Genomic DNA, 113,273 nt, shown 5'->3' with positions numbered 1-113,273 from the left:
TGGCCAGGCCCAGCCCGGTACCTGCGCGGGCGCCCTGGCTGTGCGGGTTGGCCTGGATGAACGGGTTGAACAGGCGCTGCAGGTCGTCGGGGTGGATGCCGATGCCACTGTCGCGCACCTCCAGCTCCAGTACGGCTGGTGTGCTGGTTCCGTCATCCAGCAGCCTGACGCAGATGCGCACCTGACCGTGCTCGGTGAACTTGATGGCATTGCTCACCAGGTTGGACAGCACCTGCTTGAAGCGCAGCGGGTCAAGCAGGACATGGCAGCGTGCGGCCGGGGCGATCTGCACCTCCAGGGCCAGGCCTTTCTGCCGCGCCTGGCCATCGAAAATGCGCGCCACCGATTCGACCAGCGCCGCCAGGTCGACCACCTCCGGGGCCAGGGACAAGTGCCCGGACTCGATGCGCACGATGTCGAGAATGTCACCGATCAGGCCTAGCAGGTCTTTGGCCGAATGGTGTGCCAGTTCCAGCGCGCTGCGGTCCACCCGGCCCTGGTCGGCGCGCTTGACCGCCAGTTCCAGCATGCCGATGACGGCATTCATCGGGGTGCGGATTTCGTGGCTGATGGTCGCCAGGAACGTGCTCTTGGCCCGGTTGGCATCGTCGGCCTGCTGCTTGGCCTGGCGCAGCTCCAGGACCAGTTGGCGGCGTTCGCTGATGTCGATCCAGCCGCCGATGATGCCCTGCACCTCACCCAGGGAGTCGCGGTACGGCAGGATCCAGTGGTAGATGGTCAGGTCCCGGCCCTTGATCCGTAATGGACGGTCCTTGATCAGTGGTGAACCCGCCGCCATGACTTTCTGGTAATCCGCCTGGATCTGCCGAGCCTGCTCGGAATCGGCAAACAGGCTGTCCTTGAGTTTTTTGCCGATCACCTGATCGGAGCGGGCCTGCACGGCTTCAAGGTAGCTGTAGTTGCAACTTTTCAGGCAACCCTCGCGGTCGCGCACATACATGGGGTGGGGCGTACCGTTGAGCAGGGCGCGCATGAATGCCAACTGGTCGTTCAGCGCGCGTTCGGCGCGCTGGCGCTGGCGAATCTGCAGGCGCAGGCGGGCATTCCAGAGCAGGGCAAGCAACAAAAGCACGGCCGTGGCCAGCACCACCTGCAGGGCAAGGCGGCTGTAGCCTTTTGTGTTGTCATCCTCATGCCTGCCAAAGCCACGCCAGCGGTTGTTGATTACCCCCAGCTCCTCCGGTGAGATGCTCAGCAAGGCCTTGTCGAGGATCGACAACAGCGCCGGTGACGGGGCAATGGTGGCCATGGCGAAATTGGCGGGTTCGCTGCCGACCGAGGTGCGGATGACCAGTTCGGGGTTGCTGGCCAAGGCGTGATTGGCGTCGATCAGGGTGGTGATCACCGCATCGACAGCCCCGCTGTTGAGCAACGCCATGGAGTAGAACGCGCTTTCGGTCTCGACCCAGCTTATCTTTGGGTAGTCCCGGGACAGCATGGCGTTCATGGTGCTGTAGCGGGTAATGGCGATACGATGCCCCTGCAACTGCTCCAGTGAACTCAATGCATTGTTGTCCTTGTGGTTGACCAGCACATAGGCGCTTTCGAGATAGGGGCGGCTGATTTGCAGGTCGTCCCCTGCTTTGCCGGCGCTGGCCAGTGCGGCGATGACATCGGCCCGGCCATCCTTGAGGCGGGCGACCATGTCGGCAATGCCACTGGCGCGCTGCACTTCGAAACGCAACCCGGTGCGCAGGCGAATGAGGTCCAGCAGGTCGGCGGTGATGCCTCGGAAATGCCCCGAATCATCGAAGTAGGACAGTGGGGCAGCCGCGTCATCGGCTGCCACGCGCATCACGGGGTGCTTCTCCAGCCACTGCTGCTCGGCCGCGCTCAATTGCAGTTGGCGATCGCTCAGTAACAGGTCGCTGCCGGCGCTCCAGCGCTTGAAGATACTGGAGCGAATGGCCGGGCTTTGCCTGTCCAGGATGGTGTTTACCAGGTCCAGCAGCACGGTATCTTGCTGACGCAAGGCAAAACCGAAGCCGATGGCCTCGTGTTTGCCGAAGTTGGCCATGCGCAGGCGGGGCAGATGACCACGGTTGAGCTGGTAGTGCGTGGAGATGGTATCGCCGATGAACACGTCGGCCTGCCCGAACGCGACAGCATTCAGTGCCTGGCTGGAAGAACCGAAGGCCAGCAGCTCGGCCTTGGGGTAGGCGGTGAGTACTTCCTGTCTGGGCAAATAGTGGTAGAGCATGCCCAGGCGCATGCCGGCAAGGTCCGTGTCCAGTGCCCGGTTTTCGTCTTCACGCGTTACCAGTACAGGTTGGTCGACGGCATAGGGGCGTGACAGTGCCAGGCCGTCACTGGCCGCTTCGTAGCCATTGGCGCTGCCCAGCAGGTCGATATCACCGTGCCTGAGCGCCTCCACCGCCGCCTGCCGGCTGGAGAAACGCAGCACCCTCACTGGCAACTGCAAGGCCTTGCCGATCAGGTTTGCATACTCGGCGGTCAGGCCCTGGTAGTCGTTGCCGCCACCGGTGATATCGAACGGTGGATAGTCGGGTGCCGACGTGCCCAGCACCAGTTCCTGCCGGCCTTCGAGCCATTGCCGTTGTTCGGGCGTGAGCACGGGCTGGACGGGGCGGGCCGATGAGCGCGCCAGCAACGTAAAGGACGCGGCTTCGCGATGGCCAGCCTGCGTCGCGCCGCTGAGCAGCAGCAAGACGAGCAGCAGGCGATTGATAACTCGGGCCATGACCACGTTCAGACCAGCGCGTTGCGCTTGGCCATCTCGATCAGATCGACCAGCGTATTGACTTGCAGTTTGTGCATGAGGCGCTTCTTGTAGGTACTGACAGTCTTGCTGCTGAGGAACATGCCCTTGGCAATTTCCTTGTTGCTGCGGCCTTGGGCGAAAAGTTGAAGCACCATCAGTTCTCGGTCATTTACCTGGCGGAAAAGTTGCAGGTCGCTGTCGGTCGTCTGGTTGTTTTTTATTGCCTGGCTGGGGAAGTAGTTATACCCGGCCAGTACGGCCTTGATTGCACTGAGCAGTTCACTCAAGTCTTCCTGTTTGCAGACATAACCTGCTGCGCCCGAGTGCATGCAACGTACGGCAAACAATGCCGGGGACTGTGCGGTCAATACCAGAACCTTCAAGGGCAGGGCCATGCTCTGAAAGCGGGCCAGCACCTCCAGGCCGTCTAGCTTGGGGATGCTGATGTCGAGAATGACCAGGTCGGGGTTGCTCTCGCGGATCATCTGCATGGCGTCTACGCCGTTGTCCGACTCGCCGACAATCTTGTAATTCTGGTTTTCCAGCAGCATACGGACGGCCAGGCGAATCACCGGATGGTCGTCAACGATAAATATGGAGTGCATGTTCAACTTCCCTGCGGTCGATTGAGGGTGACAGTGGGCACCTTATCGCAGTTGGAAGTCCTCAGGCGTGCGAGGAATGGCTGTTAGGCCTATATGGGAAACGGCTTACAAGATAAAACAAAATGGGCTACGGAATAGGTGTGCTTAACTCGCTGTCAAAGCGATTTTGGTAACTTTTCATTAGTTTTTATTCGTGCCGTTTAGTGTGGCCCCCGTTGGTGTAGGAAGTTTCCTGCAAGCGTGGTGCAGCGCCTGGCCGAGCCTGCGCTGCACCGACGCGTTTCAGGTCGGGCTGGAGCGCCCGGTCATCTCCCGGGCCATTTCGCTGGCATAGCTGTCGGTCATGCCGGCGATGAAGTCGATCATGCGCAGGAAGGCGCTGTGCAACGAGGCATGCGGGTCTGGCGCATTGTTGCCGATCAGGTCCAGCACCCTGCGACTCTTGAACGATGGCGTACGTCCACCGTGCTGCTCGAGGGCCGCACCGCAGAACGTGTTCAGCAGAATCTCCAGGGTGGTGTAGGCGCCGATTTCGTGCAGGGTCTTGCGTTTGTCCTGGAAGATCTTGTTGCGCGCCATGTCCTTGGCTTGCAGTACACAGCGTTGGGCTGGGCCATGCATGTGTTCCACCAGGTCGCCCGGCAGTTGCCCGGCCAGCAACGCCTGCTGCTGCTCGACGAATGCGTGGGCGGCGGCGTTGGTCAGGTGCTCGATGGCCTTGCCGCGCAGGATGGCCAGTTTGCGCCGACGAGAATCGCGTGGGCCGAGCTGGCGGTAGGTTTCTGGCAGGTCTTCGCCGACCAGGTCGAGCAACAGCGCCTCGACTTCTGTGTATTGCAGCAGCTCCATTTCCAGGCCGTCTTCCAGGTCGATCAGCGCGTAGCAGATGTCATCGGCAGCCTCCATCAGATACACCAGCGGGTGGCGCGCCCAGCGCTGGTGTTCCAGCTGCGGCAGGCCGAGTTTGCGGGCGATCTGTTCGAGCAGGGGCAGTTCGCTCTGATAGCTGCCGAACTTGTGCTTCTTGTAGCCCAGGGCGTCGGCGTGGCGGGCGCTCCACGGGTACTTGAGGTAGGTGCCGAGGGTCGCATAGGTCAGCCGGGTCCCCCCATCGAACTGGTGGTATTCCAGTTGGGTGAGCACGCGAAAGCCCTGGGCATTGCCTTCGAAGTTGAGAAAGTCGGCCCGTTCGTCATCGCTCATGTCGTCCAGCCAGCCACGCCCGGCCGCCTGCTGGAACCAGTGGCGAATGGCGTCTTCGCCGGAGTGGCCGAATGGCGGGTTGCCGATGTCGTGGGCCAGGCAGGCTGACTGCACGATCATCCCCAGGTCACTGGGGGCGCACCAGTCCGGCAGGTTGTCGCGCAGGGTCTCGCCGACGCGCATCCCCAGCGAGCGGCCGACGCAGCTGACTTCCAGCGAATGAGTCAGGCGCGTATGGATATGGTCGTTGCTCGACACCGGGTGCACCTGGGTCTTGCGGCCGAGGCGGCGGAAGGCACCGGAGAAAATGATGCGGTCGTGGTCTTTGTGGAAGGGGCTGCGCCCGAGTTCATCGGCGCTGTACAGGGCTTTGCCCAGCCGTTCGCGGGTAAGCAAGGTGTGCCAGTCCAAGGCGCGGTCTCCTGTCGTTCGAAGGCAGCAGCATACCCTGCAGGAAGCGCATTGTGCTGCGAAGAAGAGGCCAGCCCCACGATGCATTCGTATCGATGGAACGGGCCTCTTCGCAGCACAAGGCTGCTTCTGCCGGGGCGAACCCTGGTCAGGGGCGGCGGCTGCCTTGCAGGTAGAGGCGTACCAGTGGCAACAGGGTGCTGCCCAACCGTATCAGGCGTGTCAGGTTGCCGCTGCGTACGCCTTTGCCGGTGAGAAATCCCAGCGCCACCACGGCACCGATGCCCCACAGTGGCGCATGCTTGATACCCAGGCCTTCATGTAGCGAGCTACCCATACCGCGCACGCGGCGCAGCGGTTCAAGCAACTGACCGGACTCATGACGGATTTCCTGGCGGTGCATTTCCATGCGCAGGCGCAGCAGCGCCTTGCGCAGTTCGCGCGGGTTACGCGTGTTTGGCAGTTCTGGCAGGCTCATGGCAACAGGCGCTCCCTGTCCTTGGCAAGTTCGTCGAGGGTGGCGCCGAAGGGCGATGATTCGTCGAACACCGCCGCCTTCAGGCGCACGCCGCAGTACAGTGCAGCAATGCCATAGAACACGCACAGACCGATGATACCGGCCAGTCGATAGCTGTCCCACAGCAGCACCAGCAGCAGCCCGGACAGCGCGGTCAGCAGCAGCAGGGCGAACACCAGCGCCAGGCCGGCGAACAGCAGCAGGCTCAAGGTACGGCCCTTCTGCTCCTGCAACTCGATACCGAACAGCTCGATGTGACTGTGCAGCAGCCCCAGCATGGCCGCGCCCAGGCGCTTGCCCGAAGCGCTGGCGCCGTTGGCGTCATTCTCCATGGGTTCCCCTTAGCGCCGGTTGGCCAGCAGACCGATCAACAGGCCGACGCCGGCGGCGATGCCGATTGCCCGCCACGGGTTTTCCTGCACGTACTGCTCGGCGCTGCCAAGCGCTGCCTGACCGCGTTCACGTACCGAGTCCTGGGTCAGTTGCAGGGTTTCGCGGGCCTGGGCCAGGCGCTCGTGAATCTGCTCGCGCAATTCGTCGGCCTGGTCGCCGGCCAGGTTGGCGGTGTCGGCCAGCAGCTTCTCGGTGTCGCGCACCAAGGCCTGGAAGTCAGCCATCAATATCTCTTGTGCATTCTTTGCCGATTTGCTGGCCATGGGTCTCTCCCTGTCGATGAGTGTTGGTACTTCGAGTGACAGCACGCATGGAAGGTTCAAGTGCGGCTGCTGGTATGGGCCTTGCTATGTTTTTGCCACGTTGCGGAGCGCCTGTGACCGGTTATGCGCCGATTCAGGGCGCCCGCGCAGCGGATACCGATAAACCTTAACCCAATCCACGACAAACCCAAGAAAAAACCACGCAGGCTTCACCCCGCTCACCTGAACAGGGTAGGGGCTGGCACCGATTCGGTGCAGGGATGCAGGTTCTTGAACTGTCCTGGTGCCTTTTTCAGCAGGTCTGCCTATTTCATGGAAAACATGCACAGCGCTATGGACTCTCTGGTCCACGGTTCCAACACCCTGTTCATTCTCATGGGCGCCATTCTGGTGCTGGCCATGCATGCCGGCTTCGCGTTCCTTGAAGTGGGCACGGTGCGCCACAAGAACCAGGTCAACGCCTTGTCGAAGATCCTCAGCGACTTCGCCATCTCGGCGCTGGTCTACTTCTTTATAGGCTACTGGATCGCCTATGGGGTCAACTTCTTCCAGCCGGCGACAACGCTGGCTGTCGACCATGGCTATGCGCTGGTCAAGTGTTTCTTCCTGCTGACCTTCGCGGCGGCGATTCCGGCGATCATCTCCGGAGGCATTGCCGAGCGGGCGCGGTTCGTGCCGCAGTTGTGCGCTACGGCGTTGATCGTGGCGTTCGTCTATCCGTTCTTCGAGGGTGTGGTGTGGAACGGTAATCTGGGCCTACAGGCTTGGCTGCAGGCACGCTTCGGCGCACCGTTCCACGACTTTGCCGGGTCTGTGGTGGTACACGCCATGGGGGGCTGGCTGGCGCTGGCGGCGGTGCTGCTGCTGGGGGCGCGCCGTGGGCGTTACCGCGATGGGCGTTTGGTGGCTTTTGCGCCATCGAGCATTCCCTTTCTGGCGCTGGGCTCGTGGATCCTCATCATCGGCTGGTTCGGCTTCAACGTCATGAGTGCCCAGACCTTGCAGGGCGTCAGCGGCCTGGTGGCGATCAACTCGCTGATGGCCATGGTGGGTGGCACCCTGTCAGCGTTGCTGGCCGGGCGCAACGACCCGGGCTTTCTGCATAACGGCCCGCTGGCCGGGCTGGTGGCGATTTGCGCAGGTTCCGATCTGATGCACCCGGTGGGTGCGCTCGCCACCGGCCTGGTGGCGGGGGCGCTGTTTGTCTGGACCTTCACCGCCGCGCAAAATCGCTGGAAAATCGACGACGTTCTGGGTGTGTGGCCGTTGCATGGTCTGTGTGGCGTGTGGGGTGGCATCGCCTGTGGCGTGTTCGGCCAGGTGGCGTTGGGTGGCATGGGCGGTGTCAGCCTGGTCAGCCAGTTGCTGGGCAGCCTGATGGGCGTGCTGGTGGCCTTGGCCGGTGGCTTTGCCGTGTACGGAGCAATTCGTGCGCTGCATGGCCTGCGCTTGAGCCATGAGCAGGAGTTCCAGGGCGCGGACCTGTCGCTGCACCGGATCGGTGCTACCAGCCAGGATTGAGCCAGGTCAGGTGCAGGGTGGGCGTGGCGCGCCTAGAATAGGCTTCTGTGTATGCCAACCCGGGACCTGCCACATGCTGCCTGAATGTCAACTGTTCGGCACCCTCGGCTGCCACCTCTGCGAAGTGGCCGAGGCTGTGTTGATGCCTCTCGTCGATCATGGCCTGCTGGTAGAGCTGGTCGACATCGCCGAGAGCGAGCCTTTGTTCGAGCGTTATGGCCTGATCATTCCGGTGCTGCGGCGCTGTGACAACGGCGCCGAGTTGCACTGGCCGTTCGATACCGAACAAGTGGTGGCCTTTCTTGGGCAATGATGGCTGCAGAGGAGTTGCAACCCTGCTCCATGATCTGTGAAGCGAGCTGATGATCCGGTGGAGGCGCACCGTCGCCGGTAACCTTCTCCATCATCGGAATAGCTCGCCATGTTGATCACTCCACATTTCACCCTCGATGAAATGACCGTTTCCCAGCTCGCCGCCCGCGACGGGTTCGATAATGCACCGCCCCTCGAAGCCAGGGCCAACCTGCAATTACTGTGTGGTGCGCTGGAACAGGTACGTGCGTTGTTCGACGCGCCCATCATCATCAGCAGCGGGTATCGCAGTGAAAGGGTCAATCGGTTGATCGGTGGCGCCTCCGATAGCCAGCACGTGCAAGGGCTGGCGGCGGACTTCACGGTGATCGAGGTCAGCCCGCGCGAGACCGTCCGGCGAATCAGCGAAAGTGTGGTGCCCTTCGATCAGCTGATCCTGGAATTCGACAGATGGGTGCATCTGTCGGTGACGCGCGGCACGCCACGCAGGCAGGTGCTGACCCTGCGCAAAGGCAGCGGCTACCTGGCGGGGTTGCAATGAAGCGCATTGACGGCAGCAAGGGGATGTTCGTATGCTGTATATAAATACAGTATCGAGGTGAAGCCATGCTCAATGTCGAGCAACTCAAGTACAGCGTCAACCGCATGCCCGTGGATCGGGTGGCTGACGCCGTTCTGGAACTGCGCCTCGAAGGCCTGGTGACGGGCGACTGCACGCCGTTCGGCAAAGTCCACTTCAATACCTGCTTCGCCGAGATCGAGGCCTTGTTCCAGCGGGCCGGTTATCACCGAGGGCTGGATGTGGTGGGCTATGAGGGGTTGCTCTATGCACTCTACGACCCTGGCCGCTGGGAGCCGGTGCAAGTACTGCGCTGGCTGAAGGATCGCTGCGAGGCGATGGCCCAGGCTGGTTGAGGGGGCGGGCTTGGGCGATAATGCGCGGCCATGAACGTCTCGAGCCCAGCCATGACCACGCCTTTCGACCCCGCCCGCCAGCAAGCCAGTACGGTGTGCCTGCCACCTGGTAACTGGGTCACGGTGCTCGATTGCTTGTGTGATCATTTCAAGGCTATCGACCGCGCCCAGTGGCTTGACCGCTTTGCCCGTGGCCGGGTGCTGGATGCCGAGGGGCAGGCAGTTGCCGCCGACCTGCCTTACAAGCGTGGCATGCGTTTGCATTATTTCCGCGAAGTGCCGAACGAACGGCCGATCCCGGTGCAGGAGGTGGTGCTGCATGTGGACGAGCACCTGGTGGTGGCCGATAAACCGCATTTCCTGCCGGTGACGCCGACCGGTGAATACGTCGAGCAGACCTTGTTGCGCCGCCTGATCCGGCGCCTGGACAACCCGCACCTGGTGCCGTTGCACCGCATTGACCGGCACACCGCCGGGCTTGTGCTGTTTTCCGCCAACCCGCACAGCCGCAGCGCCTACCAGCGGCTGTTCCCCGAGCGGCGTATCGACAAGCGTTACCAGGCCATTGCCGCTGCCATGCCACAGCATGCCTTTCCGCTGGTGCACAAAAGCCGCCTGGTGCATGGCGAGCCATTTTTCCGCATGCATGAGGTGGAGGGTGAGGCCAACAGTGAAACCCTGGCCGAGGTGCTGGAGAAGAACGGTGAGCGATGGCGCTATGGGCTGTCGCCCGTGACCGGCAAGACCCATCAGTTGCGTGTGCACATGGCGGCTTTGGGGGCAGGGATCAGCAATGACCCGTTCTATCCGCAATTGCTCAACGAAGAGGATGACTACCAGCGGCCGCTGAAACTGCTGGCGCAGAGCCTGCGTTTCGAGGACCCGCTGAGTGGCGAAGAGCGCTACTTCGAGAGCCGCTTGCGGTTGGACTGGTAACACAGCAAGCGGACTTGCCTGCTAAAGGGGCGGGCCTGCTGGCCAATCTCCACCCGCCGTTCACCGTTGCTGCTGCTACCGTATTCGCGGGTAAACCCGCTCCTACATGGACCGGGGGTGGACGCGCATCAGTGGTTCGACACAGGCATCGACGGCCCGGCACAGCATCGGTGGTTCGGCACAGCCGTTGTAATCGATGGACTCGCCCCCGCCGAGGCATCACAGTGCCACGGTGGTGTTCGAAGAAGCCAACGGCAGCGAGGGCGAGACCATGAAAAAGCATAGTTCGAAACACGATTCCCTGTCTTCCACTGATGTGGAGCTTTGCACAACCATCTGCGTAGACCTGGCCAAACAGGTCTTCCAATTAGCAGGCGAGGACGCTACTGGTCGGGTGATCTACGAAGATCGCATCAAATCCCGCCAAGCGTTCCACGATTTCCTGCTCAGGCTGCCAACGACCGTGGCCGTCTTGATGGAGTGCGGTCCAGGTGCACAAGCCTGGGCCAGACTGCTGCAGGCCAAAGGTAATCCGGTTCGCATCCTGCCGGCGCAACGTGTCGCCGAACATCGCAGCGGTGCTAAGAACGATCGTAACGACTGCTATGCCATTTTGCGTGCCGGTCGCGATACGAGCATCGCTTCGATACCGATCAAGAGCACCACAGCACTGGCTATTCAAGCGCTGCACCGTATCCGGCGCGGTAACATCAAGCGACATACCGCGCTGGGTAATCAGATCCGTGGTTTGCTACTCGAGCATGGCGTATCCATGCCCCAGGGCGATGCCGCGATCAATAAGCATGTGCCTCAGGCGCTTGAGGATGCTTCCTTGCCTCTACCCGACCTGTTGCGCGAGTTGCTCGATGAGTTGCTGATGGACTGGTTGTCTCTAGGTGAACGCATAACGGCGCTGAGCCGCCGGCTCGAAGCGACTGCCCAAGAGGATAAAGTCGCTCAGCGACTGATCACCATTCGCGGCGTCGGCCCTATCATTGCCACGGCGATCGTGGCGAAACAGACCGACCCCAGCCGCTTCGCCAGTGGCCGAATGTATTCCGCCTTCTTCGGTATCGTGCCCGATCAGCACAGCAGCGGAAACAAAATCAGATTGGGCAAGATGAGCAAGCGCGGTGACGGCTACATACGCAGCCTGATGATCCAGGGCGCGCATGCTGTCTTGAGTCAGTTAAGGCCTGATTCCGATCAGCCAGATGATCGCCGCCTCTTGCGCTGGCTATCCCGCCTTGGGCGCAAGGAGGCGGCGATCAGGCTGGCTAATCGAAATCTGCGGATTATCTGGGCCCTGTTACAGAGCGATCAGGTTTACCAACGCAAACCGAACGAAAAACCGGAGGCGGCTATGAGCCTCTGACCAACCGGGTAATGCCACCGGGGCGCTAGGCGCTCCAACCCCTGCTAGTGAACATTGACCCTAGGTAAGACCGTCGCAGACCGATGCCTCCGCTCCTACAGGCCTGATAGTGGCCTCAATGTAAACGGCACACTGCGAGCTCACCACGATGTTGGCCAGAAGCAAAAAGCTTCCTCGAACAGGCCTGATACATAGATGCAACCGGGTTCCTATGTTCAAAAAAGCAGCTAGACAGTGTGGGCGAGTCCATACATAGGAGCGGGTTTACCCGCGAACACCGGCAGAGCCGGTGCCATCCCCAGCGGAAGTCTCGAGCTTCAGCGGTTGAAGCGCTCCACCAGCGAATACTGGCTGCCCGCCGTGCTGGTCAGTTCTTCGCTCAGCAGTGCCGAGTGCTGCGCCTGTTCGGCGGTCTGGTCGGCCAGTTCGGCAATGGTGCTGATGTTGCGGCTGATCTCGTCAGCCACTGCGGTCTGCTCCTCGGTTGCAGCAGCAATCTGGGTGGCCATGTCGGTGATATTGGCCACCGCTTCGCTGATGCCTACCAGCGCTTCGTCGGCCTGCATTACCCGATCGACGCCTTCCTGTGCCTGGCGGTGGCCGGTTTCCATGGTCAGCACTGCGTTGCTGGCGGTCTGTTGCAGCTTGGCGATCAGGCCGTGGATCTGCCCGGTGGATTCGGCGGTGCGCTGGGCCAACTGTCGCACCTCATCAGCCACCACGGCAAAGCCACGGCCCATTTCACCGGCGCGCGCCGCTTCAATGGCTGCGTTCAGCGCCAGCAGGTTGGTCTGGTCGGCGATGCCCTTGATCACGTCGACCACGCCCCCAATCTCGTCGCTGTCTTTGGCCAGTTGCGTAACCGTCTGGCCGGTCTCGCCCACTGCCGCCGACAGGCGCTCGATGGCCTCGCGGGTTTCTCCGGCAATCTGCCGGCCCTGGCTGGTCAGGCGGTTGGCTTCCTGGGTGGCATCGGCGGTGCGCTGTACATGGTTGGCCACTTCCTGAGTGGTGGCGGCCATCTGGTTTACCGCGGCGGCGACTTGCTCGGTCTCCACCCGCTGGCGCTCCAGCCCCGAAGAGCTCTTGTGCGCCAAGGCATCGGACTGTCGTGCCTGTTCGCTCAGGTGTTCGGCACTGTCTTGTAGGCGCGTCAGGCAGGTTTTCATGCGTGCGTCCTGGCTGAGCATGGCCATTTCCAGGCGCGCCTGCACGCCACGGCTGTCGGTGAACATCTGCGCGATCAGTGGGTCGGAAGTGGTTTGCTCGGCCAGGCGCAGCAGGCGCTTGAGGCCGCGCTGCTGCCAGCTCAGGCCAAGCAGGCCCAGCGGTACCGAAAGCCCTGCGGCCAAGGCAAAGCCCCAGGAATGACCCAGCCAGTTGCCGATCAGGAAGCCCACCTGGCTGATCAGGATGAACGGTAGCCAGTCCTGCAGCACTGGCAGCCACTTGTCGCGACGCGGTACCGGCGGCTTGCCCTGGTTGATGCGCTGGTACAGGGCCTCGGCGCGGCGGATCTGTTCGGCGGTGGGCTTGACCCGCACCGACTCGAAGCCGACAACCTGGTTGTTATCGAAAATGGGGGTGACATAGGCGTTGACCCAGTAATGGTCGCCGGACTTGCAGCGGTTCTTGACGATACCCATCCACGGCTGGCCCTGCTTGAGGGTTTGCCACATATGGGCAAACACGGCAGGCGGTACGTCGGGGTGGCGCACCAGGTTGTGCGGTGCGCCCGTCAGCTCCTCGCGGGTGAAACCACTGATTTCGATAAAGGCATCGTTGCAGTAGGTGATCACACCCTTGGCGTTGGTAGTGGAGATCAACCGCTGCTGGGCTGGGAAAGTCCGTTCTCTCTGGGTAATTGGCTGGTTGTTACGCATGGGTGATAGTCCGCAGGGCTTTCGACAGGTATCGGCAAGCGGCTGGTTTTATTGAATGGATATTTGATTCATTGATTGCAGAGATCGAGCGCCGCCCCCGCGGCGCTCGGTTTCAAGAACGGAACGAATCTTCGGCCAGACTCAACTGGCGATCATCTGGCGCAACACATAATGCAGAATCCCCCCCGCCTTGAAGTATTCCACCTCGTTCAGGGTATCAATCCGGCATAGCACCTCGATCTGTTCCTGTTGGCCATCCTCGCGGGTAATGCGCAAGGGCAGGCTCATGCCAGGGTGAATATGCGCGCCGTCCAGCCCCAGTACATCGATCTGCTCCTTGCCGGTCAGCCCCAGCTGTTTGCGGTTGTGCCCAGCCTTGAATTGCAGCGGCAATACGCCCATGCCCACCAGGTTGGAGCGGTGAATACGCTCGAAGCTTTCTGCCAGCACGGCCTTGACCCCCAGCAGGTTGGTACCCTTGGCTGCCCAGTCGCGGCTCGAACCGGTGCCGTACTCCTGGCCGGCAATCACCAGCAGCGGGGTGCCTTCCTGCTGGTAACGCATGGCCGCGTCGTAGATCGACAGCTTCTCGCCAGTGGGCACATGCAACGTGTTGCCGCCTTCTTCGCCTGCCAGCATTTCGTTGCGGATACGGATGTTGGCGAAGGTGCCGCGCATCATCACTTCATGGTTGCCACGCCGCGAACCGTAGGAGTTGAAGTCGCGTGGCTCCACACCCTGTTCCCGCAGGTAGCGCCCGGCCGGGCTGTCGGTCTTGATGTTGCCGGCGGGGGAAATGTGGTCGGTGGTCACTGAATCGCCCAGCAGCGCCAGCACCCGTGCGCCGTGAATATTGGCAATTTGTGGCGGCGGCCCGCCGATGCCGTCGAAGAACGGTGGGTGCTGGATGTAGGTGGAGTCAGCCTGCCACACGTAAGTGGCGGCCTGTGGCACCTCGATGGCCTGCCATTGCGCATCACCGGCAAACACTTCGGCGTACTCCTTGTGGAACATCGCCGTATCGACCTTGGCCACGGCCTCGGCAATTTCCTGCTGACTCGGCCAGATATCCCGCAGGTAGACCGGTTGGCCGTCCTTGCCTGACCCCAGCGGGTCGCGCGTCAGGTCCAGGCGCACGCTGCCGGCCAGGGCGTAGGCCACCACCAGCGGGGGCGAGGCCAGCCAGTTGGTCTTGACCAGTGGGTGCACGCGGCCCTCGAAGTTGCGGTTGCCCGATAGCACCGAGGCCACGGTGAGGTCGGCGCTGCCAATGGCTTTTTCGATCGCCTCGTCCAGCGGGCCGGAGTTGCCGATGCAGGTGGTGCAGCCATAGCCGACCAGATCAAAACCCAGTTGGTCGAGGTAAGGCGTGAGCCCGGCTGCCTTGAAGTAGTCGGTGACGACTTTGGAGCCCGGCGCCAGCGAACTCTTGACCCAAGGTTTGCGTTGCAGGCCCTTTTCCAGTGCTTTTTTCGCCACCAGCCCGGCAGCCATCATCACACTGGGGTTGGACGTGTTGGTGCATGAGGTGATCGCGGCAATCACCACGGCCCCATCGCGCAGGGTGTGGGTCTGGCCCTGATGGCTGTAGTCGACTGCGCCGGTCTGGTCGGCGTTGCCCACTGCCACACCGCCGCCACCTTCGCTTTCCAGGCGGCCAACTTCTTTGGCCAGCGGTTTGGGCTGCAGCTCGATGAAGTGGTCGAAGGCTTGGCTGACCTGGCCCAGCGCTACGCGGTCCTGCGGCCGTTTGGGCCCGGCCAGGCTGGCTTCGACGTCGTCCATGTCCAGGGCCAGCGTGTCGCTGAATGACGGCTCCTGGCCGGGCAGGCGCCACATGCCCTGTGCCTTGCAGTACTGCTCGACCAGTTGCACGGTCGCTTCGGGGCGGCCCGAGAGGCGCAGATAGTCCAGGGTGACTTGGTCGACCGGGAAGAAACCACAGGTGGCGCCGTATTCCGGTGCCATGTTGGCGATGGTTGCGCGGTCGGCCAGGGGCAACTCGGCCAGGCCGTCCCCGTAGAACTCGACGAACTTGCCCACCACGCCTTTCTTGCGCAGCATCTGCGTCACGGTCAGCACCAGGTCAGTGGCAGTGATGCCCTCCCGCAGCTTGCCGGTCAGCTTGAAGCCGATCACTTCGGGGATCAGCATCGATACCGGCTGGCCGAGCATGGCCGCTTCCGCTTCGATGCCGCCGACACCCCAGCCGAGTACGCCCAGGCCGTTGATCATGGTGGTGTGCGAGTCTGTGCCCACCAAGGTATCGGGGAAGGCATAGGTGCGGCCGTCGGCCTCACGGGTCCACACCGTGCGGCCCAGGTATTCCAGGTTGACCTGGTGGCAAATGCCGGTGCCCGGGGGGACCACGCGGAAATTGTCGAAGGCGCTCTGGCCCCATCGCAGAAAGGCATAGCGCTCACCATTGCGTTGCATTTCGATGTCGACGTTTTCGGCGAAGGCCTGTGGCGTGCCGTAGCGGTCGACCATTACCGAGTGGTCGATCACCAGGTCGACCGGTGACAGCGGGTTGATCCGTTGCGGGTCGCCGCCAGCCTTGGCCATGGCGGCGCGCATGGCCGCCAGGTCGACCACGGCGGGCACGCCGGTGAAGTCCTGCATCAACACCCGCGCCGGGCGGTACTGGATCTCGCGGTCGGAGCGCCGTTCGCCAAGCCATTGGGCAATGGCGCGCAAGTCGTCGCCGGTGACGGTCGCGCCATCCTCCCAGCGCAGCAGATTTTCCAGCAGCACTTTCAGCGACATGGGCAGGCGCTGCAGGTCACCCAGCTGGCGGGCGGCCTCGGTGAGGCTGAAGTAGTGGTAGGTCTTGTCGCCGACCTTGAGGGGCTTGAGGGTGTTCAGGCTATCGAGCGAGGGCATTGCCAACTCCTTCTGCACCGGTGCCCGGCAAATATTCACGGTTTGCCGGCAGCACCGCTCTGTATCGGTCCGCACGGCACGGACCTGGCTGAATGGTCAGGTTAGACCGGTTTACGCTACCTGACCTTTTTCTGGACCGGCGGGGCGTGTCGCAGGTTCCGAACTTCCTTTATCATCGCCGCCCTGCCGGCGCCTGTGGTGCGCCAGCCGTAGTGGAGTGAGAGATGAATACCCTGTTCATGCATTGCCGGCCCGGTTTCGAGGGCGAGGTTTGCGCCGAAATCAGCGAACATGCCGCCCGCCTGGGTGTTGCTGGCTATGCCAAAGGCAAGCCGCAAAGTGCCAGTGCCGAGTTTGTCTGTAGCGAGGAGGGCGGTGCCGAGCGCTTGATGGGGGAACTGCGTTTCAACCAGCTGATTTTCCCGCGGCAGTGGGCACGTGGCGGTTACGTCGAACTGCCGGAAAGTGACCGCATCAGCGTACTGCTGGCGCAGTTGGCTGACTTCCCGGTGTTCGGTAGCCTTTGGCTGGAGGTGCTGGACAGCAACGAAGGCAAGGAATTGTCTACCTTCTGCCGAAAGTTCGAAGTGCCGTTGCGCAAGGCCCTGGAGAAGGCCGGCCGCCTGGTCGACGACCCTGGCCGTCCACGCTTGCTGCTGACCTTCATCAGCGGCCGGCGGGTATTTGTCGGCGTTGCATCGGCCAGCAACAGCGCCTTGTGGCCCATGGGCATCCCGCGCCTGAAGTTCCCTCGTGAGGCACCTAGCCGCTCGACACTCAAGCTGGAAGAGGCCTGGCACCAGTTCATCCCGCGTGAGCAGTGGGAGCAGCGCCTGGGTGATGACATGACCGGCGTCGACCTGGGAGCCTCGCCGGGTGGCTGGACCTACCAGCTGGTGCGCCGCGGTATGCTGGTGACAGCCATCGACAACGGGCCGATGGCCGAAAGCCTGATGGACACAGGCCTGGTCCAGCACTTGATGGCCGATGGTTTTACCTGGCAGCCGAAGCAGCCGGTAGACTGGATGGTGTGCGATATCGTCGAGAAGCCGGCGCGTACCACCTCGCTGATTGAAACCTGGCTGGGTGAGGGGCTGTGCCGCGAGGCGGTGGTCAACCTGAAGTTGCCGATGAAGCAGCGTTATGCCGAAGTACGGCGCCTGCTCGACCGTATGGAGGCAACATTCAAGGCACGCAAGATCAGGGTGTCGATTGCCTGCAAGCAGCTGTACCACGACCGCGAGGAAGTGACGTGCCACCTGCGGCGGCTCGACTTGAAGCCACGCTGAGGCCAGCGCGTCGTTCTGCTTCTGCTTCTGCTTCTGCGCCTGTGTCTGCTTCTGCTTTTGCTGTTGCATCTAAGCGCGCGATAGTTCAGGCGACGCAGATTGCGACTTCAGGAGGCCGAGTGCAGGGCTTGCGAAGGGAGGTGACGGGCATGGATGCCCGTCAAGCGCTGGGCCCCAGGATGGGGCCTGCAGCGCGGTCCTCCCGGGAGCAAGCCCGGAGCGAGGGGACCCCGGAGCGCAGCGCAGGGGCCGGATGATGGGAGCCGACGGTTTTTGGTTCCTTTTTGCCACGACAAAAAGGGACCCGCCGTAAGGGCGGAAAGGTGACTATGCGCCACCTTCGCGAATGAATACCTAATTGATGTGGATGCTCACATCCAAGAAGCAAGAAGCAAGAAGCAAGAAGCAAGAAGCAAGAAGCAAGAAGCAAATTCGTCTGTTTTGACTCAGCGAACCGTCCGTTTGCGATGGCGACGCTGACTCACCTTTTCGCCCTTACGGCGAGTCACTTTTTGTCAAACGCGACAAAAAGTAACCAAAAAACGCTGCGCTCCCATCATCCGGCCCCTGCGCTGCGCTCCGGGGTTCCCTCTCTCCGGCCTCGCTCCCGGGAGGACCGCGCTGCAGGCCCCATCCTGGGGCCCAGCGCTTGACGGGCATCCATGCCCGTCACCTCCCTCCGCAAGGCCTGCGTTCGGCCTCCTGAAGTCGCGAAGATCAAGATCAAGATCAAGATCAAGATCAAGATCAAGATCAAGATCAAGATCAAGATCAAGATCAAGATCAAGATCAAGATCAAGATCAAGATCGAGATCAAGAGCGCTGGGTTTGAAAGCCGTGCTTGGACCGCGTCGCGCTATGCGCGACAATAGCGATCATTTTCGGAGCCCCCCATGACCGATTTCACCCCCGACGCCATCCTCGATGCCACCGGCCTGAACTGCCCGGAACCCGTGATGATGCTGCACCAGCACGTACGCAACCTGGCCGCCGGCGGCCTGCTCAAGGTCATCGCCACCGACCCGTCGACCCGCCGCGACATCCCCAAGTTCTGCAACTTCCTCGGCCACGAGCTGCTGCAGCAGCAAGAGGACGCCGGCACTTTCCTGTACTGGATCCGCAAGAAAGCCGACTGAATCGCTCTGGAACACGCCCGGCGTTGCGCCTACACTGCGCTCCCCAGACAGGAGAGCGCCATGCTGATAGTTGCCGACGAGAACATCCCGCTGCTCGATGCCTTCTTCCAGGGTTTCGGTGAAATTCGCCGCTACCCCGGCCGAAGCCTCGATGCTGCCAGCGTCAAGGACGCCGATATCCTGCTGGTGCGCTCGGTGACCAAGGTCGACCGTCAGCTGCTCGAAGGCAGCCGTGTACGCTTTGTCGGCACCTGCACCATCGGCACTGATCACCTGGACCTGGACTACTTTGCAGAAGCTGGCATCCACTGGAGCAGCGCACCTGGCTGCAATGCCCGCGGCGTGGTCGATTACGTGCTGGGCAGCCTGCTGACCCTGGCCGAACTGGATGGCGTGGCATTGCCTGAGCGCGTGTATGGCGTAGTGGGCGCGGGTGAAGTGGGTGGCCGCCTCGTGCGGGTGCTGCATGGCCTGGGCTGGAAGGTGCTGGTGTGCGACCCGTTGCGTCAGGCCGCCGAGGGCGGCGACTACGTCAGCCTCGAAACCATCCTGCAGCAGTGCGATGTGATCAGCTTGCATACCCCGTTGCAACGCGGCGGCCAGCACCCGACCTGGCACCTGCTGGGGCAGGCGCAGCTGGCACAGTTGCGCCCGGGTGCCTGGCTGTTGAACGCCAGCCGTGGCCCGGTGGTGGACAACGTGGCCCTGCGCGAGCTGCTGCTGGACCGCGAAGACGTGCACGCGGTGCTGGATGTGTGGGAAGGGGAGCCGCAGGTCGACCTGCAGTTGGCCGACCTGTGCACCCTGGCTACGCCGCACATTGCCGGCTATAGCCTCGATGGCCGCCAGCGTGGCACGGCGCAGATCTACCAGGCGCTGTGCCGCTACCTGGGTGTGAACGAGCAGGTGCGACTGGCCGAGCTGCTGCCCAAGCCACCGCTGGCGCAGATCGAGCTGGATGCCAGCACCGACCTGGCCTGGGCCATGGCCACCCTGTGTCGCGCCGTGTATGACCCGCGCCGTGATGATGCCGATTTCCGCCGTAGCCTGAGCGATGATCCGCAGCAACAGCGGGCGGCGTTCGACCAGTTGCGCAAGCAATACCCGCCAAGGCGCGAGATCGAGGGGCTGGCCGTGCGCTTGCACGGGGAGGCGCCGCAGTTGGCGCAGTTGGTCAGTGCCTTGGGTGGGGTGTTGGTCTAAGCAAGCCTTGTCTTGATCTTGCAGGTAGGTGCGGTTGCCGGTTGGGGCGGCCAAGCCCACTGCCTGGGCAGATAAAAACCCGGCGCAAGCGCCGGGTTGCAAAGAATTCGCTGATCAACCTTTGCGTACGCGCTCGACACGGCTTTCTTCCAGGGCCTTGCAGGCCTGCTGGATCATCTGCTCGGTGATCGGCACTTCGCGCCCCTTGGCGTCGATGATCGAACCGCATACTTGCGGTTGCGGGGAGGTCTGGGGCTTCTGGTTATCACTGCCATGCTGCAAGCTCATGCACTGTCTCCTCTTCAGGTTCAAGCTCAGGGTAGCCCTGCGCCGTGACTGGCCTGTGACAGCTTCCGGGTCACGGCAGCAACAGTCCAGCAGAAACCCTGTGAAAGCTCCATAAGCTGTTTAGATCGATGCGTTATAGCAACCTTCATGCAGTCTCCCGACCGGGATGAGTGGTAGGCTGCCGCTTCCCCACCCTTTGTGGTCGTCGCCATGCCCGAATCGGTTTCCCCGCGCCAACGCCGCGCCTTGCGCCTGGCCTGGCAGTTCGTTCGCCCTTATCGCCGCCAAGTGCTGCTGGCATTGCTGGCGCTGGTGGTCACCGCTGCCATCACCCTGTCGATGGGCCAAGGTATCCGCCTGCTGGTGGATCAAGGCTTCATGACCCGCTCCGCGCACCAGCTCAATCAGACCATCGGGCTGTTCCTGCTGCTGGTGCTGGCGCTGGCGGTGGGTACCTTCAGCCGTTTCTATCTGGTGTCGTGGATTGGCGAGCGTTGTGTGGCCGATATCCGTCGTGCCGTCTTCGATCACCTGATCGGCCTGCACCCAGGTTTTTTCGAAGACAACCGCAGCTCCGAGATCCAGTCTCGGCTGACTGCGGACACCACCTTGCTGCAATCAGTGATCGGTTCATCGCTGTCGATGTTCCTGCGCAACGCGCTGATGGTCATTGGCGGTGTGGTATTGCTGTTCATCACCAACCCCAAGCTCACCAGCATCGTGGTGGTAACGCTGCCGCTGGTGTTGGCACCGATCCTGTTGTTCGGCCGTCGTGTGCGCAGCCTGTCGCGGCAGAGCCAGGACAGGGTCGCCGATGTGGGCAGCTACGTGGCTGAGACGCTGGGGCAGATCAAGACCGTGCAGGCCTACAACCACCAGGCGCACGACCGCGAACTGTTCGCCGATACGGTCGAAGCAGCGTTTACTGTTGCCCGCAAGCGGATTACACAGCGTGCCTGGCTGATTACCCTGGTGATCGTGCTGGTGTTGGGGGCGGTGGGGGTGATGCTGTGGGTCGGCGGCATGGATGTGATTGCCGGGCGTATATCCGCAGGCGAGCTGGCAGCATTCGTGTTCTACAGCCTGATCGTCGGCAGCGCCTTCGGTACCCTCAGTGAGGTGATCGGCGAGTTGCAACGGGCCGCGGGTGCCGCCGAGCGCATTGCCGAACTGTTGGCCGCGCGCAGTGCCATCCTGCCGCCCGCCGAGTCGCAGCAGCTGCCACAGCAGCGGGCCAGCGGGCGTATCGAACTGCAGCAGGTGGTGTTCGCTTACCCCTCACGGCCCACGGTGGCAGCTGTCGACGGCCTGAGCCTGACCATCGAGCCCGGGCAGACCGTCGCCCTGGTTGGCCCTTCCGGGGCAGGCAAGTCGACCCTGTTCGATTTGTTGCTGCGCTTTTACGACCCACAGCAAGGGCGCATCCTGCTCGATGGCCAGCCGGTTACCGAATTTGATCCCGACCAGCTACGCCGGCAGTTCGCTTTGGTGGCACAAAACCCCTCGCTGTTCCGTGGCACGGTGGAGGCCAACATTCGTTATGGCCGGCCCGAGGCGACCTTGGCTGAAGTCGAAGCAGCAGCCCGCGGCGCCCATGCCGACGAATTCATCCGGCAATTGCCCCAAGGCTACCAGACCCAGCTGGGGGAGGGCGGCATCGGCCTTTCCGGCGGGCAACGCCAGCGCCTGGCGATTGCCCGGGCCTTGCTGGTCGATGCGCCGATCCTGTTGCTGGACGAAGCCACCAGTGCCCTGGATGCACAAAGCGAATACTTGATCCAGCAAGCGCTGCCCAGCCTGATGGCCGGCCGTACCACGCTGGTGATCGCCCATCGCCTGGCCACGGTACAGCATGCCGAGCGCATCGCGGTCATCGACCAGGGCCGGCTGGTGGCGGTGGGCACCCACCGTCAGTTGATCGAGGACAGCCCGTTGTATGCGCGGCTGGCAGCGCTGCAGTTCACCACGGGCTAGCGTGTCGTGGCTTTGTAACATTTCTGTAGTAATTGCCTGAGAAGATTTGCCTCAACTGTTGCGTAAGTGCTCGACCTGGCTGCCATTGCGTGATGGCAGCTTTTTTTTGGCCTGCCAGTAATGAGGCTGTACAGCGGCCTCTGCCTACTCCCTCTGGTTCCGAGACCCTCGATGTTGCGTAAATCCCTCAGAGTGCAAATTCTCTCGCTGCTCGGCGGCAGTGTGCTGGCGATGCTGCTGATCGCCCTGGTGTGTTTCCAGTTCCTGTCGTCCAGCGTGCGTGGCTACGCCGAGCTGGTCGACGGGCCGCTGCGGGCCTCGCAATTGATTGACGAAGCCAACCTGCAGTTCAAGATCCAGGTGCAGGAATGGAAGAACGTGCTGTTGCGAGGGCGCCAGCCTGCGGAAATGGACAAGTACTGGCAGCAGTTCCAGGCCCGCGAAGAGCAAGTACAACAACTGCTCGGGCAATTGATCGACAACAGTGATGCCAGGCTCAAGGCGTCGCTGCAGCAATTGCGCGACAGCCACCGCCAGTTGGGCCAGGCCTATGCACAAGGCCGCCAGGCGTTCCTGGCGGCAGGCGGCGACCCGGTAGCGGGCGACCGGGCGGTCAAAGGCGTGGACCGTGCCGCCAGTGAGCAAATGAGCGAACTGGTCGAGCAACTGCGCGCCGATGCTCGCCAGCGTGCAGCCAGCATCAATGCCAGTGCCGAGCGCACGGTATGGTTGGGCCTGCTGGTGATGCTGGCTTCTGCGGTGCTGGTGGGGCTGCTCAGCCTGTGGCTGGTCAACCGTAGCCTGATCGAGCCGATCCGCCAGTTGATCGAGTACGTCGCGCAGCTCAGCCAAGGCAGCTTTGCTGCCCGGGTCGACAGCCGTCGGGAGGATGAGCTGGGGCGTCTGGCGCGGGCGGCCAACACCCTGCGTGACTTCCTTGCCGATACCGTCGGCCGGCTGCAGGACAACGCTCAGGAGCTGGAAGGTGCCAGCGGCCAGTTGCGCAGTATTGCCGGTGACATGGCCCGCGGTACTCATGACCAGTTCCAGCGTACCGACCAGGTAGCCACGGCCATGCACGAAATGTCCGCCACTGCCCAAGAGGTCGCTCGCCACGCTGCCGAGGCGGCCCGCGCGGCCGATGACGCCGACCACAGCGCCCAGGCCGGCGAGCAGGTGATGCAGCAGACCATCGACATCATCGGGCTGGTCAACCGCGAAATCGCCGGCACGGCAACGGTAATTCGCGATCTGGAGCATGACAGCACACGGATAGGCAAAGTGCTGGAAGTGATCCGCGGCATTGCTGAACAGACCAACCTGCTGGCGCTTAACGCGGCCATCGAAGCAGCCCGTGCTGGCGAAGCCGGGCGTGGTTTTGCAGTGGTCGCCGATGAAGTGCGTAGCCTGGCCCAGCGCACGGCAGCGTCGATTGCAGAAATTCACCAGATCATCGAGGCGGTACAGTCGGGGGCTGTGGAGGCGGTCAAGGCCATCGAAAGTGGCCAGCAACGTAGCCAGGAAGGGGCTGAGCAGGTCGAGCAGGCCGGGCAGATGCTGCAACGTATCACCCAGGCGGTGGAGGCGATCCGCGACATGAACCGGCAGATCGCCACAGCGGCCGAGGAGCAGACCAGCGTGGCCGAAGATATCTCGCGCAACCTGATCGAAATTACCCGGATTGCCACGGCCAACCAGGAAGCGGTGCAGCATACCGAGCAGGCGGGGCAGCGCCTGCATGGTTTGTCAGGGCAGTTGGGCGAAGTCACCTCCCGCCTGAGCGCCTGACTCGGTTTGCAGGAGTTGCAGGTGCCCATCGAGGCTGAAGCCGCGCACTGACGTATTTTTCGCACACAACAAAAAGCCCGCACATGGCGGGCTTTCTGACAAGGATTTGGTCGGAGAGACAGGATTCGAACCTGCGGCCTTCTCGTCCCGAACGAGACGCGCTACCTGGCTGCGCTACACTCCGATGAACAAAATCCTACTGCATCCCGTTTTTGCTCGCAAGCCCTTGTTGTTTAAAGGGCCATAGCCTGAACGGGGCCTTGATCAGAGCTCTTTGACGGTGCGGATCTGGTCCTTGTTCAGGCGTGTGCGCTTGCCGTCGAGTTGCTCGAATTCATAGAAGCCAGAGTCTTCATCGTAGGACGGTTTGTCGGTTGCCTGGATCTCCCGGCCATCGTTCAGGGTAATGACGGTTGGGGTCGAGCAGCCAGCAAGGGCGCCCAAACCCAAGGCAAGCAGGAAGGCGGGTAGGGTCCGTTTGATCATCGTGTTTCTCCAAGTGCGATGGTGCTAGATGACATTTAAGACGCAGGACGTTAGTGCAAGTTCACTCCAAGTGCAGCATAGCGACTAATTTGTCCCCTTGACCCAAGGCAAGGCTGAGGGGGGCAACGCTGGAAAAGGTGCGCTGTGATATAACTGCGTCCATCTCATCCTGTTGTGACGGACACCCATGAAAGCCAAGGCAGATACCCCCTTCGTGGCGCTGAACATCGCCGTGCTCACGGTCAGCGACACCCGTACCTTCGACACCGACACCTCTGGCCAGATGTTCGTCGACCGCCTGAGCGCCGCCGGTCACCGCCTTGCCGAGCGCGTGCTGCTCAAGGATGACCTGTACAAGATCCGGGCCCAGGTCGCCACATGGATCGCCGATGACAACGTGCAAGTGGTGCTCATTACGGGCGGTACCGGGTTTACTGGTCGTGACAGCACCCCCGAGGCGGTGGCCTGCCTGCTGGACAAGCAAGTAGACGGTTTTGGTGAGCTGTTCCGGCAGATTTCCGTGGCCGACATTGGCACCTCCACCGTGCAGTCGCGTGCCTTGGCCGGGCTGGCCAACGGCACGCTGGTGTGCTGCCTGCCGGGCTCCACCAACGCTGTGCGTACCGGTTGGGATGGCATCCTGGCCGAGCAGCTCGATGCCCGTCATCGCCCTTGCAACTTCGTGGCGCACCTGAAGCAGGCAGCGGCCTGTGACAGCCGTGGCTGAGGTCAGCCAGGCCCGGCCGCTGATGCCGGTGGAACAGGCGCTGGAGCAACTGCTGGCGCTGGCCGAAGCTGCACCGATCCGCGAGACCGAAAACCTGCCGCTGGCCGAAGCCGAGGGTCGCGTGCTGGCCACCGACCTGGTGGCCTCGCTCGACCTGCCGCCCTGGCCGAACAGCGCCATGGACGGTTATGCCTTGCGCCTGGCTGACTGGCAGGGCCAGCCGCTGCCGGTCAGCCAGCGTATTTTCGCCGGCCATGCGCCCCAGCCGCTGCAACCGGGTACCTGCGCGCGGATCTTCACCGGTGCGCCTGTGCCGGAGGGGGCCGACTGCGTCGAGATGCAGGAAAACACCGAAGTGCTCGAAGATGGCCGGGTGCGCTTTCTCGACGTGTTGCGCACCGAGCAGAACATACGCCCTCAAGGCCAGGAAACCCGCAGGGGCGAGCAGGTGATGAGCGCCGGCACCCGCCTTGGGCCGATCGAACTGGGCCTGGCGGCGACCTTGGGGCATGGCCGTCTGGACGTGGTGCGCAAGGTGAAAGTGGCGGTGCTGTCGACCGGCGACGAACTGGTCGAGCCAGGCCTGCCGCTCGGGCCCGGGCAGATCTACAACAGCAACCGCAGGCTGCTGGTCAGCTGGTTGCAGCGGCTGGGTTGCGAAGTGGTCGATGCCGGCATCCTGCCGGATGACCTGGCACGCACTCGCACCTGCCTGGCTGAACTGGGTGGCGTAGACCTGATTCTGTCCACCGGAGGTGTCTCGGTGGGCGAGGCCGACTACCTCGGTGCTGCCCTGCGCGAGGCTGGCGAACTGGCGTTGTGGAAGCTGGCGATCAAACCGGGCAAGCCGCTGACCTTCGGCCACTTCCAAGGCGTGCCGGTGATTGGCTTGCCGGGCAACCCCGCCTCGACCTTGGTCACCTTCGGGCTGCTGACCAGGCCCTACCTGCTGCGTCGTCAGGGTGTGATTGACGTCACGCCGTTGCGGTTCGACATGCCGGCTGGGTTTGACTGGCCCAAGCCGGGTACGCGCCGCGAATACCTGCGCGCGCGCATCGAACAGGGCCGCGTGCGCATCTACAAGAACCAGAGCTCGGGTGTGCTGCGCAGCGCTGCCTGGGCGGAGGGGCTGGTGGAAGTGCGTGAGGGCAGCACGCCAAAGCAGGGCGACAACGTACCATTCATCCCCTTCAGCGAGCTACTTGGCTGAGCGGCCCAGCCAGGCACTGGCCAGCGGCGCGGCCTCGGCCGGTGCCGCCTGGGTCAGGCGTATGTGCACATTCTCCAGTTGTTGGGCAGCCACGCTCCAGTCGTGGCGCTGGCGGGCAAACTGGCGCCCGGCATCGCTCAACTGGCTCATGCGCCAGGGTTGATTGAGCAACTGGGTGATCAGCAATGCCAGTTGGTCACTGTCGTCACTGCCCACGTAGTGCTCGCCGTTATTCACGGTGAGGCCTGAAACGCCCTTGTCGGTGGTGATCACGGGTAAGCCGGCGGCCATCGCTTCGAGGATTTTCACCTTCGAGCCACCGGCATAACGCAGGGGGGCAAAGAACAGCGCGGAACGTCGTTGCAGTTCACGCAGGTCGGGGCGGTAGCCGAACCATTCAATGCGTGGGTCGTTCCAGTGAAGCTTCCAGTTGGCCGGCATGGCATGCCCGGCGATCGCCAGACGCACTGCCGGGTTGCTCATCCACACCTTCGGCATGATGTCGTCCAGTGCCCATTCGATGGCCTCCAGATTGGCGCCATATTCGAAATTGCCGACGAACAACAGACGCTGGCTGTGCAGCGCAGGTTGCACCTGCTGGTAGAAATCACAGTCCACGCCGTTGACCACCACATTCACCGGGCGCCCGCTGATCTGCGCGATCAGCTCGGCATCGTGGGCGCTGACAGCCACCAGTTCGGTGGGCTGGCGCAGCACACGGTGCTCCCAGCGCCGGTAGCGCCAGCGGTCGAAGGCGTTGAGCGGGCGCAGCCACAGCGGCAGGCGATCGTGGCAGGCACCGCCCATTACCGACTCCAGGGTGTGCTCGCTAAGCATGAAGGGCAGCCTGCGAGCCTGCAGGGCTTTTTCGAACGGCTGGAAGCTGTAGCTGTGCTCGATCTGGATCACGTCCCAGGGTTCGTCCAGCAGTTGCTCGAACCGGTGCCGCAAGCAAGGTGCCAGGCCATTGATGATTGCCCGCATGGGGTAGTCGATGATGGGGGAAGCCAGCAGGTTGAGTGGGCTGTGCAGCGGCCTGCGGGGTAGCACGATCAGGCGTTCGAGGAGTGGCTCGAGGGCCTCGCGTGCTGCGTCGCTGAGAGGGATTTTCGACTGCACCAGCAGGGTGATCCGGTGACCGCGCTGGGCCAGTGCACGCAGCAGATGGTATTGCCGGGTCTTGTGGCCGCTGGTGGTCGGCCAAGGCAGGTAGGGCAGTGTCCAGAGAATGCGCATGACCCAAAGTCCTCGCAAAAGGCTGCAGATAGCAAAACGCGCCCGTTGACAGCAGTGGGGGAGCCACTGCCGGGCGCGTCCATGGCAATAGGGGTATTTGCTGAGCATAGCCGGGATTGCCAAGTGTGGAAAAAATGACCGGCGACGCGAGCAGTTGCAGGCGTGGCGCCGGCCCAATGTTTTTTTCAGGCCATGCAACGATCCGCGCAGGCCAGTGGTCGAGATAGGGGGTGGTCCATTTTACGGAGACGCGCACATGCAAGGGCGCAAGGCAATGCTCGTGCTGCACGGCAAGCAGGCGATGAACGAAGACGTGCGCAGCGCCGTGGGCGACCTGCGCGATAGCGGCTGGGTGCTGGATGTACGGGTTACCTGGGAGGCGGGCGACGCCCAACGGCTGGTCGCCGAGGCACTGGCGGCGGGCTACAGCCATATCGTCGCCGGTGGCGGGGACGGCACGTTGCGTGATGTGGCCGAGGCCATGGGCCTGGCCGCTACCCAGGCCAGCCTGGCCTTGTTGCCCTTGGGTACGGCCAACGATTTTGCCAAAGCCGCTGGCATCCCCTTGGAGCCGGCATCGGCGCTGGCCTTGCTGAATGTCGCGCCACAACCGATAGACCTGGGGCAGGCTGGCGATCAGCTGTTCCTCAACATGGCCACGGGTGGCTTTGGCAGCCAGGTCACCGCCAATACCTCCGAAGACCTCAAGAAAGTGCTGGGCGCTGCGGCTTACCTGTTCACCGGGTTGTCCCGCTTCAGTGAGCTACAGGCGGCTTCGGTAGAGCTACAGGGGCCAGGCTTCCATTGGCAAGGGGATTTGCTGGCGCTGGGTATCGGCAATGGCCGACAGGCTGGGGGCGGGCAGGTGCTGTGCCCCGAAGCCATGGTCAACGACGGTTTGCTTGACGTCGCTATTCTGCCTGCACCACAGGAAGTGGTGGGGGCTCTGCGGGACCTTTTGGGCGGTGACGGCCTGTTCGTTCGGGCCAGGCTGCCATGGGTCGAGATCAAGAGTTCGCAAGGGTTGGACATCAATCTCGATGGCGAGCCGTTGCAGGCTGCCAGCCTGCGCTTTCAGGCAAGGCCGGCGGCGTTGCACCTGCACCTGCCGGCCGGGTCGCCGTTGCTCAGTCATCCAGGCTGATGATTTTTTCGCGTACGGCGAACAGCACCAGGCCGGCCACGTCGTGAATCTGCAGGCGCTTCATGATTTGCGAGCGGTGAGTTTCCACGGTCTTGATCGACAGGCCCAGGCCCGCAGCGATTTCCCGGGTGGACTTGCCGCGCACGATCAGGCGCAGGATCTCAAGTTGCCGTGACGTCAGATTATGCCGTTCGCCAGCGCTCGGCTTGCCTTGTTTGGTGTGCCGCAGCGCCTGGTTGATGACGGTGTGGGCGATGGCCGGGCTGAGGTAGCGCTCACCGTGGCGTACGGCACCCAGCGCCTGTTCCAGCTCGGTGGCGCTGGTGTCCTTGAGCAGGTAGCCGTGGGCGCCGCTTTCCAGGGCCCGCATGATCAGGTCCGGGTCGGTGTGCATGGACAGGATCAGCACCTTGCAGGTACTGCCGCTGGCCCGCAGTTGGGTGAGGGCGTCCAGGCCGCTGGTCGAACGCATGGAGATGTCCAGCAAGATGATGTCGGGCGCCAGTGTGCGTACCTGGTCGAGTAACTGGTTGCCGTCGTCGGCCTCGCCGACCACGTCATAGCCGGGGATATCGCAGACCAGTGCGCGCACCCCGGCGCGGATCAGCGAGTGGTCATCTACCAGCAGTAGTCTACAGGTCATGGTTGGTAATACTCCTGGCGCGTTGCTGGGTGCGCGGGGACCACGGGAACATCGCTTCGATCTGCGTGCCTCGGCCAGGCTGACTGGTGATGTCGAGGCTGCCCTGCAGCGCGATTACCCGCTCCTGCATGCCGGCCAGGCCGCGCTGACCGGCCTCGGCCGGGTGCCGGGCAGGGGCGAAACCACGACCATCGTCCTGGATCGACAACGACAGCCCTTCAGGGGTGCGTTGCAGGCGGATGACCAGGTTGTGTGCCTGGGCGTGGCGCAGCATGTTGGTCACGGCCTCCTGGGTAATACGGAACACTGCCATGGCCACGGCTTCGTCGATGCCGCCCAGGCGCTGGTTGCACGCCAGGCTCCAGTGCACGCCGCTGGTGGCCAGGGTGCGTACCAGGTGTGCGCGCAGGCTGGCTTCCAGGCCAAGGCTGGCCAACTGCCGGGGGTTGAGCAGCGCGGAAACATCGCGCACGTTACCGAGGGTGTCATCCAGCGTGCTGCGCAGGGCGTCGCAGTGCCCCTGCAACTCGTCGGGCATGCGCCGTTGCAGCCACTGCAGTTGCAGCTTGGCAGCGGTGAGCAGTTGACCGATGTCGTCGTGCAGTTCCCGGCCCAGATGCTGGCGCTCGTCTTCTTGTACCTTGAGCATGCGCTCGGCCAGCTCGGCCGGGCGCAGGTGGATCGACCTGGCGCCCAGGCCCAGTTGTACAACAGCACCCAGCGTGGCGACCAATTGCAGCACCAGCAGGCTGGCCGGGATTGTCTGGTTGGCCAGGTACAGCGCCATGTTGGCAATCAGTGAGGCCACGCACAGCCCGACCGTTGCCCAGCGCAGCACGGCGGCGCGGGAGCAGCAATGCAAAGAAGTCTTCAAGCGTGGAAACATAGGTAGGGAGGCCACTGAAGTATTGCTGATGGAGGCCTTGCACAATGCTGCTCAGAGGCTTTGGCGCAGTACTTTCGTTGTTTTTTTGAACACGTATTCCTGCCACCGTTGTTCCGGTCGCAAGCGTTTGTGGGGGCGCATATTACCACTTTGCATTGCATCGGTCGCGGCCGGGTAGCGCGTTGAAACGCCTACTGGTCGGGCGCTTTCGGGTAGCAAAGTGCCACCCTTTAATCGCGCTGTACCCACTTGTGCTGTAACTAGCGCGGCAATGATTCAACGGCATGCACCGAAAGCCTGGTGAACTTTCAAAGTTCGACCATGGTCGGGTTTCAATAAAGTTGCTTAGTTGCACTTTGCGTCAGGTTAATGCATGCGGTTAGAGCGGTTGGGGAGGGTGCTGGTTGCCGCGTCACTGTGCGGGTGAATGCACGCGTTGCCTTCTTCATCGCAGGACGCACAGGCTGGCGCAAAGGGGGGGTGTACGACCTTGGCCAGTTCACCCAGCAGCACCAGTTGCTCACCGATGTCCAGGTTCAGTCGCCCTGTACGGCTATCGACCAGCTCCAACTGCCAGGCCAGCAAGGTCAGGCACGCCCCTATCGCGGGTAGGGCTTCACGCTGCAGGCAACCACCGTAACAGGCCGGGGCGAGCAACTGTTGCAGGGCGGTGGTGTAGTGGGCAACTTCACGCAGGCCCAGGCGCGTAGCTTGACGGGCGATAGTGTCGAGGGTGTTGTTCAGGCAACTGCAGGCATCCGGGTCATTGTCTATAAGCTCCAGATGCTGCAGGCATTCCTGTGCCTGGGTCAGCAGTACCTGGGCATCCAGCAGAAAGCCCTGCAGGGCGTCATCGAACGATAAGGCAGTGTCCATCATCAAGTCCCCGCGCGTGGGGTAGGCGCAGGGGGCGGGCACGCCGAAACGATAGCTAGCAAAAGCCTGACTCCATTCATGCAATGAGAATGGCGTCACATTAATGGCTAAAGGATATCGCGAACATCAGGTTGCACCCGATTGCCGCTAAGGGTTTCCCTGATCAAGGGCTAGGGTAGGGAACTTTTGTCGTGCCCCTGATTTGCCCCGGCGTGTCGGCAGTAAAGCATGATGGTAAAGTGATATCAATTATCCGCGCGGCATTTTCCCGCAAGGGTCAAGGTGTGCGTGAAGCCGCCGATACAGAGTAGATGATTTAACCTTTTACGACTCAAGCCTGGGGGCTTTCCAATGGCTGGCATTCTCGACACGGTAGACCAACGCACGCAACTGGTGGGTGAGAACCGCCTGGAAATTCTGATGTTTCGCCTGGCCGGTCGCCAGCTGTTCGCGATCAACGTGTTCAAGGTGCAGGAAGTACTGCAACTGCCCAAGCTGACTTTAATGCCCCAGCGCCACGCCTATGTCTGCGGTGTGGTCAACCTGCGCGGGCAGACCCTGCCGGTCATCGACCTGTCCCAGGCGATCGGTATGCGCCCACTACAGCCGGGGCCGGACAGCACCATCATCGTCACCGAATACAACCGCTCGGTGCAGGCCTTCCTGGTGGGCGGTGTCGACCGCATCGTCAACATGAACTGGGAGTCGATCATGCCGCCGCCTTCCAGTGCCGGTCGCCAGCACTACCTGACTGCCATCACCAAGGTCGATGAGAAGCTGGTGGAGGTGATCGACGTGGAAAAGGTGCTGGCCGAAATCGTGCCCTACAACGCCCGGGTTTCTGGCGACAAGCTCGCCGACCCAGTGCTGGCCCGCGCCCGCGGCCGCGAAGTGCTGCTGGTGGACGACTCCAGTGTGGCCTTGGCGCAATTGCGCGATACCTTGTCCCAGCTGGGCATGAAGCTGCATGTGGCCAGTGATGGCCTGAAGGCGCTGCGCATGCTCAAGGGCTGGGCCGACGCCGGCGAGGACGTGTGCGAAAAGCTGCTGATGGTGTTCACCGATGCAGAAATGCCGGAAATGGACGGCTATCGGCTGACCACCGAGATCCGCAGCGATGCCCGTCTGCGCCAGCTCTATGTGGTGCTGCACACCTCGCTGTCGGGCAGTTTCAACGAATCCATGGTGAAGAAGGTGGGCTGTGACAACTTCCTTTCCAAGTTCCAGCCTGATCGCCTGGTCGATGTGGTCAAGCAGCGCCTGCTGCTGGATACCACCGCTGCGTGAACGTTGTGCCGGCCAGGTATAAGCTTGGCTTTTGGCATGAAGCGAGGCAGCAGGGATGTTTCTCAGTGAGTTGTATCGATACCCGGTGAAGTCGGGGCAGGCGCAAAGCCTGAAGGCATCACCGGTGGGGTTGCTGGGGTTGCAGGGCGACCGGCGCTGGATGGTGGTCGAGGAAGAAAACGGACGCTTCCTGACCCAGCGTGCCTGGCCACAACTTGGCCAGATCGACGCGAGCGATGACGACAGCGGCCAGTTGCTGCTGCAAGCCCCTGGACAGGCGCCGTTGCGGGTGCCTGTACCGCCTGCCGATGACGCCCTGCGCGGTGTGACGATCTGGCGCGATACCCTGCGTGTGCCGGACGCTGGCGATGCCGCGGCGGCCTGGTTGAGTGAGTTGCTGGGCAAAGCCGTACGCCTGGTGCATTGCCCGGAGCAGCGTGCGCGTTACCTGCCCAATGGTTACGGCTTCAACAGTGACCGTGCGGCGTTTCCGGATGGTTTCCCCTTGCTGCTGATTGGGCAGGGTTCGCTGGACGAGCTTAACCGGCGTATTGGCCGGCCCATGTCGATGCGGCGCTTTCGGCCCAACCTGGTGGTGCAGGGTGCGGAGCCGTTTGCCGAGGATGGCTGGAAGCGGATTCGCATCGGCAGCTTGGTGTTTCGCGTGCTCAAGCCCAGTGTACGGTGCATCTTCACGACCATCGATCCAGCCACCGGGGAGCGCAGCGCTGACCGTGAGCCGATGGCTACGCTGAAGACTTTCCGCGAAAAAGAAGGCGACGTGCTGTTCGGCCAGAACCTGGCTGTGGATGGCAGTGGGTGGCTGGAGGTGGGGATGGAAGTAGAAATCCTGGAATAGGTGTGTTGCCTGTGCCGGCCTCTTCGCGGGTGAACCCGCTCCTACAACGACCGCGTAACCCTTGTAGGAGCGGGTTCACCCGCGAAGAGGCCGGTACAGGCTCAACAGCAATCACATGTCATCGAAATACCGTTCATGCCAATCCACCAATGGCTGCGGTGAATTCAGCTTCTGCCCGTAGATCACCGAATACGACAGCACGTTCTGTACATACTGGCGCGTTTCGTCGAACGGGATCGACTCCACCCACACATCGAAGCTCAGGTGCTTGGCCCCTTTGAGCCACTGTCGCACGCGCCCGGGCCCGGCGTTGTAGGCTGCCGAAGCCAGCACCCGGTTGCCGTTGAACTGGCTGTGTACCTGGCTCAGGTAGGCCGCACCCAGCTGGATGTTCTTGTCCGGGTTCAGCACTTGCGCCGGTGAGGCCAGCGGGATGCTGAACTTGCGTGCGGTTTCCTTGGCGGTGGCCGGCATCAGCTGCATCAGGCCGCTGGCGCCCACGGGTGAGCGTGCGTCCTCCATGAAGGCGCTTTCCTGGCGAGTGATGGCGAATACCCAGCTCGAATGCAGGCCGCGAACCTTGGCTTCACGCACCAGCGTGTCGCGGTGGGCCATGGGGAAGCGGATATCCAGGTCGTCCCAGTACCGGGCCTGGCTGATGGTGCGGATGGCCGGGAAGTACCAACGCAGCTCATAGCCCAGGCGTGCCTGCGCAACCATCTCGTCACGGGTGAAGTGGCGGCTGACGTGGTACCACTCACGGCGGCCGTCGACGATCTGGCCGCGGGCGTGGAATTCCAGTGCGCGCTGGATGCCGGGCGTGTTGCGAACCTTCTTGACCAGTTGTGGGCTCAGCAGCAGCGGCTTGTTGTTCAGCTGGTACGGTGTCTGTGCCCGGTCGGCGGCGAGGAAGCCATAGAAGTCACGCTCACGCGCTGCGGCCTTGTAAAGCAGCGGGACCTGCGGGTTGTTTGGCTGTGCCAGCTCCAGGCTGCGAGCCTGCCAGTACTTCCAGCGGCTGGTGCTGGCCAGGTCCTGGGGAAGGCGCTTGGTCAGCTCGTAGGCGTCCTCCCAGCGGCCCAGGCGCAGCAGCAGGCGAAGGCGCCATTCGCTGACGGTGTTGTCACGCAGCTCGGGGTCATAGCGGGTCATCAGGTCGAGCGCGCGTGGGTCGTAGCGGCGTGCGAGGGTCAGGCCGATTTCGCGGGCGATGGCCACCTTTTCGTCACGCGAGAAGTGCATGCGCTGGGCGTAATCGTCGAGCAGTGCCATGGCCCGTTCCGGGTCCTGCCGGGCCAGGCGACGAAGGCCGAGGCTGACCACGTCGGACATGGCCTCGTTGACCGGGGTAAAGCGCGACGGCTGGTTGAGCAGCTCGGGCTTCTGCGCGACGTCGATCAGCAGGCGCCCCTGCGGGCCGAGGGTGGTCAGGGTCTTGACCAGGGTGTTGGCCAGGCCGTAGTTGCGTGCCTGGGCTGCCAGCTTGGTGCGTTCCCAGCGCTTGGCCTCGGTCAGCTGGCCTTCGGCTGCCCACATGCCGAACAGCGTGTCGCAGGCGGCAGGTTGCGATTTGCCGACGTTCCACAGCTTGTCGGCGGTGGCGTAACCTTCGGCGCGCAAGCCGTGGCTGAGCTGGTATTGGCCGTTGAGGCAGTCCAGCTCGGTGAAGTTGAGCTTGGGGTCGTAGTACTTGACGAAGGTATCCCACTCGCCGCGTTCGGCCAGCCAGCGCAACCAGCGCAGTTTCATCCAGTTGGCCTGGGGCAGGTCGCCATGCTTGGCCAGGAAACCTTCGATTTCCTGGTTGCTGGCGCTTTTCAGGCGGGCGGTGAGTTCGTCGTAGGCCAGGTAGGGCGTCAGCGGGTAGTCGCTCAAGGCCTGGGCATAGCGCAGGTACGGGCCTTTGTCGCCTTTGGCCAGCGCTCGCTTGGCCTCGTCATAGTACTGGCGTTGCAGGGTCAGGTCGGTGGCCTGCGCCGCGCTGGTGGCAGCGGTAAGCAGCAGGCAGGATGCGATATGTAACAGGCGGCTGCGCATGATACGTCCGGGCAGTTGAACCATGGGAAGTGTCGGCGGAGCCAGCACTGTTGAAAGCTATTGCCTTAGCTTAGCTGTTTGCCGGCAGTGGGTGAAAGCACTGTGCTTGTATCGGGATATTAAGTTCGACCAGATGTCGCCAGGTGCCCACCGGTTGGCCTGGCGGATGCCGTCGGGGGCCAAGTCAGGTAGAATGCGCGCCCGATTTATGGAGACGAACATGACCCTGCTCAAATTCAGCGATGTGTCCCTCGCATTCGGCGCCATGCCGCTGCTGGACAAAGTGTCCTGGCAGATCGCTCGTGGCGAGCGGGTGTGCATCATCGGCCGCAACGGCACCGGCAAGTCGAGCATGCTGCGCCTGGTCAAGGGCGAGCAGAAGGGCGACGACGGTGAAATCTGGCGTGCTCCTGGCCTGAAGATCGGTGAGTTGCCACAGGAATTGCCGGTGGCCGACGAGCGCACGGTGTTCGACGTGGTAGCCGCTGGTCTGGACGGCGTGGGCGAATTGCTGGCGCAGTTCCACCACCTGAGCATGAACATCCAGGGCGATGAAGACCTGGAAAAACTCATGCACGTCCAGCACGAGCTGGAAGCCCGCGACGGCTGGCGCCTGCAGCAGGTGGTGGAAAGCACACTCAGCCGCCTGCAGCTGCCGGCCGACAAGACCCTGGCCGAGCTGTCCGGTGGCTGGCGCCGCCGCGTACTGCTGGCCCAGGCGCTGGTGTCCGAGCCCGACCTGCTGCTGCTCGACGAACCGACCAACCACCTGGACATCGGTGCCATCGCCTGGCTCGAAGAGGCCCTGCGTGGCTTCAACGGCGCGGTATTGTTCATCACCCACGACCGTTCGTTCCTGCAGAACCTGGCCACCCGTATCCTCGAACTGGACCGCGGCGGCCTGATCGACTGGAACGGTGACTACGCCAGCTTCCTGGTGCACAAGGAGGCCGCACTGGCCGCCGAAGAAACCGCCAACGCGCTGTTCGACAAGCGCCTGGCCCAGGAAGAAGTGTGGATCCGCCAGGGCATCAAGGCCCGCCGTACCCGCAACGAAGGCCGCGTGCGTGCACTGAAGGCCCTGCGTGTGGAGCGTGGCGAGCGCCGTGAACGACAGGGCAAGGCCAACATCCAGATCGAAGCCGCGGACAAATCCGGCAAGCAGGTGATGGTGCTGGAGAATGTCAGCTTCCATCACGCGGACGGCCCCCTGCTGGTCAAGGACTTTTCCATGGTCCTGCAGCGGCAGGATCGCATCGGTCTGCTGGGCGCAAACGGCACTGGCAAGACCACGTTGCTCAAGATGATGCTGGGCGACCTTGAGCCCACTGCGGGCAAAGTGGAGCGCGGTACCAAGCTTGAGGTGGCCTATTTCGACCAGATGCGCCACCAGCTCGACCTGGAGAAGACCGTGATCGACAACCTGGCCGAAGGCCGTGATTTCATCGAGATCGATGGCCAGAACCGTCACGTGCTGAGCTACCTGGGCGACTTCCTGTTCAGTCCCCAGCGTGCGCGCACGCCGGTCAAGGCGCTGTCAGGTGGTGAGCGTGCGCGGCTGCTGCTGGCCAAGCTGTTCAGCAAGCCGGCCAACCTGCTGGTGCTCGACGAACCGACCAACGACCTGGACGTGGAAACCCTCGAGCTGCTGGAAGAGGTGCTGTCCAACTACAAGGGCACCGTGCTGATGGTCAGCCACGACCGGGCCTTCCTCGACAACGTCGTGACCAGCACCCTGGTGTTCGAAGGCGAGGGCAAGGTGCGTGAGTATGTGGGCGGCTACGAGGACTGGATTCGCCAGGGCGGCTCGCCGAAGCTGCTGGGCGTGACCGAGAGCAAGGGCGGTAAGTCTGCGCTCAACAGCGCGGTGGTGGAGAAGGTCGAGGCCAAGCCTGAGCCTGTTGCGGCGCCGGTGGTGGAAGAAGCTTCGAAGAAGAAGCTCAGCTACAAGCTGCAGCGTGAGCTGGAGATGCTGCCGGGGCAGATCGATGAGCTGGAGCAGCGTATGGCTGAAGCCCAGGAAGAAGTGAATGCGGCGGGCTTCTATCAGCGGCCGATTGCAGAAACTTCGGCGGTGCTGGCGCGGATCGAGAAGCTGCAGGGCGAGCTGGATGTCTTGGTAGAGCGCTGGGCTGAGCTGGAAGGCTGATGGGCGTTAGCCTGTTCCGGCCTCTTCGCGGGTAATGCCGCACCTACAGGGGGTGCCATACCCTTGTATGTGCGGGCTTGCCCGCGAAGAGGCTGGTTCAGGTCCAGTCAATCCTTCTTCAGCAAGCGTACAGCCAGCACGTCACACGGCGCACCGTGCAGCACATCGTTGGCCGTGGAGCCCAGCAGCAACGCCAGGCCGTGACGGCCATGGCTGCCGACCACGATCAGGTCGCACTTCTGGTCCTTGGCCAACTGGTGGATTTCCTGGCGAGGCTGGCCGTAGGTCAGGTGCGAGTCGCCGCGGTTGATTTCCGGGTATTTGTTGAACAGCCGGTCCATGCGCTCCTTGGCCTGGTCGAACTGCTGCTGTTGCAGCTGCGACAGGTCCATCGGTACGTCACCGCCGAAGGCCATGGCCATCGGCTCGACGATGTGCACCAGGGATACCTTGGCTTTCGAAGGCTCTGCCAGCGCCATGGCGCGCTTGATCACCGGGTCGCATTCTTCGGTCAGGTCGACGGCGACCAACAAATGTTCGTATTGCATGAGCGGTACTCCTGACAATCGCGATAGAAGAAGTATGGTCGCTTTAGGGCGGGTCTACCGTGAAAAATGGCTAACCAGCTCATTTGCAACGCTTTATGGGAACTACTGATATGACGGTATTGCTGGTGGTGTCAATCCTTGCGCTGATTCTCAGTCCGCTTTCCTGGCTGCGCAGCTCGCGCAAGCAGAGCGAGCAGATGAAGTTGCGCCTGGAGGCGCGGCGCATGGGTTTGGCCATGCAGCTGGCGCCGCAGCAGTGGCCGCACTGGCTGGAAAAGGAGCCGCCAAGCCCTTGCCCGCAGTATCACCGAGCCCGGCGCCGTGGGCATGAGGACAGCTTCAGCTTCTGGCAGGTCAGCCCCGGGGTGTGGTGGAACCAGTGGCGCGAACCCTGCGAAGACCCACGCTTCATGGGCGCCTTGTCGCGTTTGCCGGCGAGTGTGTACAAGGTCGAGGCCGATGCGCGGATGATTGCCCTGTACTGGACCGAGCGCGGCGATACTGCTGTGTTGCAGGATGTTGCCTACGCCCTCGAAACCTTGGCTTGAGCGCCGCCCCATGCGCGACCCCTGTAGGCGCGGATTCATCTGCGAACTCTGGCAGAGCCGGTGCCGAACTCCGCGGTGCCTGCTTCGCGGGTAAACCCGCTCCTACGGGGCATCCAGGCTGGTCAATCTGTTCTGTAACGACAAAGCGGCGGCTCGGCATAACCCTGAAGGGGTGGGGTGCCAAGTCGCCGCTTTGCGTTCTGCTGCGCAGAAAAGGCCAGGCAGGCCGGGTTATTCATTCAAGCAAGTGCCAGTGTAGTCGCCTTGGCTCTTCGCGCAAGCGCAAAGCAATCAGCCGATGCTTGTGGTCAATCGCTGACATGAATGACCGGCGATCACTGTCATCATGTTTTGTACCCGGACGATAGAAAATGACTGGAAAGTCGCGTTTTCGCCGTGCTCGTGAGCATTTGACAACGCCCATCTTTTCGGAGAATGTGTGCACACCCAAATCAAACGGGCGTATGAATTGAGCGTTTGTATGTCATGACGCCAAGCCATACTTCCGACTAGCGCGCTGACGGGTGTGCCTGGGGCAAGGCAGCTTAGGCCTGCTTCTGCTGCAGCGATCGGCGTGTACAGTTCAGCTTCCATATCGTGGAGATCAGTTGATGATTTACGAAGGTAAAGCCATCACGGTTAAGGCTCTTGAAAGTGGCATCGTCGAGCTCAAGTTCGACCTCAAGGGTGAGTCCGTCAACAAGTTCAACCGCCTTACCCTGAACGAGCTGCGCCAGGCCGTCGATGCCATCCGGGCCGATGCTTCGGTCAAGGGCGTGATCGTCAGCAGTGGCAAGGACGTGTTCATCGTCGGCGCCGACATCACCGAGTTCGTCGACAACTTCAAGCTGCCTGAGGCCGAACTGGTCGCTGGCAACCTGGAAGCCAATCGCATCTTCAACGCCTTCGAAGACCTCGAAGTGCCGACCGTTGCCGCCATCAACGGCATCGCGCTGGGCGGCGGCCTGGAAATGTGCCTGGCGGCCGACTACCGGGTCATGTCCACCAGCGCCAGGATCGGCCTGCCGGAAGTCAAGCTGGGTATCTACCCGGGCTTCGGCGGTACCGTGCGCCTGCCGCGCCTGATCGGCTCGGACAACGCCATCGAGTGGATCGCCGCCGGCAAGGAAAACCGTGCCGAAGATGCCCTGAAAGTGGGGGCCGTCGACGCCGTGGTCGCCCCTGAGCTGCTGCTGGCCGGTGCCCTCGACCTGATCAAGCGTGCCATCAGTGGCGAGCTGGACTACAAGGCCAAGCGCCAGCCGAAGCTGGAAAAGCTCAAGCTCAATGCCATCGAGCAGATGATGGCCTTCGAGACTGCCAAGGGCTTCGTCGCTGGTCAGGCCGGCCCGAACTACCCGGCCCCGGTCGAAGCGATCAAGAGCATCCAGAAAGCCGCCAACTTCGGTCGCGACAAGGCCCTGGAAGTCGAAGCAGCAGGCTTTGCCAAGCTGGCCAAGACCTCGGTCGCCGAGAGCCTGATCGGCTTGTTCCTCAACGATCAGGAACTCAAGCGCAAGGCCAAGGCGCATGACGAGATCGCCCACGACGTGAAGCAGGCCGCCGTGCTCGGCGCCGGCATCATGGGCGGCGGTATCGCCTACCAGTCGGCGGTCAAAGGTACGCCGATCCTGATGAAGGACATCCGCGAGGAAGCCATTCAGCTGGGTCTGAACGAGGCCTCCAAGCTGCTTGGCAACCGAGTCGAGAAGGGCCGCCTGACCCCGGCCAAGATGGCCGAGGCCCTCAACGCCATTCGCCCGACCCTGTCCTATGGCGATTTCGCCAATGTCGACATCGTCGTCGAGGCTGTGGTCGAGAACCCGAAGGTCAAGCAAGCGGTACTGGCGGAAGTGGAAGGCCAGGTGAAGGACGATGCGATCCTCGCTTCCAACACTTCGACCATCTCCATCAACCTGCTGGCCAAGGCGCTCAAGCGCCCGGAAAACTTCGTCGGCATGCACTTCTTCAACCCGGTGCACATGATGCCGCTGGTTGAAGTGATCCGTGGCGAAAAGTCCAGTGAAGTGGCGGTCGCCACCACCGTGGCCTACGCCAAGAAAATGGGCAAGAACCCGATCGTGGTCAACGACTGCCCGGGCTTTTTGGTCAACCGCGTGCTGTTCCCTTACTTCGGCGGTTTCGCCAGGCTGGTCAGCGCCGGTGTCGATTTTGTGCGCATCGACAAGGTCATGGAAAAGTTCGGCTGGCCGATGGGCCCGGCCTACCTGATGGACGTGGTCGGCATCGACACCGGTCACCATGGCCGCGATGTGATGGCCGAAGGTTTCCCGGACCGCATGAAGGACGAGCGTCGCTCGGCCGTTGATGCGCTGTACGAGGCCAACCGCCTGGGCCAGAAGAACGGCAAGGGCTTCTACGCCTACGAAACCGACAAGCGCGGCAAACCGAAGAAGGTCTTCGATGCCGCCGTGCTCGACGTGCTCAAGCCTATCGTGTTCGAGCAGCGTGAAGTCACTGACGAAGACATCATCAACTGGATGATGGTCCCGCTGTGCCTTGAGACCGTGCGTTGCCTGGAAGACGGCATCGTCGAAACCGCCGCCGAAGCTGACATGGGCTTGGTCTACGGCATTGGTTTCCCTCCCTTCCGCGGTGGTGCGCTGCGTTACATCGACTCGATCGGTGTGGCCGAATTCGTTGCCCTGGCCGATCAGTACGCCGACCTGGGGCCGCTGTACCACCCGACCGCCAAGCTGCGTGAAATGGCCAAGAACGGCCAGCGCTTCTTCAACTGAGCGGTCAACGAGCTAGAGCGAGAGATTTGATATGAGCCTGAATCCAAGAGACGTGGTGATTGTCGACTTCGGTCGCACGCCAATGGGCCGCTCCAAGGGTGGCATGCACCGCAATACCCGCGCTGAAGACATGTCGGCGCACCTGATCAGCAAACTGCTGGAACGCAACGGCAAGGTCGACCCGAAAGAAGTCGAGGACGTGATCTGGGGCTGCGTCAACCAGACCCTGGAGCAGGGCTGGAACATCGCCCGCATGGCTTCGCTGATGACCCCGATCCCGCACACCTCTGCGGCGCAGACCGTCAGCCGCCTGTGCGGCTCGTCCATGAGCGCCCTGCACACGGCTGCCCAGGCGATCATGACCGGTAACGGTGATGTGTTCGTGGTGGGTGGCGTGGAGCACATGGGCCACGTCAGCATGATGCACGGCGTCGACCCCAACCCGCACCTGTCCTTGCATGCCGCCAAGGCTTCCGGGATGATGGGCCTGACTGCAGAAATGCTTGGCAAGATGCACGGCATCACCCGTGAGCAGCAGGACCTGTTCGGCTTGCGCTCACACCAGCTGGCCCACAAAGCCACGGTCGAAGGCAAGTTCAGGGATGAGATCATCCCGATGCAGGGCTACGACGAGAACGGCTTCCTGAAGGTGTTCGATTTCGACGAAACCATTCGCCCGGAAACCACCCTCGAAGGCCTGGCGTCGCTCAAGCCTGCGTTCAACCCGAAAGGCGGTACGGTCACGGCCGGTACCTCGTCGCAGATCACCGACGGCGCCTCGTGCATGATCGTCATGTCCGGTCAGCGTGCCATGGACCTGGGTATCCAGCCATTGGCGGTGATCCGTTCGATGGCCGTGGCCGGTGTAGACCCGGCAATCATGGGCTACGGCCCGGTGCCATCGACCCAGAAAGCCCTCAAGCGTGCGGGCTTGACCATGGCCGATATCGACTTCATCGAGCTCAACGAAGCCTTCGCTGCACAGGCCCTGCCCGTGCTGAAAGACTTGAAAGTGCTCGACAAGATGGATGAGAAGGTTAACCTGCACGGCGGCGCCATTGCTTTGGGCCACCCGTTCGGTTGCTCCGGGGCGCGGATTTCCGGCACCCTGCTCAACGTCATGAAGCAAAATGGCGGTACGCTGGGTGTTGCGACCATGTGCGTCGGCCTGGGCCAAGGTATCACCACTGTCTTCGAACGCGTCTGATCGCGTAGCGGGACAGCAGCCGGGGCCTAGTGCCCCGGTTTTGTTTTTTCAGGTTTTATTCAGGAGGTGTGCAGCATGCAGATACAACCAGGCGTATACCGGCATTACAAAGGGCCTGAGTACCGTGTCTTCAGTGTTGCGCGGCACTCCGAAACCGAAGAGTGGATGGTGTTCTACCAATGCCTGTATGGTGATTACAGCTTCTGGGTACGTCCCCTGTCGATGTTCCAGGAGTCCGTCGAATTTGACGGCGAGCAGGTGCCACGCTTTGCTTTGGTCAAGGCCGAAGAGGGGCTGCCCGGGTTGCTGGGCAAGTCGCACGCGTGATCGTCCGAGCTTGACCTCACACTTTTGCCACTATATATAGCGGTGCCGCGTCTGGCACTTGGCGCGTTTTTTATCTTCAGATTCAGGAATACTCCGATCCATGGGCAAATCGCTGGTCATTGTGGAATCCCCGGCCAAGGCCAAGACCATCAACAAGTACCTGGGCAACCAGTACGTGGTGAAGTCGAGTATCGGCCATATCCGAGACCTCCCCACCAGCGGTTCGGCCAGCGCGAGCAAAGAGCCGGCCGCCAAGCGTGGCAAGGCTGCGGGTGAGGCGCCGGCGCTTTCGCCGAAAGAGAAGGCCCGCCGCCAGCTGGTGGCGCGCATGGGCGTCGACCCCGACCATGGCTGGAAGGCCAAGTACGAGATCCTGCCTGGCAAGGAAAAGGTGATCGAAGAGCTGCGCCGCCTGGCCAAGGATGCCGACACCATCTATCTCGCAACCGACTTGGACCGCGAAGGGGAAGCCATTGCCTGGCACCTGCGCGAGGCCATCGGGGGTGACGACACCCGCTACAAGCGCGTGGTGTTCAACGAAATTACCAAGAAGGCCATTCAGGAAGCGTTCTCGCAGCCAGGCGAGCTGGACATCGACCGGGTCAACGCCCAGCAGGCGCGGCGTTTCCTCGACCGCGTGGTCGGTTACATGGTTTCGCCGCTGCTGTGGGCCAAGATTGCCCGCGGTCTGTCCGCTGGCCGTGTGCAGTCGGTAGCGGTAAAGCTTGTGGTAGAGCGCGAGCGTGAGATCCGCGCGTTCATCCCGGAAGAGTACTGGGAGATCCACGCCGACCTCGGCACTGCCAAGAACGCCAAGGTGCGTTTCGAGGTGGCGCGCGAGAAGGGCGAGGCCTTCAAGCCGCTGAACGAAGCTCAGGCCAAGGCTGCGCTGGAAAAGCTCAAGGCTTCCAGCTACAGCGTGGTCAAGCGCGAAGACCGCCCGACCAGCAGCAAGCCATCGGCACCGTTCATTACGTCCACCTTGCAGCAAGCGGCCAGTAACCGCCTGGGCTTCGGTGTGAAGAAAACCATGATGATGGCCCAGCGCTTGTACGAAGCTGGTTACATCACCTACATGCGTACCGACTCGACCAACCTGTCGGCTGACGCCCTGGATATGGCACGCAGCTACATCGAGCGGGAGTTCGGCAAGCAGTACCTGCCGGAGGCGCCACTGGTTTACGGCAGCAAGGAGGGCGCCCAGGAGGCGCACGAAGCGATTCGGCCTTCTGACGTGAATACCCACCCGACCAAGCTCAGCGGCATGGAGCGTGACGCCGAGCGCCTGTACGAGCTGATCTGGCGCCAGTTCCTGGCGTGCCAGATGCCGCCAGCGCAGTACCTGTCCACCAGCGTTACCGTCGCGGCCGGCGATTTCGAGCTGCGTGCCAAGGGCCGCATCCTCAAGTTCGACGGTTACACCCGTGTGCTGCCACAGCAGAGCAAGCCCGGCGAAGACGACGTGCTGCCAGAGATGGTGCAGGGTGAAGCACTCAAGCTGATCCAGATCGACCCGAGCCAGCACTTCACCAAGCCACCTGCACGCTTTACCGAAGCCAGCCTGGTCAAGGAAATGGAAAAGCGCGGCATTGGCCGCCCATCGACCTACGCGGCGATCATTTCCACCATCCAGGACCGTGGCTATGTGACGCTGCACAACCGCCGCTTCTACTCCGAGAAGATGGGCGACATCGTCACCGAGCGTTTGTCGGAGAGCTTCTCCAACCTGATGGACTACGGCTTTACCGCCGACATGGAAGAGAACCTCGACGACGTGGCCCAGGGCGAGCGTGACTGGAAAAACGTGCTCGACGAGTTCTACGGCGATTTCAGCAAAAAGCTGCAGACTGCCGAGTCCAGCGAAGACGGCATGCGCGCCAACCAGCCGACCATGACCAACATTCCGTGCAAGGAATGTGGTCGGCCGATGATGATTCGCACGGCCTCTACAGGTGTGTTCCTGGGTTGCTCTGGCTACAGCCTGCCGCCGAAAGAGCGCTGCAAGGCTACCGTCAACCTGGTGCCGGGCGACGAGATTGCCGCTGACGACGAGGGCGAGTCGGAATCGCGCGTGTTGCTGGGCAAGCACCGTTGCCCGATCTGCGCCACGGCGATGGACGCCTACCTGCTGGACGAGAAACACAAGCTGCACATCTGCGGTAACAACCCGGATTGCGCCGGTTACGAGATCGAAGAAGGCAACTACCGCATCAAGGGTTACGAAGGGCCGAGCCTGGAGTGCGACAAGTGCGGTAGCGAGATGCAGTTGAAGACCGGCCGTTTCGGCAAGTTCTTCGGCTGCACCAACCCAACGTGCAAGAACACCCGCAAGCTGCTCAAGAGCGGCGAGGCGGCGCCACCGAAGATGGACAAGGTGGACATGCCGGAGCTCAAGTGCGAGAAGGTCGACGATACCTACGTGCTGCGCGACGGTGCTTCCGGGTTGTTCCTGGCTGCCAGCCAGTTCCCCAAGAACCGCGAAACCCGTGCGCCGCTGGTGCTGGAGATTGTGCCGCACAAGCATGAGATCGACCCGAAGTACCACTTCCTGTGCGATGCGCCGCAGAAAGACCCGGATGGCCGCCCGGCGGTGATTCGCTACAGCCGCAAGACCAAGGAGCAGTACGTGCAGTCCGAGGTCGATGGCAAGCCGACCGGCTGGAAGGCGTTCTACGACGGCAATGCCTGGAAGGTTGAAGACAAGCGCTGATCCATCGGTGCTGTGATTTGGGGCCGCTTTGCGCCCCTTCGCGGGCTTGCCCGCTCCCACAGGTATCGCGCCGCCATTGAATGTGGCGCTGTACTGGTGGGAGCGGGCAAGCCCGCGAAGGGGCGCAAAGCGGCCCCAATCATTTATGATGCAGATATCCGCCTTGTAGCCTTATGGGAGGGCACTGAAATGGCCCAGGAACTCTACACCCGTACCAACCAGAAACTGTTCTTCGCCGGCCTCGCCCTCGAGTCCATGGCCAAGGCTGAACAAAGCCAGGCCATGAATGCCCAAGGTCTGGTCCAGGCTGAGCGCGAGTCGGCGCTGTTCCACCTGTATGGCGCTTTGTTGGGGCTGTGCCATGAGATCGGGGGCTTTTACCGCCTGCCGGTTGTCGCAACGGTGGAGCAAGCCCTGGCTGACGATGCCCTGAACGGTATCGCCATCCCGGAAGTGGCCGAGTTGCTGGAGCTGGCCCGCCAGCGGGAAACCTGGCTGGCGCAAATGCTCGGTGCTTATGCCGATTTGTTCCGACCACCGGTCGCCAGAAAAGCGCCGAAAACCGACGTTACCCAGCCCCTGATTCAAGCTGTCAATCTTGATGAGCCTGAGCATCCAGCGCTGTCGCGTGCCGAGCTGGAAAGCTGGCGCAATGACCTTAAAAGTTTGGTGAGACGTTTCCGTGACGCGTTGAGTGAGTGCTGATAGCCGCAACGGCTGGTACAATAATCGCCTTTCGCGGAGAACTGCCATTTATGTCTACGTCTTTTCTGGAAATTGTCGAGTTGCCTGACGGCCGCATCGAACTTCGTCGCGCCGAGGATGAGGGCTCTCTGGTAACCCTGGATTTCTCGGAAGACGCCAAGGTGTTCCTGCAGGGTCAGCATGTGGAAGTGGCAAAGGCCATGCTCAGTGTGGGCGTGCAGATGGCCGGTCGCCTGATGGATGGCGAGCTCGAGCGTGATGAAGGGCCGCGTGTGCTGCACTGAGTGTGCAGCAGCGTATCAGGCTATTTGAAGTGACAGGCAAAGCCTGAACATCAGCCGAGGCGGATGTTCAGGCTTTGTGCGTTTCCGGCACTGGCTGCACGTAGCAGTTGTTGGCGTGCAGTGGCATTGACGTTGCCCAGCCAGCTCACCACGGTGTGGCTGAGGCCCAGGTGCAAAGCCTCACAGGCCAGTTGCAGCGCGCTTTGATTGCTGCGGGGTTGCAGCAGCAGAATACGTTCACGGTTGAGCCCGGCATCGCGCAGCCAGGCCTGGGTCAGGCTTGGCGGTGGGGCGATCAGGGTCAGCCAGCGGGCCTCGTCCTCTTCGCTCAGTTCGCGCAGCACGGGGGCCAGCAGGCTTTGGCAGTGGCCAGGGGCGCCGCGCAGCGACAGTTCGCTGAACAGCTCGGGCTGGCTGCTCTTGCGCGCCGGTTCCCTGGCTTTCAGGCCTGGCAGCACGGGCTGGGCGAGGAATGCTTCGAACAGGGGCAACTGGGCTTGCTCGGGTGCGTGAATGAACTGCTGCATGACGCCTCCTGGATCAGCGGCGAATGACGCCGACGCTCAAGCCCTCGATCACCAGCTCCTGTTCTTTCAGGTCGACTTCGATGGGGGCGAATTCGGGGTTTTCGGCAAGCAGCCAGACTTTGCTGCCTTCGCGCTTGAAGCGCTTGACGGTGACTTCGTCACCGATGCGCGCCACAACGATCTGGCCGTTGCGGGCTTCACGGCAGGTGTGCACCGCCAGCAGGTCACCGTCGAAGATGCCGACGTCCTTCATGCTCATGCCGTGTACGCGCAGCAAATAGTCGGCTTGGGGGTGGAAGAAGGCAGGGTTGATGTTGCAGGATTGCTCGATGTGCTGTTCGGCAAGAATCGGCGCACCGGCAGCGACCCGGCCGATGATGGGCAGGCCGGCTTCTTCGGCCTTGGCTTCCAGGCCAGGGATGCGGATGCCGCGGGAAGCGCCCGGCGTCATTTCGATCGCGCCCTTGCGGGCAAGGGCCTTGAGGTGCTCCTCGGCGGCATTGGGCGACTTGAAGCCCAGCTCCTGAGCAATCTCGGCGCGGGTAGGCGGGAAGCCGTTGTCTTCCAGGCAGCGCTTGATGAACGCGAGAATTTCGGCTTGGCGTGGCGTCAGTTTCAACATGGTAAGCGCTCTGTCTTTTTGTACAGTGACTGGGATTATATACAGTGTCGGGCCCGCTGCAAGCGCCAAGCTGCAAGAAAGGGCGAAACGGCAGTCCTCCTGCGCTTTTCAGCCACCCCAGAAGCGATTTCGCGATATCCGGCGGGTGTTGCTGTCACTTCACGCTTGCAGCTTCCAGCTTGCACCTTTTAAATGGCGACCGCCCAGTCACCGAGCCTTGACAGAAGCAGGGCTGAAACGTATGTTTCAAACACCTGTTTGTCTGACGGAGTAGTCGGAGTAGTCATGGCCCAATCGGAAACCGTTGAACGCATTCTCGACGCTGCCGAGCAGCTGTTCGCGGAAAGGGGGTTCGCCGAAACCTCGTTGCGGCTGATTACCAGCAAGGCCGGGGTCAACCTGGCGGCAGTCAACTATCATTTCGGCTCCAAGAAGGCGCTGATCCAGGCCGTTTTCTCGCGTTTCCTCGGCCCATTCTGCGCCAGTCTGGAGCGTGAGCTGGAGCGCCGCCAGGCCAAGCCGGAGCACAAGCCCAGCCTCGAAGAACTGCTGGAAATGCTCGTAGAGCAGGCGCTGGCCGTGCAGCCGCGCAGCAACAACGACCTGTCGATCTTCATGCGCCTGCTGGGCCTGGCGTTCAGCCAGAGCCAGGGTCACCTGCGGCGCTATCTGGAAGACATGTACGGCAAGGTGTTCCGCCGCTACATGCTGCTGGTGAACGAGGCTGCGCCACGCATTCCGCCACTGGAACTGTTCTGGCGTGTGCACTTCATGCTGGGTGCCGCGGCCTTCAGCATGTCCGGTATCAAGGCCCTGCGGGCGATTGCCGAGACCGACTTCGGCATCAACACCTCGATCGAGCAGGTGATGCGCCTGATGGTGCCGTTCCTGGCGGCAGGCATGCGCGCTGACAGCGGTGTGACCGACGAGGCGATGGCCACTGCGCAGCTACGCCCGCGCACAAAGACCGGTTCGGCTACCGCCAAGGCCTGAAGGCTGGGCGTGGCGGGGCGCTTCCGCTAAGCTAGCGCCCATGCCCGATTTCGATCTACTTCGCATCTCCCTTGCTGACCAGTGCCTGTATGGCTTCGCCTGTGGCCAACGGCGCGTGTCTGCCGGTGTCTGCTGCCCCTCGGTGGGCCTCTCTCTGTCTTCAATGAAGGATTACCCATGACTGTCAGCCTGCAAGGCTCCCTGATGGTGGATATCGCCGGTAAATGGCTGACCGCCGAAGACCGTCAACTGCTTCGCCAGCCGGAAGTGGCTGGCCTGATCATCTTCGCCCGCAATATCGACAACCCGCGCCAGGTGCGCGAACTGTGCGCGTCCATCCGCGCCATTCGCCCTGATCTGATCCTGGCAGTGGACCAGGAAGGCGGGCGCGTACAGCGTCTGCGCCAGGGCTTTGTGCGCCTGCCAGCCATGCGTGCGCTGGCCGATAACGACAATGCCGAGTACCTGGCTGAGCAGTGCGGCTGGCTGATGGCGACCGAGGTGCTGGCGGTTGGCCTGGACCTCAGCTTCGCTCCGGTGCTCGACCTGGACCACCAGCGTAGCGCCGTGGTGGGCAGCCGCGCCTTCGAGGGTGACCCGCTGCTTGCAACGCGCTTGGCCGGCGCGTTCATCCGTGGCATGAATGCGGCGGGTATGGCTGCCTGTGGCAAGCATTTCCCGGGGCATGGCTGGGCCGAAGCCGATTCGCACGTGGCCATCCCCACTGATGAACGCAGCCTGGAACAACTGCGCCAGGCCGACCTGGTGCCGTTTACCCGCCTGAGTGGGCAGCTGGCGGCAGTGATGCCAGCGCATGTCATCTACCCGCAGGTTGACAACCAGCCCGCTGGCTTCTCGCGGCGTTGGTTGCAGGACATCCTGCGTGGCGAGCTGGGCTTTGACGGGGTGATCTTCAGTGATGACCTGTCGATGGCCGGTGCGCATGTGGTGGGCGATGCAGCCAGCCGTATCGAAGCGGCGCTGAGCGCCGGTTGTGATATGGGCCTAGTGTGCAATGACCGGGCGGCGGCGGAGCTGGCGCTGAGTGCGGCGCAGCGGTTGAAGGTCAAACCGTCGCCGCGGATTGCGCGGATGCGCGGGCAAGGTTTTGCGCGGACCGATTATCGCCAGCAGCCGCGCTGGCTGGAGGCGTTGGGGGCATTGAAGGAAGCTCAGCTGGTCGATTGACTGCGCGGGCCTGTTCGTTCCCACAAGTCGGTTTTACCCGCGAATACGGTAGCGGCGGCAACGGTGAACGGCGGGTGGAGATTGGTCGGCAGGGCCGGCCCTTTCGCGGGTAAACCCGCTCCTACACGCGGCCTGTGCCCAACCACCGACCTGTGTCCACCCCTGATCCGTCGTAGGAGCGGGTTTACCCGCGAATACGGTAGCGGCGGCAGCGGTGAACGGCAGGTGGAGATTGGCCAGCAGGCCCGGCCCATTCGCGGGTGAACCCGCTCCTACACGCGGCCTGTGCCCAACCACCGACCTGTGTCCACCCCTGATCCGTTGTAGGAGCGGGTTTACCCGCGAATACGGTAGCGGCGGCAACGGTGAGCGGCAGGTGGAGATTGGCCAGCAGGGCCGGCCCATTCGCGGGTGAACCCGCTCCTACGCTCTATCCCCCTTTGGCCTACCGCCCGCGCTTCCCGGGCAATGGCGCAAACAGGGCCTCGATTTCTTCATCGCCAAGCCGCCATTGTCCAGCCTGCCCGCCGTCCAGCAGGCTGGCTGCCAGTGCTGCCTTTTCCTGCTGCAACAACTGGATCTTCTCTTCCACCGTACCCCGGGTAATCAGCTTGAACACGAACACCGGCTTGTCCTGGCCGATGCGGTAGGCACGGTCGGTAGCCTGGTTTTCGCTGGCCGGGTTCCACCAGGGGTCGAAGTGGATCACGGTGTCCGCCGCCGTCAGGTTCAAGCCTACGCCCCCAGCCTTGAGGCTGATCAGGAACACTTCGCTTTCACCTTGCTGGAACTGCTGCACTGGCGTGCGACGGTCGCGAGTGTCGCCGGTCAGCAGGCTGTAGCGGATTTTGCGCTTCTCAAGCTCCTGCTCGATCAGCGCCAGCATCGAGGTGAACTGTGAGAACAACAACACCCGACGCCCTTCGCTGAGCAGTTCTTCGAGCATTTCCAGCAGCGCACCCAGCTTGCCCTTGTCGGCCTGGTTGCCTTTGCTTTCTACCCCCTTGACCAGGCGCAGGTCACAGCATACCTGGCGCAGCTTGAGCAACGCGTCGAGGATCACGATCTGGCTGCGTGCGGCGCCATTGCGGGCGATTTCGTCGCGGACTTTCTTGTCCATGGCCACTCGCACGGCTTCATATGTATCGCGCTGGGCATCACTGAGCTCGACCCAGTGCACCATCTCGGTCTTGGCCGGCAGTTCTGTGGCCACCTGCTCCTTGGTGCGGCGCAGCAGGAACGGCCGGATGCGGCTGGCCAGGTGGGCCATGCGCTCGCTGTCACCGTGGCGTTCGATCGGGTTGCGGTAATCCTGGTTGAAGCGCTTCAGGTCGCCCAGCCAGCCGGGCATCAGGAAGTGGAAGATCGACCACAGCTCGCCCAGGTTGTTTTCCATCGGCGTGCCGGTCAGGCACAAACGCTGCCCGGCCTGTAGCTCGCAGACGGCGAGGGCAGCCTTGCTGCTGCTGCTCTTGATGTTTTGCGCCTCGTCCAGTATCAGCACGTGCCAGGCCTGGGGGCGCAGCTGTTCGAGGTCGCGCGGCATCAGGGCGTAAGTGGTCAGGACCAGATCGTACTCATGCAGCTTGGAGAAGTGCTTGCTGCGCCCCGGCCCATGCAGTGCCAGGACGCGCAGGTCGGGGGCGAAGCGCTGGGCTTCGTCCAGCCAGTTGGGAATGAGGCTGGTCGGCATGACTGCCAGGGCTGGTGCACTCAGGCGCCCGGACTGTTTCTCCAGCAGCAGATGGGCCAAGGCCTGCAGGGTCTTGCCCAGGCCCATGTCGTCGCCGAGGATGCCGCCGGTACCCATCTCGCGCAGGGCCTGCAGCCAGTTCAGGCCTTGCTGCTGATAAGGTCGCAAGCTGGCCTGCAGCCCGATGGGCGGTTCTACCTGCAGGTCGCGGGCATCGCGCAAGCGGCGGCCCAGGTCGCGCACGTGCTCGCCACCTTCCCAGTGCAGGGGCAGGCCTTCGATTTCGTTCAGGCGCGCGGCGTCGGCACGCTCCATGCGCAGGGACGGGCCTGCCGTGTCCTCGTGCAGGTACAGCTCGCCCAGGGTGCCCATGACTGCCTTGATGCGGCCGTAGGGCAGGGCGACGCGCAAAGCCGGGGCATCGAGACGGCCGCGGTTGAGGTCGATCAGCAGATGTTCATCATCGCTGCGCCGGGCCAGTTCGCTGGGGCGTAGCAGCTCCGGGCTGCTGCGCAGCAGGTGCAACACGATCGGCAGCAGGCTGTGGCGCTGGCCATCGACCACGATGCCTAATTCCAGGTCGAACCATTCATGGCCGGGCGCTTCGTCGATGGTTGCATACCAGTCGTCCACCTCCTGCAGGTTGAAGGCGAAGTCGCGGTGAATGTCGATGTCCCAACCGGCTTCGCGCAGGCGTGGCAGGCCCTCGCGGGCAAAGCGCAGCCAGGCTTCGTCGTCAGGCAACTGGTACATTTCGCCGGCGCTGTCGGGTAGGGCCTTGCTCTGCCGTGTAGCGGGTTTGAAGCCGAAATCGCGCAGCATCTGGCGCAGCGTCTGCTCGGCTTGAGGCTGGCGGCGAATGCGCTGGCTGGTGCTGCCTGCCAGGCGGGTCAGCGGCTTTTCGTCGGTGCCGCTGGCCTGCAAACCGTCATAATCGAACGCCAATGCGGCGCGATGTTGCATCTGCCGTTGCATGCGACCGGTTTTTGGCATGTAGGCGGTGTATTCAAGGCTGCCGAGAGCAAGAAGGGGCTTTGGCTGGATGTTATCGAGCAACTGCTCCTGCACTTGCGTCGGGGTCGGCACCTTGTGGCTGAGGGCATTGAGCTTGTGGCTCAGGGGTACGACCAGGTGTTCCGGTACATCGGGTGCAATAGTCAGCTGCACGGCGACGTGCGGATCCAGGCTGTGCTCGACCTTGCCCACTTCACGGGTTGGCAGGTCCAGGTAGTAAAGCGGCAGCAGCGGGATGACGCAGCGCAGCATCGCTTCGCCGCTGTACCACCGCCCCCGGTAATTTCCGTTGTCCAGGCGTACCCAGCGAAACTCGGCGTGACGCACCGGGCCTTCATGCAGCAGGGGGAGGTCGGTATCGAAGAACATTCGGCCGGTTTCGAGGGCGCGCTGGAACAGCTCGCCACCTTCATGGCCCTTCAGTCGGTAGCCGCGATCCTGGCCGCCGCCCTGATTCAAGGCCGAGAGCAGGCGCAGAATGCGGATGTCTTCGTCTGTCACGAAGCGCGGTGGCTCGTAGAGAAAATCGTAAAGGGACTGGACGCGGCTGAAGCGGATGCCGTCCTCCGTCCGCGTGCCCTTGCGCACGAGCAGGGCGCAGCCGGCATCGTCGGTAAGCTGCAGCTGATAGCACACCATGCGCCCGCGTTTTTCTTCGGTAGCGTCGGCTTTGGGCGGGGCCTGCTCCAGGCCGCTCAACCAGTGCTGCAGTTCGGCAGACAAGGCGCCCGGGTTGGCTTGCGTGTCCTTACTGCTGGAAAATCGCTCGCTGACGCAGAAAAGGACAGCGGCGCAATGCTTGCAGTTTTGCCGTACCGGGCAATCGCAGTCACCGCGCACATGGCAGCGGCCGCCCGCTACGTGCAATTTGATGTGTTGCCGGTAGTGGTTGCTGCCGCTCCCTTGGCAACTGGCCGTTATGGTTGGCCCATGAATGCCTTCCAGTTCGGCCCTGCCTTCCTCGGCATAGCGCTCACCGCGCTGCAGGGCAGCTTTGCTGAACGATTGAATCCAGTTCGGATAGGCGTTCACCATTTCGGCGGCATCGTCCTTCATGGGCTTACTGCTCCATCATCTCCGGGTCCATCACCGGCATTTTCGGCGTGCCTGGTGGGGTCACCTTCAGCAGCACCGCCAGGTGCCCGCCGTCGAGAAAGGTCAGCTGGCCGCCCTTGACGTTGCTGTTGCTCTGCCTGAACTGCTCGCTTTGCAGCACGCTGCCGTTGCCATCCAGCTGGTTGACCCAGAAGTTGGCCTCGACGGTGATGAAGCGGCCTTCAGCGATGCTCAGGTTGCCTTCGATCGGGAAGTGCCCGAACTGTTCGGTGCCTTCGCCCAGGGCGATGCGGCTGGGTTCGCTGCCCACCTGCTGTTGCCAGGCCTTGTGCATCAGCACCGTGTAGTCGGCGGTGGCTTCCAGGCGGGTGGCTTCATCTTCCAGTGCTGGGGGGCGCTCGGCATCTTTCGCCAGGCGTGGGGCGCCAGCGCTCCAGTCTTCGGGGGCGAACGGGCTGGTGAAGGCGGGCACGCTGTTCTGCCGCACCAGAATCATTTCTACCTGATACAGGCCTTCGGCGAAGGCAGCTGGGGCGAACAGCGCCAGCAGCAGGGTCAGGCAACGGATGGCACGCATGAGTCTTCCTTAGGCAGGCTGTGGGGTCAGGCGCTCGAACAGCGCCTCCAGGGTATTGAAACGTTCGTCGGGGCGTTCCATCGGTACCAGGAAGCGGAACTGGGTGGCCCCTTCGAACTTGTAACGTTTGGGCTGACCCTGGATCAGCTTGATCAGGGTCAGTGGGTCGACCGGTGTTTCGGCTTCGAACTCAAGCTTGCCACCGTTGGGCCCTGCATCGACTTTCTTGATGCCGAGCTTTTCCGCGTGCAGCTTGAGTGACGTCAGGCGCATCAGGTTCTTGGTCGGCTCTGGCAACAAGCCGAAGCGGTCGATCATCTCCACCTGCAAGTCCTTGAGGCCTTCTTCGTCGGCAGCCGAGGCGATGCGTTTGTACAGGATCAGGCGCGCATGCACGTCAGGCAGGTAGTCCTCGGGGATCAGTGCCGGCAGGCGCAGGTTGATCTCCGGGCCGCCGCCCAGTGGTTGCTCAAGGTTCGGCTGGGTACCTTTACGGATTGCCTTGACCGCACGTTCGAGCATTTCCATGTACAGGGTGAAGCCCACCGCCTGGATCTGCCCGCTCTGGCCTTCGCCCAGCAGCTCGCCGGCACCGCGGATTTCCAGGTCGTTGGTGGCCAGCACAAAGCCTGCGCCAAGGTCTTGCGTGTTGGCGATTGCCTCCAGACGCTTTTCGGCGTCGGCGCTCACCTTCTGACGGGTAGGTGTAAGCAGGTAGGCGTAGGCCTGGTGGTGGCTACGGCCAACCCGGCCACGCAGCTGGTGCAGCTGGGCCAGGCCGAACTTGTCGGCGCGCTCGATGACGATGGTGTTGGCGCTGGGCACGTCGATACCGGTTTCGATAATGGTCGAGGCCACCAGCACGTTGAAGCGCTTGTGGTAGAAATCGCTCATCACCTGTTCCAGCTCGCGTTCGCGCATTTGCCCGTGGCCGATGCCGATGCGTGCCTCGGGCACCAGCTCGGCAAGGTCGGCGGCGCATTTTTCGATGGTTTTCACATCGTTGTGCAGGTAATACACCTGGCCACCGCGCAACAGTTCGCGCAGCAGCGCCTCCTTGACCGTGCTCTTGTTCTGTTCCATGACGAAGGTGCGCACCGACAGGCGGCGTGCTGGCGGCGTGGCGATGATCGACAGGTCGCGCATGCCCGCCACCGCCATGTTCAGCGTGCGCGGAATCGGCGTGGCGGTCAGGGTGAGGATATCGACCTCGCTGCGCAGCGCCTTCAGCTGTTCTTTCTGGCGCACGCCAAAGCGGTGCTCTTCATCGATGATGGCCAGGCCCAGGTCCTTGAAGCGCACGTCGTCCTGCAGCAGCTTGTGGGTGCCGATGAGGATGTCGATCTTGCCTTCGGCAAGGTCCGCGGCGGCGGCGGCCACTTCCTTGGCCGACTTGAAGCGGCTCATCACTTCCACGGTCACGGGCCAGTCGGCAAAGCGGTCGCGGAAGCTGTTGTAATGCTGCTGGGCAAGCAGGGTGGTGGGCACCAGCACGGCCACCTGGCGGCCACTGTGCACGGCGATGAACGCCGCGCGCATGGCCACTTCGGTCTTGCCGAAGCCCACGTCGCCACAGACCAGGCGGTCCATTGGCTTGGGTGCCAGCATGTCGGCGCGCACGGCCTCGATGGCGGCCTGCTGGTCCGGGGTCTCCTCGAACGGGAAGCCGGCGCTGAAGGTGGCGTAGTCAGCCGACGGGTCGGCAAACGCGTAGCCCTTGCGCGCGGCGCGGCGAGCATAGATGTCGAGCAGTTCGGCGGCCACGTCGCGGACCTGTTCGGCGGCCTTGCGCTTGGCTTTCTGCCAGGCCTCCGAACCCAGCCGGTGCAGCGGTGCCAGGGCGTCGTCGCTGCCGGTGTAGCGGGCGATCAGGTGCAGGTTGGCCACCGGCACATACAGCTTGGCGTTCTCGGCGTATTCCAGCGTCAGGAATTCGGCGGCCTGGCCGTCGATTTCCAGGGTGGCCAGGCCAAGGTAGCGGCCGACACCATGGTCGATGTGCACCACCGGCGCGCCTTCGCGCAGCTCGGTGAGGTTCTTGATGACCGCGTCGTTGGCGGTTTCGCCGCGCTTGTCACGGCGCCGGCGCTGCATCACCCGCTGGCCGAACAGTGGGCTTTCGGCAATCAGGGCCAGGCCTGGGTCGTCCAGCAGCAGGCCGTCGTCCAGCGGGGCGATGGTGATCGCCAGGCGCTCGGCACCGGTAATGAAGTCGTCCCAGCCTTCGACGGTATGCGGGCGCAGCTTCAGCCGTTCGAGCAGTTCCAGCAGCACTTCCCGGCGGCCCGCTGATTCGGCAGTGAAGAGCACGCGGCCGGGGAACTGGTCGAGGAAGTTGGCCAGCTCGGCCAGCGGCTGGTTGGCCTTGGCCTCGATGGCCAGGTTGGGCAGGGCGCGCGCCGGGAAGCGCTCGCGGCCCACGCCAGGCTCCAGCTCTTCGCTGCTGACCACCACCCGGGGCCACTGCTTGAGCCGGGCGAAGCAATCTTCCACCGGCAGGAACAGCTCGGCCGGCGGCAACAGCGGCCGGCTGAGGTCGCCGCGGCGGTCTTCATAACGCCCGCGCACGTCGTTCCAGAAGTGCTCGGCGGCCTGTTCCACACCGGGTAGCGAGAACACCTGGGTGTCGGTCGGCAGGTAGTCGAACAGGGTCGAGGTTTCTTCGAAGAACAGCGGCAGGTAGTACTCGATACCGGCGGGGATGATGCCGCTGGCCAGGTCCTGGAAGATTGCACTGCGGCGGAAGTCGACGTCGAAGCGCTCGCGAAAGCGTGCCTTGAAGCGGGTCACTTCTTCCTTCTGCATCGGGAATTCGCGTGCTGGCAGCAGGCGCACCGAATCCACCTTGTCGATCGAGCGCTGGGTCTCGGGGTCGAAGGTGCGCAGCGTCTCGATCTCGTTATCGAACAGGTCGATGCGGTAGGGCAGTTTGCTGCCCATCGGGAACAGGTCGATCAGCGCGCCGCGCACGGCGAACTCGCCATGCTCGTAGACGGTGTCGACACAACGATAACCGCTGGCCTCCAGGCGCAGGCGCATCTGTTCCACGTCGATGGTCTGGCCCACATCCAGCACCAGGCTGCTGCCCAGCAGAAAACGCGTGGGCGCCAGGCGGTGCAGGGCGGTGGTGATCGGCACCACGAGGATGCCGTGGCTCAGCTCCGGCAGGCGGTACAGGCTGGCGATGCGCTGGGAGATGATGTCCTGGTGCGGCGAGAACAGGTCGTAGGGCAGGGTTTCCCAGTCGGGGAACGGCAGCACGGGCAGGTCCGGGGCAAAGAAGCGCAGCTCCTGCTCCAGACGGTCGGCGGCCTGGCTGTCGGCCGTCAGCAGCAGGGTGAAGCGGCCAGCGCTGCTGGCGGCTTCGGCGATGGCAAGGCTGAGGGCGGCACCGGGCAGGTTGCCCCAGGTTTGTTTGCCGGCCGTGGCCGACATTTGCGGTAGGCGCAGAACTGACACGGGAGATTGCACTCCAAGCGTTGCGGCAAAGAGACCGATTGTACCGGTGACAGTGCCGGCTGTCAGGCTCGAAAGGGCATGAACACTGGCTTGCGTCACTGCGACAGGCACTCATTGCCGGTTCCGCGTTGGGGCGTCATAATGTAGCCCCTTTTTTCTGTCCCTACATGTGGAAGGTTCCCGTGACTCAGAAGCCCGACCAGTGTCTTGGTGAGTGGATTGATCGTGAAGCCCTGGCTGAAGCGATGATCCCGCTTATCGGTCAGCTCTACCGCAATAACAATGTGGTGAGCTCGATTTATGGCCGCAGCCTGATCAACCGTTCGGTTATCTCGATTCTCAAGGCGCACCGCTTTGCGCGCCACCGCCAAACCGACGAAACCGAACTGTCCGTCCACGAGACATTCCCCCTGCTCAAGGCCATGAGCGAGCTGAAACTGGGCGCCGCATCGGTCGACCTGGGCAAGCTGGCCAACAAGTTCAAGCAGGAAGGCAATGGCCGCACTGCCGAGCAGTTCGTCCGTGAAGAGCTGGCCGACGTGGTCGGTCAGCAGAACGCTTCGGCGCGCAAAGGCACCGACGTTGTCCTGTACGGCTTCGGTCGCATCGGCCGCCTGCTGGCGCGCATCCTGATCGAGAAGACCGGTGGTGGTGACGGCCTGCGTCTGCGTGCCATCGTCGTGCGCAAAGGCGCCGAAAACGACCTGGTCAAGCGTGCCAGCCTGCTGCGCCGTGACTCGGTGCATGGTCCGTTCGATGGCACCATCACCATCGACGAAGCCAACAACACCATCACTGCCAACGGCAACCTGATCCAGGTTATCTACGCCAAGAGCCCGAGCGAAGTCGACTACACCCAGTACGGCATCGACAATGCGCTCATCGTCGACAACACCGGCGTATGGCGTGACGCCGACGGCCTGGGCCAGCACCTGGCCTGCCCGGGTGCTGCCCGCGTGATCCTCACCGCACCTGGCAAGGGCGCGCTGAAGAACATCGTGCACGGTATCAACCACGGTGATATCACTGCCGATGACAAGATCATCTCGGCGGCCTCCTGCACCACCAACGCCATCGTGCCGGTGCTCAAGGCCATCAACGACCAGTACGGCATCGTCAACGGCCACGTCGAAACCGTTCACTCGTTCACCAACGACCAGAACCTGATCGACAACTTCCACAAGGGCAGCCGCCGTGGCCGTGCCGCGCCGCTGAACATGGTAATCACCGAAACCGGCGCCGCCACCGCTGCTGCCAAGGCACTGCCAGTGCTCAAGGGCAAGCTGACCGGCAACGCCATTCGTGTCCCGACGCCGAACGTTTCGATGGCCATCCTGAACCTGAACCTGGAAAAGGCCACCACCCGCGACGAGATCAACGAGTACCTGCGCCAGACCGCCATGCACTCGGAGCTGCACAAGCAGATCGACTACGTGGCTTCCCAGGAAGTGGTTTCGACCGACTTCGTCGGCTCGCGCCACGCCGGTGTGGTTGACGCAGAAGCGACCATCGCCAACGACAACCGCGTTGTTCTGTACGTCTGGTACGACAACGAATTCGGTTATAGCTGCCAGGTGGTTCGTGTGATGGAAGACATGGCTGGTGTGAACCCGCCAGCGTTTCCACGCTGATTCGCTTGTAAGGCAATGAAAAAACGGGAACCTTCGGGTTCCCGTTTTTTTTATTCTGAATGTGTGTTGTCAGTGCCGGCCCTTTCGCGGGTAAACCCGCTCCTACAGGATTATGGACTGCCCCTGTAGGAGTGGGTTTACCCGCGAAGAGGCCAGCACCGGCAACCGAGAAACCCTACTGTGCGCACAGCCCTACTGTTCATTCTGCTGCTACTCACCGCCTGCAACCAAGGCCCCACCCTCGAGCGCCTGGGTGGCCCGACCATGGGCAGCAGCTACAGCATCCAGTACGTCCGCGAGCCTGGTGGCCCGCTGCCGGCCCAGGTGCAGATGGCGGTGGAAACCATCCTGCACGAAATCGACCACCACTACTCGACCTACCGCGGCGATTCCATCGTAAGCCAGTTCAACCGCTTGCCTGCGGGCCAGTGCCTGGCCCTGCCGCCTGACATGCTCGCGTTGGTCAGCCTGGGCCAGCACCTTGCCGAGCAGAGCGATGGCGCTTTCGATCTAACGGTAGAGCCATTGCTCGACTTGTGGGGCTTCGGCCCTCAGGCCCGTCACGAGCAGGTACCCGAACCACAGGCACTGGCCCAGGTACGCCAGCGCGTGGGTTACCAGCACTTGCGCGTCAAAGGTCGAGCCCTGTGCAAGGATGCCCCGGTGCAGCTCGACTTCAACAGCATCGTCGCCGGCCATGCTGTCGACTTGATCGCTGCGCGCCTGCAGGCCATGGGTGTCAGCAGTTTTGTCGCCGAGGCCACTGGCGAGCTGAAGGCGGTTGGCCGCAAGCCTGACGGCAGCCCTTGGCGTATTGCCCTGGAACTGCCCCGCGAAGACCGTCAGATCGCCCGCCAGATCATCCCGGTCAATAGCCTTTCAGTATCAACCTCGGGTGACTATCGGCACTATTTCGAGCAGAATGGCCGGCGCTATTCGCACACCTTCGATGCCCGCCTCGGGCGCCCGGTCGAACATGACCTGGCTGCCGTTACGGTGCTGGACGCCTCAGCACTGCTGGCCGATGGCTATTCGACGCTGCTGCTCATCCTGGGCCCACAGCGAGGCTGGGATTTTGCCGTGGCGCATGATCTGGCTGCGGTTTTGGTGACTCGAGCAGAGGGAGGCTTCGTCTCCCGAGCTACGCCCGCGTTCGAACGGGCAGTGAAAGGCCAGTGAAAGCACAAGCAGGGATGATTGCCGCCAGGGAATGGGTGAAGCATATGTAGTGCGGGCAAAATTGGCCTACGACGCGACCAAGGGTTAATGTGCGCGGCGTTCAGGGTTGATTAGACTGCACCCGAATTTTCTCATGGCGCCCCGGCGGCATGATCGTGCCCCGCGAGCGACCGTGGCTTGCGGGCCAGTTCTGAAGGAGTACGCATGGCTGTCTACAACTACGACGTAGTGGTGCTGGGTTCCGGCCCGGCCGGTGAAGGCGCGGCAATGAACGCCGCCAAAGCAGGGCGCAAGGTAGCGATGGTCGATGACCGTCGCCAGGTCGGTGGCAACTGCACCCACTTGGGTACCATTCCGTCCAAGGCACTGCGTCACTCGGTGCGGCAGATCATGCAGTTCAACACCAACCCGATGTTTCGTGCCATCGGCGAGCCGCGCTGGTTCTCGTTCCCGGACGTGCTGAAAAGCGCCGAGAAGGTCATCGCCAAGCAGGTCGCATCGCGCACCGGCTACTATGCCCGTAACCGCGTCGACGTGTTCGTCGGCACCGGCAGCTTTGCCGACGAGCAAACCGTGGAAGTGGTGTGCCCGAATGGCGTGGTCGAGAAGCTCAACGCCAAGCACATCATCATCGCGACCGGCTCGCGCCCCTACCGCCCGGCCGACATCGACTTCCACCACCCGCGCGTGTACGACAGCGACACCATCCTCAGCCTCAGCCATACCCCGCGCAAGCTGATCGTGTACGGCGCCGGCGTGATCGGTTGCGAATACGCTTCGATCTTCAGTGGCCTGGGCGTATTGGTCGAGCTGGTTGACAACCGTGGCCAGCTGCTGAGCTTCCTCGATTCGGAAATTTCCCAGGCGCTGAGCTACCACTTCAGCAACAACAACATCACCGTGCGCCACAACGAAGAGTACGAGCGCGTCGAAGGCCTGGACAACGGGGTGATCCTGCACCTCAAGTCGGGCAAGAAGATCAAGGCCGACGCCTTGCTGTGGTGCAACGGCCGTACCGGCAACACTGACAAGCTGGGCCTGGAAAACATCGGCATCAAGGTGAACAGCCGTGGTCAGATCGAGGTCGACGAGGCCTACCGTACCACCGTGCCGAACATCTACGGTGCCGGCGACGTGATCGGCTGGCCAAGCCTGGCCAGTGCCGCCCATGACCAGGGCCGGTCGGCCGCTGGCAGCATTGTCGATAACGGCAGCTGGCGCTTCGTCAACGACGTGCCGACGGGTATCTACACCATTCCCGAGATCAGCTCGATCGGCAAGAACGAGCAGGAGCTGACCCAGGCCAAGGTGCCGTACGAAGTGGGCAAGGCCTTCTTCAAGAGCATGGCGCGTGCGCAGATCGCCGGCGAGCCGCAGGGCATGCTGAAGATCCTGTTCCACCGCGAAACCCTGGAAATCCTCGGCGTGCATTGCTTCGGCTACCAGGCTTCGGAAATCGTCCACATTGGCCAGGCGATCATGAACCAGCCAGGTGAGCAGAACAACCTGAAGTACTTCGTCAACACCACGTTCAACTACCCGACCATGGCTGAAGCCTATCGGGTAGCTGCCTATGACGGCCTGAACCGGCTTTTTTGAGCGGCTCCGACCGGTGGCCTGAGCCGGTCGGAGAGACCGATTTCAACCCTACCCGAGGGTGGTCTTGGCCAAACCGGGAAAGTCTGTAATCAGGCTGTCCACACCAAAGTCAGCCAGCCGGCGCATCAGTGCCGGCTCGTTGACCGTCCACACCGACACATGCAAACCCTGGCCCTGTGCTTTGAGCAGGCGCTCGGGGGTGCACAGCGTCCAGTTCAATGCCAGCAGTTCGCAGCCGTAGTTCTGTGCCACTTTCAGCGGGTCAAGCCAGGCGTATTCGGCCACCAGCCCGCGCTTCACGTCTGGCACCAGTTCCAGGGCGGCGCCCAGTACTTCGCGTGAACTGGAGGTGATGGTCACCTTGTCCAGCAGGCCATATTGCTGGGCCAGTTCACGGATCGCCAGGACGGTGGTGGCCGCGCGGGTGCGCGAGGCGCTTTTCACCTCCAGTTGCCAGTGTTCGAACGGGCATTTTTCGAACAGCTCTTCCAGTTTCGGGATCGGGCAGGGCTGCACATGGCCCGGGCCGCCTTTGCGGGCATCGATCTTGACCAGTTCGGCGGCCGGGTGCTCGACCACTTTGCCGCGCCGGCCCGTGGTGCGCTTGAGGGTGGGGTCGTGGATGACCATCAGTTCGTTGTCGGATGACAAGTGCAGGTCCAGCTCGCAGCGGGTCACGCCATGGGACAGGCATTGCTGAAAGCTCTTCAGGGTGTTCTCGGGTGCTTCGCCCTTGGCGCCGCGATGGCCGTAGATCAGGGTCACGTTCGTTCCTTCAAATCAGGGAAAAATTGGCTCAGGAGGCGGGGTCGTTCAGTTCCAGCTGCTGGCGCCGTTGTTGTTGCTGGCGCTGCAGGATGTATCGGGCCAGCAGTTGTCGTTGGGCGTCGGTCATGTCGATGAACTCGGTACCGACCTCGAAGCCGCCCTCCGGGCGAGGGTCGCAATGGGTAACCTTGCCGCGCAGCAGCAGGCCGTGGGCGCGCGGCATCAGCACCATTTTCACTTTCACCCGGGTACCGGGGGCAATCTGTGTGGCGTGGACGGATTCGACGCCGCCTTCGGAAATGACCACCGGCAGTGGTTCGCCGACCTCGCCAAGCAGGGTTTGCCCAACCACCGCGCTGAGCAAGTCGAGGCGCTTGTTCTGTGCCCGCAGGAACGCGGCGAGGGTGCGGTCCTTGTCGCTTAACTGGCGCAACAGGTGTTGCGACTCGAAGTCGGCCAGGTGCAGCTCGCTGAGCAGGTTGAACAGCGGCGAATCATCTTGCAACACATCTGGTTCAAGGGCTTCGGCCGCGCTAAGGGGGCTTATTTGAAGTGCGATCCGATCTTCGATGCGGTAGTATTCGCGGCGATCTTCTTCGTCTAATGTCGTCATGGCGAACCCAAGGTAGCGGCGGTGGTCCGAGTGTAAAGCCGCCGTAGGCGCCTCGCCACAAGGACGTTCCCTTTCATCCGAACAAGCCCCGACATGTTCAGACCTCTTTTCGCATTCATCGGCACGCGTTATACCCGTGCCAAACGTCGCAATCACTTCGTCTCGTTCATTTCCCTGACCTCGATGATCGGCCTCGCCCTGGGCGTGGTGGTAATGATCGTGGTGCTGTCGGTGATGAACGGTTTCGACCATGAGATGCGCACCCGCGTGTTGGGGATGATTCCTCATGCCACGCTGGAGAGCGGCCAGCCCATTGCCGACTGGCAGGCCCTTGCCCAACAAGTAAAGCAGAATCCGCAGGTGGTAGCGGTTGCGCCGTTCACCCAGATGCAGGGCCTGCTGACCCATGATGGCAAGGTGCAGAAGGTGCTGCTCAATGGCATCGACCCCGCTCGCGAGCGCGAGGTGTCGATCATCGACAACTTCGTCCTGCAAGGCCGCCTGGACCAGTTGGCGCCGGGCGAGTGGGGCATCATGATCGGCGACAAGGCGGCGGCCAAGCTGGGCGTTGCCATCGGCGACAAGCTCACCTTCGTCGCCCCCGAGGTCAGCGTGACGCCCGCCGGCATGTTCCCGCGCATGAAGCGCTTCACCGTGGTTGGCACCTTCCACGTTGGCGCGGGGGAGATCGACGGCTACCTGGGCCTGACCAACATCAGCGACCTGTCCCGCCTGCACCGCTGGAAGCCCGACCAGGTCCAGGGCCTGCGCCTGAAGTTCGACGACCTGTTCCAGGCGCCGCGCGTAGCCTGGAGCATCGCCCAGCAGCTGGGCGACCAGGAATTCTATAGCCGTGACTGGACCCGTACCCACGGCAACCTGTACCAGGCGATCCGTATGGAAAAGGCCATGATCGGCCTGCTGTTGCTGCTGATCGTGGCGGTAGCGGCGTTCAACATCATTTCCACCCTGGTGATGGTGGTCAACGACAAGCGCGGCGACATCGCCATCCTGCGCACCCTGGGCGCCACGCCCGGGCAGATCATGCTCATCTTCATGGTCCAGGGCACGGTGATCGGGGTGATTGGTACGCTGATCGGCGCCGTGGTCGGGATCTTCGCGGCACTGAACGTGAGCGCGGCGATCGCCGGCATCGAGACACTGATCGGCCACAAGTTCCTCAACGCCGACGTGTACTTCATCGATTACCTGCCGTCGCAGATCCTGGCCCAGGACGTGTACATGGTCTGTGGAGCGGCACTGGTCCTGAGTTTCTTCGCCACCCTGTATCCGGCCTGGCGTGCGGCCCGCACCCAGCCTGCAGAGGCGCTACGTTATGAGTGAGTCGCGCATGAGTGATAAAGCCGTTCTGAGTTGCCGCAACCTGGGCAAGTCCTACGACGAGGGCCCGGAGTCGGTGCAGGTGCTGTCCGGGCTCAACCTGGAACTGCGGGCCGGTGAGCGGGTGGCCATCGTTGGCAGTTCCGGCTCGGGCAAGAGTACCTTGCTCAACCTGCTGGGCGGCCTCGACCGGCCGACCCAGGGCAGCGTGTGGCTGGCTGGCGAAGAGTTGTCGGCATTGGGCGAGCGTGCCCGTGGCCTGCTACGCAACCGCGAGTTGGGCTTTGTCTACCAGTTCCACCATCTGCTGCCGGAATTCACCGCCATCGAGAACGTGTGCATGCCGCTGCTGATCGGCCGGACGCCCATCCCCGAGGCACGGGAGCGTGCCGAGGCGCTGCTCAAGCGGGTAGGCCTGGGCCACCGCTTGAACCACAAGCCGGCCGAGCTTTCCGGCGGCGAACGCCAGCGCGTGGCGATTGCCCGGGCGCTGGTCAACCGCCCCGGCCTGGTGATGCTCGACGAGCCAACCGGTAACCTCGACCACCATACCGCCCAAGGCATCCAGGAGCTGATGCAGGAGCTGTCCAGCGCTTCGCGCACGGCATTCCTGGTGGTCACCCACGACCTCAACCTGGCGCGGCAGATGGACCGTGTGCTGAAGCTCGACGATGGCCACCTGGTGGCCATCTGATCGACTGCCGGGGTGGCAGGTGCTGCCCCGTTTTCCTGTTTCCATTGGGTGATTTCGTACATGTTCAGACCCTTGCCCATCTTTATCGGCGCGCGCTACACCCGAGCCAAGCGTCGCAACCACTTCATCTCGTTCATTTCGATGACTTCGATGATCGGCCTGTCGCTGGGCGTGCTGGCGATGATCGTGGTGCTGTCGGTAATGAACGGCTTCCAGCGCGAAATGAGCTCGCGCATTCTCGGCCTGGTACCGCATGCCGCCATCCTGGGCGTGCAGCCGCTGGACGATTGGCACAAGGTGGCCGACGCAGCCATGAAGAATCCGGCGGTGATGGCGGTGGCGCCGATTACCGAGATGGAAGGCATGCTGTCGTACAAGGGCGCCATGCAGCCGATCCAGGTGGGTGGTATCGACCCGGCCGAGGAGGGCAAGGTTTCCATCGTTGGCCAGCACATCGTCCAGGGCCGCCTGCAGGGCTTGCAGCCCGGTGAATTCGGCGTGGTCATCGGTGAGCTGACCGCACGCCGCTTCCGCCTGAACACCGGCGACAAGCTGACCTTGATCGTGCCGGAAATCAGCAAGGAACCGGGTGGCATCACCCCGCGCATGCAGCGCCTCACCGTGGTTGGCATCTTCAAGGTCGGCGCCGAGCTGGATGGGTCGCAGGCCTATATCCATGTTGCTGATGCAGCCGAGATGCAGCGCTGGGCGCCAGGCCAGGTGCAAGGTGTGCGCCTGAAGCTGCACGACCTGTATGCCGCTCCGCAGGTGTCCAAGGCAATTGCTGCCGGGCTTGGTGACGCCTACCGGGCCGATGACTGGTCGCATACCCAGGGCAGCCTGTTCAGCGCCATGAAGATGGAAAAGACCATGATCGGCCTGTTGCTGATGATGATCATCGCGGTCGCGGCGTTCAATATCATCGCCACCCTGGTGATGGTGGTGAACGACAAGGGGCCGGACATTGCCATCCTGCGTACCTTGGGCGCCACGCCGGCGCAGATCATGGGCACGTTCATGGTCCAGGGCAGCCTGATCGGCATTGTCGGCACGCTGATTGGTGGCGTACTGGGCGTGATTGCGGCGTTCAATGTCAGCCAGATCGTCGGCTGGCTGGAGCGGGTGAGCGGGCAGCACATCTTTACCTCGGATGTGTACTTCGTCAGCAGCTTGCCGTCGCAGTTGCAGTGGGGAGATGTGGCGATCATCTGCACCGCCGGCCTGGTGATGAGTTTCCTGGCGACCATTTACCCGGCCTACCGGGCGTCGCAGGTGCAGCCGGCGATTGGCCTGGCGGTTTGATGTCTGCCTGAGATCCTGGGGGCGTAAAGCGCCCCAGGGTCACCGGTCTTGAGTGAACTCGATCACGAATCGGGTCCACCCACCCTCGCACTCCGCCCGTATGCATCCGCCATGGGCCTGCACGATCGACCGGGTAATCGCCAGGCCCAGCCCCGCATGCTCGCTGCTGCCTTCCCGTCGAGCCGGGTCCACCCGGTAGAAGCGGTCGAAAAGCCGCGGTAGCGCGGCCGGGTCGATAGCCAGCCCGGTATTGGCCACGTTGATCGTCGGCCCCGGCCCCAGGGTTACCTTGATCTGTCCTCCAGCCGGGGTAAAGCGCATGGCGTTGTCCAGCAGGTTGGACAGTGCCCGGCGCAGCATATGCCGGTCACCGTGCAGTACGGCTTCACCCTCGCGCAGCATCTGCACGTCGCTGTCTTCTGCCAGAGGCGCGTAGTACTCCAGCAGCGCATCCACCTCGTCATGCAGCGCCAAAGGCGCGTCCCCTGGTACCAGCAGGCCATGGTCGGCCTTGGCCAGAAACAGCATGTCGTTGATCATCTGCGCCATCCATTGCAGTTCTTCCAGGTTGCCATGCAGCGCCTCTCGGTATTCTTCGAGGCTGCGTGGGCGGGTGAGGGTGACCTGGGTGTGCGTCAGCAGGTTGGACAGCGGCGTACGTAACTCGTGGGCGATATCGGCGGAAAACGCTGACAGGCGCTGGAAGGCATCATCCAGGCGCTGCAGCATCGCGTTCATGCTGCTGGCCAGCTCGGCCAACTCTTCGGGCATCTGCGCCACCGGCAGACGGGTGGTGAGGGAGCGCGCTGACACGCTGGCGGCCACCTGGCCCATCTGCCGCAATGGGCGCAGGCCGCTGCGGGCGGCCCAGGCACCCAATAGTGCGGTGATTAGCGCCGACAGGCCGACCGTCAGCCAGATCAGCCGTTGCATGCCCTGCAGGAAGTGCTGGTGGTGGGTGATGTCGAGGTACAGGGTCAGTCGCGGCGATTGCATGGCGCCCTGTGTCAGGGGCACGGACAGGCTGCGGTAGTCGATGCCTGGCGCATGCAGGGTGGCCAGCCCGGTGGCCTGCGCTGCATGCGGCAGCCCGCTGCGGCTTTCGAACCAGGTGGCGCCATTGCTGGCACTGATACGCAGGGCCAGGTCGGCCTGGTGACTCAGTTCATCGTGCAGGGCAGGCAGGCGGGCCTGGAGCTCATCAGCCGTGCTGACACCAGCCAGTTGCGTACGAAACAATGACAGGCGCGAGTCCAGCAGTTGTTGGTCGAGTTCGACGAAGTGCTGCTCGCTGGCCCGGCTGAACAGCAGACCGGCGCCCAGCGAGACGGTGGCGGTGCAGGCGGCGAACAGCAGGGCCAGGCGGCTGCCGAGGGAAACCCGGCGCATCAATCGGTGCGCTCTTCGAGTACGTAACCCATGCCGCGGACAGTGTGGATCAGCTTGTTGGGGTGCGGGTCGTCGATCTTCAGGCGCAGGCGGCGGATGGCCACTTCGATCACATTGGTGTCGCTGTCGAAGTTCATGTCCCACACCTGCGAGGCGATCAGCGATTTTGGCAGTACCTCACCCTGGCGGCGCAGCAGCAGCTCAAGGAGTGAGAATTCCTTGGCGGTCAGGTCGATGCGCAGCCCGGCGCGCTCGGCGCGGCGGCGGATCAGGTCCAGGCGCAGGTCAGCCAGGCTCAGGATCGTGTCCTGGCTCGGGCTGGTGCCACGGCGCAGCAGGCTGCGTACCCGGGCCAGCAGTTCGGAAAAGGCGAACGGCTTGACCAGGTAGTCGTCGGCGCCCAGTTCCAGGCCATGCACGCGATCCTCGACGGCGTCGCGGGCGGTCAGGAACAGCACTGGCGTATCCAGGCCAGCCTGGCGCACGGCCTGAAGAATCTGCCAGCCGTCGCGGCCGGGCAGCATCACGTCGAGGATCAGCAGGTCGTGGTCGCCGGTCAGGGCGAGGAACTGGCCGGTCTCGCCATCGGTGGCCAGCTCGGTGGCAAAGCCGGCCTCGCTCAGGCCTTGGCTCAGGTACTGGCCGGTGCGGGCCTGGTCTTCGACGATCAGCAGTTTCATGCGCTGTCCATATTCTGAAAGATTGTGCGTAGCCTATGGCGCCGCTTTACCGCTAGCACAGGGGCAATGGGATGGCTGAAATGATACGTGACGATGCGCCCGCTCGCCCAAGCTGACAAAGTTGTAATGTGCCTGTCAGGTAGCTGCCAGTCGCCCCCGGCTAATGTGGCTTCATCCTGCTGTGTATTCCCGGAGCCATCATGAAACACCTGTTCATTGCCGCCACCCTTGCCCTGGGCAGCCTGCCGGCTTTCGCTGGCCAGGCGCAGACCTTCGCCTTTGGCGAGCCTGCCCCGGCGGCCAAGGCCACCCGTACGGTCAACGTGGTGCTCAAGGACATCGCCTTCGAGCCAAAAAGCCTGCTGGTAAAAGCCGGCGAGACGGTGCGCTTCGTGCTGGTCAACGAGGGCAGGCTGCCGCACGAATTCAACCTGGGCGACAAGGCCATGCATGCCGAACACCAGAAGGAAATGGTCGCCATGCAAGGCAAGATGTTCACCGAGGCGATGAACCACGAAGGTATGGATCACGGCAAGATGATGAACCACGGCCAAATGATGGACCATGGTGACGGCCATGGTCACGGGGGTGGCAACACTGTGATGGTCATGCCCGGCCAGCGCGCCGAACTGACCTGGACCTTCCGCCAATCGGCGCCTATCGAGTTTGCCTGCAACGTGCCGGGGCATTACCAGGCGGGTATGGTCGGGACATTGACCATTGAGTGACTGGCCCTGCAAGGCGGTGTGCAAAACCGGTAGACTAGGGGCATTTTCGAACCTCTAGGTCAGTTTCCATGCATCCCGCTGCCGAACATTCCCCGCTGGGCAAGTCCAGCGAATACATCGCCACCTACTCCCCGGAGCAGCTGTTCCCGATCCCGCGCACTGCCAAGTGGGCCGAGCTGGGCGTCACTGCACAGACCTTGCCCTGGCAGGGGGTGGATTACTGGAACTGCTTCGAGCTGAGCTGGCTGCTGCCTTCGGGCAAGCCGGTGGTAGCGATCGGCGAGTTCGCCATCCCGGCTGATTCGCCAAACATCATCGAGTCCAAGTCATTCAAGCTGTACCTCAACTCGCTGAACCAGACAGTGTTCACCTCGCTGGGCGCGTTGCAGGCTTGCCTGGAAAAAGACCTGTCCGCCGCTGCCGGCAAGCCGGTGGGGGTGAAGGTGCGCACCTTGGCCGAGGTTGAAGCCCAGGGTGTGGTGGCTTTGCCGGGGCAGTGCATCGATGCACTGGACGTGGCCATCAGCAACTACGAGCAGCCGCAGCCAGAGCTGTTGCGCTGCAACCCGGAGCGGGTGGTGGAAGAAACCCTACATAGCCATCTGCTGAAGTCCAATTGCCCGGTCACCGGCCAGCCGGATTGGGGCAGCGTGGTGGTCGAGTACAAGGGCAGGGCGCTGGACCACGCCAGCCTGCTGACCTATCTGATCAGCTTCCGCCAGCATGCCGACTTCCATGAGCAGTGTGTGGAACGGATTTATCTGGACCTGAAGAATCTGCTGCAGCCGGAGCACCTGACGGTCTATGCGCGCTATGTGCGCCGCGGTGGGCTGGACATCAACCCGTATCGCAGCACCGGGCCGATCAGCCCGGATAACAAACGGCTGGTCCGGCAGTAATACAGGGGGGGGCGCTTTGCGGCCCCCGCTATTTCAGATCCCCATGCTGTGCAGCGAGTTGGCAATGCTGCGCAGGGTGGCTGTGAGGTCGGGGTGTTCGGCCTCGAAGCGTTCGATCGCCAGGTTCACGCCGTCCACCAGATTGTTGTCTGGCGTGGCTTCCTCAAGTTTCAGTTGCGCCTCGATCTGGCGCGCCTCTTCGTGCAGGGCGGCCAGCTCTTCTTCCGAAAGCGGTACGTTGCGGTCCAGTTGCTCGCGCAAGCTGTTCAGGCGCTCTTGCAATTCGCGGGCAGGCATTGGCTATTCTCCATCAATGGCTTGGCAAGCCATGGACCTCGGCGACGTGGCAAAGGTTCTGGCCTGTCTTCAGGGTAATCTACCTGCTGCCGATTTGCATGATCCGCGTCAAGACGGCTGTATCAGGGTTTTTCACCCTTGCGCCGGCGCTGGGCGATGTCCACCAGGCAGGTGTCCAGCGCTTCCAGATGGTCGATCACCGAGTGCACGCCCAGGCTGAACAGCGCCAGCGTCGCCTTGCTGCGCGCCAGATCCTGCTCTTGCGGGCTCATGGCTTGCCATTGCGCAGAAGTGCGGTCGCATAACGGGCTGCAGGCGGCCAGGCCTACTGTCCACAAGCCGGCGTTAAGGCCAGACTGCAGCAGGCGCGGGTCGCCGCTGACCAATACGCAGCCATCCAGGCGCTCGCTGTCCAGCGCCATCAGTGCCTGCCAGCAAGCGTTCGGCGCCGGCCAGCGCACGCCGTTGACCGCATGCCCTGGCAGCCAGTCGGGCAGTACATGGGCCAGGCGTTCGCTTTGCGCGGTATTGAGGTCATCCAGCCAGATGCACGGCACTTGGCGCTGACGCAGGCTGGCAAGGGTGGCCAGGGCGCCGGGGGCGGGTGATGGCGCGCCATGGGTAGCCTGCACCAGGCAGCCGCGCAAGCCGAACAGTACAGCAGTGAAGGCGGGCGCAGTGTCCATGGCAACTTCCCCCAAATGGTTCGAAGGCTATGCGTTGATTGTTACCGTCCTGTGACATCGGCCGCTGCGCAACAGTTGTTCACAAAATATTGAGCAAAAATGTGTAAGGCTGTTTATCAGCCCGCAAGTCTCTATACTGCCGCCTTGATAGCAGCGCGATGTGTTGCGCTTGCGGCCAAGAAATTCGATGGAGAAACATCTATGCGTAGGATCGGTGCCAGTGTGATCGAACGAGTCACCCAGGCCTGTGTCTGCGCCAGCATGCTGCTGGCGCCCGCGGCAGCCACCCAGGCCGCCACCGAGGAAGATCCCTGGGAAGCGGTCAACCGCCCGATCTTCCGCTTCAACGACACCCTCGACACCTATGCCCTCAAACCATTGGCCAAGGGCTACCAGGCGGTCACTCCACAGTTCCTCGAAGATGGCATCCACAACATCTTTCGCAACCTGGGGGACGTGACCAACCTGGCCAACAACGTGTTGCAGCTCAAGCCGCATGCGGCGGGCGTGGATACGGCGCGGTTGATCGTCAACACCACCTTCGGCCTGGGTGGCTTCTTCGATGTGGGTACCAAGATGGGTCTGCAGCGCAACGACGAGGACTTTGGCCAGACCCTGGGCTACTGGGGTGTGCCGAGCGGGCCGTATGTGGTCATCCCGCTGCTGGGCCCAAGCACTGTGCGTGATGGTGTGGCCAAGTACCCGGACACCTACACCAAACCCTATCGCTACATCGACCACGTGCCTACGCGCAATTCGATCTTCGCGCTGGACCTGATCGACACCCGCGCCAGCCTGCTCTCGGCCGAAAAGCTGATTCAGGGTGACAAGTACATCTTCATTCGCAATGCCTACCTGCAAAACCGCGAGTTCAAGGTGAAGGATGGCGAGGTCGAAGACGACTTCTGATCTGTGAACCTGGGGCCGCAAAGCGGCCCCTAGTTCAATGCATGGCCAGAATCCGCAGCCCGAACTTCTGCTGCCCGCCCGGCTGGTCGGCAATCCATACCACTTCGGTGCTGGCATGCAGCCCCTTCAGCGCCGGATGGTCGGAGTCGATCCGTACCTCGATCTGATCACCCACCAGAAAGCGCTGTGGCGCCTGCACCTGCATGCCGCCGCTGGACAGGTCCAGGCACACCGCCGCAATCACCTGGCCTTCGTGCAAAAGGCTGACCTCGGTGTCGATGCGCATGCGAATGAAGTCGCGTTTCTCGCTATGGCTGGAGGGCGTGTGGGGCATGCTGCATCCTTCCCGTCGGGTTGCGCTGGTCGACTTTCTTATAACTCCCGGTGATTTGCCCTGTAAAGAGCGGCGAGGTCGACCCCAGCATGCTTGAAACCCCTGCCGGATGGGAGTACCGTCTGCGCCTTACAAGGTACCTCTGACAGTTGCCGGGCAGGTGTTCTTGTCCTACAACTCAAGTAGAGTGTGACCATAAAGAATTCCCGTAGCTGGCCGTCTGCCTTGCCGACACCGCTGCACCAACCTAAATCGGCGCCGTTCGCCCACATGCAGAAAACCAGTGCAACGCTGCTGATCATCGATGACGACGACGTGGTCCGTGCCAGCCTCGCCGCCTATCTTGAAGACAGTGGTTTCAGCGTCCTCCAGGCCGGTAATGGCCAGCAGGGGCTTCAGGTCTTCGAAGAACACCAGCCCGACCTCGTGATCTGCGATCTGCGCATGCCGCAGATGGGCGGCCTCGAACTGATCCGTCAGGTCAGCGAGCGTGCGCCGCAGTTGCCGGTGATCGTGGTGTCCGGTGCCGGCGTCATGAGTGATGCGGTGGAAGCGTTGCGCCTGGGCGCCGCCGACTACCTCATCAAGCCGCTGGAAGACCTGGCCGTACTCGAGCATTCGGTGCGCCGCGCCCTCGACCGCTCGCGCCTTGTGCTGGAAAACCAGCGCTACCGCGACAAGCTCGAAGCCGCCAACCGCGAACTGGAGGCCAGCCTGCACCTGTTGCAGGAGGACCAGACCGCCGGTCGCCAGGTGCAGATGAACATGTTGCCGGAAAGCCCCTGGGTGGCCGGCGAGTTCGCCTTCGAGCACCAGATCATCCCGTCGTTGTATCTTTCGGGTGATTTTGTCGATTATTTCCGCGTGGACGAGCGGCGCATTGCTTTCTACCTCGCCGATGTATCCGGGCATGGGGCGTCGTCGGCCTTTGTCACCGTGCTGTTGAAATTCATGACCACGCGCCTCATGTTCGAGCTCAAGCGCAGCAGAATGCGTGAGTTCAAGCCGTCTGAAGTGCTCAGCCACATCAACCGCGGTCTGATCAACAGCAAGCTGGGCAAGCACGTCACCATGGTCGGCGGGGTGATCGACGAAGAGTCCGGCCTGCTGACCTACGCTGTCGGCGGCCATTTGCCGTTGCCGGTACTGTACACCCCCGAACATTGCCGCTACCTGGAAGGCCGCGGCCTGCCGGTGGGGTTGTTCGATGAGGCCACCTACCAGGACTTGGTGGTGGAGCTACCCCCGCAGTTCAGCCTCAGCCTGATGTCCGATGGCATTCTGGACCTTTTGCCGGGTGATACGCTCAAAGATAAAGAAGCCGCCTTGCCGGAGATCGTCAAGGCAGCAGGTGGCAGTCTGGATGGGCTGCGTCAACGATTTGGATTGGCTACGCTTGGGGAGATGCCGGATGATATCGCCCTATTGGTGTTGAGCAGGAACCTTCAATGAGTACCGGTAGAATTCAGTTCGCCGAGCAGAGCGGTACCTTCGTACTGAAATTCGTTGGTGAAGTGCGCCTGACCCTGTGTTCGGCGCTGGATGCGACGATCGAGAAAATTTTCACTGCGCTGAACTTCTCGGCGATTGTCATCGACCTGACTGAAACCGAGAGTATCGACAGCACCACGCTGGGCCTGCTGGCGAAGCTGTCGATCCTGTCGCGGCAGAAGGTGGGCCTGCTGCCGACGGTGGTGACTACCAATCCGGACATTTCACGGCTATTGCAGTCGATGGGCTTCGATCAGGTGTTCAACATCGTCGATCGGCCGATACCCTGCACCGATTGCCTGACCGACTTGCCGTCGCAGGACCAGAATGAAGATGTGGTGCGCTCCAAGGTGCTGGAGGCGCACAAGATCCTCATGGGCCTGAATGACTCCAACCGCGAAGCCTTCCATGATCTGGTCAATGCGCTGGAGCGGAGCTGATCTCTGGCCTGTGCCGGCCTCTTCGCGGGTAAACCCGCTCCTACGACGGCCTGCGCCCAAACACCAATGTGTGTCCGCCCCCAATCAGGTGTAGGAGCGGGTTTACCCGCGAAGAGGCCGGCACAGGCTGTAAAAATTCTGAATCTCACTGCTCCCGGTTTTTAAACTCTGTAGCCTCACCCCCGCCCGCATCCAGCTGATACACCCGCGCCGGCCGCCCCTGTTCATCAAAGAACACCTGTCCCAGCCCGGCACCATTCCACAGCCGTTCCCCGGCCTTGCTGTGGCTGGGCGTACGCGGCACCACCTCCATTTCTCGGCGCTTGGTAAACCAGTTGAGCGGCGAGCGTGGCGCATACAGCCAGCGGTTGAGCCGGTCGAGCACATCCAGCAAGCGCCGGGGGAACTCGTTCTTGATTCCGCTACTAGTCACCTGCCACAAGTGCGGGCTGCGCTGGCGGTGGCGAATCAGCACCTCATACACGAACGAGTAATGCACATCCCCCGACAGCACCACGTAGTGCCCCGGCGTGCGTGAGTGGCGGAAGATATTGAGGATGACCTGTGCTGCACCGCGGTGGGCCATCCAGTTTTCGGCATCCACCAGCAGCGGGTAGCCCAGCCAGCTGAACACCTTCTGCACCGTCTCGATCAGCTTCACCCCGAAAATCGGCGCAGGTGACACGATGACCGCCGAAGGATGATCGAGCAGTGCTTGCTGCAATTCACTCAGCGCTTCCCAGTCCAACAGGCCGGACGGCTTGGCCAGGTTGCTTTCGCTGCGCCAGCGGCGGGTGCGGGTGTCCAGTACCAGCAGGGGTGGTTCTGTAGGCAGGCTGAACTGCCAGCCCTGGAAGCGCAGCAGCTCGCCGATCAACTCATCCTGGTTCTGGCGGGTCAGCACCTGGCACTGTTCGATCAGCGGATTGCAATCGTCCGGGTTGTTGCCCCAGGCCTGGCAGAGCAGGTAGCCGAGCAAGGCGTTGCCGATGATCCTTCGCGAGAATGGGTGGCCGTAGGCCGTTTCCTCCCACTGCGCCGAGAGGTTCCAGTCGTCGGTGATGTCGTGGTCGTCGAAGATCATCAGGCAGGGCAGGTGGGCCATCACCCGCGCCACCTGACCGAGATTGTCGGCAAACCCCTGGATCAGCGGCAGCTCTTGCCGGTATCGGGCTTGATGCTCGTCGCTGAGCCCGCCGGGGATGTCCAGGTCCACCAGCTGCCAGGGCACCGGCGACCACACCAACAGGTACATGGCCATGACTTCGGCGAAGGTCACCAGATGGTTGTCGGCGTTGCTGGACGAGAATATCGGCTTGCGCTTGCCGCCGAAAAAACGCTCGCGCAGGGTATCGTTGCGTTCCAGCGCCGGCAGCAGGTCGGCACGGTGGTAGTAGCTGGCCGGGTGCTGGTACAGCGCCTGGCTGTCGGCTACCACTGCACCTTCCAGTTGCTCGTCGAACAAGCCCAGGCGCGAGATCAGGCTATGGATGGCGCGCAGCATGGGACCCGCGACATCGTCGGCGTAAACCTGGTCGCCCGTCATCACTAGCACGGCGGGGCGGTCTTCGGGCTTCTTGCACCCCTGCAGCAGCCGGTCGGCGCACAGCAGGCCGTCGGCAGCAGGGTGGTGCGGCTTGCGGCAGGAGCCGTGCAGCAAATGGTCGAGGCGCTCACGCAGCACCAGGCTCGGGCGTGGGTTGCCGGGGTAGAGCAGGTGTGGGGCCCAGTCGGCGATACCCTGGCCGTTGATCAGTAGGTCGTAGTCGAGCAGCTGGTTGCAGGGCAGGGGGCTGGCGAATTGGATGTCCAGCAGGTGAACGTAGGCATGCCGGCCAATCGGCACCACTTGGCAATCGACATGGGCCTTGCTTGCCAGGCAGACGAACTCGGGCTGCAGTGGTTGGGTAGTGACCAGCCAGACGGCCAGACGCTGGGGTTCCAGGCGGCGCAGTACCGGGCCGGCGAGAACGAGGGGCAACGGGTTAGGGGAGGTCATCGACAGCTCGGGTGGCTATGGCGGCCTGTTCGCGGGCAAGCCCGCCCTTACATCGATCGGTGTAGGAGCGGGCTTGCCCGCGAACAGGCCCGAGAATTCAATACACAACTAAGGCGTGGCAAACAAAACGGGCGGAAAATACTGAACACTTCCCGCCCGTCAGGCAAACACGAACTGTATCAGGCCTTTTCAGCCATCAACTTCTCCAGCTTTTCCTGGTCCCGCGCAAACTGGCGGATACCTTCGGCCAGTTTCTCGGTGCCCATGGCGTCTTCGTTCATCGCCCAGCGGAACTGGCTTTCGTTCAGGTGCTGCTTGGCTTCACCGGCGTTGCCCGGTTTCAGCACCTGCGGCAACTCACCCTGGTCATCGCTGAGCTGCTGCAGCAGCTCGGGGCTGATGGTCAGGCGGTCACAGCCGGCCAGTTGTTCGATCTGGCCGATATTGCGGAAGCTGGCGCCCATCACCACAGTGTTGTAACCATTGGCCTTGTAGTAGTTGTAGATGCGGGTGACCGACTGCACGCCTGGGTCCTCGGCGCCCACGTATTCCTGGCCGGTGCTCTTCTTGTACCAGTCGTAGATACGGCCCACGAACGGCGAAATCAAAAACACCCCGGCATCGGCACAAGCCTGGGCCTGGGCGAAGGAGAACAACAGGGTCAGGTTGGTCTGGATACCTTCCTTCTCCAGCTGCTCGGCGGCACGAATGCCTTCCCAGGTGGAGGCCAGCTTGATCAGCACGCGCTCTTTTGCCACTCCGGCCGCCTCGTACAGGGCGATTAGCTGACGAGCCTTGTTCAGCAGGGCTGGCTCATCGAACGACAGGCGAGCATCCACCTCGGTGGAGATACGCCCCGGGATGACCTTGAGAATGCCCGAGCCTACCGCCACCGCAAACTTGTCGCAGGCCAGGTCGACATTACCTTTGGCGTCGGCCTTCACCTGCTTGAGCAGATCGGCGTACCCCGGGATGGCAGCAGCCTTGAGCAGCAGCGACGGGTTGGTGGTGGCATCGACCGGCTTCAGGCGGGTGATGGCGTCCAGGTCCCCGGTGTCGGCGACCACGGTGGTGAACTGCTTGAGTTGTTCCAGCTTGGAGGTCATGGGCGTGCTCTGTCCTGTGCATTTACTCGACATTACCCGAGCCCCGGCAGCCGCTCAAGGGCCGCCGAAACCCTGCGGACCCGCTGGCCCGCACGGGGCTGTACGAAAGGTGAAGGTTCGAGTCGCAAGCAAGCCCGAGGTTCCCTCCCTCTGAGGTCACCGCCCTTGCAACAACTCCACGGCCTGGTCAAACACCGCCAAGGGTTGGGCCGCCTTGTGAATGTCTGCCGACAGCAACTGGCGGAAGCGCCGCGCCCCTTTGAATCCTTGGGCCAGCCCCAGAATATGCCGGGTAACGTGGTGCATCGCACCGCCACTTTCCATATGCGTCACGATGTAAGGCCGCAGTTGCGCCAATGCCTCGCTACGGCTGACCACCGGCGCATCGCTGCCAAACAGTTGCTGGTCCACCTCGGCCAGCAGATAAGGGTTGTGATACGCCTCGCGCCCCAGCATCACGCCATCGAAGGTTTCAAGGTGTGCCTGGCATTCGTCCAGGGTCTTGATCCCGCCGTTGAGCACGATCTCCAGGTCCGGGAAGTCCCTCTTCAACTGCGCTGCGATGTCATAGCGCAGCGGCGGAATCTCGCGGTTCTCTTTCGGCGACAGCCCTTCCAGAATCGCGATGCGTGCATGCACGGTAAAACTTCGGCAGCCGGCCTCACGCACCTGGCCGACGAAGTCGCTCAGTTCGGCGTAGCTGTCACGGCCGTTGATACCAATGCGGTGCTTCACCGTGACAGGCGTCGATACGGCATCTCGCATGGCCTTCACGCAGTCGGCCACCAGCGCCGGGTGAGCCATCAGGCACGCGCCGATCATGTTGTTCTGCACCCGGTCGCTCGGGCAGCCAACGTTGAGGTTGACCTCATCGTAGCCCGCTTCTTCAGCCAGGCGCGCACACGCGGCCAGGTCGGCCGGCACACTGCCGCCCAGTTGGAGGGCTAACGGGTGCTCAGAAGCATCGTGGCGCAGGAAACGGTGAGCGTCGTTGTGCAGCAGGGCACCGGTGGTGACCATTTCGGTGTAGAGCAGGGTTTGCCGGGAGAGCAGGCGCAGGAAGAACCGGCAATGTCTGTCGGTCCAGTCCATCATGGGGGCAACGCTGAAGCGGCGTGACGGCTCAGGGCGCGTGGTTTGTGGCTTTGAAGCGTTTTCTAGGAGCATTCTGGGCTACGCATTTATGTACCATTTTCCGGGGGCGTGTTGGGTTTGACAGTGGTGCGGGCTACCGCCGCCAAACACACTCGTACCACCGGAAATCATGGCAACGATCAGAGCAAGGAAAAAGGCCGATGGAATGGTTAGCTATACCGTCCAGATCCGCCTCAAGAAAAAGGGTGTCCTAGTCTACCAAAGGTCCCAGACATTCGCCCGCCAGCAGGCTGCCCAAGCCTGGGCGACAGATGGTTGGCGTGGAGGATCTGCATTTTCGCGATCTGCGCCACGCAGGCGTGAGCTGGTTATTCGAAATGGACTGGGATATCCCTGCGGCGTTACACCCCTCTGCGGAGCGTGAAGCAGACCTAGCACAGAAGCTACACTGCACGCCCCGATCACCCACGACAGCCTGCTCCAATCAATCGCAGGCTTCTGAAAAGGAAGTCAAGCAAATGGATGTACGTTGCACCTCTCTGGACGAAGTCCGTCAACGGATCGATGAAATCGACCGCAGCCTCGTTTCGCTTCTCGCCAAACGTGGAAGGCTCGTGACGCAAGCAGCGAGCTTCAAGAAAACCACCGATGATGTGCGTGCGCCTGCTCGGGTCGAGCAAGTGATCAAGAAGGTTCGTGAGATGGCTGACGAAACCGGTGCCTCGGCTGAGGTGGTGGAGCAGGTCTATCGGGCGATGATTTCGGCCTTCATCGCTGAGGAACTGAACACCCATGCGAAGCTGGCCGTCAAGGCTTCAGCATCGTGATGAAACGCGGGGCTCATACGCAGCCCCGCCGCTTTCTCCTGCTTGCTATCTCTGGCTCAACGCCGCAATCGAGACGCCAGACGCGACGAAGGTGAGGCCTGCGCCCACGTTCAGCCCATTCACCAGCCGTGGCCGCCGGTACAGGTAGCGAGACAGTCCCGTGGCGAAAATGCCCATCAAGGCAAACCCCTTGGCCAAGAACACTGCACAACTGACCACGATGTTTGCGCTGTCGAACCATTTGATTGGGCGCCGATAGTTTATTGAACGCTGCGCTATCGGCCGAAAAATGGGCTGGCGGGGTCGAGATGTTGCTTACTACGCGCTCGGGAAACGTGATCGGCGTTTCCCTGGCAGCCTGTCGGAATGCGAGAACTTTGGTGTCTGTGTCAGGTCCAACCTGCACTTTAGCTATCCACTCGCGTCTCCGGAGCCGAACAAAAATGAGAAAACCTTTGGTTGCTGTCTTTGCTTGTGCATTGGCACTCGGAATGACGGCATTCTTGCCCGCCGATATCTCCCCTATCAGTTCCGCTTATGCCAAGGGCGGCGGTGGTGGCGGCGGTGGTCATGGCGGTGGCGGCGGACATGGCGGTGGAAACGGCGCCGGACATGGCGGTGGCATGGGAGGGCATAGTGGAAGCGGGAAGGGCCTTGGAAGTGATCACGCCGGAAAGGCGACACGCGATCATGGGGTAAGCGGCAATCATTACGGAAGCTCGCGCAACAGCGACAACGGTCATGGCACCACCACCTCGGGTGTCGCTCACTCCAAGGACACTCGCGGTTTGGCCAAGTCCACGGCCATCTCTGGAACGACGCCAGGCGATCATAATTCGAAAGGCCTCAGCAACGCTGTCGGGTCTTCTTCAAAAAATGATCGATGATTTGACCGCATCCATGCTGTACCGGCTTTAGCGTGCACGAAAGCCCAGCGTAGGCCGGGCTAAATGAACGGGTCACCCCCACACCCTGCGAGGGCTAAGCTTTCGCAGGGTGTTTTGTTTTGGAGGCCATCATCACGAGCGAGTCAGCACGGGTCGGGATCGATCTCGGTAAACACAGTTGCCACCGGCATGGCCAAGACACGTTGGGCCAAGCGGTGTTTCGCAAGCGGGTAGACGGCACGATCAGCCACACAGCCCAGATTCGCATCCCAAGTACAGGGGGCGCTTAGCTGGCGTAGCAAGTCTCTGATTGGCCAGGCATGTGTTTTGCTGCTGCGCTCTGTGTCGTAGCGGCCATGCTTCAGGTCGTATCTGGATGCGGCCTGAATCTTACCGGTCAGTATAGTCAGCTCCGTCCCTTTGCCGGAGTGCCTTGAATTGGACAATACCCGTGAGCGTTTGATTGATGCCGCGCTGAAGCTGTTTCTGTCGCAAGGTTTGTACGTGACGGGGGTAACGGCCATTGCCGCGATGGCGGGTGTTACCAAAATGACGCTCTACAGTCATTTCCCCTCCAAGGATGCGCTGATAGTGGCTTGCCTTGAGGAGCGTGACCGACGCTGGCGTGAAGAGGTAGCGCGCACCCTGGCTGGGCATCCTGAGCCGGTCAGTGGCATGCTCGCTTTTTTCGATCTGTATGAACGCTTTCTTTTGAAAGATAGCGAGCGCGGGTGCCTGTTCGTTAACAGTGCGGCTGAGTTCCCCCAGTTTAGCCACCCCGTGCATTTAGCAGTGAGCAGGCATAAGCAAGGGATACGCGAAAACCTTGCTGCCTTGGCCATGAGCGCCGGTATAAACGACCCCGACGCAGTTGCCCAAGGGCTGTTTATCTTGCTGGAGGGCAGTTTTGTCAGCGGCGCGATGGGCCAGGACATGCGGGTATTCGACACTGCCCGGCAAATAGCTCATTGCTGGATTCAGAGGCAGGAGCAGGGCGTATGAACCTGGGCTTGTTAGCGGCCATTGCCGCCACCTTTTCCTGGTCATTGCTCTACATTTTTCCGGGGCTGGTCGGTGACTACAGCCTTTTTGACCTGGCGGTGGTGAGCTATGTCTTTGCCGGGTTAGGTAGCCTGCTGGTGCTGTTCGTTTACCGTAGCGCAGTGCGGCAATTGCGACTGATTGACTGGGCCTGTGCCGCACTGCTGGGCTTCTTGGGATACATTGGCTACTTCTTCCTGATCACCACTGCGGTCTTGGCAGCCGGGCCGGTGATCCCTCCGGTGATGATGGGGTCAGTACCGATCGTGCTTGCGATTGCCGGCAACCTGCGCAGTGCCAGCGTGCCCTGGCGCGCCATTGCCGGGCCACTGCTGGTGGCGGGTCTGGGCATCAGCCTGGTCAATCTGAGTGTGTTTGATGCTAGCCGTGCGGCGGCAGTGCTCCCAACCGCATCGTTACTGCTTGGGCTGCTTGCATCGTTGTTGGCAATCGCATTCTGGACCGGTTTTGGTCTGTTGAATGAAAGTGCTTTGGCTCGACGCCCAAGCATGTCTCCCATGTTGTGGTCAGCCATGTTGATCTTCATGTGCAGCGTCGAAATGCTGGCGTTCATCCCGGTTGGGCTGTACTTGAAACTGTCTCATTTCGCTAGCTATCCGAGCGGATTGGCAGGTACTCAGGCGCTGATCGTCTGTGGGCTGATTCAGGGGTTAGGGGCCACCCTTGCAGGTGCCTGGGCATGGTCAATCGCAACGCGGCGTCTTCCGCTGGCGCTGAGCGGGCAATTGATTGCCAGCGGGACCATTTATGCAACTACGATGGGCCTGCTCATCAACCAGCGCTGGCCGTCTCCTATGGAAGCGCTTGGTACAGCCTTGTTGTTCGTAGGGGTGGTGTGGGCTATTCACGCCTTTTATCGCAAGCAAACACGCCTCCAGACGCATGGCGAGGCATCCAGGGTACGTATCTGATCCCCGGCTCGGTTGCCCGGCCATGCGTCTGGGCCGGCCAAGTTGGCTACGCCCGCTGTGCATGGCTCAGCCTATTTCAGCGGCACGTAGATGTCCGTCTGCCATTGCTCCAGTGGCGTTTCCGGGTACACGCTCAGGTAATGAAAGAACAACGGATGATCACGCAGTTCTTCGTTGCTCGATGGCAGCCAGTCACGATAAAGCGGGTAGATGGTTTCGCCAATGTAGTCAGGCGAACCGGTATGTCGAATCACGGCACAGCGCCCCGCCGGTATAACCCGTTCATGCACGCCGAAATCGTTGGGCTGCACCGCCTCGTCTATCTCGCCGCACACGGCAAAGCGAAAGGCGTGGGCCGGGGTGGTGTCGGGGTTGTCGTAGGGGATGCCGAAGGTTCGGTTGCTGGCCACAGGCGACTGGCCGCTGTGTATGCGCCACTGGCGAAAACGCGCGACGCTTTCGCTGACCAGGCCGGGCGGCCCTTGGTGTTCGAGCGCGGCCACGTGGGTTTCGGCGAAATTCACGATACGGATCTGCATGGTGATACTCCTGGATCGCTGAGGAACATTGAATACCGCACTCCAGGCCTGCCAGTTCGGTGCCTTGGCGAACGCGCTCGGCGCCATGCCGAAGGCGCGCTTGAACGCTCTGGCAAAGGCTTCGGGGCTTTCGAAACCGGCGCCGAATGCGGCCTCCAGTATGGGCGTCGCGGGCGAGGCGACCAGTTGATGCGCTGCGCGTCGAAGCCTCATCAGTTGCACATACCGTGAAACCGGAACGCCCATGTAGGCCGTGAACTGCCGATGGAAGTGAAATGCCGAGAAGTTGGCGATGCGGCTCAAGGCATTCACCGACAGGTCACCTTCGAGGTGGCTGTCGATGTAGGCAAGCACGGTTTCGAACCGTTTCATGTAGCTAGGGTTGTGCTGTGAGTCAGTCAACGAACGGAATCTCTGGAAGGTGCGGTAAGCGCTAGCATCCGTTGTTCAGGCACCGGGGTGCCTAGCCGTGATTGCTCTATCGGGTGGCTTGATGTGCTGCCAAGCGTTATGAGTCAGGGTTACACGGTGAGTACCAAGGGGCAGCAGCGTCGACGTGAACATGTTTCTGCTTCCTGGGCAGGAACGGTGTATCAAGCGTTCCCAGTGCTATCGAAATCCAGTCGGCAAACTCACCTTGGGCGCGTGACCAGAACAAGGTCGAGCCGCACTCCGTGCAGAACTCGCGCGTAACCGTCGGTGATGAAGAAAAGGCCTTGATGCTGGACGCGCCGCGCAATATGCGCAGCATGCTGCGCGGAATGCTGCCGTACGAAGCGAATGCGGCGCCGTGACTTTTGCGGCACTGGCTGCAGTGGCAGTGGCTCACTGCCTTGGGTGGGGTGAGTAGCAGGTAAGAGACGGCTGCGCACAAGCAGCTTCCTTGGTATGCCTCTGTCATTGGCGCTTCCGTGCAGGTGGGAAAGCGCCAGCGTAAACGCCTTGGCCCGATCAGTCGACTGGCCTGCGGGCCGACAGGCAATCAAACGCTACGTGTCAAGCCGCCATCGACCTTGATGTTCTGCCCGGTGATGTAGGCAGCGCCTTCGCTGGCAAGAAACGCAATGGTGGCGGCGATTTCCTCGCAGGTGCCATAGCGTTTGAGCGGCACGCTGTCGCGGCGCTGTTCGGTGGCTGGCAGGCTGTCGATCCAGCCGGGGAGGACGTTGTTGATCCTCACGTTGTCCCCGGCGGATTGGTCGGCGAAGATTTTGGTGAATGCGGCCAGGCCCGAGCGGAACACTGCAGACGTCGGGAACAGCTCACTCGGCTCGAACGCCCAGGCGGTGGAAATGTTGATGATCACACCCCCTTTCTGGTGCTGCATGTAAGGCGTCACCAGGCGAGTCGGGCGGATGACATTGAGCAGATAGGTGTCCATGCCCTTGTGCCAGTCTTCGTCGCTGATTTCCAGGATTGGCGCGCGCGGACCATGGCCGGCGCTATTGACCAGCACGTCGATGCGCCCCCACTTTTCCACCACGGCATCGACCAGGCGTTTCAGGTCCTCAACCGACTGGTTGCTACCCGTTACGCCAATACCACCAAGCTCGGCAGCCAGGGCTTCGCCCTTGCCCGAGGAGGAAAGGATGCCAACCTTGAACCCGTCAGCGGCCAGGCGCCGTGCCGCTGCCGCGCCCATACCACTGCCACCTGCTGTGATGATCGCAACTTTTTCTACTGACATGCTGCCTCCGGAACGTTAATCGCTGAATGCTTAGGCGCACTAAAATTAGCAGCAGTTATGGCAGCGAGGGAGACAGCTAAACTTCACCAAGGCAGTAGATTAACTATTGCCTGCCTGTTGCTTGAGCCAGCGCTGGACAATGCCGAGCGACTCCGGCTGCTGCAACTTTCGTGGCCATACCAGGTAGAACGACTTATCGAGCCTGAGTTGCTGAGCGAAGACCTGGGTCAGCCTGCCCGCGACGATGTCATCACTGACGAACGCCAGGCTTGCCAACGCAATACCCTGACCACTGATGGCGGCATCGATGGCCAATGAAGTCTGGTTGAACCGCAGGTTTCTGGCAGTCGCTTGCCCGTGTTGCGGGAACAGTTGTGCAAGGAACCGAGGCCAGAAATCATGGGCATCGTGGAGCAGGGTGAACGCTTGAAGCTGCTCGAAGCTGGTGGGGGTTTTGCTGGCTTCGAACAACGTTGGGCTGGCCACGGCGACGATACGCTGTTCCATCAACAGTTCGCTGTTCAAGCCCGCGCCGATGTCGGGCTTGCCATAGCGGACTGCGAGATCCACGCCGTCGGTATTGAAGTGGGACAGCCGATCTGTGGCCAGTACACGTAAATCGATGTCCGGATGGCTGTGCGCAAAGCTGCCCAGCCGGGGAATGAGCCATTTGGAGGCAAAGGTTGGTGTCACGCTGACCGTCAGGTGAGACGCCTGTGGCCGCAGCAGGCGGGTTGCCTCATCGATCATCGCCAAGGCGTTGCGAATGCTGCCGCTGTAGCCCAGCCCCGCATCGGTCAGTGCCAGGCCCCGGGGCAGGCGCTCGAACAAACGAAGGTTCAGGCTCGCTTCCAGCCCGCGTATCTGTTGTGCCACTGCCGCCTGGGTCACCCCCAGCTCTTCGGCGGCCAGGCGGAAGTTCAGGTGGCGGGCAACCACTTCGAACACACGTAGCGCATTGAGCGAGGGCAAATCAGGGAAACCGTTTGGCATGGCGATGGACAGGGTCGGGCTGGAGGATTCAGCCACGAGGCTACTCGCCGAGCGCCAGTAAAGAAACCCGCGCCACCGCAGCCAATCCGCCACGCTGCGCAGCAAGCCCTCTGTTGGCGGCTGCACATTTCCATCGTTTGGCTTGACGCGTGAAATTTTTCATGTAAATTTTCATGAAAAATAAGTCTAAAAATTTCACGGCAGTCCGAAACGATGAAGATGCACGAAGAGGTTGAAGCCCTCGCGATCCTTATTCACGACCTGCGCAAATTCAAGAACCTGACCTTGGGTGAACTGGCCGAGCGCATCAACCGCTCGGTGGGTTTCCTCTCCCAGGTCGAACGCGGCGTTTCGCGCCCGACCGTGGCAGACCTCACCGCTATCAGCGAAGCGCTCGGCGTATCGACCGCGTACTTCTACAACCTGAGCAAGCCCCGCAGCATTGGCTGGGTCACGCGCCCCCACGAGCGGCGCACGTTGTACCTGGAGTCGGGCATCACCGATGTACTGGCTTCGCCGACCATCGCAGGCGCCTTCTCCATGCTCGACAGCCTCCTCGAGCCGGGCGCCACCAGTGGGGAGGCGTACTTGAGCGACCGTTCCGAGCAGGGCTGTTTCGTGCTCGAGGGCGAACTCACGGTGTGGCTGGACCAGGGCGATGCCGTGACCCTGCAAGCCAACGACTGCTTCCAGCTGCAACCCCATGCGCCGTTCCGTTACGCCAACCTGACGGACAGAACCACCCGCGTGCTCTGGGTCTTCAATTGAATTCGTTCACCTCACAAGGATAAGAAGATGAGTGTCATCTTTCCGGATCTGCTGGCTGAAGTGCGCTCGTTCCGAGCAGAGCACCCGGCAATTCGCTATGTCGACCTGATTGCGCTGGACATCCCCGGGCACTTCTACGGCAAGCGCTACCCCATGGACATGCTGGAAAAAGTCGCAGCCGGTGCGCCACTGAAGCTGCCGCAGAACTGCGTGCTGCTGGGTACCCAGGGCGGCCTTTACCCGATTGGTGACTATTGCTTCGCCGACGGCGACCCGGATGCCGCCCGGCGCCTGGTGCCGGGTACGCTGAAGCCGGTGCGTTGGGAAAAGGAAGTGATCGCCCAGATGCTGATCACGTCCGACGGCACTGCTAAGCCGATCGAATTCGAGCCTCGTGAAGTGCTGGCGCGTGTGCTTCAGCGTCTGGCCAAGCGTGGCATCCGCCCGGTGGTGGCGTTCGAACTGGAGTTCTACCTGTTCGACCGCAAGCTTGATAACGGCCTGCCACAGTATCCACGTGACACGGCGACCGAGGATCAGGACGATCAGCCGAACATGCACATCGAGCGGTTGTCGCGCTTTTCGTCGGTCCTGCACGAGATGGTCGATGGCGCCAACGAGCAGGGCGTGCCGGCGAACGTCATCACCGCAGAGCTGGGCCCAGGCCAGTTCGAGATCAACTTCTCCCACAGCGACGATGCCCTCAGTGCGGCGGACTGGTCGGCACTGTTCTGCCGCAGTACCCGCGGTATCGCGATGAAGCATGGCTACCGTGCCAGCTTCATGAGCAAACCCTACCTGGACGCGCCAGGCAGCGGCATGCATGTGCACGTCAGCCTGTACGACGCCGCCGGCAATAACATCCTGGCGGGAAGCGAACAGCGCAAGCTGCGCCATGCGGTGGCAGGCTGCCTGGAACTGCTGCCGCACTGCATGCCGATCTTTGCCCCCAACCACAATGCCTACCGACGTTATGGCGCCATGGTCAACGCGGCGAGCAAGGCCAGCTGGGGGTTCGAAGACCGTGACGCGTGCATCCGCATCCCCGAGTCCGACCCGCGCAACCTGCGCATCGAGCACCGCCTCGCTGGCGCCGACGCCAACCCGTATCTGGTACTGGCGGCCATTTTGACCGGGATGGAGCATGGTCTGGATCGCGGCGTGGAGCCCATCGCCCCGCTGAACGACAACCGCCAGAGCGGCATCGACTTCCCCAAGGATGCCCTCAGCGCCTTGGCCGCCATGCGTCATCACCCGGTGGTCAACCAAGGCCTGGGCAGCGAGTTCGTGATGGTCTATTGCGAAAACAAATACCAGGAGCAACTGGACTTCATGCACCACATCGATGCCCGCGAATACCGCTGGTTCCTGTAGGTGCCGAGGTTGGAACAGCGACGCTGCACCCTCCCTTTCTACCGTTTCAATACAACGCGCAATATGGATTTGCCGGAGGAAGATATGCCACGTGTGCCCGTGATCGGCATTACCGCATGCACCAGCATGATTGAGCTGCATGCAACCCAGACCATCAGCGAGAAGTACGCGCGCGCGGCAGCCAAGGCGGCGTGTGGGCTGCCCATCGTCATTCCCAGCCTCGGTGAGTTGATGGACAGCGCCGATATTCTCGACGTGGTGGATGGACTGATCTTCACCGGTTCGCCGTCCAACATCGAGCCGTACCACTACAACGGCCCGGCCAGTGCCCCGGGTACCCAACACGACCAACTGCGCGATGCCACCACGTTGCCGCTGATGCGCGCCGCCATCGCCGCCGGCGTACCGGTACTCGGCATTTGCCGTGGCTTCCAGGAAATGAACGTGGCGTTGGGTGGCACCCTGCACCAGAAGGTCCACGAGACTGGCATGTTCATGGACCACCGCGAAGGCAAGGATGAGCCCCTCGACAAGCAATACGGGCCGCGCCACACCCTGCATGTAGAGCCTGGCGGCATGCTCGACCGCATGGGCTTGCCGGCGATATTCGACGTCAATTCCATCCACGGCCAAGGCATCGACGTACTGGCCCCCGGGCTGAGGGTGGAAGCGCTGGCGCCCGATGGCCTGGTGGAAGCGATTTCGGTCGAGAACAGCAAGGGTTTTGCCCTGGGTGTGCAATGGCACCCCGAGTTCCAGGTCATGGATAACCCCCATTACCTGGCCATCTTCCAGTCCTTTGGCAAGGCCTGCCGGCACCGCTCGGTACTGCGCCAGAGGCTGTTGCTGTCTGCCTGAGCAGCGGCCTTTCCCACCTGTAAAAAATACCTCGCAGCGCGGCTGCGCAACTTGATGGAGTGAAGTCAATGAGTGAACAGAATTCGCAGACCCTTGCCTGGCAAACCATGAGCCGCGACCATCACCTGGCCCCGTTCAGCGATGTCAGGCAACTGGCCGAGAAAGGCCCGCGCATCATCACCTCGGCCAAGGGCGTGTACCTGTGGGACAGCGAGGGCAACAAGATTCTCGATGGCATGGCCGGCCTGTGGTGCGTGGCAGTCGGCTATGGTCGCGATGAGCTGGCCGATGTCGCCAGCCAGCAGATGAAGCAGCTGCCTTACTACAACCTGTTCTTCCAGACCGCGCACCCGCCCGCGCTGGAGCTGGCCAAGGCGATCGCCGAGGTGGCCCCGCAAGGCATGAACCACGTGTTCTTCACCGGTTCCGGCTCCGAAGGCAACGACACCGTGCTGCGCATGGTCCGCCATTACTGGGCACTAAAGGGTCAGAAGAACAAGAAGGTCATCATTGGCCGCATCAACGGCTACCACGGCTCTACCGTGGCGGGCGCGGCCTTGGGCGGCATGAGTGGCATGCACCAGCAGGGCGGGGTGATCCCGGATGTCGTGCACATCCCGCAGCCGTACTGGTTTGGCGAAGGCGGCGACATGACCGAGGCCGACTTCGGTGTGTGGGCGGCCGAGCAACTGGAGAAGAAGATCCTCGAAGTTGGCGTGGACAACGTTGCCGCCTTCATCGCCGAGCCGATCCAGGGCGCCGGTGGCGTGATCATTCCGCCGCAGACCTATTGGCCGAAGATCAAGGAAATCCTGGCCAGGTACGACATCCTCTTCGTCGCCGACGAAGTGATCTGCGGGTTCGGCCGCACCGGTGAGTGGTTCGGCACCGATTATTACGACCTCAAGCCTGACCTGATGACCATCGCCAAGGGCCTGACCTCCGGTTACATCCCCATGGGCGGGGTGATCGTGCGTGACGAGGTGGCCAAGGTGATCAGCGAAGGCGGCGACTTCAACCACGGCTTCACCTATTCCGGCCACCCTGTGGCGGCGGCGGTGGGCCTGGAGAACCTGCGGATCCTGCGTGACGAGCAGATCATCCAGCAGGTGCATGATAAAACCGCGCCGTATCTGCAACAACGCCTGCGCGAACTGGCCGACCACCCGCTGGTAGGCGAAGTGCGCGGCCTGGGCATGCTCGGTGCGATCGAGTTGGTGAAAGACAAGGCCACCCGTGCCCGTCATGAAGGCAAAGGTGTCGGCATGATCTGTCGCCAGCACTGCTTCGACAACGGCCTGATCATGCGCGCTGTAGGCGACACCATGATCATCGCGCCACCGCTGGTGATCAGTATCGAAGAGATCGACGAACTGGTGGAGAAAGCCCGCAAGTGCCTGGACCTGACTTATGAGGCTGTTCGGTAGCGGCAGAAGCTGTTCTCAGCACCTGTGAGATCAAGCACCGCCTGCGCGGTGCTCGATCGGTGCCGCAATCGTACATTTCACGTCAGGCACCACCCGCAAAGCATTTTGCTTTGTGAAATGAATCCTGTACTTTTCTGGGCATCCATTTCCCGTCTGAAAGTCGCGATTCAACCATGAAAGTGCACGAAGAAATCGAAGGCCTGGCAGTACTGATTCGCGACCTGCGCAAGTTCAAGGGCCTGACACTGGGCGAGCTGGCACAGCGCATCGGCCGTTCGGTGGGCTTTCTGTCCCAGGTCGAACGCGGCGTATCACGCCCGACCGTGGCCGATCTCACAGCCATCAGTGAAGAGCTCGGTGTATCCACAGCCTACTTCTACAAGCTGGAAAAACCCCGTGAGCTCGACTGGGTGACCCGCCCGCACGAGCGTCGCACGCTGCACCTGGCGGGTGGTATCACCGATGTGCTGGCATCGCCCTCCATAACGGGCGCGTTTTCCATGCTCGACAGCCATTTGCAGCCGGGGGCCAGCAGTGGCGAGGAGTACCTGGACGACAGCTCGGAGCAGGGTTGCTTCGTGCTCGAAGGCGAACTGACGGTGTGGTTGGGCGATGCTGAGCCGGTCACGCTGCACGCCAATGACAGTTTTCAGTTGCAACCCCACGCCCGTTTCCGTTACGCCAACCTGACCGACAAGCCCACACGTGTGCTTTGGGTGTTCAGCTGAGGGCCGTCGCACGGGCATGCGCGTTGTGCTTCGGCTAGCGGGGAAAGTTGGCCTGCAAGCAATGTGCAGGCTGCATGGGGTATCCTTGCACCACGCAATCAACTTCGAAGCAGTGAATGAACAATGGGTTTTGAACAACTAGCTGAGCTACGAGACCGCCTGCGGGCGGAAAAAGGGCAGGTAAAGGCCGATAGCGCGAAACCGCCCAAGCGCAAGTCGCCCCCGCAGGCGAAGCCGCGTGAGATGGACCCGGCGGTGGCAGCGATCTGGCCACTGCAGAAGCATTTTCCCTTGGCTTTCCCGGTCAACCCGGCCCCCAAGGTGCCGCTCAAGGAGGGCATTTTCAAGGATGCCGAGCAACACCTGGAGCTGCTTGGGTTGACCCGCGAACAGCTCAAGCTGGGCATTTCCACGTGGTGCCGGGGCGCTCGATACTGGGCGAGCATGGTGGAGAATGCACCGCGCCTTGACCTGAATGGTCAGGCCGCAGGTACTGTGACCGCCGCTCAGGCGCTGCATGCCAAGCAGCAAGCTGCGCGGCAACGCAGCCAGGACCGACGCAATCGTGCGAAGTCAAAGGCCCAGGCCCAGGCTCCGGCCCCCGCCGCCGACACCGCAACGGTGCAGTCTACCGACTGAACTCAGTCGCGTTCTGCCCCGTAGCCATGCTGGATGGCAGCCCATTGCCGGGGCTGCCGTCTGGCAATGGACCAGGTTCGGTTTCGAGGGCCTGGTGCATGCAACGATGGTTTCAAGACCCACCTGATCGGCAAGCCGTGGCAGATGATACCGGGGCGTAATCACGTGCGTCGGTTTCAGAATGCGCCTGGTCGCTCGCATACAACCCCTCGGCGCTACAAGTGCCATGCTAGCAGGATGCCCAAGGGTCAGTGCGCGCAGACGTGCGGCCGTGGGCGAGGAGGCCACCCGTACCACGCAACTGTGACGTGGACGGTGCGCCGCAGCAGAACACGCCGGAAACCTGCCCCTTAAAACAATCAGGCAGGGTCCGTGATGCCGAGGTCCGCTGTATGCCTGATGAATTGCTCCACCTGCCTGTAGTCCAGCGCATTCTGGCCCGCGACAAGGACACCCCGGGTGCCCTGTTGCCGATCCTGCATGCCGTCCAGCACGAGCTGGGTTACATCCCCGACGCTTCTGTTCCCGAGATCGCCCATGCCCTCAACCTCAGCCTGGCTGAAGTGCGTGGGGTTATCAGTTTTTATCACGACTTCCGCACCGCGCCGCCCGCTCGCCACACCCTGCGCCTGTGCCGTGCCGAGTCGTGCCAGAGCCGTGGCGCCGAAGCCCTGGCCGCGCAATTGCGTGAACAGTTGGCACTGGACGACCACGGCACCAGCGCCGACGGCGCCATCAGCCTGCGCCCTGTTTATTGCCTGGGTGCCTGTGCCTGCTCGCCAGCGTTGGAGCTGGACGGCCAGGTGCACGCGCGCCTCACCCCTGAGCGCCTGCGGGACTTGGTTAACGGTTGCCGGGAGGACTCAGCATGCTGAAGCTGTATATTCCCTGTGATTCGGTAGCCCGTGCCGTGGGTGCCGATCAGGTTGCCGAGGCCCTGCTGCATGAGGCCGAGCGCCGCCAGTTGCCGCTGGACATCCAGCGCACCAGCTCGCGCGGGCTTTACTGGCTGGAGCCGCTGATCGAGTGCGACAGTGCGCAAGGGCGCCTGGGTTTCGGCCCGATTACGCCACACGATGTGCCGTCACTGCTTGATGCCTTGGCGGGCGAACCCGGTGGCCACTCGCTGGCACTGGGGCCGGTCGAAGAAATACCCTATCTCAAGACCCAGCAACGCTTGCTGTTCGCACGCGCGGGCATCACCCGCCCATTGTCACTGGACGACTATCGTGCCCATGGCGGTTTCGCAGGCCTCGAGGCCGCCGTGGCGCTGGACGGTGCCGAAGTGGTTGCCGCAGTACTCGACTCCGGCCTGCGTGGCCGTGGTGGTGCGGCGTTCCCGGCCGGCATCAAGTGGCGCACCGTGCGTGACGCTGGCGCCGGGCAGAAGTACGTGGTGTGCAACGCCGACGAGGGTGACTCGGGCACGTTCGCTGATCGCATGCTGATGGAGGGCGACCCCTTCCTGCTGATCGAGGGCATGATCATTGCCGGCCTTGCCGTGGGGGCCGACAAGGGCTACGTCTATGTGCGCTCGGAGTACCCCGACGCCATCCGGGTACTTGACCAGGCCTTCGCCATCGCGCGTGACGCTGGCTACCTAGGTGCTGACGTAGCCGGCAGCGGCCAGGCGTTCGACCTGGAGGTGCGGGTGGGCGCCGGCGCCTATATTTGCGGCGAAGAAACCGCGCTGCTCGAATCCATCGAAGGCAAGCGTGGCATTGTCCGCGCCAAGCCACCGCTGCCTGCGCTGCAAGGGTTGTTCGGCCTGCCGACGTTGGTGCACAACGTGCTTACGCTGGCTTCGGTGCCCATCATTCTGGCCAAGGGTGCGGCGTTCTATCGCGATTTCGGCATGGGCCGCTCGCTGGGCACCATGCCGTTCCAGCTGGCCGGCAACATTCGCCAGGGTGGCCTGGTCGAGCGCGCGTTCGGCCTGACCCTGCGCGAGCTGGTGGAAGGCTATGGCGGTGGCACGGCCAGTGGCCGGCCGCTGAAGGCCGCGCAGGTCGGTGGCCCGCTTGGTGCCTGGGTACCCCCCAGCCATTTCGACACCCCATTGGACTATGAAGCGTTTGCTGCCGTGGGCGCGATGCTCGGCCACGGCGGTGTGGTGGTGGCCGACGATACGTTGAACATGGCCAGCATGGCGCGTTTCGCCCTGCAGTTCTGTGCCGAGGAGTCCTGCGGCAAGTGCACCCCGTGCCGCATCGGCTCCACCCGGGGCATGGAAGTGGTCGACCGGTTGATCGCCAGCAGCGACATCACCGAACGCCATGACCAGGCGCTGTTGCTGCGCGACCTGTGCGACACCCTGCAGTACGGTTCGTTGTGCGCCATGGGCGGTATGACTGCCTATCCGGTGGCCAGCGCGCTCAAGTACTTCCCCGCCGATTTTGGGCTGACCACCACGGAGGCCGCACAGTGATCAATTTCTTCGACCCCGCTTCTGATAAAAGCAGCGACCTCGGCACACCGGCCCGCGAAAGCGACGTGCAGGTCAGCCTGAGCATCGACGGCCGCGCCATCAGCGTGCCTGCTGGCACCTCGGTCATGCGCGCCGCCTCCATGCTGGGCACCAGCATCCCCAAACTGTGCGCCACTGACAGCCTCGAAGCCTTCGGCTCCTGCCGCATGTGCATGGTGGAAATCGAAGGCATGCGCGGCTACCCGGCATCCTGCACCACGCCAGTCAGCGAAGGCATGGTGGTGCGCACCGAAACCCCGCGCCTGGCCGGCCTGCGCCGCAACGTGATGGAGCTGTACATTTCCGACCACCCCCTGGACTGCCTGACCTGTTCGGCCAACGGCAACTGCGAGCTGCAGACCGTGGCCGGCCAGGTGGGCCTGCGTGAGGTGCGCTACGGCTATGACGGCGCCAACCACCTGGACGAGAAAAAAGACGTTTCCAACCCGTATTTCGACTACGAGCCGAGCAAGTGCATCGTCTGCAGCCGCTGTGTGCGCGCCTGCGAGGACATCCAGGGTACGTTCGCCCTGACCATTACCGGGCGCGGTTTCGAATCGCGGGTGGCGGCAGCGGGTGGCGAAAACTTCCTTGCGTCCGAATGCGTGTCATGCGGCGCCTGCGTGCAGGCCTGTCCGACCGCGACCCTGACGGAAAAGAGCCTGGTGCAGCTTGGCCAGCCTGAGCGTTCGGTCATTACCACTTGCGCCTACTGCGGCGTTGGCTGCTCGTTCCGCGCCGAAATCAAGGGTGACCAGCTGGTGCGCATGGTCCCGGACAAGAACGGTGGCGCCAACCACGGCCACGCCTGCGTCAAGGGCCGCTTTGCCTGGGGCTACGCCACCCACCCGGACCGCATCACCAAACCGATGATCCGCAAGCGCCTGGAAGACCCATGGCAGGAAGTCAGCTGGGACGAGGCCGTGACCTATGCCGCCAGCGAGTTCCGCCGCATCCAGCTCAAATACGGGCGCGACTCCATCGGCGGTATCACCTCCAGCCGCTGTACCAACGAAGAAGCCTACCTGGTGCAGAAACTGGTGCGCACGGCCTTCGGTAACAACAACGTCGACACCTGCGCACGGGTATGCCATTCGCCCACCGGTTATGGCCTGAAGCAGACCCTGGGTGAGTCGGCCGGCACGCAAAGCTTCGACTCGGTGATGCAGGCCGACGTTGTGCTGGTGATCGGCGCCAACCCCACCGATGCGCACCCGGTGTTCGGCTCGCAACTCAAGCGCCGCCTGCGCCAAGGGGCGCGGCTGATCGTGATCGACCCACGGCGCATCGACCTGGTCGACTCGCCGCACGCCCGCGCCGACCTGCACCTGCAACTGCGCCCGGGTACCAACGTGGCCATGCTCAACGCCCTGGCCCACGTGATCGTTACCGAGGGCCTGCTGGCCCAAAGCTTCATCGATGCCCGCTGCGAAACCGAAGACTTCGCCCGTTGGCGCGACTTCGTCAGCCTGCCAGACAACGCCCCCGAGGTGCTCGGCCCGGTTTGTGGCGTGCCTGCTGAGCAGATCCGCGCTGCGGCCCGGCTGTATGCCACCGGCGGCAACGCGGCCATCTACTACGGCCTGGGTGTGACCGAGCACAGCCAAGGCAGTACCGCAGTGATGGGCATCGCCAACCTGGCCATGGCCACTGGCAACATCGGTCGTGAAGGGGTAGGGGTGAACCCGCTGCGCGGGCAGAACAACGTGCAGGGCTCGTGCGACATGGGCTCGTTCCCGCACGAGCTGCCCGGCTACCGGCATGTCTCCAACGAGGGCGTGCGCGCCGAGTTCGAACAGGCGTGGGGCGTGACCTTGCAGCCCGACCCGGGTCTGCGCATTCCCAACATGTTCGAGGCGGCGCTGGATGGCAGCTTCAAGGCGCTGTACTGCCAGGGTGAGGACATCGCCCAGAGCGACCCCAACACCCAGCACGTCACCGCGGCCTTGCTGGCCATGGAGTGCGTGGTGGTGCAGGACATCTTCCTCAACGAAACTGCCAAGTTCGCCCATGTGTTCCTGCCGGGCAGTTCGTTCCTGGAAAAGGACGGCACCTTCACCAACGCCGAGCGGCGAATTTCGCGGGTGCGCAAGGTCATGGAGCCGCTGGCCGGCAAGGCCGACTGGGAAGCTACCGTGGCCCTGGCCAACGCCCTGGGCTACCCGATGAACTACCGCCATCCTTCCGAGATCATGGACGAGATCGCCCGCCTGACGCCGACCTTCCGTCGTGTCAGCTACGCGGAACTCGACCGCCATGGCAGCCTGCAGTGGCCGTGCAACGACGCTGCCCCAGACGGCACGCCGACCATGCACATCGACCAGTTCGTGCGTGGCAAGGGGCGCTTCATGCTCACCGGCTACGTGCCCACCGACGAAAAGGTCAACAACCGCTACCCGTTGCTGCTGACCACCGGGCGCATTCTCAGCCAGTACAACGTCGGCGCCCAGACCCGGCGTACCGGCAACGTCGCCTGGCATGACGCCGACCGCCTGGAGATCCACCCGACCGACGCTGAAAGCCGTGGCATCCAAGACGGTGACTGGGTCGGCATCGGCAGCCGCGCCGGGCAGACAGTGCTGCGTGCCAAGGTCAGTACGCGGGTGGCGCCGGGAGTGGTGTACACCACCTTCCACTTCCCCGAGTCGGGGGCCAACGTGATCACCACCGACAACTCCGACTGGGCCACCAACTGCCCCGAGTACAAGGTGACGGCAGTGGAAGTGGTGAAAGTGTTCCAGCCATCGCAATGGCAGAAGCGCTATCAGGACTTCAGTGATGAACAGCAGCGGCTGCTGAAAGAGCGCCGTACTGCGGAGAAAGCCGAGGTTCGCCGATGAGCAGCGAAAACCTGGTCAAGATGGCCAACCAGATTGCCCATTACTTCGACAGCGAGCCCGACCGGGCGCTGGCGGTGCAAGGGGTGCGGCAGCATTTGCAGAGCTTCTGGACGCCGGCGATGCGCCGGCAGCTGGCGGAATGGAGCGAGGCCCATGCGGGGGAGGGGCTTGACCCGAAGGTGCGGGAGGCGTTGGTCTAGACTCCCGGGCGGCAACGGAACCTTGGGGCGGGTTTGCCTGCGAATGTGGCGTTGAAATCAATGACGCATTCGCGGGTGAACCCGCTCCTACAAGGGGCCTGCATATTGCCTACTCAGCCGCGGGCCAGCTCCGCCAGGTGGGCGATGGCTTCCTCGCTCTTGAGCACCAGCACATCACCCTGCAGCGCATCCAGCACCACTTCCGAGGTATTACCAATCAACGCCCCGGAAATGCCCGTGCGGCACACCGTGCCTATCACGGTCACCACTGCATCAAGCTTCTTTTCGGTATGTGGAATCAACACATCCGCTGGCCCTTCGGCCACGTGCAGGCACTCATCGCTGATGCCGTATTCGGCCTGGAACGCCTTGCATGCTTCACGGTAGCGTTTTTCGATCGTATCGCTCAGCTGATAGGCCGGGTCCGACGCTGACAGCATCGGCGACGGGTGGGCACTGATGACGTGCAGTTCTCCCTTGGCCAGTTTGGCAATCTCGAAGCCGTGGTCGATGATGCTGGCATGCAGGCGGCGGTGGTCTTCGTCCTGGTTGCCCACGTCCACCGCCGCCAGGATTTTGCCCCCGGTCCATGGCCGCTCGCTCTTGACCATCAGCACCGCACACGGGCATTGGCGCAGCAGCTTCCAGTCGCTGGGGGTGAGCAGGGCCTTTTTCAGCGGGTTGTCCGGGCGGTGGTCCTTGATCACCAGTTCACAGCCTTCGGCCTGCTGTACATGGATGATGGTGTCGTGCAGGTTGTCGCGCCAGCCCTCTTCATGGGTGACATTGTCGAAGCCGTCATCATGCAACTGGCTGCTCAGCAGGCTCAGCAGCGCACTGTGATCATGCCGTTTGTCGCACATCAGCAAGTGCAGGCGCGCGCCGGTGATGCCGGCAATCAGCTTGGCCCGTGTAAGCGCCCGGCTGTGGGCGTGCGCGGGGTCGAGGACGACGAGGATGCTGCGGACGGCTTGCATGGGCGTAAACTCCCTTCGATGATGGCGACCAGTGCCTGACTATAGTCGGCGCTTTCCCCTCCAGCGCTTGATGTACATCAAGCATAGTCACTGGCGTCGCCAGCCGCCGCCGGTATAATCGCCGGCCCTGCCTGTTCTGTGTGGTTGCACGCTTATGTCCCTGATCCCCGAAATCGACGCCTTTCTTGGCTGCCCGACGCCAGACGCCTGGATCGAAGCGGCGCTCGCCGACCAGGAAACCCTGCTGATCGACCACAAGAACTGCGAGTTCAAGGCCGCCAGCACGGCCTTGAGCCTGATCGCCAAGTACAACACTCACCTGGATCTGATCAACATGATGTCGCGCCTGGCCCGCGAGGAGCTGGTGCACCACGAACAGGTGTTACGCCTCATGAAACGCCGCGGTGTGCCGTTGCGCCCGGTGTCTGCAGGGCGTTATGCGTCGGGGTTGCGCCGGCTGGTGCGCGCCCACGAGCCGGTCAAGCTGGTGGATACGCTGGTGGTGGGGGCGTTCATCGAGGCGCGCAGTTGCGAACGTTTTGCCGCGCTGGTGCCGCATCTGGATGAAGAGCTGGGCCGCTTCTACCACGGGCTGCTGAAAAGCGAAGCGCGCCACTACCAGGGCTACCTGAAACTGGCGCACAACTATGGTGATGAAGCGGACATCGCTCGCCGCGTCGAGTTGGTACGCGCGGCGGAAATGGAGCTGATCCAGTCACCAGACCAGGAGCTGCGCTTCCACAGCGGCATCCCGCAGGCTTTGGCCGCCTGATGGGCACCAGGCGGCGCAGGCCTTAACTGCGCCGGCCCAGTAGCAGGCCTACCGCCAGCCCGAGGCCGGCGGAAATGGCCACGGTCTGCCAGGGGTGGCCGCCGATGTAGTCCTGAGTGGCGTCCACCACCGGTTGCGCCTTGCTGCGCACGTTGCTCGCCGCCTGGCGTGCCTGGCGCAGCTTCAGGCTCACCTGGGCGCGCAACGTCTCTGCTTCTTCGCCGACCAGTGCGGCACTGTCGTTCAGCAGTTTTTCCGATTCTTCTATCAGCGATTGCAGTTCGCTGAATACCTGGTCCTTGATCTGATCGCTGTCAGCCAGCGTGGCGTTTTTCCGGGCCATGAACTCGTCCTCGTCAATGGGGGTATGAACAATGGATGCCGCCACGTCGGGAAAGTTGCGGCGGCTTTCCGATGATGGGTTGCCTGGGTGTAAGATAGCGGCCATTTTCAAACCTGCAGGTAACTTCATGAGTTTCAATCTGGCCAACATGAGCTTTGAGGAACGGGCGCAGATCGAGGCAGAGAAGGCCCGGCTGTTCGAGATGTGGCAGAACAACCTGGGCAAAGCCAAGGGCGAAGCCGCCCGGCTGATTGCCGAAAAGCCACGGCGCAAGGGCAAATGGGCCGAGTGGGTGCGCGCCGAACTGGACGGCATGACGCCGCCTGAATACGCCAGCATGGTGCGCAGCGAAGTCAACAAGCTGATGGCCGCAGCCAGCGCCAACCGCTGAGCACACCCGCCCGGCGCTTGTCAGTAGGTGCCCTTGGGCAGGTCCAGCTTGCCTTCATCGGTAAAGCGCACGGTCCCCAGCGGCCCGCCGGCCAGTTTGCCGCGCAGCTTGTAGGGTAGACCCTGCAGCGAATCCAGCTTGCCCAGCCCATAGGCCTGGCGCAGGAAGGAAAACGCCGTGATGCTTACCGGCACCACGATCACCGCTTCGTCGTAGCGGCCAATATGCCCCTGCTGGTCACTGACCCCAGCGGCCAGCGGCTGGCCGTTCACTTCCAGGTTCAAGGCGATGCCGTTGTAATCGATCGGCGCCTCATTGGGGTTTTGCACCCGCATTTTCACCGCCATGCGCAGTTCCAGCTCCTGACCGGGCAGTGGTTCGATGCCGATTACGCTGATGTTTACCGGGTCGCGTGGCTGGAACAGCGCACAGGCCCCCAGGCCACAGGCCAGCAGCAGGACCAGGAACAGGCGGGTGTAGCGGTAAAGACGGGCAGTCATGGGCTGTGACCTTGCCGGAATGGAGCTGGCAGTGTGGCAAATGCGCGTCGGCGTTGAAAGTATCGGTTCATATGAAAGATACTGTTTCTCATTAACGCCCGATAACCTCTCTTACTGGCTGTTCCCAATCATGCTGACTTCACCCATGTCGGGCCTGCTGGCAAGTTTCCAGGAGCACTACGACGACCTGCTGCAGTTTCTGACACGGCGCATGAGCGACCGCCAGCGCGCGGCCGATGTGGCGCAGGAAACCTACCTGAAGCTGGTGAACATCGACGAGCAGGCGGTGCCGGTGTTGCACGCACGCAGTTTCATCTTCCGCGTCGCCGGCAACCTGGCGATTGACGCCTTGCGCCGTGAGCAACGCATCGCCGCCAGCCACGACGACAGCGACGGAGCCTGTGAGGTGGCCTGCCCGGCGCCCGCCCCTGAGGCGGCGTTGCTGGCCCGCGAGCGTTTGCAGATTCTTGACCAGGCGCTGTTGCAGTTGCCCGACAATGCCCGCCAGGCGCTGTTGCTCAACCGTGTCGAGGGCCTGACCCAGAAGCAGGTCGCTCAACGCCTGGGGGTTTCCGAGAGCATGGTGGCAAAGTATATCGGCCAGGCCCTGCGCCATTGCCGCGGCCGGTTGAAACAGGCGGGTGTGGCGGCTTCGGTGGTGTTGCTGGTCGCCGCCGTGGCGGGTTGGCAGCAAGCCCCGATGCTGCTGGCCGATTATCACACCGCCGTGGGCGAGCGGCAGGTCATTACCCTGACAGATGGCACACGGGTGACGCTGAACAGCGCCAGTGCCTTGAGCGTGGCGTTCAGCGAGCATGAGCGGCGTGTGGTACTCGATGCGGGTGAGGCGCTGTTCGAGACCGCCGATGATTCACGTCCGTTTGTGGTCGAAACGGCCGGTGCGCGGGTGCAGGGCAATGCTGCCACCTTCAGCGTGCAGCGCGATGGCCACGTCGTGTTGGCTCGCGGTGAAGCCAAGGTGGGTGAACATGAACTGGCAGTGGCGGCCGATGCCGGCACGCAGATGGCCTGGCAGCGTGGCAAGCTGATCTTTAACGGCAAGCCGCTGGGGCAGGTGCTGACCGAGCTTGAGCGATACCGGCATGGGCGCATTGTGTTGTCCGACAGCAAGCTGGCTGCGATGGAAGTGAGCGGGGTGTTTGACCTGGATGAACCTGAGGCCCTGTTGCGGACGTTGGAGCAGCGGTATGGCCTGAAGGTGACTTACCTGCCGTGGTTGGCCGTGGTGCATTGATCAGCCTGTGCCGGCCTCTTAGCGGCAAGCCCGTTCCTGCACAGATCGCACAATCTTCAGGCGGGCGCAGTCGTTGTAGGAGCGGGCTTGCCCGCGAAGAGGCCGGACATAAATAAAAATATTTTCCATTTGGCACTGCAAGTTCCTGCAAGCCAGATCGTCGTAGTGAGACTGATCAGCAACCCATTCTCATTTACGACTTGTCAGGAAGCTCATTCGTGCCTCTGATGCTCAAGCCCTTGCACCGCCGTCGCGGTTCTTTTCACCATGCCTTGATGTCTTGCAGTGCCGTGGCCCTGTTGCTCGGCCCCATGCACGCAGGGGCCGCGACGACTGCCGAACAGACCCAGATGCAAGCCCGCCAGGTCCAGCTCGACCTGCCAGCCCAACCGCTCGACCAGGCGCTCACCACCTTCGCCGACCAGGCCGGCCTGCACCTGCTGTACACCACAGGCGATGTCGCCGGCCAGGTCAGCCCGGCGTTGCAGGGTAACTACAGTGTCGAGCAGGCCCTGCAGCAGTTGCTGGCCGGCAGCGGCATGAGCTGGCAGTTCAGCGAGGCTCGCACCGTCACCCTGCGCAAGGCCGAGGCCGCGCCGCAGGCGGTCAACCTCAAGCCGATCGAAGTCAGCGTAGCCTCGCGCACCAGCACCGCCATCAGCGAAATCCCCGGGACCGTCTGGGTAGTGGACCAGCAGCAATTGCGCGAGCAGATCGACAGCGGCGTCAGCCTGAAGGAAGCCATCGGCAAGCTGGTGCCGGGCCTTGACCTGGCGCCGGAAGGGCGCACCAATTACGGCCAGAACATGCGTGGGCGCAACGTGCTGGTGATGATCGACGGGGTCAGCCAGAACAGCTCCCGCGGCCTGTCGCGCCAGTTCGACAGCATTTCGCCGTTCAACGTCGAGCGCGTCGAAGTGCTGTCTGGCGCCAGCGCCATCTACGGCGGTGGCGCCACCGGCGGCATCATCAACATCGTGACCAAGAAGGGCGAGCCTGGCCCGGCGCGCTTCGAAACCCAGTTGGGGGCCAGCAGCGGTTTCAACAACAGCGACGACCTGGCCACCCGCTTCGCCCAGTCCGTCAGCGGTGGTAACGAGCGGGTCAATGCCCGGTTGGGTATTTCCGGTGAGCAGAACGAAGCCTTCTACGATGGTGCTGGCGACCAGATCTTCATCGACAACACCCAGACCGACCTGCAGTACAACCGCACCATCGACGTACTCGGTACCTTGGGCCTGCAACTGAACGACCAGCAGAGCCTCGACCTGTTGGCCCAGTACTACGACTCGGGCAACCACGGCAGCACGGGTATCTACTTCCCCAACCTGAACTACAACGCGCCATCCGACCTGGAAGACGCCGAGCTGCGCAGCGGTTATTCATCGGACCTGGAGCCGCGTACGCGGCGCTTGCTGCTCAACGCCAATTACCACCACACCGACGTGCTGGGCCAGGACTTCTACCTGCAGGCTTCGTACCGCAAGGAAGACGACAACTTCTACCCGTTCCCGTACTACAACCGTGCCACGCCCACCGGCTCGCGCGGGGTGTACTTTGCCGCCTCGCAGCAGAACTTCGAAGTCACCAGCCTCAAGGGCCTGTTTGCCAAACAGTGGGATACGCTGAAGCTGACCTACGGCGTTGACCTGGACCGCGAGCGCTTCAACGCCGAGCAGACCACCTTCAACGCCCAGACCTCGTCCGAGTCGGGTGGCCTGGAGCTGGAAAAAGACAGCAAGGCCGACCGCTACCCCAGCTACCGGGTGGATGGTGTGTCGGTGTATGCCCAGCTGGACTGGCATGCCACCGACAACCTGACATTGTCCGGTGGTGCCCGGCGGCAGCAGATGGACGTGGATGTCAGCGACTTCAAGGGCGTGCCAGGTGGCAGTAACGACTATCAGGTCAACCTGTTCAACATCGGTGCCATCTACGACTTCAAGAACGGCCACCAGGTGTGGAGCAACTATGGCGAAGGCTTCGACCTGCCTGACCCGGCCAAGTACTACGGCAAGCCGGGCCTGAGCGTGGCCGATAACCCGTTGGCCGGTATCAAGAGCCGCCAGGTGGAATTGGGCTGGCGCTATGCCGACCTGGATTGGGATGCACAGGCAGCGCTGTACTACATCTGGTCGGACAAGATCATCAACGTCGATTCGCAAACGCTGACCATCGACGTGGAAGAGCAGAAAAGCCGCGACTTCGGCTTTGAAGGTGCACTGACCCGGCACTTCCAGACCGGCTGGGAAGCTGGCGGCACATTGCACATGACACGCTCCGAGGAAGAGGCCGAGGACGGCGGCTGGATCAAGCGCGATGCCCGTTATGCCTCGTTGTCCAAGGCCACCGCGTTTGTCGGCTGGAAGGGCGATGGCCGCAGTGCACGCTTGCAGGCCAACCATGCCTTCAGCCTGAAGGACGATGCCGATCACGAGATTGACGGCTACACCACCTTCGACCTGCTGGGCAGCCAGGACACCGGTTTCGGCACCTTCAGTGCCGGTATCCAGAACCTGCTGGACAAGCAGTACAGCACGGTATGGGGACAGCGTGCGACGTTGTTCTATTCGCCGACCTACGGGCCGGCGTATCTGTATGACTACCAGGGGCGTGGGCGGACCTATACGCTGAGCTGGAGCATGGCTTACTGATTGTGGTGGCCTGAACGGGCCTGTTCGCGGAGGCAACGGTGAACGGCGGGTGGGTGAACGGCGGGTTGAGATTGGCCAGCAGGGCCGGCCTCTTCGCGGGTAAACCCGCTCCTACACGACGGTGCCTGCGCCCAACCATCGATGCGTGTCCACCCTCGATCCGGCGTAGGAGCGGGTTTACCCGCGAATGCGGTAGCGGCGGCAACAGTGAACGGCGGGTGGAAATTGGCCAGCAGGGCCGGCCTCTTCGCGGGTAAACCCGCTCCTACACGACGGTGCCTGCGCCCAACCATCGATGCGTGTCCACCCTCGATCCGGCGTAGGAGCGGGTTTACCCGCGAATGCGGTAGCGGCGGCAACAGTGAACGGCGGGTGGAAATTGGCCAGCAGGGCCGGCCCCTTCGCGGGTAAACCCGCTCCTACACGACGGTGCCTGCGCCCAACCATCGATGCGTGTCCACCCTCGATCCGGCGTAGGAGCGGGTTTACCCGCGAATGCGGTAGCGGCGGCAACAGTGAACGGCGGGTGGAAATTGGCCAGCAGGGCCGGCCTCTTCGCGGGTAAACCCGCTCCTACACGACGGTGCCTGTGCCCAGCCACCGATGCGTGTCCACCCTCGATCCGGCGTAGGAGCGGGTTTACCCGCGAATACGGTAGCGGCGTCAACGGTGAACGCCTGGTGGAAATTGGCCAGCAGGGCCGGCCTCTTCGCGGGTAAACCCGCTCCTATGTATGGACTCGCCCACACTGTCTAGCTGCTTTTTTGAACATAGGAACCCGGTTGCATCTATGTATCAGGCCTGTTCGAGGAAGCTTTTTGCTTCTGGCCAACATCGTGGTGAGCTCGCAGTGTGCCGTTTACATTGAGGCCACTATCAGGCCTGTAGGAGCGGAGGCATCGGTCTGCGACGGTCTTACCTAGGGTCAATGTTCACTAGCAGGGGTTGGAGCGCCTAGCGCCCCGGTGGCATTACCCGGTTGGTCAGAGGCTCATAGCCGCCTCCGGTTTTTCGTTCGGTTTGCGTTGGTAAACCTGATCGCTCTGTAACAGGGCCCAGATAATCCGCAGATTTCGATTAGCCAGCCTGATCGCCGCCTCCTTGCGCCCAAGGCGGGATAGCCAGCGCAAGAGGCGGCGATCATCTGGCTGATCGGAATCAGGCCTTAACTGACTCAAGACAGCATGCGCGCCCTGGATCATCAGGCTGCGTATGTAGCCGTCACCGCGCTTGCTCATCTTGCCCAATCTGATTTTGTTTCCGCTGCTGTGCTGATCGGGCACGATACCGAAGAAGGCGGAATACATTCGGCCACTGGCGAAGCGGCTGGGGTCGGTCTGTTTCGCCACGATCGCCGTGGCAATGATAGGGCCGACGCCACGAATGGTGATCAGTCGCTGAGCGACTTTATCCTCTTGGGCAGTCGCTTCGAGCCGGCGGCTCAGCGCCGCTATGCGTTCACCTAGAGACAACCAGTCCATCAGCAACTCATCGAGCAACTCGCGCAACAGGTCGGGTAGAGGCAAGGAAGCATCCTCAAGCGCCTGAGGCACATGCTTATTGACCGCGGCATCGCCCTGGGGCATGGATACGCCATGCTCGAGTAGCAAACCACGGATCTGATTACCCAGCGCGGTATGTCGCTTGATGTTACCGCGCCGGATACGGTGCAGCGCTTGAATAGCCAGTGCTGTGGTGCTCTTGATCGGTATCGAAGCGATGCTCGTATCGCGACCGGCACGCAAAATGGCATAGCAGTCGTTACGATCGTTCTTAGCACCGCTGCGATGTTCGGCGACACGTTGCGCCGGCAGGATGCGAACCGGATTACCTTTGGCCTGCAGCAGTCTGGCCCAGGCTTGTGCACCTGGACCGCACTCCATCAAGACGGCCACGGTCGTTGGCAGCCTGAGCAGGAAATCGTGGAACGCTTGGCGGGATTTGATGCGATCTTCGTAGATCACCCGACCGGTAGCGTCCTCGCCTGCTAATTGGAAGACCTGTTTGGCCAGGTCTACGCAGATGGTTGTGCAAAGCTCCACATCAGTGGAAGACAGGGAATCGTGTTTCGAACTATGCTTTTTCATGGTCTCGCCCTCGCTGCCGTTGGCTTCTTCGAACACCACCGTGGCACTGTGATGCCTCGGCGGGGGCGAGTCCATCGATTACACGACGGTGCCCTGTGCCCAGCCACCGATGCGTGTCCAACCTCGATCCGGCGTAGGAGCGGGTTTACCCGCGAATACGGTAGCGGCGTCAACGGTGAACGCCTGGTGGAAATTGGCCAGCAGGGCCGGCCTCTTCGCGGGTAAACCCGCGAAGAGGCCGGTTCAGGCAAACGCCGCCAGCAAATCCTGCGCAAATACATGGGCTGCCTCGCCAACCCCCTGTGCCCGGTGCCGGGCCAGGGTGAACGGCACCGCAAAATCAAGCTCAGGGTCCAGCGCCCATAACAGCCCCTCGGCCTCCCAGGCCTGTGCACAATGGCATGGCAAGTAGCCAATATGCCGACCAGACAGAATGAACGTCAGCACGCTTTCGATCTGCTCCGCCACTGCCGTGCTGCGTCTGCTCTGGAACGGTTCGCCCCCTTTGAGAAAACGGTACGGATGGCGCACCTGGTCCATGTCCAGCAACTGCTCAAGCCCAACATCCGTTTTGCCATACAGCACATGCCCCCTGCCGCAATACAGCCGCTGTCGTTCTGCGAACAAGGGCTGGTAATCAAAGGCCGCCTGGTTGCCGGAAAAATAGCTGATGGCATAGTCCAGCCGCTGCTCCAGCAACAGCCGTTCCAGCTCCGCCGGCGGTGCACTGACAAGCTCCAGTTGCACCGATTCCTCTCGCCTGCGAAATGCCGCAATGGCCGCCGCCAGTATCAGGCTCACCGCCTTGCCCTGATTTTCCGCCATGCCTATGCGCACAGTCCCCAGCAGCCGCCCGGCAACGCCGTTGGTCTGCTGGCGAAACTGCTCGATGTTCAGCAGCAGCCCACGCGCCGCCTCCAATAGCAATTCACCTTTTTCCGTCAGGCGAAAACCACCCTTGCCGCGGCTGCACAGGCGGTAACCCAAGCGTGCCTCCAGTTGCGCCATGCGCTGGCTGATGGTGGGCTGGCTCAGGCCCAGCACGCCTTGAGCGGCGCTGAAGCCACCTGCCTCGACTACAGTGACGAACAGCCGCAGCAGGTGCAGGTCGGGATCGTGCACTTGTCCGAGCATTACATTGCTCCTGATGAATGTCAGCTTTGCAAACTTGTCATTGGTGCAATGTAACCCGGCTGGCATGCTCGCGGCATCCACCCATTTACCGAGGTGTCCGCCATGCGTCGATCGTTGTGCCTTTTGTCTCTGGTTCTGGCCCTGCCGCTGCAGGCCGAAGAGAAGGTCGTCAACCTCTACAGCTGGGCCGATTACGTCGCCCCGCAAACCCTGCAGCGCTTCGAACAGGAAACGGGCTACAAGGTGCGGTACGACACCTTTGACACCCCCGAAGTGCTGGAAACCAAGCTATTGACCGGTGGTAGCGGCTACGACGTGGTGGTGCCGTCATCCACCGTGCTGGCCCGGGCGCTCAAGGCCAATGCCCTGCAACCGCTGGACGCTCAGGCCATGCCTGGTTATGGCAACCTCGACAAGGACCTACTGGGCAAACTGGCCGAGGTTGACCCCGGCAACCGCCATGCTGTGCCGTACACCTGGGGCACGCTGGGCCTTGGGGTAAATGTGGAGGCAGTACGCCAGCGCCTTGGCGATGTACCGCTGGACAGCCTCGACCTGTTGTTCAAGCCCGAGTACGCCACCCGCCTGAAGGGTTGCGGCATCGCTTTGCCTGACTCGCCCCAGGAGGTGATCGGCGTAGCCCTGAATTACCTGGGCAAGGACCCTTACAGCCAGAACAAGGATGACCTGGCTGCCACGCAGAACCTGCTCAGCCAGTTGCAGCCGTCGATCAGCTACGTTGCCAACGGCCGGCAGATCAACGACCTGGCCAATGGCAGCGTGTGCCTGGCGCTGACCTACAACGGTGATGCCGCGATGGCCGCCGACCAGGCCCGCCGTGCCGGCAAGCCGTTCGAGGTGATCTACCGCATCCCCCGCGAAGGCACGCTGGTATGGCAGGACAACCTGGTCATCCCCAAGGACGCCCCGCACCCCGAGGCCGCACGGGCGTTCATCGCCTTCATGCTCAAGCCAGAGTCGGTGGCAGCGCTGACCAATACGCTGTTCTTCGCCAATGCCAATCAGGCTGCCACGCCGCTGGTGGACGAAGCGGTGCGCAACGACCCGGATATCTATCCGTCGGCCGAGGTGCGTCAGCGTCTGTATGCCGACCGCAGCATGGCCTTGGCCGACCTGCGCCAACGCAACCGTCTGTGGACCGCCTTCCGCAGCCGGCAGTAGCCCATGACAATCAAGGAGCCCGACCGTGGACCAAGCCGCAAGCAATGACCAGGCCATGACCCGCGATAGCCTGTATGGTACCGCCGCAGAAAGCACCTACGCCGGTGTTGTCAGTTTCTCCCGCCGCCGCTACAGCCGCGACTTGCGCGGTGTGGATGTGGTGGTCAGCGGTGTGCCGTTCGACACGGCCACCAGTAACCGCCCCGGCGCGCGCTTCGGCCCGCGGGCGATCCGTGCGGCCTCGGTCCAGCAGGCCTGGGCCCGCCATTGGCCGTGGGCGTTCGACCCGTTCGACCATCTGGCGGTGATCGACTATGGCGACTGCCCCTTCGACAGCGGCACGCCGCAGTCGGTACCGGACAGCATCGAGGCCCATGCCGAGCACATTCTGCAGGCGGGTTGCGCCATGCTCACCCTCGGTGGCGACCACTTCATCAGCTACCCGCTGCTCAAGGCTCACGCCCGCCGCCATGGCCCGCTGGCGCTGATCCATTTCGATGCGCACAGTGACACCTGGCCGGACGAGGCGGGCAAGCGCATCGACCACGGCACCATGTTCTGGCATGCCGCCCGCGAAGGCCTGGTTGACCCGGCCCACTCGGTGCAGATTGGCCTGCGCACGACCAATGACGACAGCCAGGGCTTTGCCATTCTCGACGCCAGGCAAGTGCACCGCCAGGGCACAGAGGCGGTGATTGCAGCGATTCGCCAGCGGGTGGGCGAGCGGCCGGTGTACCTGACCTTCGACATCGACTGCCTCGACCCGGCCTACGCGCCCGGTACCGGAACGCCTGTGTGTGGCGGGCTGAGCACGGTGCAGGCGCTGGAGATTCTGGGTGGGCTGCGTGGCATCAACCTGGTAGGCATGGACTTGGTGGAAGTGGCGCCAGCCTATGACCATGCCGATATCACCGCCTTGGCCGGGGCAACCCTGGCCATGGAGATGCTGTGCCTGTATGCGGCGCGGCACAAGGTGGACAACGGCCAGTAGATTTTTGTGGCCATTCGCGGGCAAGCCCGCTCCCACACGTGTCTCACAGGGCCAGAAATCTGTGGGTGACCGTGGGAGCGGGCGCGCCCGCGAATGGCTGCAAAGCAGCCCTCCGCGGCCCATACTGAAACATCAGGAATCATCTCCACCCGCATTCACACTTTTGCCGCGAACCCCTCGCGCCTTAGGCTATCAAACCCACCAGGCGCGGCATTTTCGTACAGGAGGTGAAGCATGACCCCGACATTGCCCATCCTGGCCCTCGGCCTGGCCTTGTGCCTGCCCGCGCACGCGGCTGCGCAGCAGCCCGTGCAACGTGCTGCCGGCAACAGCAACCCTTACAACAGCCCGATCCAGCGGGCCAATCCCAACAGCCGTCAAGGCAGCATGCCGGCTGCGCCACCGGTACGTGGCCCGTCCACCGACCCGTACCAGCGCCCACCCACCCTGGACAACCGCGGCATCGGTAACGGCGACAACCTGCGTCGTCAGCAGCAAACCCCGAACCTGGAACCCACCCGGCCACCGCGCGACAACCCACGTGCGCCTTAAGCCCACTTGAAAGGAATCCGGCATGCTTCGAGCACCCTGGCTAGCCACCCTGACCGCCGCCGCGCTACTGCCACTGTGGGCGCATGCAGCGGCCGAACAGCGGTTCCCCAGCGAAGAAGGTACCTTGGTCGTCGACACGCTTGCCGATGGCCTGCGCAACCCCTGGGCCCTGGCCTTCCTGCCCGGTGGCAAGGACATGCTGGTGACCGAGCGCGCCGGCAACCTGCGGCTGGTCAATGCCGAAGGCAAGGTTGGCCCGTCGATCAGCGGTGTACCCAAGGTCTGGGCCGAAGGCCAGGGCGGCTTGCTGGATGTGGCGCTGTCACCGGAGTTCGGCAAGGACCGCACCGTCTACCTGTCCTACGCCGAGGAGGGCAGTGACGGCAAGGCCGGTACTGCAGTCGGCCGCGGGCAGCTGTCCGAAGACCGCGCCCGGCTGGAGAATTTCACCGTGATCTTCCGCCAGCAGCCCAAGCTGTCGGTGGGTAACCACTTCGGCTCGCGGCTGGTGTTCGACCGCGACGGCTACCTGTTCATCGCCCTGGGCGAGAACAACCAACGCCCCACTGCCCAGGACCTGGACAAGTTGCAAGGCAAGGTCGTGCGTATTCTGCCGGACGGCGAAGTGCCCAAAGACAACCCCTTCGTCGGCAAGGACAACGTGCGCCCGGAGATCTGGTCGTACGGCCACCGTAATCAGCAAGGCGCCGCGCTCAACCCCTGGACCGGTCAACTGTGGACCCACGAACACGGCCCGCGCGGTGGTGATGAAATCAACATTCCAAAGCCTGGCAAGAACTATGGCTGGCCGATTGCGACCCACGGCATCAACTACTCGTTGCTGCCAATCCCCGAGGCCAAGGGCGAGCATGTGGACGGCATGGTCGACCCGCACCATGTCTGGGAAAAGTCACCGGGTATCAGCGGTATGGCGTTCTACGACAGCCCAACGTTCAAGGCCTGGGACCACAATCTGTTCATGGGGGCGCTGGCCACTCAGGAATTGATCCGCTTGCAACTGGAGGGCGACAAGGTGGTGCACGAAGAGCGGTTGCTCGGTGACCTGAAGGCGCGTATCCGTGATGTGCGGGTGGGGCCGGATGGTTACCTGTATGTACTGACCGATGACAAGGACGGTGCGCTACTCAAGGTCGGCCTGGCCGACTGACGCGCGCCTGCACCGAGGGTGACAGTCGGGTAGAATGCGGCATGGCCCTCGACCCCCAAACCCTCTACCAGCACGCCCTGAGCACTCGGGGCTACGTCGCTGACCCCGCCCAGGCCCGCGTCGTCGAGGCCTTGCAAGCCTGCTTCCAGTCCCTCGAGCAGGGCCGCCCCACCCAGGGCCTCTACCTCTGGGGCCCGGTCGGGCGCGGCAAGACCTGGCTGATGGACCAGTTCCACCAGTGTCTGCGCATGCCGAGCCGGCGCCAGCACTTTCATCACTTCATGGCCTGGGTGCATCAACGCCTGTTCCAGCTCAACGGCACCGCCGACCCGCTATTGGCCCTGGCGGCGGAGCTGGCGCGGCAAATCCGTGTGCTGTGCTTTGATGAACTGTTCGTCAACGACATCGGTGATGCGATCATCCTCGGCCGCCTGTTCCAGGTATTGTTCGATCACGGCGTGGTGATTGTTGCCACTTCCAACCAGCCACCCGAGCAGCTCTACCGCGATGGTTTCAACCGCGAGCGGTTCCTGCCGGCCATCGCCGCCATTGGTCGTCACATGCAGGTCCTGCCGGTAGCGGGCGAGCAGGATCACCGCCTGCACCCCGGTGAAGCGCGGCAGCGCTATTGGGTAGCCGAGGCAGGGCAGGCCAGCCCGTTGGCCGAGGTGTTTCGCCAGCTCAGCCCCAAAGACGCCGGCACGGATCAGCCCTTGATTATTGGCTCAAGGCACATTCACGTCGTGCGGCGCAGTGAGCAGGCTATCTGGTGTCGTTTCACGGATCTGTGCGATCAACCCTTGGCGGCCATGGAGTTCATGGCCTTGTGCGACCGTTTTCCCTCGATTCTGGTCTCCGGCATTCCGGCGCTGGGCGGGGAACAGCGGGCGGGGCGTATTGCCCGAGGCACCGAAGATGGCGCGGCGAGGGTCGTGGCGGGTGACCGTGAACTGCCGGCGCTGTCGCCCAAGGACGATGCGGTTCGCCGCTTCATTGCCCTGGTCGACGAATGCTATGACCGCCGGGTGGCGTTGTACCTGGAGGCACAGGTGCCGCTCGATGCCCTCTACACTCAAGGGTATCTGGCGTTCCCGTACCAGCGCACCCTGAGCCGGCTACGGGAGATGCAACTGCAACGCTTCGCCTGAAAAGGAGCCGACCATGCAGCCGTTATCGCATCATCTGCTGACCCAGGCCTATAACAATGGCTGGGCCAACCACCGCCTGTACAAGGCCTGCCTGCAACTGACCCAGGACGAGTTCGTCGCCCCGCGTTGCAGCTTCTTCCCGTCGATCAAGGCCACCCTCAACCATTTGCTCACGGTGGATTGGTTCTACCTGCATATGCTCGAGTGCGAGCAGCGCGGCGAGCAGCCCGATGCCGACGGCGAACGCTTTTTCGACCCGGAACAGCCGTTTGCCACCTGCACCGACCTGCATGCCGAGCAGGCCCAGGCTGATCACCGTTTGATCGCCTACTGCCGGGGGCTGAGTGATGGCGACCTGGGCCGCTATGTGAGCGTCGTGCGGCCTGATCGGGTGCAACGCGAGCAGCGGCTGCGTTTGCTGGCGCATCTGTTCGAACATCAGGTGCATCACCGTGGGCAGGTGCACGCGATGCTCAGTGATACAGCGGTCAGGCCACCACAGCTGGATGAGTTTTTCTGCGAGGAAGAGGCCGAGTTGCGGGCGGGTGACTTTGCCGAGCTGGGCTGGACGGAAGAGCAGATCTGGAAAGTGTAATGGCACCCTGTGGCAGCAGCGGTCTTGTGCAAAGTACAAAAGCGTACGCTGCCACAGGGGCCAATCATTGGCTCACTTGCCCAGCCATTCGACCAGGGTGCGATTGAACCGCACCGGTTCCTCGATTTGCGGCGCGTGCCCCATGCCTTCGAACGTGATCAGCTCACCTTTGGGTATCAGCTTGGCCACCTGCGGCCCCAGCTCTGCATAGTTGCCCAGCTTGGCCTTTACCTCCGGCGGCGCGATATCGCTGCCGATGGCCGTGGTGTCCTTGTCGCCGATCAGCAGCAGGGTCGGCATCTGCAGGTGCTTGAATTCGTGGTACACCGGCTGGGTGAAGATCATGTCGTAGATCAGCGCCGAGTTCCACGCCACCGCTTCATGCCCCGGCCCTTTGTTCAAGCCCACCAGCATCTGCACCCAGCGTTCGTACTCAGGCTTCCAGCGCCCGGCGTAATAGGTCTTGCGTTCATATGCACGTACGCCTTCGGCATCCAGTTTGAGTTCGCGGGCATACCACTGGTCCACGGTGCGGTAGGGCACCCCCAGGGCTTTCCAGTCTTCCAGACCGATCGGGTTGACCATTGCCAGGCGTTCCACCTGCTGGGGGTACATCAGCGCATAGCGGGTGGCGAGCATGCCGCCGGTGGAGTGGCCGAGCACAATGGTCTGCTTCACACCCAGCTGTTCGAGCAGGGCATGGGTGTTGTCGGCCAGTTGTTGAAAGCTGTACTGGTAATGC

The 113,273-nt window shown here is 62.5% G+C and carries 103 protein-coding genes, 1 tRNA gene and 2 pseudogenes (2 of these 106 cut by a window edge); 64 read left to right on the top strand and 42 right to left on the bottom strand.

The genetic code is table 11. The features are described 5' to 3' along the window. From AC3RCM_RS19220 to AC3RCM_RS19195, 6 genes are all read right to left on the bottom strand, one after another. Positions 1-2,722: the 5' portion of an ATP-binding protein gene (locus tag AC3RCM_RS19220; RefSeq protein WP_492629074.1), read on the bottom strand. Its footprint begins 911 nt before the window's first position; the window shows 2,722 of its 3,633 coding nt (coding positions 1-2,722); the start codon lies at positions 2,720-2,722; its stop codon lies beyond the left edge, outside the window. Between the two features lie 8 nt (positions 2,723-2,730). Further along, on the bottom strand, positions 2,731-3,348 hold the full coding sequence (locus AC3RCM_RS19215; protein ID WP_003248700.1) for a response regulator transcription factor: 618 nt from the start codon (positions 3,346-3,348) through the stop codon (positions 2,731-2,733). A 282-nt stretch (positions 3,349-3,630) separates the two neighbouring features. Further along, positions 3,631-4,962 carry a deoxyguanosinetriphosphate triphosphohydrolase gene (locus AC3RCM_RS19210; protein ID WP_492629073.1) on the bottom strand — a complete coding sequence of 444 codons (1,332 nt, stop codon included), beginning with the start codon at positions 4,960-4,962 and terminating at the stop codon, positions 3,631-3,633. A gap of 148 nt (positions 4,963-5,110) precedes the next feature. After that, positions 5,111-5,440 (bottom strand): hypothetical protein, encoded by a 330-nt coding sequence (locus tag AC3RCM_RS19205; RefSeq protein WP_020192627.1) that lies wholly within the window; start codon positions 5,438-5,440, stop codon positions 5,111-5,113. Then, entirely contained in the window at positions 5,437-5,811 is a 375-nt protein-coding gene (locus AC3RCM_RS19200; RefSeq protein WP_010953103.1) for a phage holin family protein, read from the bottom strand. The genes AC3RCM_RS19205 and AC3RCM_RS19200 overlap by 4 nt, the downstream gene beginning before the upstream one ends. A gap of 9 nt (positions 5,812-5,820) precedes the next feature. Then, complete coding sequence (locus tag AC3RCM_RS19195) at positions 5,821-6,135, bottom strand: ElaB/YgaM/YqjD family protein (protein ID WP_010953104.1); 315 nt, start codon at positions 6,133-6,135, stop codon at positions 5,821-5,823. Positions 6,136-6,447: 312 nt separating this feature from the next. On the opposite strand from AC3RCM_RS19195, the gene AC3RCM_RS19190 reads away from it, so the two are divergent. The 6 genes from AC3RCM_RS19190 (at position 6,448) to AC3RCM_RS19165 (ending at position 11,194) form a co-directional block, all read left to right on the top strand. After that, complete coding sequence (locus tag AC3RCM_RS19190; RefSeq protein ID WP_010953105.1) at positions 6,448-7,656, top strand: ammonium transporter; 1,209 nt, start codon at positions 6,448-6,450, stop codon at positions 7,654-7,656. Positions 7,657-7,729: 73 nt separating this feature from the next. Beyond that, positions 7,730-7,969, top strand: a complete 240-nt coding sequence (locus tag AC3RCM_RS19185) for a glutaredoxin family protein (RefSeq protein WP_010953106.1) — start codon at positions 7,730-7,732, stop codon at positions 7,967-7,969. 108 nt (positions 7,970-8,077) lie between these two features. Further along, positions 8,078-8,509, top strand: coding sequence for a D-Ala-D-Ala carboxypeptidase family metallohydrolase (locus AC3RCM_RS19180; RefSeq protein ID WP_279840729.1), 432 nt, complete (start codon positions 8,078-8,080; stop codon positions 8,507-8,509). 65 nt (positions 8,510-8,574) lie between these two features. Further along, entirely contained in the window at positions 8,575-8,883 is a 309-nt protein-coding gene (locus AC3RCM_RS19175) for a hypothetical protein (protein WP_014591801.1), read from the top strand. A 51-nt stretch (positions 8,884-8,934) separates the two neighbouring features. Beyond that, entirely contained in the window at positions 8,935-9,819 is an 885-nt protein-coding gene (locus AC3RCM_RS19170; RefSeq protein ID WP_014591800.1) for a pseudouridine synthase, read from the top strand. A gap of 316 nt (positions 9,820-10,135) precedes the next feature. After that, the gene (locus AC3RCM_RS19165) at positions 10,136-11,194 is read left to right on the top strand and encodes an IS110-like element ISPpu11 family transposase (protein ID WP_104887826.1); all 1,059 of its coding nucleotides are present in this window, start codon (positions 10,136-10,138) and stop codon (positions 11,192-11,194) included. Between the two features lie 317 nt (positions 11,195-11,511). Here AC3RCM_RS19165 and AC3RCM_RS19160 read toward each other — a convergent pair whose 3' ends face one another. Both AC3RCM_RS19160 and acnA read right to left on the bottom strand, forming a co-directional pair. Beyond that, complete coding sequence (locus AC3RCM_RS19160; protein ID WP_064491416.1) at positions 11,512-13,077, bottom strand: methyl-accepting chemotaxis protein; 1,566 nt, start codon at positions 13,075-13,077, stop codon at positions 11,512-11,514. Between the two features lie 141 nt (positions 13,078-13,218). Beyond that, positions 13,219-15,960: an aconitate hydratase AcnA gene (gene acnA, locus AC3RCM_RS19155; protein ID WP_010953110.1), complete on the bottom strand. Its 2,742-nt coding sequence runs from the start codon at positions 15,958-15,960 to the stop codon at positions 13,219-13,221. A gap of 224 nt (positions 15,961-16,184) precedes the next feature. Here acnA and rlmM point away from each other — a divergent pair, with 224 nt between their 5' ends. The 4 genes from rlmM (at position 16,185) to pdxB (ending at position 19,588) form a co-directional block, all read left to right on the top strand. Next, the gene (rlmM, locus tag AC3RCM_RS19150; protein WP_004577178.1) at positions 16,185-17,249 is read left to right on the top strand and encodes a 23S rRNA (cytidine(2498)-2'-O)-methyltransferase RlmM; all 1,065 of its coding nucleotides are present in this window, start codon (positions 16,185-16,187) and stop codon (positions 17,247-17,249) included. A 662-nt stretch (positions 17,250-17,911) separates the two neighbouring features. Beyond that, positions 17,912-18,121 (top strand): hypothetical protein, encoded by a 210-nt coding sequence (locus AC3RCM_RS19145; RefSeq protein WP_492629072.1) that lies wholly within the window; start codon positions 17,912-17,914, stop codon positions 18,119-18,121. Between the two features lie 21 nt (positions 18,122-18,142). Then, positions 18,143-18,385, top strand: a complete 243-nt coding sequence (gene tusA / locus AC3RCM_RS19140) for a sulfurtransferase TusA (RefSeq protein WP_003248727.1) — start codon at positions 18,143-18,145, stop codon at positions 18,383-18,385. A 60-nt stretch (positions 18,386-18,445) separates the two neighbouring features. Beyond that, on the top strand, positions 18,446-19,588 hold the full coding sequence (gene pdxB, locus AC3RCM_RS19135; RefSeq protein WP_409320057.1) for a 4-phosphoerythronate dehydrogenase PdxB: 1,143 nt from the start codon (positions 18,446-18,448) through the stop codon (positions 19,586-19,588). 114 nt (positions 19,589-19,702) lie between these two features. Here pdxB and AC3RCM_RS19130 read toward each other — a convergent pair whose 3' ends face one another. Continuing rightward, a complete protein-coding gene (locus AC3RCM_RS19130) occupies positions 19,703-19,876 on the bottom strand; it encodes a PA1571 family protein (protein WP_003248731.1) in 174 nt (57 codons plus the stop codon). A gap of 210 nt (positions 19,877-20,086) precedes the next feature. On the opposite strand from AC3RCM_RS19130, the gene AC3RCM_RS19125 reads away from it, so the two are divergent. From AC3RCM_RS19125 to AC3RCM_RS19115, 3 genes and pseudogenes are all read left to right on the top strand, one after another. Continuing rightward, a complete protein-coding gene (locus AC3RCM_RS19125) occupies positions 20,087-21,850 on the top strand; it encodes an ABC transporter transmembrane domain-containing protein (protein ID WP_064492325.1) in 1,764 nt (587 codons plus the stop codon). A 120-nt stretch (positions 21,851-21,970) separates the two neighbouring features. Continuing rightward, positions 21,971-22,705: pseudogene (locus AC3RCM_RS19120) on the top strand (methyl-accepting chemotaxis protein); the annotation flags it as partial. A 165-nt stretch (positions 22,706-22,870) separates the two neighbouring features. Beyond that, on the top strand, positions 22,871-23,638 hold the full coding sequence (locus tag AC3RCM_RS19115; protein ID WP_370688774.1) for a methyl-accepting chemotaxis protein: 768 nt from the start codon (positions 22,871-22,873) through the stop codon (positions 23,636-23,638). Between the two features lie 107 nt (positions 23,639-23,745). Here AC3RCM_RS19115 and AC3RCM_RS19110 read toward each other — a convergent pair. Then, a tRNA-Pro gene (locus AC3RCM_RS19110) sits at positions 23,746-23,822 on the bottom strand. An 80-nt stretch (positions 23,823-23,902) separates the two neighbouring features. Then, entirely contained in the window at positions 23,903-24,124 is a 222-nt protein-coding gene (locus AC3RCM_RS19105) for a YgdI/YgdR family lipoprotein (RefSeq protein WP_003248738.1), read from the bottom strand. Between the two features lie 187 nt (positions 24,125-24,311). On the opposite strand from AC3RCM_RS19105, the gene moaB reads away from it, so the two are divergent. Beyond that, entirely contained in the window at positions 24,312-24,851 is a 540-nt protein-coding gene (gene moaB, locus AC3RCM_RS19100) for a molybdenum cofactor biosynthesis protein B (RefSeq protein WP_010953117.1), read from the top strand. After that, positions 24,835-26,061, top strand: a complete 1,227-nt coding sequence (locus tag AC3RCM_RS19095) for a molybdopterin molybdotransferase MoeA (protein WP_190870128.1) — start codon at positions 24,835-24,837, stop codon at positions 26,059-26,061. The genes moaB and AC3RCM_RS19095 overlap by 17 nt, the downstream gene beginning before the upstream one ends. On the opposite strand, the gene AC3RCM_RS19090 is transcribed toward AC3RCM_RS19095, so the two are convergent. Then, positions 26,050-27,297, bottom strand: a complete 1,248-nt coding sequence (locus AC3RCM_RS19090) for a glycosyltransferase family 4 protein (RefSeq protein ID WP_457252250.1) — start codon at positions 27,295-27,297, stop codon at positions 26,050-26,052. The genes AC3RCM_RS19095 and AC3RCM_RS19090 overlap by 12 nt on opposite strands. A gap of 256 nt (positions 27,298-27,553) precedes the next feature. Between AC3RCM_RS19090 and yegS the strand changes: the two genes are divergently transcribed. Continuing rightward, positions 27,554-28,441 carry a lipid kinase YegS gene (gene yegS / locus AC3RCM_RS19085; protein ID WP_064492320.1) on the top strand — a complete coding sequence of 296 codons (888 nt, stop codon included), beginning with the start codon at positions 27,554-27,556 and terminating at the stop codon, positions 28,439-28,441. Here the strand turns inward: yegS and AC3RCM_RS19080 are convergent. The 3 genes from AC3RCM_RS19080 to AC3RCM_RS19070 form a co-directional block, all read right to left on the bottom strand. Beyond that, a complete protein-coding gene (locus tag AC3RCM_RS19080; protein ID WP_010953120.1) occupies positions 28,425-29,084 on the bottom strand; it encodes a response regulator in 660 nt (219 codons plus the stop codon). The two genes, yegS and AC3RCM_RS19080, sit on opposite strands and share 17 nt — an antisense overlap. Next, positions 29,074-29,970, bottom strand: a complete 897-nt coding sequence (locus AC3RCM_RS19075) for a sensor histidine kinase (protein ID WP_104887293.1) — start codon at positions 29,968-29,970, stop codon at positions 29,074-29,076. Before AC3RCM_RS19075 ends, AC3RCM_RS19080 begins: the two co-directional genes overlap by 11 nt. A 366-nt stretch (positions 29,971-30,336) precedes the next feature. Continuing rightward, entirely contained in the window at positions 30,337-30,846 is a 510-nt protein-coding gene (locus tag AC3RCM_RS19070; protein WP_279841028.1) for a histidine kinase, read from the bottom strand. 351 nt (positions 30,847-31,197) lie between these two features. Here AC3RCM_RS19070 and AC3RCM_RS19065 point away from each other — a divergent pair, with 351 nt between their 5' ends. After that, positions 31,198-32,133, top strand: coding sequence for a chemotaxis protein CheV (locus AC3RCM_RS19065; protein WP_003248753.1), 936 nt, complete (start codon positions 31,198-31,200; stop codon positions 32,131-32,133). Between the two features lie 55 nt (positions 32,134-32,188). Next, positions 32,189-32,992, top strand: coding sequence for an MOSC domain-containing protein (locus AC3RCM_RS19060; RefSeq protein ID WP_060545641.1), 804 nt, complete (start codon positions 32,189-32,191; stop codon positions 32,990-32,992). Positions 32,993-33,103: 111 nt separating this feature from the next. Here the strand turns inward: AC3RCM_RS19060 and AC3RCM_RS19055 are convergent, their stop codons facing one another. After that, positions 33,104-35,029, bottom strand: a complete 1,926-nt coding sequence (locus AC3RCM_RS19055) for a transglycosylase SLT domain-containing protein (RefSeq protein ID WP_104887294.1) — start codon at positions 35,027-35,029, stop codon at positions 33,104-33,106. A 220-nt stretch (positions 35,030-35,249) separates the two neighbouring features. Between AC3RCM_RS19055 and AC3RCM_RS19050 the strand changes: the two genes are divergently transcribed. After that, the gene (locus AC3RCM_RS19050) at positions 35,250-37,178 is read left to right on the top strand and encodes an ATP-binding cassette domain-containing protein (RefSeq protein ID WP_014591783.1); all 1,929 of its coding nucleotides are present in this window, start codon (positions 35,250-35,252) and stop codon (positions 37,176-37,178) included. Positions 37,179-37,285: 107 nt separating this feature from the next. On the opposite strand, the gene AC3RCM_RS19045 is transcribed toward AC3RCM_RS19050, so the two are convergent. Beyond that, on the bottom strand, positions 37,286-37,726 hold the full coding sequence (locus AC3RCM_RS19045) for a universal stress protein (protein WP_014591782.1): 441 nt from the start codon (positions 37,724-37,726) through the stop codon (positions 37,286-37,288). A gap of 110 nt (positions 37,727-37,836) precedes the next feature. Between AC3RCM_RS19045 and AC3RCM_RS19040 the strand changes: the two genes are divergently transcribed. The 7 genes from AC3RCM_RS19040 to AC3RCM_RS19010 all read left to right on the top strand — a co-directional run bounded on the left by AC3RCM_RS19040 (position 37,837) and on the right by AC3RCM_RS19010 (position 46,266). Continuing rightward, positions 37,837-38,274: a hypothetical protein gene (locus AC3RCM_RS19040; RefSeq protein ID WP_003248762.1), complete on the top strand. Its 438-nt coding sequence runs from the start codon at positions 37,837-37,839 to the stop codon at positions 38,272-38,274. 611 nt (positions 38,275-38,885) lie between these two features. Further along, on the top strand, positions 38,886-41,033 hold the full coding sequence (fadB, locus tag AC3RCM_RS19035; RefSeq protein ID WP_064492317.1) for a fatty acid oxidation complex subunit alpha FadB: 2,148 nt from the start codon (positions 38,886-38,888) through the stop codon (positions 41,031-41,033). A 31-nt stretch (positions 41,034-41,064) separates the two neighbouring features. Continuing rightward, entirely contained in the window at positions 41,065-42,240 is a 1,176-nt protein-coding gene (gene fadA / locus AC3RCM_RS19030; protein WP_064492316.1) for an acetyl-CoA C-acyltransferase FadA, read from the top strand. Between the two features lie 75 nt (positions 42,241-42,315). Further along, positions 42,316-42,567 carry a DUF1653 domain-containing protein gene (locus AC3RCM_RS19025; protein ID WP_003248769.1) on the top strand — a complete coding sequence of 84 codons (252 nt, stop codon included), beginning with the start codon at positions 42,316-42,318 and terminating at the stop codon, positions 42,565-42,567. Between the two features lie 100 nt (positions 42,568-42,667). Further along, the gene (topA, locus tag AC3RCM_RS19020; RefSeq protein ID WP_492629071.1) at positions 42,668-45,277 is read left to right on the top strand and encodes a type I DNA topoisomerase; all 2,610 of its coding nucleotides are present in this window, start codon (positions 42,668-42,670) and stop codon (positions 45,275-45,277) included. A gap of 189 nt (positions 45,278-45,466) precedes the next feature. Then, positions 45,467-45,982 carry a DUF6586 family protein gene (locus AC3RCM_RS19015; protein WP_003248773.1) on the top strand — a complete coding sequence of 172 codons (516 nt, stop codon included), beginning with the start codon at positions 45,467-45,469 and terminating at the stop codon, positions 45,980-45,982. 50 nt (positions 45,983-46,032) lie between these two features. Continuing rightward, entirely contained in the window at positions 46,033-46,266 is a 234-nt protein-coding gene (locus tag AC3RCM_RS19010; RefSeq protein ID WP_003248777.1) for a hypothetical protein, read from the top strand. A gap of 50 nt (positions 46,267-46,316) precedes the next feature. Here AC3RCM_RS19010 and sulA read toward each other — a convergent pair whose 3' ends face one another. Further along, positions 46,317-46,793 (bottom strand): SOS-induced cell division inhibitor SulA, encoded by a 477-nt coding sequence (gene sulA / locus AC3RCM_RS19005; protein WP_014753928.1) that lies wholly within the window; start codon positions 46,791-46,793, stop codon positions 46,317-46,319. Positions 46,794-46,806: 13 nt separating this feature from the next. Further along, positions 46,807-47,415 carry a transcriptional repressor LexA gene (lexA, locus tag AC3RCM_RS19000; protein ID WP_010953131.1) on the bottom strand — a complete coding sequence of 203 codons (609 nt, stop codon included), beginning with the start codon at positions 47,413-47,415 and terminating at the stop codon, positions 46,807-46,809. Positions 47,416-47,700: 285 nt separating this feature from the next. On the opposite strand from lexA, the gene AC3RCM_RS18995 reads away from it, so the two are divergent. Then, positions 47,701-48,408: a TetR/AcrR family transcriptional regulator gene (locus AC3RCM_RS18995; RefSeq protein ID WP_010953132.1), complete on the top strand. Its 708-nt coding sequence runs from the start codon at positions 47,701-47,703 to the stop codon at positions 48,406-48,408. 189 nt (positions 48,409-48,597) lie between these two features. Then, the gene (gene nagZ, locus AC3RCM_RS18990) at positions 48,598-49,596 is read left to right on the top strand and encodes a beta-N-acetylhexosaminidase (protein ID WP_409322272.1); all 999 of its coding nucleotides are present in this window, start codon (positions 48,598-48,600) and stop codon (positions 49,594-49,596) included. A gap of 445 nt (positions 49,597-50,041) precedes the next feature. On the opposite strand, the gene AC3RCM_RS18985 is transcribed toward nagZ, so the two are convergent. The 3 genes from AC3RCM_RS18985 to mfd are packed head-to-tail and all read right to left on the bottom strand — an operon-like array spanning position 50,042 to position 57,395. Beyond that, positions 50,042-53,359 carry a DEAD/DEAH box helicase gene (locus AC3RCM_RS18985; RefSeq protein ID WP_492629070.1) on the bottom strand — a complete coding sequence of 1,106 codons (3,318 nt, stop codon included), beginning with the start codon at positions 53,357-53,359 and terminating at the stop codon, positions 50,042-50,044. Positions 53,360-53,363: 4 nt separating this feature from the next. Continuing rightward, positions 53,364-53,936, bottom strand: coding sequence for a peptidoglycan binding protein CsiV (locus AC3RCM_RS18980; protein ID WP_010953135.1), 573 nt, complete (start codon positions 53,934-53,936; stop codon positions 53,364-53,366). Between the two features lie 9 nt (positions 53,937-53,945). Then, a complete protein-coding gene (gene mfd, locus AC3RCM_RS18975) occupies positions 53,946-57,395 on the bottom strand; it encodes a transcription-repair coupling factor (protein ID WP_010953136.1) in 3,450 nt (1,149 codons plus the stop codon). Positions 57,396-57,562: 167 nt separating this feature from the next. Between mfd and AC3RCM_RS18970 the strand changes: the two genes are divergently transcribed. The 3 genes from AC3RCM_RS18970 to sthA all read left to right on the top strand — a co-directional run bounded on the left by AC3RCM_RS18970 (position 57,563) and on the right by sthA (position 61,804). Next, on the top strand, positions 57,563-59,026 hold the full coding sequence (locus AC3RCM_RS18970; protein ID WP_010953137.1) for a glyceraldehyde-3-phosphate dehydrogenase: 1,464 nt from the start codon (positions 57,563-57,565) through the stop codon (positions 59,024-59,026). A 180-nt stretch (positions 59,027-59,206) separates the two neighbouring features. Next, on the top strand, positions 59,207-60,205 hold the full coding sequence (locus AC3RCM_RS18965; RefSeq protein WP_064491086.1) for an FAD:protein FMN transferase: 999 nt from the start codon (positions 59,207-59,209) through the stop codon (positions 60,203-60,205). A gap of 204 nt (positions 60,206-60,409) precedes the next feature. Continuing rightward, the gene (gene sthA, locus AC3RCM_RS18960; RefSeq protein ID WP_010953139.1) at positions 60,410-61,804 is read left to right on the top strand and encodes a Si-specific NAD(P)(+) transhydrogenase; all 1,395 of its coding nucleotides are present in this window, start codon (positions 60,410-60,412) and stop codon (positions 61,802-61,804) included. 48 nt (positions 61,805-61,852) lie between these two features. Here sthA and AC3RCM_RS18955 read toward each other — a convergent pair whose 3' ends face one another. Continuing rightward, positions 61,853-62,569, bottom strand: a complete 717-nt coding sequence (locus AC3RCM_RS18955) for a glycerophosphodiester phosphodiesterase (RefSeq protein WP_003248799.1) — start codon at positions 62,567-62,569, stop codon at positions 61,853-61,855. A gap of 31 nt (positions 62,570-62,600) precedes the next feature. Then, positions 62,601-63,185 carry a PilZ domain-containing protein gene (locus AC3RCM_RS18950; protein WP_064491085.1) on the bottom strand — a complete coding sequence of 195 codons (585 nt, stop codon included), beginning with the start codon at positions 63,183-63,185 and terminating at the stop codon, positions 62,601-62,603. 93 nt (positions 63,186-63,278) lie between these two features. Here AC3RCM_RS18950 and AC3RCM_RS18945 point away from each other — a divergent pair, with 93 nt between their 5' ends. Genes AC3RCM_RS18945 through AC3RCM_RS18935 form a run of 3 tightly spaced genes read left to right on the top strand, consistent with a single transcriptional unit; the run spans position 63,279 to position 66,522 of the window. Next, positions 63,279-64,529, top strand: a complete 1,251-nt coding sequence (locus AC3RCM_RS18945; RefSeq protein WP_010953141.1) for a lipoprotein-releasing ABC transporter permease subunit — start codon at positions 63,279-63,281, stop codon at positions 64,527-64,529. A 7-nt stretch (positions 64,530-64,536) separates the two neighbouring features. Continuing rightward, positions 64,537-65,220: a lipoprotein-releasing ABC transporter ATP-binding protein LolD gene (gene lolD / locus AC3RCM_RS18940; RefSeq protein ID WP_172830932.1), complete on the top strand. Its 684-nt coding sequence runs from the start codon at positions 64,537-64,539 to the stop codon at positions 65,218-65,220. Positions 65,221-65,280: 60 nt separating this feature from the next. After that, on the top strand, positions 65,281-66,522 hold the full coding sequence (locus tag AC3RCM_RS18935; RefSeq protein WP_026031816.1) for a lipoprotein-releasing ABC transporter permease subunit: 1,242 nt from the start codon (positions 65,281-65,283) through the stop codon (positions 66,520-66,522). Between the two features lie 39 nt (positions 66,523-66,561). Here the strand turns inward: AC3RCM_RS18935 and cinS are convergent, their stop codons facing one another. Together cinS and cinR are read right to left on the bottom strand one after the other, a co-directional pair. Then, positions 66,562-67,914 carry a two-component system sensor histidine kinase CinS gene (gene cinS / locus AC3RCM_RS18930; RefSeq protein WP_064491084.1) on the bottom strand — a complete coding sequence of 451 codons (1,353 nt, stop codon included), beginning with the start codon at positions 67,912-67,914 and terminating at the stop codon, positions 66,562-66,564. Further along, entirely contained in the window at positions 67,911-68,591 is a 681-nt protein-coding gene (cinR, locus tag AC3RCM_RS18925) for a two-component system response regulator CinR (RefSeq protein WP_064491083.1), read from the bottom strand. Before cinR ends, cinS begins: the two co-directional genes overlap by 4 nt. A 200-nt stretch (positions 68,592-68,791) precedes the next feature. Here cinR and AC3RCM_RS18920 point away from each other — a divergent pair, with 200 nt between their 5' ends. Both AC3RCM_RS18920 and queF read left to right on the top strand, forming a co-directional pair. Then, entirely contained in the window at positions 68,792-69,319 is a 528-nt protein-coding gene (locus tag AC3RCM_RS18920; RefSeq protein WP_492629069.1) for a cupredoxin domain-containing protein, read from the top strand. A 68-nt stretch (positions 69,320-69,387) separates the two neighbouring features. Further along, positions 69,388-70,218 carry an NADPH-dependent 7-cyano-7-deazaguanine reductase QueF gene (gene queF / locus AC3RCM_RS18915; RefSeq protein WP_064491081.1) on the top strand — a complete coding sequence of 277 codons (831 nt, stop codon included), beginning with the start codon at positions 69,388-69,390 and terminating at the stop codon, positions 70,216-70,218. A 33-nt stretch (positions 70,219-70,251) separates the two neighbouring features. On the opposite strand, the gene AC3RCM_RS18910 is transcribed toward queF, so the two are convergent. Next, positions 70,252-70,515, bottom strand: a complete 264-nt coding sequence (locus tag AC3RCM_RS18910; RefSeq protein WP_104887300.1) for a DUF4404 family protein — start codon at positions 70,513-70,515, stop codon at positions 70,252-70,254. 122 nt (positions 70,516-70,637) lie between these two features. Then, positions 70,638-71,201 (bottom strand): HAD superfamily inactivated hydrolase PcrP, encoded by a 564-nt coding sequence (gene pcrP / locus AC3RCM_RS18905; RefSeq protein WP_012053149.1) that lies wholly within the window; start codon positions 71,199-71,201, stop codon positions 70,638-70,640. A gap of 201 nt (positions 71,202-71,402) precedes the next feature. On the opposite strand from pcrP, the gene AC3RCM_RS18900 reads away from it, so the two are divergent. Further along, a complete protein-coding gene (locus AC3RCM_RS18900) occupies positions 71,403-72,110 on the top strand; it encodes an MlaA family lipoprotein (RefSeq protein ID WP_064491079.1) in 708 nt (235 codons plus the stop codon). A 34-nt stretch (positions 72,111-72,144) separates the two neighbouring features. Here the strand turns inward: AC3RCM_RS18900 and AC3RCM_RS18895 are convergent, their stop codons facing one another. Next, entirely contained in the window at positions 72,145-72,444 is a 300-nt protein-coding gene (locus AC3RCM_RS18895; RefSeq protein ID WP_014859666.1) for a PilZ domain-containing protein, read from the bottom strand. 270 nt (positions 72,445-72,714) lie between these two features. On the opposite strand from AC3RCM_RS18895, the gene rssB reads away from it, so the two are divergent. Beyond that, entirely contained in the window at positions 72,715-73,896 is a 1,182-nt protein-coding gene (gene rssB / locus AC3RCM_RS18890; RefSeq protein WP_010953151.1) for a two-component system response regulator RssB, read from the top strand. Further along, on the top strand, positions 73,893-74,375 hold the full coding sequence (gene rssC / locus AC3RCM_RS18885) for an anti-sigma factor antagonist RssC (RefSeq protein ID WP_010953152.1): 483 nt from the start codon (positions 73,893-73,895) through the stop codon (positions 74,373-74,375). Before rssB ends, rssC begins: the two co-directional genes overlap by 4 nt. Before the next feature lie 145 nt (positions 74,376-74,520). Here rssC and AC3RCM_RS18880 read toward each other — a convergent pair whose 3' ends face one another. The 3 genes from AC3RCM_RS18880 to dusA form a co-directional block, all read right to left on the bottom strand. Continuing rightward, positions 74,521-76,374 carry an alkaline phosphatase D family protein gene (locus tag AC3RCM_RS18880; RefSeq protein ID WP_492629068.1) on the bottom strand — a complete coding sequence of 618 codons (1,854 nt, stop codon included), beginning with the start codon at positions 76,372-76,374 and terminating at the stop codon, positions 74,521-74,523. A gap of 179 nt (positions 76,375-76,553) precedes the next feature. Beyond that, complete coding sequence (gene tal, locus AC3RCM_RS18875) at positions 76,554-77,480, bottom strand: transaldolase (protein WP_020190071.1); 927 nt, start codon at positions 77,478-77,480, stop codon at positions 76,554-76,556. Between the two features lie 156 nt (positions 77,481-77,636). Continuing rightward, positions 77,637-78,647: a tRNA dihydrouridine(20/20a) synthase DusA gene (dusA, locus tag AC3RCM_RS18870; RefSeq protein ID WP_064491077.1), complete on the bottom strand. Its 1,011-nt coding sequence runs from the start codon at positions 78,645-78,647 to the stop codon at positions 77,637-77,639. Between the two features lie 97 nt (positions 78,648-78,744). Here dusA and AC3RCM_RS18865 point away from each other — a divergent pair. The 5 genes and pseudogenes from AC3RCM_RS18865 to AC3RCM_RS18845 all read left to right on the top strand — a co-directional run. Further along, positions 78,745-78,882, top strand: a pseudogene (locus AC3RCM_RS18865) (site-specific integrase); the annotation flags it as partial. Positions 78,883-79,093: 211 nt separating this feature from the next. Then, positions 79,094-79,402: a chorismate mutase gene (locus AC3RCM_RS18860; protein WP_064491076.1), complete on the top strand. Its 309-nt coding sequence runs from the start codon at positions 79,094-79,096 to the stop codon at positions 79,400-79,402. 443 nt (positions 79,403-79,845) lie between these two features. Continuing rightward, on the top strand, positions 79,846-80,289 hold the full coding sequence (locus tag AC3RCM_RS18855; RefSeq protein WP_158666136.1) for a hypothetical protein: 444 nt from the start codon (positions 79,846-79,848) through the stop codon (positions 80,287-80,289). Between the two features lie 438 nt (positions 80,290-80,727). Then, positions 80,728-81,291: a TetR/AcrR family transcriptional regulator gene (locus AC3RCM_RS18850; protein WP_492629067.1), complete on the top strand. Its 564-nt coding sequence runs from the start codon at positions 80,728-80,730 to the stop codon at positions 81,289-81,291. Further along, positions 81,288-82,262, top strand: a complete 975-nt coding sequence (locus tag AC3RCM_RS18845; protein ID WP_492629066.1) for a DMT family transporter — start codon at positions 81,288-81,290, stop codon at positions 82,260-82,262. Before AC3RCM_RS18850 ends, AC3RCM_RS18845 begins: the two co-directional genes overlap by 4 nt. Before the next feature lie 71 nt (positions 82,263-82,333). On the opposite strand, the gene AC3RCM_RS18840 is transcribed toward AC3RCM_RS18845, so the two are convergent. The 4 genes from AC3RCM_RS18840 to AC3RCM_RS18825 all read right to left on the bottom strand — a co-directional run bounded on the left by AC3RCM_RS18840 (position 82,334) and on the right by AC3RCM_RS18825 (position 85,481). Continuing rightward, positions 82,334-83,173, bottom strand: a complete 840-nt coding sequence (locus tag AC3RCM_RS18840) for an AraC family transcriptional regulator (RefSeq protein WP_492629065.1) — start codon at positions 83,171-83,173, stop codon at positions 82,334-82,336. Between the two features lie 136 nt (positions 83,174-83,309). Continuing rightward, positions 83,310-83,702: a GFA family protein gene (locus AC3RCM_RS18835; RefSeq protein WP_081273312.1), complete on the bottom strand. Its 393-nt coding sequence runs from the start codon at positions 83,700-83,702 to the stop codon at positions 83,310-83,312. 81 nt (positions 83,703-83,783) lie between these two features. Then, entirely contained in the window at positions 83,784-84,488 is a 705-nt protein-coding gene (locus AC3RCM_RS18830; RefSeq protein WP_492629064.1) for an SDR family oxidoreductase, read from the bottom strand. Between the two features lie 99 nt (positions 84,489-84,587). Then, the gene (locus AC3RCM_RS18825) at positions 84,588-85,481 is read right to left on the bottom strand and encodes a LysR substrate-binding domain-containing protein (protein WP_064493519.1); all 894 of its coding nucleotides are present in this window, start codon (positions 85,479-85,481) and stop codon (positions 84,588-84,590) included. A gap of 213 nt (positions 85,482-85,694) precedes the next feature. Here AC3RCM_RS18825 and AC3RCM_RS18820 point away from each other — a divergent pair, with 213 nt between their 5' ends. From AC3RCM_RS18820 to AC3RCM_RS18775, 10 genes are all read left to right on the top strand, one after another. Next, complete coding sequence (locus AC3RCM_RS18820) at positions 85,695-86,249, top strand: helix-turn-helix domain-containing protein (protein WP_064493509.1); 555 nt, start codon at positions 85,695-85,697, stop codon at positions 86,247-86,249. A 27-nt stretch (positions 86,250-86,276) separates the two neighbouring features. Then, positions 86,277-87,623, top strand: coding sequence for a glutamine synthetase family protein (locus AC3RCM_RS18815; protein WP_064493510.1), 1,347 nt, complete (start codon positions 86,277-86,279; stop codon positions 87,621-87,623). Between the two features lie 84 nt (positions 87,624-87,707). Then, a complete protein-coding gene (locus tag AC3RCM_RS18810) occupies positions 87,708-88,481 on the top strand; it encodes a gamma-glutamyl-gamma-aminobutyrate hydrolase family protein (RefSeq protein ID WP_409322754.1) in 774 nt (257 codons plus the stop codon). A gap of 68 nt (positions 88,482-88,549) precedes the next feature. After that, positions 88,550-89,908 (top strand): aspartate aminotransferase family protein, encoded by a 1,359-nt coding sequence (locus AC3RCM_RS18805; protein WP_019752090.1) that lies wholly within the window; start codon positions 88,550-88,552, stop codon positions 89,906-89,908. Positions 89,909-90,081: 173 nt separating this feature from the next. Beyond that, a complete protein-coding gene (locus AC3RCM_RS18800) occupies positions 90,082-90,636 on the top strand; it encodes a helix-turn-helix domain-containing protein (RefSeq protein ID WP_064493513.1) in 555 nt (184 codons plus the stop codon). Between the two features lie 123 nt (positions 90,637-90,759). Further along, on the top strand, positions 90,760-91,275 hold the full coding sequence (locus AC3RCM_RS18795; protein ID WP_064493514.1) for a ProQ/FinO family protein: 516 nt from the start codon (positions 90,760-90,762) through the stop codon (positions 91,273-91,275). 392 nt (positions 91,276-91,667) lie between these two features. Continuing rightward, a complete protein-coding gene (locus tag AC3RCM_RS18790; protein ID WP_492629063.1) occupies positions 91,668-92,150 on the top strand; it encodes a formate dehydrogenase subunit gamma in 483 nt (160 codons plus the stop codon). Next, the gene (locus tag AC3RCM_RS18785) at positions 92,144-93,703 is read left to right on the top strand and encodes a formate dehydrogenase beta subunit (protein ID WP_492629062.1); all 1,560 of its coding nucleotides are present in this window, start codon (positions 92,144-92,146) and stop codon (positions 93,701-93,703) included. Before AC3RCM_RS18790 ends, AC3RCM_RS18785 begins: the two co-directional genes overlap by 7 nt. Then, a complete protein-coding gene (gene fdhF / locus AC3RCM_RS18780; protein ID WP_492629061.1) occupies positions 93,700-96,582 on the top strand; it encodes a formate dehydrogenase subunit alpha in 2,883 nt (960 codons plus the stop codon). Before AC3RCM_RS18785 ends, fdhF begins: the two co-directional genes overlap by 4 nt. Further along, positions 96,579-96,782 (top strand): formate dehydrogenase subunit delta, encoded by a 204-nt coding sequence (locus tag AC3RCM_RS18775; protein WP_010953171.1) that lies wholly within the window; start codon positions 96,579-96,581, stop codon positions 96,780-96,782. Before fdhF ends, AC3RCM_RS18775 begins: the two co-directional genes overlap by 4 nt. A 113-nt stretch (positions 96,783-96,895) precedes the next feature. On the opposite strand, the gene AC3RCM_RS18770 is transcribed toward AC3RCM_RS18775, so the two are convergent. Next, positions 96,896-97,759, bottom strand: coding sequence for a universal stress protein (locus AC3RCM_RS18770; protein WP_492629060.1), 864 nt, complete (start codon positions 97,757-97,759; stop codon positions 96,896-96,898). A gap of 154 nt (positions 97,760-97,913) precedes the next feature. Between AC3RCM_RS18770 and AC3RCM_RS18765 the strand changes: the two genes are divergently transcribed. After that, positions 97,914-98,531, top strand: coding sequence for a MiaE family protein (locus tag AC3RCM_RS18765; RefSeq protein WP_003248869.1), 618 nt, complete (start codon positions 97,914-97,916; stop codon positions 98,529-98,531). A gap of 22 nt (positions 98,532-98,553) precedes the next feature. Here the strand turns inward: AC3RCM_RS18765 and AC3RCM_RS18760 are convergent, their stop codons facing one another. Continuing rightward, the gene (locus AC3RCM_RS18760) at positions 98,554-98,874 is read right to left on the bottom strand and encodes an ElaB/YgaM/YqjD family protein (RefSeq protein ID WP_003248878.1); all 321 of its coding nucleotides are present in this window, start codon (positions 98,872-98,874) and stop codon (positions 98,554-98,556) included. Positions 98,875-99,001: 127 nt separating this feature from the next. Between AC3RCM_RS18760 and AC3RCM_RS18755 the strand changes: the two genes are divergently transcribed. Beyond that, positions 99,002-99,265: a hypothetical protein gene (locus AC3RCM_RS18755; protein WP_003248880.1), complete on the top strand. Its 264-nt coding sequence runs from the start codon at positions 99,002-99,004 to the stop codon at positions 99,263-99,265. Positions 99,266-99,285: 20 nt separating this feature from the next. Here AC3RCM_RS18755 and AC3RCM_RS18750 read toward each other — a convergent pair whose 3' ends face one another. Further along, a complete protein-coding gene (locus tag AC3RCM_RS18750) occupies positions 99,286-99,765 on the bottom strand; it encodes an LEA/WHy family protein (protein ID WP_020192401.1) in 480 nt (159 codons plus the stop codon). A 130-nt stretch (positions 99,766-99,895) separates the two neighbouring features. Here AC3RCM_RS18750 and AC3RCM_RS18745 point away from each other — a divergent pair, with 130 nt between their 5' ends. Both AC3RCM_RS18745 and AC3RCM_RS18740 read left to right on the top strand, forming a co-directional pair. Next, complete coding sequence (locus AC3RCM_RS18745) at positions 99,896-101,020, top strand: sigma-70 family RNA polymerase sigma factor (RefSeq protein ID WP_029615541.1); 1,125 nt, start codon at positions 99,896-99,898, stop codon at positions 101,018-101,020. Between the two features lie 227 nt (positions 101,021-101,247). Continuing rightward, on the top strand, positions 101,248-103,674 hold the full coding sequence (locus AC3RCM_RS18740) for a TonB-dependent receptor (protein ID WP_409320058.1): 2,427 nt from the start codon (positions 101,248-101,250) through the stop codon (positions 103,672-103,674). Positions 103,675-104,657: 983 nt separating this feature from the next. Here AC3RCM_RS18740 and AC3RCM_RS18735 read toward each other — a convergent pair. Together AC3RCM_RS18735 and AC3RCM_RS18730 are read right to left on the bottom strand one after the other, a co-directional pair. Further along, positions 104,658-105,716 (bottom strand): IS110-like element ISPpu11 family transposase, encoded by a 1,059-nt coding sequence (locus AC3RCM_RS18735; protein WP_104887859.1) that lies wholly within the window; start codon positions 105,714-105,716, stop codon positions 104,658-104,660. Between the two features lie 288 nt (positions 105,717-106,004). Further along, on the bottom strand, positions 106,005-106,895 hold the full coding sequence (locus AC3RCM_RS18730; protein WP_492629059.1) for a LysR family transcriptional regulator: 891 nt from the start codon (positions 106,893-106,895) through the stop codon (positions 106,005-106,007). Between the two features lie 102 nt (positions 106,896-106,997). Here AC3RCM_RS18730 and AC3RCM_RS18725 point away from each other — a divergent pair, with 102 nt between their 5' ends. The 6 genes from AC3RCM_RS18725 to AC3RCM_RS18700 all read left to right on the top strand — a co-directional run bounded on the left by AC3RCM_RS18725 (position 106,998) and on the right by AC3RCM_RS18700 (position 112,531). Further along, positions 106,998-108,077 (top strand): extracellular solute-binding protein, encoded by a 1,080-nt coding sequence (locus AC3RCM_RS18725; RefSeq protein WP_492629058.1) that lies wholly within the window; start codon positions 106,998-107,000, stop codon positions 108,075-108,077. 25 nt (positions 108,078-108,102) lie between these two features. Continuing rightward, on the top strand, positions 108,103-109,068 hold the full coding sequence (speB, locus tag AC3RCM_RS18720; protein ID WP_004576768.1) for an agmatinase: 966 nt from the start codon (positions 108,103-108,105) through the stop codon (positions 109,066-109,068). Between the two features lie 234 nt (positions 109,069-109,302). Beyond that, positions 109,303-109,620, top strand: coding sequence for a hypothetical protein (locus AC3RCM_RS18715; protein ID WP_104887312.1), 318 nt, complete (start codon positions 109,303-109,305; stop codon positions 109,618-109,620). Positions 109,621-109,642: 22 nt separating this feature from the next. Next, positions 109,643-110,788 carry a PQQ-dependent sugar dehydrogenase gene (locus AC3RCM_RS18710; protein WP_104887313.1) on the top strand — a complete coding sequence of 382 codons (1,146 nt, stop codon included), beginning with the start codon at positions 109,643-109,645 and terminating at the stop codon, positions 110,786-110,788. Between the two features lie 41 nt (positions 110,789-110,829). Beyond that, the gene (gene zapE / locus AC3RCM_RS18705) at positions 110,830-111,936 is read left to right on the top strand and encodes a cell division protein ZapE (protein ID WP_492629057.1); all 1,107 of its coding nucleotides are present in this window, start codon (positions 110,830-110,832) and stop codon (positions 111,934-111,936) included. 13 nt (positions 111,937-111,949) lie between these two features. After that, the gene (locus AC3RCM_RS18700; protein ID WP_492629056.1) at positions 111,950-112,531 is read left to right on the top strand and encodes a DinB family protein; all 582 of its coding nucleotides are present in this window, start codon (positions 111,950-111,952) and stop codon (positions 112,529-112,531) included. Positions 112,532-112,603: 72 nt separating this feature from the next. On the opposite strand, the gene AC3RCM_RS18695 is transcribed toward AC3RCM_RS18700, so the two are convergent. After that, positions 112,604-113,273: the 3' portion of an alpha/beta fold hydrolase gene (locus AC3RCM_RS18695; protein WP_064491219.1), read on the bottom strand. It continues 329 nt past the right edge of the window; 670 of the gene's 999 nt are visible here — the last part of the coding sequence; the start codon falls outside the window, past its right edge — the gene reads right to left on this strand; it ends in the stop codon at positions 112,604-112,606.

This window comes from Pseudomonas sp. GW823-FHT05G12, assembly GCF_058795575.1.
The sequence above is the reverse complement of the archived record's forward strand: the minus strand, read 5'-3'. Positions and strand labels throughout refer to the sequence as shown.

Bases quoted from the DNA above. Each gene is read 5' to 3' on its own strand.
- queF (WP_064491081.1), top strand. From the start codon at position 69,388: ATGCATCCCGCTGCCGAACATTCCCCGCTGGGCAAGTCCAGCGAATAC.
- AC3RCM_RS18920 (WP_492629069.1), top strand. From the start codon at position 68,792: ATGAAACACCTGTTCATTGCCGCCACCCTTGCCCTGGGCAGCCTGCCG.
- AC3RCM_RS18995 (WP_010953132.1), top strand. From the start codon at position 47,701: ATGGCCCAATCGGAAACCGTTGAACGCATTCTCGACGCTGCCGAGCAG.
- sthA (WP_010953139.1), top strand. From the start codon at position 60,410: ATGGCTGTCTACAACTACGACGTAGTGGTGCTGGGTTCCGGCCCGGCC.
- AC3RCM_RS19180 (WP_279840729.1), top strand. From the start codon at position 8,078: ATGTTGATCACTCCACATTTCACCCTCGATGAAATGACCGTTTCCCAG.
- lolD (WP_172830932.1), top strand. From the start codon at position 64,537: ATGAGTGATAAAGCCGTTCTGAGTTGCCGCAACCTGGGCAAGTCCTAC.
- fadA (WP_064492316.1), top strand. From the start codon at position 41,065: ATGAGCCTGAATCCAAGAGACGTGGTGATTGTCGACTTCGGTCGCACG.
- AC3RCM_RS18795 (WP_064493514.1), top strand. From the start codon at position 90,760: ATGGGTTTTGAACAACTAGCTGAGCTACGAGACCGCCTGCGGGCGGAA.
- rssB (WP_010953151.1), top strand. From the start codon at position 72,715: ATGCAGAAAACCAGTGCAACGCTGCTGATCATCGATGACGACGACGTG.
- AC3RCM_RS19060 (WP_060545641.1), top strand. From the start codon at position 32,189: ATGTTTCTCAGTGAGTTGTATCGATACCCGGTGAAGTCGGGGCAGGCG.
- topA (WP_492629071.1), top strand. From the start codon at position 42,668: ATGGGCAAATCGCTGGTCATTGTGGAATCCCCGGCCAAGGCCAAGACC.
- AC3RCM_RS18815 (WP_064493510.1), top strand. From the start codon at position 86,277: ATGAGTGTCATCTTTCCGGATCTGCTGGCTGAAGTGCGCTCGTTCCGA.
- AC3RCM_RS18950 (WP_064491085.1), bottom strand. From the start codon at position 63,185: ATGACGACATTAGACGAAGAAGATCGCCGCGAATACTACCGCATCGAA.
- AC3RCM_RS19025 (WP_003248769.1), top strand. From the start codon at position 42,316: ATGCAGATACAACCAGGCGTATACCGGCATTACAAAGGGCCTGAGTAC.
- AC3RCM_RS18725 (WP_492629058.1), top strand. From the start codon at position 106,998: ATGCGTCGATCGTTGTGCCTTTTGTCTCTGGTTCTGGCCCTGCCGCTG.
- AC3RCM_RS18935 (WP_026031816.1), top strand. From the start codon at position 65,281: ATGTTCAGACCCTTGCCCATCTTTATCGGCGCGCGCTACACCCGAGCC.
- zapE (WP_492629057.1), top strand. From the start codon at position 110,830: ATGGCCCTCGACCCCCAAACCCTCTACCAGCACGCCCTGAGCACTCGG.
- moaB (WP_010953117.1), top strand. From the start codon at position 24,312: ATGAAAGCCAAGGCAGATACCCCCTTCGTGGCGCTGAACATCGCCGTG.
- AC3RCM_RS19195 (WP_010953104.1), bottom strand. From the start codon at position 6,135: ATGGCCAGCAAATCGGCAAAGAATGCACAAGAGATATTGATGGCTGAC.
- AC3RCM_RS19080 (WP_010953120.1), bottom strand. From the start codon at position 29,084: ATGACCTGTAGACTACTGCTGGTAGATGACCACTCGCTGATCCGCGCC.
- AC3RCM_RS18855 (WP_158666136.1), top strand. From the start codon at position 79,846: ATGAGAAAACCTTTGGTTGCTGTCTTTGCTTGTGCATTGGCACTCGGA.
- tusA (WP_003248727.1), top strand. From the start codon at position 18,143: ATGACCGATTTCACCCCCGACGCCATCCTCGATGCCACCGGCCTGAAC.
- AC3RCM_RS18700 (WP_492629056.1), top strand. From the start codon at position 111,950: ATGCAGCCGTTATCGCATCATCTGCTGACCCAGGCCTATAACAATGGC.
- AC3RCM_RS19130 (WP_003248731.1), bottom strand. From the start codon at position 19,876: ATGAGCTTGCAGCATGGCAGTGATAACCAGAAGCCCCAGACCTCCCCG.
- AC3RCM_RS18770 (WP_492629060.1), bottom strand. From the start codon at position 97,759: ATGCAAGCCGTCCGCAGCATCCTCGTCGTCCTCGACCCCGCGCACGCC.
- AC3RCM_RS18715 (WP_104887312.1), top strand. From the start codon at position 109,303: ATGACCCCGACATTGCCCATCCTGGCCCTCGGCCTGGCCTTGTGCCTG.
- AC3RCM_RS18730 (WP_492629059.1), bottom strand. From the start codon at position 106,895: ATGCTCGGACAAGTGCACGATCCCGACCTGCACCTGCTGCGGCTGTTC.
- AC3RCM_RS18790 (WP_492629063.1), top strand. From the start codon at position 91,668: ATGCCTGATGAATTGCTCCACCTGCCTGTAGTCCAGCGCATTCTGGCC.
- dusA (WP_064491077.1), bottom strand. From the start codon at position 78,647: ATGCTCCTAGAAAACGCTTCAAAGCCACAAACCACGCGCCCTGAGCCG.
- AC3RCM_RS18800 (WP_064493513.1), top strand. From the start codon at position 90,082: ATGAAAGTGCACGAAGAAATCGAAGGCCTGGCAGTACTGATTCGCGAC.
- AC3RCM_RS19010 (WP_003248777.1), top strand. From the start codon at position 46,033: ATGTCTACGTCTTTTCTGGAAATTGTCGAGTTGCCTGACGGCCGCATC.
- AC3RCM_RS18880 (WP_492629068.1), bottom strand. From the start codon at position 76,374: ATGACCTCCCCTAACCCGTTGCCCCTCGTTCTCGCCGGCCCGGTACTG.
- AC3RCM_RS18750 (WP_020192401.1), bottom strand. From the start codon at position 99,765: ATGACTGCCCGTCTTTACCGCTACACCCGCCTGTTCCTGGTCCTGCTG.
- tal (WP_020190071.1), bottom strand. From the start codon at position 77,480: ATGACCTCCAAGCTGGAACAACTCAAGCAGTTCACCACCGTGGTCGCC.
- AC3RCM_RS18710 (WP_104887313.1), top strand. From the start codon at position 109,643: ATGCTTCGAGCACCCTGGCTAGCCACCCTGACCGCCGCCGCGCTACTG.
- AC3RCM_RS18845 (WP_492629066.1), top strand. From the start codon at position 81,288: ATGAACCTGGGCTTGTTAGCGGCCATTGCCGCCACCTTTTCCTGGTCA.
- acnA (WP_010953110.1), bottom strand. From the start codon at position 15,960: ATGCCCTCGCTCGATAGCCTGAACACCCTCAAGCCCCTCAAGGTCGGC.
- AC3RCM_RS19215 (WP_003248700.1), bottom strand. From the start codon at position 3,348: ATGCACTCCATATTTATCGTTGACGACCATCCGGTGATTCGCCTGGCC.
- AC3RCM_RS18755 (WP_003248880.1), top strand. From the start codon at position 99,002: ATGAGTTTCAATCTGGCCAACATGAGCTTTGAGGAACGGGCGCAGATC.
- AC3RCM_RS19045 (WP_014591782.1), bottom strand. From the start codon at position 37,726: ATGCAATACGAACATTTGTTGGTCGCCGTCGACCTGACCGAAGAATGC.
- AC3RCM_RS18745 (WP_029615541.1), top strand. From the start codon at position 99,896: ATGCTGACTTCACCCATGTCGGGCCTGCTGGCAAGTTTCCAGGAGCAC.
- AC3RCM_RS18900 (WP_064491079.1), top strand. From the start codon at position 71,403: ATGCGTAGGATCGGTGCCAGTGTGATCGAACGAGTCACCCAGGCCTGT.
- AC3RCM_RS19175 (WP_014591801.1), top strand. From the start codon at position 8,575: ATGCTCAATGTCGAGCAACTCAAGTACAGCGTCAACCGCATGCCCGTG.
- AC3RCM_RS19185 (WP_010953106.1), top strand. From the start codon at position 7,730: ATGCTGCCTGAATGTCAACTGTTCGGCACCCTCGGCTGCCACCTCTGC.
- AC3RCM_RS18895 (WP_014859666.1), bottom strand. From the start codon at position 72,444: ATGCCCCACACGCCCTCCAGCCATAGCGAGAAACGCGACTTCATTCGC.
- AC3RCM_RS19065 (WP_003248753.1), top strand. From the start codon at position 31,198: ATGGCTGGCATTCTCGACACGGTAGACCAACGCACGCAACTGGTGGGT.
- rlmM (WP_004577178.1), top strand. From the start codon at position 16,185: ATGAATACCCTGTTCATGCATTGCCGGCCCGGTTTCGAGGGCGAGGTT.
- AC3RCM_RS19040 (WP_003248762.1), top strand. From the start codon at position 37,837: ATGACGGTATTGCTGGTGGTGTCAATCCTTGCGCTGATTCTCAGTCCG.
- AC3RCM_RS19160 (WP_064491416.1), bottom strand. From the start codon at position 13,077: ATGCGTAACAACCAGCCAATTACCCAGAGAGAACGGACTTTCCCAGCC.
- AC3RCM_RS18945 (WP_010953141.1), top strand. From the start codon at position 63,279: ATGTTCAGACCTCTTTTCGCATTCATCGGCACGCGTTATACCCGTGCC.
- AC3RCM_RS18860 (WP_064491076.1), top strand. From the start codon at position 79,094: ATGGATGTACGTTGCACCTCTCTGGACGAAGTCCGTCAACGGATCGAT.
- AC3RCM_RS18810 (WP_409322754.1), top strand. From the start codon at position 87,708: ATGCCACGTGTGCCCGTGATCGGCATTACCGCATGCACCAGCATGATT.
- AC3RCM_RS19050 (WP_014591783.1), top strand. From the start codon at position 35,250: ATGACCCTGCTCAAATTCAGCGATGTGTCCCTCGCATTCGGCGCCATG.
- sulA (WP_014753928.1), bottom strand. From the start codon at position 46,793: ATGCAGCAGTTCATTCACGCACCCGAGCAAGCCCAGTTGCCCCTGTTC.
- AC3RCM_RS19075 (WP_104887293.1), bottom strand. From the start codon at position 29,970: ATGTTTCCACGCTTGAAGACTTCTTTGCATTGCTGCTCCCGCGCCGCC.
- fadB (WP_064492317.1), top strand. From the start codon at position 38,886: ATGATTTACGAAGGTAAAGCCATCACGGTTAAGGCTCTTGAAAGTGGC.
- AC3RCM_RS18835 (WP_081273312.1), bottom strand. From the start codon at position 83,702: ATGACAGAGGCATACCAAGGAAGCTGCTTGTGCGCAGCCGTCTCTTAC.
- AC3RCM_RS19015 (WP_003248773.1), top strand. From the start codon at position 45,467: ATGGCCCAGGAACTCTACACCCGTACCAACCAGAAACTGTTCTTCGCC.
- AC3RCM_RS19190 (WP_010953105.1), top strand. From the start codon at position 6,448: ATGGAAAACATGCACAGCGCTATGGACTCTCTGGTCCACGGTTCCAAC.
- AC3RCM_RS18820 (WP_064493509.1), top strand. From the start codon at position 85,695: ATGAAGATGCACGAAGAGGTTGAAGCCCTCGCGATCCTTATTCACGAC.
- AC3RCM_RS18760 (WP_003248878.1), bottom strand. From the start codon at position 98,874: ATGGCCCGGAAAAACGCCACGCTGGCTGACAGCGATCAGATCAAGGAC.
- AC3RCM_RS18805 (WP_019752090.1), top strand. From the start codon at position 88,550: ATGAGTGAACAGAATTCGCAGACCCTTGCCTGGCAAACCATGAGCCGC.
- AC3RCM_RS18980 (WP_010953135.1), bottom strand. From the start codon at position 53,936: ATGCGTGCCATCCGTTGCCTGACCCTGCTGCTGGCGCTGTTCGCCCCA.
- AC3RCM_RS18970 (WP_010953137.1), top strand. From the start codon at position 57,563: ATGTGGAAGGTTCCCGTGACTCAGAAGCCCGACCAGTGTCTTGGTGAG.
- AC3RCM_RS18775 (WP_010953171.1), top strand. From the start codon at position 96,579: ATGAGCAGCGAAAACCTGGTCAAGATGGCCAACCAGATTGCCCATTAC.
- AC3RCM_RS19115 (WP_370688774.1), top strand. From the start codon at position 22,871: ATGGCCCGCGGTACTCATGACCAGTTCCAGCGTACCGACCAGGTAGCC.
- AC3RCM_RS19070 (WP_279841028.1), bottom strand. From the start codon at position 30,846: ATGGACACTGCCTTATCGTTCGATGACGCCCTGCAGGGCTTTCTGCTG.
- AC3RCM_RS18985 (WP_492629070.1), bottom strand. From the start codon at position 53,359: ATGAAGGACGATGCCGCCGAAATGGTGAACGCCTATCCGAACTGGATT.
- AC3RCM_RS18825 (WP_064493519.1), bottom strand. From the start codon at position 85,481: ATGCCAAACGGTTTCCCTGATTTGCCCTCGCTCAATGCGCTACGTGTG.
- AC3RCM_RS18785 (WP_492629062.1), top strand. From the start codon at position 92,144: ATGCTGAAGCTGTATATTCCCTGTGATTCGGTAGCCCGTGCCGTGGGT.
- AC3RCM_RS18740 (WP_409320058.1), top strand. From the start codon at position 101,248: ATGCTCAAGCCCTTGCACCGCCGTCGCGGTTCTTTTCACCATGCCTTG.
- rssC (WP_010953152.1), top strand. From the start codon at position 73,893: ATGAGTACCGGTAGAATTCAGTTCGCCGAGCAGAGCGGTACCTTCGTA.
- AC3RCM_RS19105 (WP_003248738.1), bottom strand. From the start codon at position 24,124: ATGATCAAACGGACCCTACCCGCCTTCCTGCTTGCCTTGGGTTTGGGC.
- AC3RCM_RS19055 (WP_104887294.1), bottom strand. From the start codon at position 35,029: ATGCGCAGCCGCCTGTTACATATCGCATCCTGCCTGCTGCTTACCGCT.
- pdxB (WP_409320057.1), top strand. From the start codon at position 18,446: ATGCTGATAGTTGCCGACGAGAACATCCCGCTGCTCGATGCCTTCTTC.
- AC3RCM_RS18910 (WP_104887300.1), bottom strand. From the start codon at position 70,515: ATGCCTGCCCGCGAATTGCAAGAGCGCCTGAACAGCTTGCGCGAGCAA.
- AC3RCM_RS19205 (WP_020192627.1), bottom strand. From the start codon at position 5,440: ATGAGCCTGCCAGAACTGCCAAACACGCGTAACCCGCGCGAACTGCGC.
- AC3RCM_RS19090 (WP_457252250.1), bottom strand. From the start codon at position 27,297: ATGCGCATTCTCTGGACACTGCCCTACCTGCCTTGGCCGACCACCAGC.
- AC3RCM_RS19145 (WP_492629072.1), top strand. From the start codon at position 17,912: ATGCCCGTCACCTCCCTCCGCAAGGCCTGCGTTCGGCCTCCTGAAGTC.
- cinR (WP_064491083.1), bottom strand. From the start codon at position 68,591: ATGAAACTGCTGATCGTCGAAGACCAGGCCCGCACCGGCCAGTACCTG.
- AC3RCM_RS19170 (WP_014591800.1), top strand. From the start codon at position 8,935: ATGACCACGCCTTTCGACCCCGCCCGCCAGCAAGCCAGTACGGTGTGC.
- lexA (WP_010953131.1), bottom strand. From the start codon at position 47,415: ATGTTGAAACTGACGCCACGCCAAGCCGAAATTCTCGCGTTCATCAAG.
- AC3RCM_RS19200 (WP_010953103.1), bottom strand. From the start codon at position 5,811: ATGGAGAATGACGCCAACGGCGCCAGCGCTTCGGGCAAGCGCCTGGGC.
- yegS (WP_064492320.1), top strand. From the start codon at position 27,554: ATGCAAGGGCGCAAGGCAATGCTCGTGCTGCACGGCAAGCAGGCGATG.
- AC3RCM_RS18840 (WP_492629065.1), bottom strand. From the start codon at position 83,173: ATGAAACGGTTCGAAACCGTGCTTGCCTACATCGACAGCCACCTCGAA.
- AC3RCM_RS18765 (WP_003248869.1), top strand. From the start codon at position 97,914: ATGTCCCTGATCCCCGAAATCGACGCCTTTCTTGGCTGCCCGACGCCA.
- AC3RCM_RS19125 (WP_064492325.1), top strand. From the start codon at position 20,087: ATGCCCGAATCGGTTTCCCCGCGCCAACGCCGCGCCTTGCGCCTGGCC.
- pcrP (WP_012053149.1), bottom strand. From the start codon at position 71,201: ATGGACACTGCGCCCGCCTTCACTGCTGTACTGTTCGGCTTGCGCGGC.
- AC3RCM_RS18830 (WP_492629064.1), bottom strand. From the start codon at position 84,488: ATGTCAGTAGAAAAAGTTGCGATCATCACAGCAGGTGGCAGTGGTATG.